This window comes from Streptomyces sp. NPDC012835 (assembly GCF_042900885.1).
Classification (GTDB): Bacteria; Actinomycetota; Actinomycetes; order Streptomycetales; family Streptomycetaceae; genus Streptomyces.
Window position 1 is genome coordinate 184952 of sequence record NZ_JBIBBW010000002.1, and the last position, 115343, is coordinate 300294.

Annotated in this window: 96 protein-coding genes, 1 tRNA gene and 1 pseudogene (2 of these 98 running past the window's edge); 33 read left to right on the top strand and 65 right to left on the bottom strand. The window is 71.6% G+C overall.

Translation table 11 applies throughout. The features are described from left to right. Together ACFY6S_RS08340 and rpsA are read right to left on the bottom strand one after the other, a co-directional pair. A protein-coding gene (locus tag ACFY6S_RS08340) for a PAC2 family protein (protein ID WP_388820343.1) crosses the window boundary here: on the bottom strand, positions 1-629 show its 5' portion. It extends 316 nt beyond the left edge of the window; 629 of the gene's 945 nt are visible here — the first part of the coding sequence; it begins with the start codon at positions 627-629; its stop codon lies beyond the left edge, outside the window. A 275-nt stretch (positions 630-904) separates the two neighbouring features. Then, positions 905-2413, bottom strand: coding sequence for a 30S ribosomal protein S1 (gene rpsA / locus ACFY6S_RS08345; RefSeq protein ID WP_114658664.1), 1509 nt, complete (start codon positions 2411-2413; stop codon positions 905-907). 342 nt (positions 2414-2755) lie between these two features. Between rpsA and ACFY6S_RS08350 the strand changes: the two genes are divergently transcribed. Continuing rightward, the gene (locus tag ACFY6S_RS08350; protein WP_388820347.1) at positions 2756-3583 is read left to right on the top strand and encodes a class I SAM-dependent methyltransferase; all 828 of its coding nucleotides are present in this window, start codon (positions 2756-2758) and stop codon (positions 3581-3583) included. Between the two features lie 115 nt (positions 3584-3698). Further along, positions 3699-6221: an ATP-dependent helicase HrpB gene (gene hrpB / locus ACFY6S_RS08355; protein WP_388820350.1), complete on the top strand. Its 2523-nt coding sequence runs from the start codon at positions 3699-3701 to the stop codon at positions 6219-6221. Positions 6222-6294: 73 nt separating this feature from the next. Here the strand turns inward: hrpB and ACFY6S_RS08360 are convergent, their stop codons facing one another. Together ACFY6S_RS08360 and polA are read right to left on the bottom strand one after the other, a co-directional pair. Next, on the bottom strand, positions 6295-8031 hold the full coding sequence (locus tag ACFY6S_RS08360; protein ID WP_388820353.1) for a lytic transglycosylase domain-containing protein: 1737 nt from the start codon (positions 8029-8031) through the stop codon (positions 6295-6297). A gap of 180 nt (positions 8032-8211) precedes the next feature. Continuing rightward, entirely contained in the window at positions 8212-10923 is a 2712-nt protein-coding gene (polA, locus tag ACFY6S_RS08365) for a DNA polymerase I (RefSeq protein WP_388820356.1), read from the bottom strand. 241 nt (positions 10924-11164) lie between these two features. On the opposite strand from polA, the gene ACFY6S_RS08370 reads away from it, so the two are divergent. From ACFY6S_RS08370 to ACFY6S_RS08400, 7 genes are all read left to right on the top strand, one after another. Then, the gene (locus tag ACFY6S_RS08370; protein ID WP_388820359.1) at positions 11165-13519 is read left to right on the top strand and encodes an FdhF/YdeP family oxidoreductase; all 2355 of its coding nucleotides are present in this window, start codon (positions 11165-11167) and stop codon (positions 13517-13519) included. Positions 13520-13633: 114 nt separating this feature from the next. Then, positions 13634-14131 (top strand): PaaI family thioesterase, encoded by a 498-nt coding sequence (locus tag ACFY6S_RS08375; protein WP_388820362.1) that lies wholly within the window; start codon positions 13634-13636, stop codon positions 14129-14131. A 551-nt stretch (positions 14132-14682) separates the two neighbouring features. Continuing rightward, positions 14683-15924, top strand: coding sequence for a branched-chain amino acid ABC transporter substrate-binding protein (locus tag ACFY6S_RS08380; RefSeq protein ID WP_388820365.1), 1242 nt, complete (start codon positions 14683-14685; stop codon positions 15922-15924). 109 nt (positions 15925-16033) lie between these two features. Then, positions 16034-16963, top strand: coding sequence for a branched-chain amino acid ABC transporter permease (locus ACFY6S_RS08385; protein ID WP_388820368.1), 930 nt, complete (start codon positions 16034-16036; stop codon positions 16961-16963). A gap of 5 nt (positions 16964-16968) precedes the next feature. Next, entirely contained in the window at positions 16969-18762 is a 1794-nt protein-coding gene (locus ACFY6S_RS08390; RefSeq protein WP_388820371.1) for a branched-chain amino acid ABC transporter permease, read from the top strand. A 5-nt stretch (positions 18763-18767) separates the two neighbouring features. Then, complete coding sequence (locus ACFY6S_RS08395; protein WP_388820375.1) at positions 18768-19697, top strand: ABC transporter ATP-binding protein; 930 nt, start codon at positions 18768-18770, stop codon at positions 19695-19697. Next, complete coding sequence (locus tag ACFY6S_RS08400) at positions 19694-20410, top strand: ABC transporter ATP-binding protein (RefSeq protein ID WP_388820378.1); 717 nt, start codon at positions 19694-19696, stop codon at positions 20408-20410. Before ACFY6S_RS08395 ends, ACFY6S_RS08400 begins: the two co-directional genes overlap by 4 nt. Before the next feature lie 97 nt (positions 20411-20507). Here ACFY6S_RS08400 and ACFY6S_RS08405 read toward each other — a convergent pair whose 3' ends face one another. After that, positions 20508-21161 carry an ANTAR domain-containing response regulator gene (locus ACFY6S_RS08405; protein ID WP_388820381.1) on the bottom strand — a complete coding sequence of 218 codons (654 nt, stop codon included), beginning with the start codon at positions 21159-21161 and terminating at the stop codon, positions 20508-20510. Positions 21162-21262: 101 nt separating this feature from the next. On the opposite strand from ACFY6S_RS08405, the gene ACFY6S_RS08410 reads away from it, so the two are divergent. Together ACFY6S_RS08410 and ACFY6S_RS08415 are read left to right on the top strand one after the other, a co-directional pair. Beyond that, positions 21263-21335 (top strand) — tRNA-Leu (locus ACFY6S_RS08410). 109 nt (positions 21336-21444) lie between these two features. Then, positions 21445-22227, top strand: a complete 783-nt coding sequence (locus tag ACFY6S_RS08415; protein ID WP_388820384.1) for a transcriptional regulator — start codon at positions 21445-21447, stop codon at positions 22225-22227. Between the two features lie 20 nt (positions 22228-22247). On the opposite strand, the gene pyk is transcribed toward ACFY6S_RS08415, so the two are convergent. Together pyk and ACFY6S_RS08425 are read right to left on the bottom strand one after the other, a co-directional pair. After that, the gene (gene pyk, locus ACFY6S_RS08420) at positions 22248-23681 is read right to left on the bottom strand and encodes a pyruvate kinase (protein ID WP_388820387.1); all 1434 of its coding nucleotides are present in this window, start codon (positions 23679-23681) and stop codon (positions 22248-22250) included. Between the two features lie 120 nt (positions 23682-23801). Next, positions 23802-24539 (bottom strand): SIMPL domain-containing protein, encoded by a 738-nt coding sequence (locus ACFY6S_RS08425; protein WP_388820390.1) that lies wholly within the window; start codon positions 24537-24539, stop codon positions 23802-23804. Positions 24540-24772: 233 nt separating this feature from the next. On the opposite strand from ACFY6S_RS08425, the gene ACFY6S_RS08430 reads away from it, so the two are divergent. Next, the gene (locus ACFY6S_RS08430) at positions 24773-26587 is read left to right on the top strand and encodes a bifunctional metallophosphatase/5'-nucleotidase (RefSeq protein WP_388821537.1); all 1815 of its coding nucleotides are present in this window, start codon (positions 24773-24775) and stop codon (positions 26585-26587) included. 59 nt (positions 26588-26646) lie between these two features. Here ACFY6S_RS08430 and ACFY6S_RS08435 read toward each other — a convergent pair whose 3' ends face one another. The 4 genes from ACFY6S_RS08435 to ACFY6S_RS08450 form a co-directional block, all read right to left on the bottom strand. Then, positions 26647-28068 carry a lysine N(6)-hydroxylase/L-ornithine N(5)-oxygenase family protein gene (locus ACFY6S_RS08435; RefSeq protein WP_388820393.1) on the bottom strand — a complete coding sequence of 474 codons (1422 nt, stop codon included), beginning with the start codon at positions 28066-28068 and terminating at the stop codon, positions 26647-26649. 551 nt (positions 28069-28619) lie between these two features. Then, positions 28620-31193 carry an aminopeptidase N gene (gene pepN, locus ACFY6S_RS08440; RefSeq protein ID WP_388820395.1) on the bottom strand — a complete coding sequence of 858 codons (2574 nt, stop codon included), beginning with the start codon at positions 31191-31193 and terminating at the stop codon, positions 28620-28622. Positions 31194-31516: 323 nt separating this feature from the next. After that, positions 31517-31873 (bottom strand): chorismate mutase, encoded by a 357-nt coding sequence (locus tag ACFY6S_RS08445; protein ID WP_388820397.1) that lies wholly within the window; start codon positions 31871-31873, stop codon positions 31517-31519. Positions 31874-32058: 185 nt separating this feature from the next. Then, on the bottom strand, positions 32059-32910 hold the full coding sequence (locus ACFY6S_RS08450; RefSeq protein ID WP_388820400.1) for an AraC family transcriptional regulator: 852 nt from the start codon (positions 32908-32910) through the stop codon (positions 32059-32061). Between the two features lie 146 nt (positions 32911-33056). Here ACFY6S_RS08450 and ACFY6S_RS08455 point away from each other — a divergent pair, with 146 nt between their 5' ends. After that, a complete protein-coding gene (locus ACFY6S_RS08455) occupies positions 33057-35054 on the top strand; it encodes a beta-galactosidase family protein (RefSeq protein WP_388820402.1) in 1998 nt (665 codons plus the stop codon). A gap of 68 nt (positions 35055-35122) precedes the next feature. Here ACFY6S_RS08455 and ACFY6S_RS08460 read toward each other — a convergent pair whose 3' ends face one another. Further along, the gene (locus ACFY6S_RS08460) at positions 35123-35911 is read right to left on the bottom strand and encodes a S1 family peptidase (RefSeq protein WP_388820405.1); all 789 of its coding nucleotides are present in this window, start codon (positions 35909-35911) and stop codon (positions 35123-35125) included. A gap of 356 nt (positions 35912-36267) precedes the next feature. Here ACFY6S_RS08460 and ACFY6S_RS08465 point away from each other — a divergent pair, with 356 nt between their 5' ends. Beyond that, positions 36268-37167, top strand: a complete 900-nt coding sequence (locus ACFY6S_RS08465; RefSeq protein ID WP_388820408.1) for a hypothetical protein — start codon at positions 36268-36270, stop codon at positions 37165-37167. 100 nt (positions 37168-37267) lie between these two features. Further along, positions 37268-38818 carry an ankyrin repeat domain-containing protein gene (locus ACFY6S_RS08470; RefSeq protein WP_388820411.1) on the top strand — a complete coding sequence of 517 codons (1551 nt, stop codon included), beginning with the start codon at positions 37268-37270 and terminating at the stop codon, positions 38816-38818. Positions 38819-38843: 25 nt separating this feature from the next. Here ACFY6S_RS08470 and ACFY6S_RS08475 read toward each other — a convergent pair whose 3' ends face one another. The 8 genes from ACFY6S_RS08475 to ACFY6S_RS08510 form a co-directional block, all read right to left on the bottom strand. Then, entirely contained in the window at positions 38844-39230 is a 387-nt protein-coding gene (locus ACFY6S_RS08475; protein WP_388820414.1) for a barstar family protein, read from the bottom strand. A gap of 22 nt (positions 39231-39252) precedes the next feature. Further along, the gene (locus ACFY6S_RS08480) at positions 39253-39642 is read right to left on the bottom strand and encodes a ribonuclease domain-containing protein (protein WP_388820417.1); all 390 of its coding nucleotides are present in this window, start codon (positions 39640-39642) and stop codon (positions 39253-39255) included. Between the two features lie 198 nt (positions 39643-39840). Beyond that, positions 39841-41397: a DEAD/DEAH box helicase gene (locus ACFY6S_RS08485; protein ID WP_388820420.1), complete on the bottom strand. Its 1557-nt coding sequence runs from the start codon at positions 41395-41397 to the stop codon at positions 39841-39843. A 92-nt stretch (positions 41398-41489) separates the two neighbouring features. Then, entirely contained in the window at positions 41490-41693 is a 204-nt protein-coding gene (locus ACFY6S_RS08490; protein WP_388820422.1) for a cold-shock protein, read from the bottom strand. A gap of 265 nt (positions 41694-41958) precedes the next feature. Further along, positions 41959-42483 carry a pyridoxamine 5'-phosphate oxidase family protein gene (locus tag ACFY6S_RS08495; protein WP_388820425.1) on the bottom strand — a complete coding sequence of 175 codons (525 nt, stop codon included), beginning with the start codon at positions 42481-42483 and terminating at the stop codon, positions 41959-41961. A gap of 490 nt (positions 42484-42973) precedes the next feature. Next, entirely contained in the window at positions 42974-44434 is a 1461-nt protein-coding gene (locus tag ACFY6S_RS08500; RefSeq protein WP_388820427.1) for a glutamate synthase subunit beta, read from the bottom strand. After that, positions 44427-49013, bottom strand: coding sequence for a glutamate synthase large subunit (gene gltB, locus ACFY6S_RS08505; protein ID WP_388820430.1), 4587 nt, complete (start codon positions 49011-49013; stop codon positions 44427-44429). The genes ACFY6S_RS08500 and gltB overlap by 8 nt, the downstream gene beginning before the upstream one ends. 408 nt (positions 49014-49421) lie before the next feature. Beyond that, on the bottom strand, positions 49422-50150 hold the full coding sequence (locus tag ACFY6S_RS08510; protein WP_388820433.1) for a VIT1/CCC1 transporter family protein: 729 nt from the start codon (positions 50148-50150) through the stop codon (positions 49422-49424). Positions 50151-50381: 231 nt separating this feature from the next. On the opposite strand from ACFY6S_RS08510, the gene ACFY6S_RS08515 reads away from it, so the two are divergent. Genes ACFY6S_RS08515 through ACFY6S_RS08545 form a run of 7 tightly spaced genes read left to right on the top strand, consistent with a single transcriptional unit; the run spans position 50382 to position 58340 of the window. Then, on the top strand, positions 50382-51500 hold the full coding sequence (locus ACFY6S_RS08515) for an ADP-ribosylglycohydrolase family protein (RefSeq protein ID WP_388820436.1): 1119 nt from the start codon (positions 50382-50384) through the stop codon (positions 51498-51500). Next, positions 51497-52735, top strand: coding sequence for an ADP-ribosylglycohydrolase family protein (locus tag ACFY6S_RS08520; protein ID WP_388820439.1), 1239 nt, complete (start codon positions 51497-51499; stop codon positions 52733-52735). Before ACFY6S_RS08515 ends, ACFY6S_RS08520 begins: the two co-directional genes overlap by 4 nt. Continuing rightward, positions 52698-53957, top strand: coding sequence for an ADP-ribosylglycohydrolase family protein (locus tag ACFY6S_RS08525; RefSeq protein WP_388820442.1), 1260 nt, complete (start codon positions 52698-52700; stop codon positions 53955-53957). Before ACFY6S_RS08520 ends, ACFY6S_RS08525 begins: the two co-directional genes overlap by 38 nt. Further along, entirely contained in the window at positions 53954-55378 is a 1425-nt protein-coding gene (locus ACFY6S_RS08530) for an ADP-ribosylglycohydrolase family protein (RefSeq protein ID WP_388821540.1), read from the top strand. Before ACFY6S_RS08525 ends, ACFY6S_RS08530 begins: the two co-directional genes overlap by 4 nt. Further along, a complete protein-coding gene (rbsK, locus tag ACFY6S_RS08535; RefSeq protein WP_388820445.1) occupies positions 55375-56256 on the top strand; it encodes a ribokinase in 882 nt (293 codons plus the stop codon). The genes ACFY6S_RS08530 and rbsK overlap by 4 nt, the downstream gene beginning before the upstream one ends. Next, positions 56257-57525: a CaiB/BaiF CoA transferase family protein gene (locus ACFY6S_RS08540; RefSeq protein ID WP_388820448.1), complete on the top strand. Its 1269-nt coding sequence runs from the start codon at positions 56257-56259 to the stop codon at positions 57523-57525. Continuing rightward, a complete protein-coding gene (locus ACFY6S_RS08545) occupies positions 57522-58340 on the top strand; it encodes an HpcH/HpaI aldolase/citrate lyase family protein (RefSeq protein ID WP_388820451.1) in 819 nt (272 codons plus the stop codon). Before ACFY6S_RS08540 ends, ACFY6S_RS08545 begins: the two co-directional genes overlap by 4 nt. A 128-nt stretch (positions 58341-58468) precedes the next feature. Here ACFY6S_RS08545 and lgt read toward each other — a convergent pair whose 3' ends face one another. The 11 genes and pseudogenes from lgt to hisI form a co-directional block, all read right to left on the bottom strand. Next, entirely contained in the window at positions 58469-59473 is a 1005-nt protein-coding gene (gene lgt, locus ACFY6S_RS08550; protein WP_388820454.1) for a prolipoprotein diacylglyceryl transferase, read from the bottom strand. Between the two features lie 79 nt (positions 59474-59552). Then, entirely contained in the window at positions 59553-60458 is a 906-nt protein-coding gene (locus tag ACFY6S_RS08555; protein ID WP_388820457.1) for a thioredoxin domain-containing protein, read from the bottom strand. Positions 60459-60545: 87 nt separating this feature from the next. Continuing rightward, a complete protein-coding gene (trpA, locus tag ACFY6S_RS08560; protein ID WP_388820460.1) occupies positions 60546-61358 on the bottom strand; it encodes a tryptophan synthase subunit alpha in 813 nt (270 codons plus the stop codon). After that, positions 61355-62593 carry a tryptophan synthase subunit beta gene (gene trpB / locus ACFY6S_RS08565; protein ID WP_388820463.1) on the bottom strand — a complete coding sequence of 413 codons (1239 nt, stop codon included), beginning with the start codon at positions 62591-62593 and terminating at the stop codon, positions 61355-61357. The genes trpA and trpB overlap by 4 nt, the downstream gene beginning before the upstream one ends. 182 nt (positions 62594-62775) lie before the next feature. Continuing rightward, complete coding sequence (gene trpM, locus ACFY6S_RS08570) at positions 62776-62949, bottom strand: tryptophan biosynthesis modulator TrpM (RefSeq protein WP_388820466.1); 174 nt, start codon at positions 62947-62949, stop codon at positions 62776-62778. Between the two features lie 8 nt (positions 62950-62957). Then, complete coding sequence (trpC, locus tag ACFY6S_RS08575; protein ID WP_388820469.1) at positions 62958-63767, bottom strand: indole-3-glycerol phosphate synthase TrpC; 810 nt, start codon at positions 63765-63767, stop codon at positions 62958-62960. Between the two features lie 185 nt (positions 63768-63952). Further along, positions 63953-64459 (bottom strand): DUF2752 domain-containing protein, encoded by a 507-nt coding sequence (locus ACFY6S_RS08580; RefSeq protein ID WP_388821543.1) that lies wholly within the window; start codon positions 64457-64459, stop codon positions 63953-63955. 200 nt (positions 64460-64659) lie between these two features. Next, positions 64660-64902, bottom strand: a pseudogene (locus tag ACFY6S_RS08585) (HGxxPAAW family protein); the annotation flags it as partial. Positions 64903-65012: 110 nt separating this feature from the next. Beyond that, positions 65013-65756 carry a TIGR02234 family membrane protein gene (locus ACFY6S_RS08590; protein ID WP_388820472.1) on the bottom strand — a complete coding sequence of 248 codons (744 nt, stop codon included), beginning with the start codon at positions 65754-65756 and terminating at the stop codon, positions 65013-65015. 85 nt (positions 65757-65841) lie between these two features. Beyond that, positions 65842-67329: an anthranilate synthase component I gene (locus ACFY6S_RS08595; protein ID WP_388820475.1), complete on the bottom strand. Its 1488-nt coding sequence runs from the start codon at positions 67327-67329 to the stop codon at positions 65842-65844. Between the two features lie 11 nt (positions 67330-67340). Continuing rightward, the gene (gene hisI / locus ACFY6S_RS08600) at positions 67341-67703 is read right to left on the bottom strand and encodes a phosphoribosyl-AMP cyclohydrolase (protein WP_388820478.1); all 363 of its coding nucleotides are present in this window, start codon (positions 67701-67703) and stop codon (positions 67341-67343) included. An 83-nt stretch (positions 67704-67786) separates the two neighbouring features. Between hisI and ACFY6S_RS08605 the strand changes: the two genes are divergently transcribed. Beyond that, on the top strand, positions 67787-68422 hold the full coding sequence (locus ACFY6S_RS08605; RefSeq protein WP_388820481.1) for a TIGR03085 family metal-binding protein: 636 nt from the start codon (positions 67787-67789) through the stop codon (positions 68420-68422). Positions 68423-68598: 176 nt separating this feature from the next. On the opposite strand, the gene ACFY6S_RS08610 is transcribed toward ACFY6S_RS08605, so the two are convergent. The 10 genes from ACFY6S_RS08610 to hisD all read right to left on the bottom strand — a co-directional run bounded on the left by ACFY6S_RS08610 (position 68599) and on the right by hisD (position 78425). Next, on the bottom strand, positions 68599-71376 hold the full coding sequence (locus ACFY6S_RS08610; RefSeq protein WP_388820484.1) for a LuxR C-terminal-related transcriptional regulator: 2778 nt from the start codon (positions 71374-71376) through the stop codon (positions 68599-68601). Between the two features lie 130 nt (positions 71377-71506). Next, the gene (locus ACFY6S_RS08615; RefSeq protein WP_388820487.1) at positions 71507-72421 is read right to left on the bottom strand and encodes an alpha/beta hydrolase; all 915 of its coding nucleotides are present in this window, start codon (positions 72419-72421) and stop codon (positions 71507-71509) included. Between the two features lie 253 nt (positions 72422-72674). Further along, a complete protein-coding gene (gene hisF / locus ACFY6S_RS08620) occupies positions 72675-73430 on the bottom strand; it encodes an imidazole glycerol phosphate synthase subunit HisF (protein WP_388820490.1) in 756 nt (251 codons plus the stop codon). Next, complete coding sequence (locus ACFY6S_RS08625) at positions 73427-73843, bottom strand: RidA family protein (RefSeq protein ID WP_388820493.1); 417 nt, start codon at positions 73841-73843, stop codon at positions 73427-73429. Before ACFY6S_RS08625 ends, hisF begins: the two co-directional genes overlap by 4 nt. Continuing rightward, positions 73840-74565: a bifunctional 1-(5-phosphoribosyl)-5-((5-phosphoribosylamino)methylideneamino)imidazole-4-carboxamide isomerase/phosphoribosylanthranilate isomerase PriA gene (gene priA / locus ACFY6S_RS08630; protein WP_388821549.1), complete on the bottom strand. Its 726-nt coding sequence runs from the start codon at positions 74563-74565 to the stop codon at positions 73840-73842. Before priA ends, ACFY6S_RS08625 begins: the two co-directional genes overlap by 4 nt. A 24-nt stretch (positions 74566-74589) precedes the next feature. Then, a complete protein-coding gene (hisH, locus tag ACFY6S_RS08635; protein WP_388820496.1) occupies positions 74590-75237 on the bottom strand; it encodes an imidazole glycerol phosphate synthase subunit HisH in 648 nt (215 codons plus the stop codon). Continuing rightward, the gene (locus tag ACFY6S_RS08640; protein ID WP_388820499.1) at positions 75234-75401 is read right to left on the bottom strand and encodes a hypothetical protein; all 168 of its coding nucleotides are present in this window, start codon (positions 75399-75401) and stop codon (positions 75234-75236) included. Before ACFY6S_RS08640 ends, hisH begins: the two co-directional genes overlap by 4 nt. Beyond that, a complete protein-coding gene (gene hisB / locus ACFY6S_RS08645; protein WP_388820502.1) occupies positions 75398-75991 on the bottom strand; it encodes an imidazoleglycerol-phosphate dehydratase HisB in 594 nt (197 codons plus the stop codon). The genes ACFY6S_RS08640 and hisB overlap by 4 nt, the downstream gene beginning before the upstream one ends. After that, positions 75988-77097, bottom strand: a complete 1110-nt coding sequence (locus ACFY6S_RS08650) for a histidinol-phosphate transaminase (protein ID WP_388820505.1) — start codon at positions 77095-77097, stop codon at positions 75988-75990. The genes hisB and ACFY6S_RS08650 overlap by 4 nt, the downstream gene beginning before the upstream one ends. Next, positions 77094-78425, bottom strand: coding sequence for a histidinol dehydrogenase (hisD, locus tag ACFY6S_RS08655; protein WP_388820509.1), 1332 nt, complete (start codon positions 78423-78425; stop codon positions 77094-77096). The genes ACFY6S_RS08650 and hisD overlap by 4 nt, the downstream gene beginning before the upstream one ends. A gap of 221 nt (positions 78426-78646) precedes the next feature. On the opposite strand from hisD, the gene ACFY6S_RS08660 reads away from it, so the two are divergent. The 4 genes from ACFY6S_RS08660 (at position 78647) to ybaK (ending at position 82745) form a co-directional block, all read left to right on the top strand. Beyond that, positions 78647-80248: an oxidoreductase gene (locus ACFY6S_RS08660; RefSeq protein ID WP_388820511.1), complete on the top strand. Its 1602-nt coding sequence runs from the start codon at positions 78647-78649 to the stop codon at positions 80246-80248. Positions 80249-80443: 195 nt separating this feature from the next. Then, complete coding sequence (locus ACFY6S_RS08665; protein ID WP_388820514.1) at positions 80444-81472, top strand: hypothetical protein; 1029 nt, start codon at positions 80444-80446, stop codon at positions 81470-81472. A gap of 5 nt (positions 81473-81477) precedes the next feature. Beyond that, a complete protein-coding gene (locus tag ACFY6S_RS08670; protein WP_388820517.1) occupies positions 81478-82218 on the top strand; it encodes an LON peptidase substrate-binding domain-containing protein in 741 nt (246 codons plus the stop codon). 17 nt (positions 82219-82235) lie between these two features. Beyond that, positions 82236-82745 carry a Cys-tRNA(Pro) deacylase gene (gene ybaK, locus ACFY6S_RS08675; protein WP_388820520.1) on the top strand — a complete coding sequence of 170 codons (510 nt, stop codon included), beginning with the start codon at positions 82236-82238 and terminating at the stop codon, positions 82743-82745. Positions 82746-82763: 18 nt separating this feature from the next. On the opposite strand, the gene ACFY6S_RS08680 is transcribed toward ybaK, so the two are convergent. The 4 genes from ACFY6S_RS08680 to ACFY6S_RS08695 form a co-directional block, all read right to left on the bottom strand. Next, a complete protein-coding gene (locus ACFY6S_RS08680) occupies positions 82764-83513 on the bottom strand; it encodes an ABC transporter permease (RefSeq protein ID WP_388820523.1) in 750 nt (249 codons plus the stop codon). A 34-nt stretch (positions 83514-83547) separates the two neighbouring features. Then, the gene (locus tag ACFY6S_RS08685; RefSeq protein WP_388820526.1) at positions 83548-84384 is read right to left on the bottom strand and encodes an ABC transporter permease; all 837 of its coding nucleotides are present in this window, start codon (positions 84382-84384) and stop codon (positions 83548-83550) included. Positions 84385-84541: 157 nt separating this feature from the next. Further along, positions 84542-85513 carry an ABC transporter ATP-binding protein gene (locus ACFY6S_RS08690; protein ID WP_388821552.1) on the bottom strand — a complete coding sequence of 324 codons (972 nt, stop codon included), beginning with the start codon at positions 85511-85513 and terminating at the stop codon, positions 84542-84544. 112 nt (positions 85514-85625) lie between these two features. Continuing rightward, positions 85626-86939 carry an NYN domain-containing protein gene (locus ACFY6S_RS08695; protein WP_388820530.1) on the bottom strand — a complete coding sequence of 438 codons (1314 nt, stop codon included), beginning with the start codon at positions 86937-86939 and terminating at the stop codon, positions 85626-85628. Between the two features lie 277 nt (positions 86940-87216). On the opposite strand from ACFY6S_RS08695, the gene ACFY6S_RS08700 reads away from it, so the two are divergent. Further along, positions 87217-87396, top strand: coding sequence for a hypothetical protein (locus ACFY6S_RS08700; protein WP_388820533.1), 180 nt, complete (start codon positions 87217-87219; stop codon positions 87394-87396). A 90-nt stretch (positions 87397-87486) separates the two neighbouring features. Here the strand turns inward: ACFY6S_RS08700 and dnaE are convergent, their stop codons facing one another. Continuing rightward, positions 87487-91023, bottom strand: a complete 3537-nt coding sequence (dnaE, locus tag ACFY6S_RS08705; protein ID WP_388820536.1) for a DNA polymerase III subunit alpha — start codon at positions 91021-91023, stop codon at positions 87487-87489. 270 nt (positions 91024-91293) lie between these two features. On the opposite strand from dnaE, the gene ACFY6S_RS08710 reads away from it, so the two are divergent. From ACFY6S_RS08710 to ACFY6S_RS08720, 3 genes are all read left to right on the top strand, one after another. Next, complete coding sequence (locus tag ACFY6S_RS08710; protein ID WP_388820539.1) at positions 91294-92658, top strand: DUF2252 domain-containing protein; 1365 nt, start codon at positions 91294-91296, stop codon at positions 92656-92658. Between the two features lie 62 nt (positions 92659-92720). Beyond that, positions 92721-93404, top strand: a complete 684-nt coding sequence (locus ACFY6S_RS08715; protein WP_388820542.1) for a hypothetical protein — start codon at positions 92721-92723, stop codon at positions 93402-93404. Between the two features lie 59 nt (positions 93405-93463). Continuing rightward, a complete protein-coding gene (locus tag ACFY6S_RS08720; protein ID WP_388820545.1) occupies positions 93464-94279 on the top strand; it encodes a DsbA family protein in 816 nt (271 codons plus the stop codon). Positions 94280-94354: 75 nt separating this feature from the next. On the opposite strand, the gene ACFY6S_RS08725 is transcribed toward ACFY6S_RS08720, so the two are convergent. Beyond that, the gene (locus ACFY6S_RS08725; protein ID WP_388820548.1) at positions 94355-94924 is read right to left on the bottom strand and encodes a dienelactone hydrolase family protein; all 570 of its coding nucleotides are present in this window, start codon (positions 94922-94924) and stop codon (positions 94355-94357) included. A 47-nt stretch (positions 94925-94971) separates the two neighbouring features. On the opposite strand from ACFY6S_RS08725, the gene ACFY6S_RS08730 reads away from it, so the two are divergent. Beyond that, positions 94972-96126 (top strand): mechanosensitive ion channel family protein, encoded by a 1155-nt coding sequence (locus tag ACFY6S_RS08730; protein WP_388820551.1) that lies wholly within the window; start codon positions 94972-94974, stop codon positions 96124-96126. Positions 96127-96197: 71 nt separating this feature from the next. On the opposite strand, the gene ACFY6S_RS08735 is transcribed toward ACFY6S_RS08730, so the two are convergent. From ACFY6S_RS08735 to ACFY6S_RS08755, 5 genes are all read right to left on the bottom strand, one after another. After that, positions 96198-97784: a Na+/H+ antiporter gene (locus ACFY6S_RS08735; protein ID WP_388820554.1), complete on the bottom strand. Its 1587-nt coding sequence runs from the start codon at positions 97782-97784 to the stop codon at positions 96198-96200. A gap of 146 nt (positions 97785-97930) precedes the next feature. Continuing rightward, a complete protein-coding gene (locus ACFY6S_RS08740; RefSeq protein WP_388820557.1) occupies positions 97931-98434 on the bottom strand; it encodes a GNAT family N-acetyltransferase in 504 nt (167 codons plus the stop codon). Further along, positions 98431-99372: an RluA family pseudouridine synthase gene (locus ACFY6S_RS08745; RefSeq protein ID WP_388820560.1), complete on the bottom strand. Its 942-nt coding sequence runs from the start codon at positions 99370-99372 to the stop codon at positions 98431-98433. The genes ACFY6S_RS08740 and ACFY6S_RS08745 overlap by 4 nt, the downstream gene beginning before the upstream one ends. Positions 99373-99423: 51 nt before the next feature. Beyond that, positions 99424-99984 carry a signal peptidase II gene (gene lspA, locus ACFY6S_RS08750; protein ID WP_388820563.1) on the bottom strand — a complete coding sequence of 187 codons (561 nt, stop codon included), beginning with the start codon at positions 99982-99984 and terminating at the stop codon, positions 99424-99426. A gap of 71 nt (positions 99985-100055) precedes the next feature. Continuing rightward, entirely contained in the window at positions 100056-100871 is an 816-nt protein-coding gene (locus ACFY6S_RS08755; RefSeq protein ID WP_388820565.1) for a TraR/DksA family transcriptional regulator, read from the bottom strand. Between the two features lie 563 nt (positions 100872-101434). Here ACFY6S_RS08755 and ileS point away from each other — a divergent pair. Further along, positions 101435-104608: an isoleucine--tRNA ligase gene (ileS, locus tag ACFY6S_RS08760; RefSeq protein WP_388820568.1), complete on the top strand. Its 3174-nt coding sequence runs from the start codon at positions 101435-101437 to the stop codon at positions 104606-104608. Positions 104609-104677: 69 nt separating this feature from the next. Here ileS and ACFY6S_RS08765 read toward each other — a convergent pair whose 3' ends face one another. The 13 genes from ACFY6S_RS08765 to ftsW all read right to left on the bottom strand — a co-directional run. Beyond that, positions 104678-105637 (bottom strand): biotin-dependent carboxyltransferase family protein, encoded by a 960-nt coding sequence (locus ACFY6S_RS08765; protein ID WP_388820571.1) that lies wholly within the window; start codon positions 105635-105637, stop codon positions 104678-104680. Then, a complete protein-coding gene (locus ACFY6S_RS08770; RefSeq protein ID WP_388820574.1) occupies positions 105634-106272 on the bottom strand; it encodes an allophanate hydrolase subunit 1 in 639 nt (212 codons plus the stop codon). Before ACFY6S_RS08770 ends, ACFY6S_RS08765 begins: the two co-directional genes overlap by 4 nt. Then, positions 106269-107090 carry a LamB/YcsF family protein gene (locus ACFY6S_RS08775; RefSeq protein WP_388820577.1) on the bottom strand — a complete coding sequence of 274 codons (822 nt, stop codon included), beginning with the start codon at positions 107088-107090 and terminating at the stop codon, positions 106269-106271. Before ACFY6S_RS08775 ends, ACFY6S_RS08770 begins: the two co-directional genes overlap by 4 nt. Then, the gene (locus tag ACFY6S_RS08780; RefSeq protein WP_388820580.1) at positions 107087-107260 is read right to left on the bottom strand and encodes a hypothetical protein; all 174 of its coding nucleotides are present in this window, start codon (positions 107258-107260) and stop codon (positions 107087-107089) included. Before ACFY6S_RS08780 ends, ACFY6S_RS08775 begins: the two co-directional genes overlap by 4 nt. Before the next feature lie 167 nt (positions 107261-107427). Then, entirely contained in the window at positions 107428-108672 is a 1245-nt protein-coding gene (locus ACFY6S_RS08785; protein ID WP_388820583.1) for a DivIVA domain-containing protein, read from the bottom strand. A gap of 49 nt (positions 108673-108721) precedes the next feature. Next, on the bottom strand, positions 108722-109018 hold the full coding sequence (locus ACFY6S_RS08790) for a YggT family protein (protein WP_366396345.1): 297 nt from the start codon (positions 109016-109018) through the stop codon (positions 108722-108724). Between the two features lie 91 nt (positions 109019-109109). Further along, positions 109110-109721 (bottom strand): cell division protein SepF, encoded by a 612-nt coding sequence (locus ACFY6S_RS08795; RefSeq protein ID WP_114622411.1) that lies wholly within the window; start codon positions 109719-109721, stop codon positions 109110-109112. A gap of 122 nt (positions 109722-109843) precedes the next feature. Then, positions 109844-110563: a YggS family pyridoxal phosphate-dependent enzyme gene (locus tag ACFY6S_RS08800; protein ID WP_388820588.1), complete on the bottom strand. Its 720-nt coding sequence runs from the start codon at positions 110561-110563 to the stop codon at positions 109844-109846. 5 nt (positions 110564-110568) lie between these two features. Beyond that, entirely contained in the window at positions 110569-111276 is a 708-nt protein-coding gene (gene pgeF / locus ACFY6S_RS08805; RefSeq protein ID WP_388821555.1) for a peptidoglycan editing factor PgeF, read from the bottom strand. A 17-nt stretch (positions 111277-111293) separates the two neighbouring features. Continuing rightward, the gene (ftsZ, locus tag ACFY6S_RS08810) at positions 111294-112502 is read right to left on the bottom strand and encodes a cell division protein FtsZ (RefSeq protein WP_388820591.1); all 1209 of its coding nucleotides are present in this window, start codon (positions 112500-112502) and stop codon (positions 111294-111296) included. 276 nt (positions 112503-112778) lie between these two features. Next, the gene (locus tag ACFY6S_RS08815) at positions 112779-113573 is read right to left on the bottom strand and encodes a cell division protein FtsQ/DivIB (protein ID WP_388820594.1); all 795 of its coding nucleotides are present in this window, start codon (positions 113571-113573) and stop codon (positions 112779-112781) included. Positions 113574-113590: 17 nt separating this feature from the next. Beyond that, positions 113591-114685 (bottom strand): undecaprenyldiphospho-muramoylpentapeptide beta-N-acetylglucosaminyltransferase, encoded by a 1095-nt coding sequence (murG, locus tag ACFY6S_RS08820; RefSeq protein WP_388820597.1) that lies wholly within the window; start codon positions 114683-114685, stop codon positions 113591-113593. Between the two features lie 6 nt (positions 114686-114691). After that, positions 114692-115343 carry the end of a putative lipid II flippase FtsW gene (gene ftsW / locus ACFY6S_RS08825; RefSeq protein WP_388820599.1) on the bottom strand. It continues 857 nt past the right edge of the window, so only the last 652 of its 1509 coding nucleotides appear in the window; the start codon falls outside the window, past its right edge; its stop codon occupies positions 114692-114694.

Consider the following 115343-nt stretch of genomic DNA (forward strand, 5'->3'; position numbering starts at 1 on the left):
CTGGCGACATAGTGCGGAACGTGCGCGGCGACGCCGAGCACGTCGTGGTCCGACTCCATCAGCCGGTATTCGACGAGCGACTCGGCGCTGCCGGGCACCTGCGCCTCGTCGAAGGGGCTGCGGTGCCCCGGCATCAGGTCCGTACGGTTGCCGTGCGGAGTGAGGCCGACGGGCCTGGTGTGCGGCACGCCCATGGGGATGCCGTGGAAGTTGACGGACAGACGCACCCCGAGCCGCTCCACGATCTGCCGTACGGCCAGCGCGAAACGCTCCCACTCCACATCGGGCTCCGGACCCGACAGCAGCAGGAACGGCGCTCCGGTGGCGTCCTGCACGAGGCGGACGTCGAGCGTCGGCGTCTCGTAGTCGGACCAGCGGTCCCGCCGGAACGTGAGCAGCGGACGGCGCGCGCGGTAGTCGACCAGCCTGTCGTGGTCGAAACGGGCCACCACCTGGTGGGGCAGCGAGTCCAGCAGGTTCTCGACGATCTGGTCGCCGGTCTCCCCCGCGTCGATGTAGCCGTCGAAGTGGTACAGCATGACCAGGCCCGCCGACTCCTGCGCCAGTGCCATGTCGACGACGGCGAGGCCCTTGGGCTCCCATTCGTACAAACCCTGCGGATCAAGCACGATTACCGCTCCTCCTCGTGTTCGTACCGGAGAACGCCCCACAGAGCGCGGGCATTCCCCACGTCCCACGATGCCAACCCTCACCCGCCCGCGGAGTGCTCCGTTCCGCGGAGCCGAGGCGCCTCCGCGACACCTGACGGCCCGTCAGAATCCTTCGGCGCCCTCTGCCCGCACACCCGCCGCACACACGTAAGGCCCGCCCCCCGAAGGGAACGGGCCTTACGTGCGGTCAGCTGCTGCCTACCGGAGCACTACGGGTCCGAAGGACCTGAGCGTCAGCTCTGGCCGCCGGCCAGCTTCTCGCGCAGGGCGGCGAGCGCCTCGTCCGACGCCAGGGCGCCGGAGTTGTCGTCGGACTCCGAGGAGTACGAGCCACCACCGGAGGCGGCGGGAGCACTGCCACCGGCGGCGGGCGCGGCAGCACCCTCGGCGGCGGCGGCCTCGTCGGCCTCGCGGGACTTGATGACCTGGGCCTGGTGCTGCTCGAAGCGCGACTGCGCCTCGGCGTACTGGCCCTCCCACGCCTCGCGCTGGGTCTCGAAGCCCTCGAGCCAGTCGTTGGTCTCGGGGTCGAAGCCCTCGGGGTAGATGTAGTTGCCCTGGTCGTCGTAGGACGCGGCCATGCCGTAGAGCGTCGGGTCGAACTCGACCGAGGCCGGGTCGTTGCCGAAGGACTCGTTGGCCTGCTTCAGCGAGAGGCTGATGCGGCGGCGCTCCAGGTCGATGTCGATGACCTTGACGAAGATCTCGTCGTTGACCTGGACGACCTGCTCCGGGATCTCCACGTGGCGCTCGGCCAGCTCGGAGATGTGGACCAGACCCTCGATGCCCTCGTCGACGCGCACGAACGCACCGAAGGGAACGAGCTTGGTGACCTTACCCGGGACGACCTGACCGATCTGGTGCGTCCGGGCGAACTGCTGCCACGGGTCTTCCTGCGTCGCCTTGAGCGACAGGGAGACACGCTCGCGGTCCATGTCGACGTCGAGAACCTCGACGGTGACTTCCTGGCCGACCTCGACAACCTCGGAGGGGTGGTCGATGTGCTTCCAGGACAGCTCGGAGACGTGCACGAGACCGTCGACGCCGCCGAGGTCCACGAACGCACCGAAGTTGACGATCGAGGAGACGACGCCGGAGCGGACCTGGCCCTTCTGCAGGGTCGTGAGGAAGGTCTGACGGACCTCGCTCTGGGTCTGCTCCAGCCAGGCACGGCGGGACAGGACCACGTTGTTGCGGTTCTTGTCCAGCTCGATGATCTTGGCTTCGAGCTCCTTGCCCACGTAGGGCTGGAGGTCGCGGACGCGGCGCATCTCGACGAGGGAAGCCGGCAGGAAGCCACGGAGGCCGATGTCGAGGATGAGACCACCCTTGACCACCTCGATGACGGTACCGGTGACGATGCCGTCCTCTTCCTTGATCTTCTCGATCGTGCCCCAGGCGCGCTCGTACTGGGCGCGCTTCTTCGAGAGGATCAGGCGGCCTTCCTTGTCCTCCTTCTGGAGAACAAGGGCTTCGATCTCGTCGCCGACCTTGACGACCTCATTGGGGTCGACGTCGTGCTTGATCGAAAGCTCGCGGGACGGGATGACACCCTCGGTCTTGTAACCGATGTCGAGCAGGACCTCGTCCCGGTCGACCTTCACGATGACGCCATCCACGATGTCGCCGTCGTTGAAGTACTTGATGGTCTCGTCGATCGCGGCGAGGAAGGCTTCCTCGTTACCGATGTCGTTGACCGCAACCTGCGGAGTGGTGGCGGTGGTCTCGGTGCTGCTCGTCATGTGGGAAAGGGCTCCGGTGCGGACAGTGAGTCGTAGGTACTGCTACGCCGGGAGCCCGTATCGCCACCTGTAGAAGCCGGACAGCCAAGGAAGCGCCACCCCGGAAAAGGGGAAAAGCGCCTCGACAACCGAGGGATACACAGATGCGAGCGCGGCTGCTACGTCTGAGGCGCGCAAGCCCGCAGCGCAACCTTTAGCATACGGGGGCAGCCGGGCACGGTCAATGCGCGAAGGCGCACACCCGGGGCCGAACCTCTCATTCCCGGCACAACCAGCGTTCGCTGAGGCCAACGGCCCCCGCGGCGGCACCCCGAATCCCCAAAGAATAAGACGACGGACACGATGATCCAAGAGCAAGAACCCCAGGCCGAGCCCGAGGCGACCCGACGTGACTCCGACGGTACGGAGAGCAGCCGGGCCAACCGGGGCTGGTGGGACCGCAACGCCGACGACTACCAGATCGAGCACGGCACCTTCCTCGGCGACGACCGCTTCGTCTGGTGCCCGGAAGGGCTCGACGAGGTGGAGGCCGGGCTCCTCGGCCCCCAGGAGTCGCTGAACGGCCTCGACGTCCTGGAGATCGGGGCGGGCGCCGCGCAGTGCTCGCGCTGGCTGGCCGCGCAGGGCGCGCGCCCGGTGGCGCTCGACCTCTCCCACCGGCAGCTCCAGCACGCGCTGCGCATCGGCGAGGGGCGCTCGCTGACGTTCCCGCTGATCCAGGCGGACGCGGGCGCGCTGCCCTTCGGGGACGGCTCCTTCGACCTGGCCTGCTCCGCCTACGGCGCCATCCCCTTCGTCGCCGATCCGGTCCAGGTGTTCCGCGAGGTGCGCCGGGTGCTGCGGCCCGGCGGCCGCTGGGTGTTCTCCGTGACGCATCCGGTCCGCTGGGCGTTCCCCGACGAGCCGGGGCCCGAGGGGCTGACGGCGGCGGCCTCCTACTTCGACCGCACCCCCTACGTCGAGCAGGACGAGCGGGGGCGGGCCGTTTACGTCGAGCACCACAGGACGCTCGGCGACCGGGTGCGGGACCTGGTGGCGGGCGGATTCCGGCTGGTCGACCTGGTGGAGCCCGAGTGGCCGGCCTGGAACACCCAGGAGTGGGGCGGCTGGTCCCCGCTGCGCGGCACCCTGCTCCCGGGCACGGCGATCTTCGTCTGCGTACGGGACTGATCACCATCCGGGTACGGGACAGATCCCGCCCGTCGGCGGTGTGCACACGAGCGCCCGCGTGCCCGCCGCCGGAACGCCACCCGGCCGTCACCGGTCGGCGGTGGACACTGAACGGGTGATCCGCGACGACATCCTCGGCAGCCTTCCCGTGCGCACCGCCCTGCCCGCGCTGGAGCGGGCCCTCGACCGGCACGGCTGCGCGGTGCTGTGCGCGCCGCCCGGCACGGGCAAGACGACGCTCGTACCGCTGGCCCTGGCCGGGCTGCTGGACGGCGGTCCGGTGCGGCGGGTGATCGTCGCCGAGCCCCGGCGGATCGCGGCGCGCGCGGCGGCCCGCCGGATGGCCTGGCTGCTCGGCGAGCGCGTCGGGGAGCGCGTCGGCTTCACCGTGCGCGGGGAGCGCGTGGTGGGGCGCGCGACGGTGGTGGAGGTGGTGACCACCGGGGTGCTGCTCCAGCGGCTCCAGCGCGACCAGGAACTGGCGGGCGTCGATGTGGTCATCCTCGACGAGTGCCACGAACGGCATCTCGACGCCGATACCGTCGCGGCCTTCCTCCTGGACGTGCGGACGGCGCTGCGGCCCGAGCTGCGGCTGATCGCCGCGTCCGCGACCACCGACGCCGAGGGCTGGGCGCGGCTGCTGGACGACGCGCCGGTGGTGGCGGCGCACGGGGTCTCCCATCCGGTGGAGACCGTGTGGGCGCCGCCGACCGCCCCCGTACGGCCGCCGCACGGCATGCGGGTCGATCCGGCGCTGCTGACGCATGTGGCGTCGGTCGTGCGCCGGGCGCTGGCCGAGCGGGAGGGCGATGTGCTCTGTTTCCTGCCTGGGGTCGGGGAGATCGGCCGGGTGGCCGGGCAGCTGGGCGGTCTCGGCGCCGAGGTGCTCCAGGTGCACGGGCGGGCCCCGGCGGCGGCGCAGGACGCGGTGCTCGCGGGGGCGTCGGAGGGCCGCCGGGTCGTGCTGGCCACGGCGGTGGCCGAGTCGAGTCTGACGGTGCCGGGGGTGCGGGTGGTCGTGGACGCGGGGCTCGCGCGCGAACCCCGTACGGATCACGCGCGGGGCCTGAGCGCCCTGACGACGGTACGGGTGTCCCAGGCGGGCGCCCGGCAGCGGGCAGGGCGCGCGGGGCGCGAGGCGCCGGGGACGGTCTACCGCTGCTGGTCGCAGGCGGAGGACGGCCGGCTGACGCGCTTCCCGTCCCCCGAGATCAAGGTCGCGGATCTGGCGGCGTTCGCGCTCCAGGCCGCGTGCTGGGGCGATCCCTCGGCCGAGGGGCTCGCCCTGCTGGATCCGCCGCCGCCCGGCGCGCTGGCGGCCGCCCGCTCCGTGCTGACCGCGACGGGCGCGGTCGGCGAGGACGGGCGGGTGACGGAGCGCGGCGTCCGGATGGCCCGTGTCGGCCTGCATCCCCGGCTCGCCCGCGCCCTGCTGGACGGCGCCCCCGAGGTGGGGGCGCGGCGGGCGGCCGAGGTGGTGGCGCTGCTGAGCGAGGAACCGCCCCGCTCGTACGGGGACGATCTCGCGGCGGCCTGGCGTACGGCCCGCCGGGGCGGGGACGCGTACGCGGCGCGCTGGCGTCAGGAGGTGCGGCGGCTCACACAGGCCGCCGGGACGGCGGGAACCGGGAGCGGAAGGGGCGGGAACGGCGGCGGCGCGACCGACGATTCCGCTGCCGGGCTGATCGCCGCGCTCGCGTTTCCCGAGCGGGTGGCGCGGGCGCGGGGCGCGGGCGCGTATCTGATGGCGTCGGGCACGGGCGGCGAACTGTCCGACGGGTCCGCGCTGCGCGACGCGCCGTGGCTGGCCGTCGCCGTCGCCGACCGGCCCGCCGGTTCCCCTTCGGCGCGGGTCCGGCTGGCCGCCGTCGTCGACGAGGACACGGCGCTGGCCGCCGCCGGGCGGCTGCGGGCGGCGGGTGAGGAGGTCCGCTGGGAGAACGGCGATGTGCTGGCCCGGCGGGTGGAGCGGCTCGGCGCGATCGGGCTCTCCGCGCGCGCCCTGACATCCCCGGCTCCCGCGCTGGTGCGGGCGGCGCTGCTGGAGGGGTTGCGGAGCGAGGGGCCCGAGCTGCTGCGCTGGACGCGCGAGGCGCGTGCGCTGCGCGAGCGCCTGGGCTTTCTGCACCGGGAGTTGGGCGGCGGCTGGCCGGATGTCTCGGACGAGGCGCTGGTCGAGCGCGCCGACGCGTGGCTGGAGCCCGAGCTGTCGCGGGCCCGGCGCCGCGCGGATCTGGCCCGGCTGGACGCGGGGCAGGCGCTGGCGCGGCTGCTGCCCTGGTCGACCGGCGAGGCCGGGCGGCTGGACGAGCTGGCTCCGGAACGTATCGAAGTGCCCAGCGGCTCACGGGTACGGGTGGAGTACGGCGGGCCGCAGCCCGTACTGGCGGTGAAGCTCCAGGAGTTGTTCGGGCTGCGGGAGACGCCGAGGGTGGCGGGCCGGGCGGGCGTTCCCGTACTGGTGCATCTGCTGTCCCCGGCCGGGCGCCCGGCGGCGGTGACGGCGGACCTGGCGTCGTTCTGGCGGGAGGGCTACCGGGCCGTACGGGCCGAGCTGCGGGGACGCTACCCGCGCCATCCGTGGCCGGAGGACCCGTCGACGGCGGTGGCGACGCGCCGTGTGAACAGCCGGCGGTGACGGAGAGGGGCCCGCCGTGTGCCGCCCCCGGCCGGTCGGTCGGGGGCGGCACAGGGCCGGTGCGGCGTGCGGGTCAGGCGACCTTCAGCTCGATGGTGAGCGTGGCGCCGCCCTCGGTTTCGAGGCGGAGCAGATAGGTGCCCGCCGCTTCGCCCGCGTGGAGCTTCGGGAGCCGGAGGGCACCGTCGGCATCCGTCCTCAGATCCGTGAGGGTCCGCAGCGCGTCGCCGTTCGCGTCCTTGAAGTAGGGCCCGGCCTCGGGGGCCGTGGCGTCGGTCGCGGATGTGATCACGGCCGCGCTCACCGCCACCCGGCCGGCGGCGGCTCCCCGGTAGGTGGCCCTGACCTCGACGGCGTCGGTGAACTCGGCGCCGGGCGCCGCGACCAGCTCCTGCGTCGTGGTCCTGGCGAGTGCGTCCGCCTGACGGGCCGTGACGGTGGCGGTGTAGCCGACGGGGGCGACGCCCGGCACGACGGCGGTCGCGCGGATCGTGAAGTCGCCCGTCCGCTCGCCCGCCTGGACGGCCGGCGCGGTCGCCGTGCCCTCCGTGCCCGTGACGTCGACCGAGGTGGTCAGGCCCGTCACGAACCGGGCGTCGGTGTCGCCGACGATCTCGAACCGCACGATCGTCCTGGCCACGGGCTTGCCGGCCTTGTCCACGGCGCGGACGGCCGCCTGCTGGGCGAACCGGCCGCCCGCGACGGCGGTCAGCGGCGCTGTGACGGTCTTCTCGATCCGCGCGGCGACCGGCTTGGGGGCCGGGGTGGTGGGGGTGCCGGGATCACTCGGGGTGGGCGTGGTCGTACCGCCGCCGGGCTCGGTCGGCTTCGGAGTGCCGGAGCCGCCCCCGGGCTTGGGGGTCGAAGGGCTGGGGGTGGGGCTCGGGCTCGTGCTCGGGGAGCCGCTCGGCTTCGCGGTGCCCGGGGTGCCGGGGGTGCTGGGGACGGTGGGGCTGGGCGTCGGGGTCGACGGCGAGGACGGTCCGGTGGACACGGGCAGCGTCGCGGTGCTGTCCGGGATCTCGTGCGACCCGTTCTTGTAGTACTGGAACCAGGTCAGGACCGTGTTCAGGTACTCACGCGAGTGGTTGTAGCCGAGGATCGCCTTGTGGAGGTCCTCCTCGACCGAGAGATCGCGCTCTCCCGCGCACAGGTAGTACGCGGCGGCCAGCGCGGCGTCGAAGATGTTGTTGGGGTCGCTGCGGCCGTCGCCGTTGCCGTCCTGGCCCCAGGTCTTCCACGTCGACGGGATAAACTGCATCGGGCCGACGGCGCGGTCGTGCGTCGCGTCGCCGTCGAACTCGCCGTTGTCGGTGTCGCTGATGTTGGCGAAACCGACCCCGTTCAGGACCGGGCCGAGGATCGGCGAGAGCGTCGTGCCGTCGTCGTTCACCTGACCGCCGCGCGCGTGGCCCGACTCGACCTTGCCGATCGCGGCGAGCAACTGCCACGGCAGATTGCAGCCGGGCTTGGCCTCCGCGATGGTCGTCTCGGCACGCTGGTACGCGGAGAGCACCGTGGCCGGTATACCCGCCTCCGCCGCGGTCGCCCCGGTGCCCCCGCCCGGCAGGTCTATCGAGGTGCCCGGCCTGTCGGGCGTCGTCAGCGGCGGAAGCTCCGTGTAGTACGAGGAGTTGCCCGACACCGGCGTGCCCGGCGGCGGCGTCACCTCGGCCGCCGAGGTACCGCCCCCGGTATCCGTCCGGATGGCACCCGGTGCCTGCGAGGCGGAGAGCGCCGCGATCGCGGCCGCCGCCACGGCGGTGGTCGTCGCTCCCTTGCGCAGCCGACTGCCGAATAGCGCTGCCATGGACTGGCCCCTCCCCGTGGTGGCTGTCCGCGCTCCCCGCGCGAGGACTCAAGCGACCCTATGTCAACTCCTGGCCCCGGCACACCGGTCCGTGACCGGCTTTCACCACTTCGCCACCTGGGCGTCGCCCGGTTGCGGGAAGCCCCGGCGCACCGGGGCTTCCCGCAAGGCTTTTTCCGGTCAGTGCGCCGCCGACTCCCAGTCCGCGCCGACCCCCACCGAGACATCCAGCGGCGCCCGCAGCTCGACCGCGCTCGACATCTCCCGGCGCAGCAGCTCCTCCACGCGCTCCCGCTCGCCGGGCGCGATCTCCAGCACGATTTCGTCATGGACCTGGAGAAGCATCCGGGAGGTCAGCCCCGCCTCCGTCATCGCCCGGTCCACCTTGAGCATGGCGACCTTGACGATGTCCGCGGCGGTGCCCTGGATCGGCGCGTTGAGCGCCATGCGCTCCGCCATCTCACGCCGCTGACGGTTGTCGCTGTTGAGATCGGGCAGATACCGGCGGCGCCCGAGCATCGTCTCCGTGTAGCCCGTGGCCCTGGCCTCCACCACCGCGCGCTGGAGGTAGTCCCGCACCCCGCCGAACCGCTCGAAGAAGGTGTCCATCAGCGCGCGCGCCTCGCCCGCCTCGATGTTCAGCTGCTGGGAGAGACCGAACGCCGAGAGCCCGTAGGCCAGTCCGTACGACATCGCCTTGATCTTGCGACGCATCTCGGGGTCGACGGCGGACTTCTCCACCCCGAACACCTGCGAGGCCACCGTGGTGTGCAGGTCCTCGCCCGAGGTGAACGCCTCGATCAGCCCCGCGTCCTCCGAGAGATGAGCCATCACCCGCAGCTCGATCTGACTGTAGTCCGCCGTCATCAGCGACTCGTAGCCCTCGCCGACGACGAAGCCGCGGCGGATCGCCCGGCCCTCGTCGGTCCGCACCGGGATGTTCTGGAGGTTCGGATCCGTGGAGGAGAGCCGGCCCGTCGCCGCCACCGTCTGGTTGAACGTCGTGTGGATACGGCCGTCCGCGGCGATCGACTTGATCAGGCCCTCGACGGTGACCCGCAGCTTCGCCTGCTCACGGTGGCGCAACATGATGACCGGCAGTTCGTGCTCGGTCCTGGCCGCGAGCCAGGCCAGCGCGTCCGCGTCCGTCGTATAACCCGTCTTCGTCTTCTTCGTCCTGGGCAGCCCCAGCTCACCGAAGAGGACTTCCTGGAGCTGCTTGGGCGAACCGAGGTTGAACTCGTGACCGACGGCCGCGTGCGCCTCCTTCACGGCCTGCTGCACCGCGCCCGCGAACTGCCCCTCCATGGCCTCCAGATGGGCCCGGTCGGCGGCGATGCCATGGCGCTCCAGCCGGGCCAGCAGCGCGGAGGTCGGCAACTCCACCTCGTGGAGCAGCTCCGAGGCGCCGACCTCGCCCAGCCGCTCGGTGAACGCCTCCCCCAGGTCGAGGATCGCGCGGGCCTCGGTCATCAGCGCGTCGGCCTCGGCCTGCTCGTCGCCGCCGAACGCCAGCTGCCCGTCGGCGGACGGGGCCGGCGCCAGCTCACGGCCGAGATACTCGATCGCCAGGGCGTCCAGCGCGAACGAACGCCGCCCCGGCTTCACCAGATAGGCGGCCAGCGCGGTGTCCATCGTCACCCCGCCGATCCGCCAGCCGTGCTCCGGAGCGACCCGCATCGCGCCCTTCGCGTTGTGCATGACCTTCGGGCGCTCCGGGTCGGCGAGCCACCCCGCGAACGCCTGCTCGTCGGCCTCGTCCAGCTGCGTGGTGTCGAACCAGGCCGCGGCGCCGCCGGCCGCCGCGAGCGCGACCTCGGCGACACTGCCCGCGCCGAGCGCCCAGGTGTCGAGCGTGGCCACCCCGAGCGGCTGCGCGCCGTGCTCGGCCAGCCACGGCGCCAGCTCCCCCGACCCCAGGACCACGCCGTCCAGCTCGATGCCGGCGGCGGGCGCCGGAGCCTCCTCCGCCACCGCCCCCGGATCCACCGCGAGCAGCCGCTCGCGCAGACTCGGGTTGCGGATCTCCAGCACCTCCAGCACCCCGGTCACCGCCGCGCGGTCGTAGGGCGCGCGCTCCAGATCCTCCGGCGCCTTGGGCAGCGCGACATCGCGCACCATCTCCGTGAGCCGCCGGTTGAGCCTGACCGATTCCAGATGGTCACGGAAGTTCTGCCCGGCCTTGCCCTTCACCTCGTCGGCGCGGGCCACCAGCTCGTCGAAGGAACCGAACTGATTGATCCACTTCGCCGCCGTCTTCTCCCCGACCCCCGGAATGCCCGGCAGATTGTCCGACGGGTCACCGCGCAGGGCCGCGAAGTCCGGATACTGCGCGGGCGTCAGCCCGTACTTCTCCTGGACCTTCTCCGGAGTGAAGCGCGTCAGCTCCGAGACACCCTTCGTCGGATACAGCACCGTCGTGTGCTCGCTGATCAACTGGAACGAGTCCCGGTCGCCCGTGACGATCAGCACCTCGAACCCGGCGGCCTCCGCCTGAGTGGCCAGCGTGGCGATCACATCGTCCGCCTCGAACCCCTCGATCGCGAACCGGTCCGCGCGCATCGCGTCCAGCAGCTCACCGATCAGCTCGACCTGCCCCTTGAACTCGTCGGGCGTCTTCGAACGATTCGCCTTGTACTCCGGGAACTCCTCCGAACGCCACGTCTTGCGGGACACGTCGAACGCCACCGCGAAATGCGTGGGCGACTCGTCACGCAACGTGTTCGCCAGCATCGACGCGAAGCCGTAGATGGCGTTCGTCGGCTGCCCCGTCGCGGTCGTGAAATTCTCCGCGGGCAGCGCGAAGAACGCGCGGTACGCCAAGGAGTGCCCGTCCATGAGGAGCAGGCGAGGACGGTTGTCTGCGGTCTTCTTCGATGCTGTCTCAGCCACGTACCCGATCCTGCCACGCCCCACTGACAATCCCGACCGACCGACCGCGCCGCCCACCGCCTCCCCCCACCGGAACCCCGCCCGGCCACCGGCCGACCATGGAGACCGGCCACGGAGACCGGCCTCACTCCCACCCGACATTCCCACTCGCCCCGCCCCCCACAGGTGACGCGTGACAGGATCGGGTACGTACACGAGTGCGGAACGTACGCGAATCAGCACAGGCCCGAAGGAGAGCGCGATGGCCACCAAGCCGCCCGCAGGAGATCCGGTCCAGGACGCACCCCGGGTCACAGCCCCCCAACACGCCGCCGCGGGACTCCCCGCCATCGCGCACACCCTCAAGATCGCCCAGGAACAGATGGGCGTACGACGCACCGCGCGCACCCTGCTCAAGGTCAACCAGAAAAACGGATTCGACTGCCCCGGCTGCGCGTGGCCCGAAGGCGACCACCGCCACACCGCGGAATTCTGCGAGAACGGCGCCAAGGCCGTCGCCGAGGAAGCCACCCTGCGCCGGGTCACCCCCGAATTCTTCGCCGCCCACCCCGTCTCCGAACTCGCCGACCGCAGCGGCTACTGGCTCGGCCAGCAAGGCCGGATCACCCAGCCCATGCTGCTGGACCGGGACACCGAAGGCGGCGCCGACCACTACACCCCCGTGAGCTGGGAACGCGCCTTCGCGATCATCGCCGAGGAACTGACCGCGCTCGACTCCCCCGACGAAGCCCTCTTCTACACCTCGGGCCGCACCAGCAACGAAGCCGCCTTCCTCCTCCAGCTGTTCGCCCGCGAATACGGCACGAACAACCTGCCCGACTGCTCCAACATGTGCCACGAATCATCCGGCTCGGCACTCTCCGAGACCATCGGCATCGGCAAAGGCAGCGTCTCCCTCGAAGACCTCCACCAGGCCGACCTGATCATCGTCGCCGGACAGAACCCCGGCACCAACCACCCCCGCATGCTCTCCGCACTGGAGAAAGCCAAAGCGGCCGGCGCGAAAATCATCTCGGTCAACCCCCTGCCCGAAGCCGGACTGGAACGCTTCAAGAACCCCCAGACCCCCCAGGGCATGATCCGCGGCGCCGCCCTCACCGACCTCTTCCTCCAGATCCGCATCGGCGGCGACCAGGCCCTCTTCCGCCTGCTCAACAAACTGATCCTGGAGACCCCCGGCGCCGTCGACGACACCTTCGTACGCGAACACACCCACGGCTACGAAGACTTCACCGCCGCCGCCCGAGCCGCCGACTGGGACGAGACCCTCACCGCCACCGGCCTCGAACGCGACCACATCGAACAGGCCCTCGCCCTGGTCCTCGCCTCCCGGCGCACCATCGTCTGCTGGGCCATGGGCCTCACCCAGCACAAACACTCCGTGCCGACCATCCGCGAAGTCGTCAACTTCCTCCTGCTGCGCGGCAACATCGGCCGCCCCGGCGCCGGAGTCTGCCCCGTACGCGGACACTCCAACGTGCAGGGCGACCGCACCATGGGCATCTTCGAACGCCCCGCCCCCGCCTTCCTCGACGCCCTCGACAAAGAATTCGGCATCACCTCGCCCCGCCACCACGGCTACGACGTCGTACGGTCCATCGAAGCCCTCCGCGACGGCAAGGCCAAGGTCTTCTTCGCCATGGGCGGCAACTTCGTCGCCGCCACCCCCGACACGACCGTCACCGAAGCCGCCATGCGCCGCGCCCGCCTCACCGTGCACGTCTCCACCAAACTCAACCGCTCGCACGCCGTCACCGGCACCCGCGCCCTGATCCTGCCCACCCTCGGCCGCACCGACAAGGACATCCAGGCCGCCGGCCGGCAGGTCGTGACCGTCGAGGACTCCATGGGCATGGTGCACACCTCCCGGGGCAACCTCCCACCCGCGAGCCCCCACCTCCTCTCCGAACCCGCCATCGTCGCCCGGCTCGCCCGCGCCACCCTCGGCCCCGCCTCCCGCACCCCCTGGGAGGACTTCGAGAAGGACTACACCCACATCCGCGACCGCATCGCCCGCGTCATCCCCGGCTTCGAGGACTTCAACGCCCGCGTCGCCCGCCCCGGCGGATTCGCCCTCCCGCACGCCCCCCGCGACGAACGCCGCTTCCCCACCGCCACCGGCAAGGCCAACTTCACCGCCGCACCCGTCGAGTTCCCCACCCTGCCGCCCGGCCGCCTGCTCCTCCAGACCCTGCGCTCGCACGACCAGTACAACACCACGATCTACGGCCTCGACGACCGATACCGAGGCATCAAGGACGGCCGCCGCATCGTGCTCGTCAACGCCGCCGACGCCGCCCGACTCGGCCTCGCCGACGGCACCTACACCGACCTCGTCAGCGAATGGAAGGACGGCGTCGAACGCCGCGCCCCCGGCTTCCGCGTCGTCCACTACCCCACCGCGCTCGGCTGCGCCGCCGCCTACTACCCCGAGACCAATGTGCTCGTCCCGCTCGACGCCACGGCCGACACCAGCAACACACCGGCCAGCAAGTCCGTCGTCGTCCGCTTCGAACCGGGCGAACGCGCCACCGAAGGCCCGGCCGACACCACGGACACCACGGACGCCCCGGATACGGCACCGACCGGACCATGACCGGCCCGGGGGAAGAGGACGCGAGCACAACGTTCCCCTAAGCGTGCGCTCAGCCATCTGATAAGCAGGACGGTGCACACTGCACGCACGCGACCACACAATCGGAGCCGGGCCATGGGTGAACAGTCCACTGTGAAGTTCCCGCAGGAGATCATCGACGAATACGCCGCACTCGGCGTCGACCTGGAAGCGCTGTTCTCCGCCGGCCACCTCGGCACGCGCATGGGAGTACGCATCGTCGAAGCCTCCCCCGAACGCGTCGTCGGCACCATGCCCGTCGAGGGCAACACCCAGCCGTACGGACTGCTCCACGGCGGCGCGTCCGCCGTCCTCGCCGAAACCCTCGGCTCCGTGGGCGCCATGCTCCACGGCGGCACGACCAGACTCGCCGTCGGAGTCGACCTCAACTGCACCCACCACCGCGGCGCCCGCAGCGGCTCCGTCACCGGCGTCGCCACCCCCGTCCACCGGGGACGCTCCACTGCGACCTACGAAATCGTCATCACCGACGAACAGGACAAGCGGATCTGCACCGCCCGCCTCACCTGCCTGCTGCGCGACGCCCCCACCCCCGGCGAAGCCCCGGAAGCGGCCCCCGCCACCGGCGCGTAAGCACACCCACGGGTCCGGCGCACACCCGGCGCCGGGCCCGTTCGCATGCCCGGAAGCGCCCACCCGCACGCCCCCTTGTACGCGCCGGGAACACCGCCTACCGTGCCCCATGAGCCGGGCAGAAGGTGCGAATACCCGGCCCCACACCACACGGTGCACATCACGCCCGATGTCACTCTGTGTAACATCGACGTGAACGAAAATCGGACGCGCCCCCCACAACCACACCCACGCTGCCCGCTTCAGGGCTCCCCCGCGCCCGATTGACCACGTCAGTAGCAAAAACCTTCAAGTCCCTTAGCGGAACTGCACGTTCTCACCATGCGGTCACTCCGGAAGCCAACCAAAAGCCGCATCCCGCCCGGCGAAGTCGACCAGCGTTGGCCTTGGCATAACAAGACAGTCACATCCTGCTCGCACCGCTCCACACCTCCCCCACCTGCGCTTAGAGTCACGGCCAGTCACCGCGCCACCGGATTACCTTCAGTTCGGTTCCAGCGCTCGACCCGGCGTCCCAGCAGGGGACGCCGCGTGCCAGGGGAGGACTGATCGTGCGTCACCGTTCCTTGTTCATCATCACCACTGCGGTCACCGCAGGGGCCCTCACACTGTCCGCCTGCGGATCCCGCGGCGACAGTGACGAAGGCGGCAGCGGCGGCGGCGACACGACCACCGTCGTCATCGGCCTCGACGCGCCGCTCTCCGGCGACCTCTCCGCGCTCGGCCAGGGCATCAAGAACTCCGCCGACCTCGCCGTCAAGAACGCCAACAAGAACAAAGAGGTCCCCGGGGTCACCTTCAAACTCGAAGCCCTCGACGACGTCGCCCAGGCCGCCACCGGCCAGCAGAACGCCACCAAGCTCGTCGGCGACACCAAGGTCATGGGCGTCGTCGGCCCCCTGAACTCCGACGTCGGCCAGTCCATGCAGAAGGTCTTCGACACCGCCAAACTCGTCCAGGTCTCGCCCGCCAACACCAACCCCGCCCTCACCCAGGGCCAGGACTGGCAGACCGGCAAGAAGGTACGCGGCTTCAAGACCTACTTCCGCACCGCGACCACCGACGCCGTCCAGGGCCCCTTCGCCGCGCAGTACATGTACAACAAGAAGAAGCTCAAAAAGGTCTACGTCATCGACGACAAGAAGACCTACGGAGCCGGCCTCGCCGCCACCTTCGCCGGCGAGTTCAAGAAACTCGGCGGAACCGTCGTCGGCACCGACCACATCAACCCCGACGACAAGGACTTCTCGGCCGTCGCCAGCAAGGTCGCCAAGGCCAAGGCCGACTTCGTCTACTACGGCGGCGAATACCCCGCCGGCGCCCCCCTCGCCAGCCAGATCAAGAACGCCGGCGCCAAGATCCCCACCGTCGGCGGCGACGCGCTCTTCAGCGCCGAATACGTCAACCTCGCCAAGAAGAACGCCGAAGGCGACCTCGCCAGCTCCGTCGGCGCCCCGCTCGAAACCCTCGACACCGCCAAGAAGTTCATAGCCGACTACGAGACCGCCGGCTACAAGGACGCCTACGAGGCCTACGGCGGCTACTCCTACGACTCCACCTGGGCCATCATCCAGGCCGTCAAGGCAGTCGTCGAAAAGAACGACGGCAAGCTCCCCGACAGCAAGGACGCCCGCGAGCAGATCACCGCGGCCATGCAGGACGTCACCTTCGACGGCGTCTCCGGACAGGTCGGCTTCGACGAATTCGGCGACACCACCAACAAGCAGCTCTCCCTCTACGAAGTCAAGAACGGCAAGCACGTCGCCGTCGAGGTAGGCCAGTTCGAGGGCTGACCGGGCACCCGGCCCACACCCGTACACCCAGTACACCCAGACCGCGCGGGGGGCGCCACAGCGCCCCCCCCGCGGCCGTATCTGACGACACCCACTCGGAGGCCCCGCGGTGAACGATCTGCCGCAGCAACTTGCCAACGGCCTGCTACTCGGCGCGCTGTACGGACTCATCGCAATCGGTTACACGATGGTCTATGGCATAGTCCAGCTCATCAACTTCGCCCACGGCGAGATATTCATGATCGGCGGCTTCGGCGCGCTGACCGCATTCCTCATCCTGCCGACCGGCACCAGCCTCCTCATCGCACTGCCCGTCATGATCCTCATGGCCATGGCATGCTCCGTACTGGTCGCCATGGCAGCGGAACGCTTCGCCTACCGCCCCCTGCGCGGAGCCCCCCGACTCGCCCCCCTCATCACCGCGATCGGCCTCTCCATCGCACTCCAGCAAGCCATCTGGGCCTTCTACCCGGACGCCAAGAAAGCCCGCCCCTTCCCCGAATTCGAAGGCGGCCGCATCGACCTCGGCGCCTTCGCCATCGGACGCGGCGACCTCTTCCTGCTCATCGCGGCCCCCATCTGCATGATCGCCCTCGGCTTCTTCGTCTCGAAGACCCGCACCGGCCGCGCCATGCAAGCCACCTCGCAGGACCCCGACACCGCCAAACTCATGGGCATCAACACCGACCGCATCATCGTCACCGCCTTCGCCATCGGAGCCGCCTTCGCCGCCATCGCCGCCGTCGCCCACGGCCTGCGCTACGGCAACATCGACTTCCGCATGGGCTTCATCGCCGGACTCAAAGCCTTCACCGCCGCCGTCCTCGGCGGCATCGGCAACATCTACGGCGCCATGATCGGCGGCCTCGTCCTCGGCCTCGCCGAAGCCATGGCCACCGCCTACATCGAGAACATCCCCGGCATGTCCCAACTGGGCGGCGGAGCCTGGAAGGACGTATGGGCCTTCGTCCTCCTCATCCTCGTACTGCTACTGAGGCCCCAAGGCCTACTCGGCCAACGAGTAGCGGACAGGGCGTGACACCCATGACCACCACAGACACCCAGACCACCACCCCGACCACCCCGCGACACACCCCGGCGATCATCCCCCTGCCCCCCGCCACCGCCCGCGCCGCCACCGCCACCGGCGCCCTCCTCACCCTCGCGAGCACCTTCCTCGCCTGGACCTGGACCTCCGAATTCCCCGGCGACCTCACCGTCAACGGCTACCCCGGCGGCCTCCAGGTCCTCACCCTCACCGGCGCCCTCCTCACCCTCCTCTTCACCCTCTCCGCCTACGGCATCCGCGGCCTCGGCTGGCTCACCCCCGGCGGCAAGAGCAGCGCGATACTCCTCCTCGCCCTCGGCACCTTCGCCACCACCTGGTACGCCATCATCGCCATCGCGGTGAACCTCGGCGGACTCGCCAACCTCGAACCCGGCGGCTGGATCGCCGCCATCACCGCACTCCTCACCCTCATCGCCGCCCTCGGACTCCCCAACGACGTCCCCCCCGACACCGACACACCCACACCCTGGAAACGATTCACCCAGTCCTTCAAGGCCCCCACGCCCGGACAAGCCGCACCACTCCCCTCCTGGGCCGAAATCCTGATCATCGCGATCTCCTTCGGCCTCGGACTCTTCGTCTTCACCTACGGCATCGACACCGAATACGCCGAACTCTTCATCGGCTTCATGCTGATGGTCTGCTTCGGCGCCACCGCCATCTCCCGAGCCGGCCTCAACCGCCGCCTCGCCGGCTACACCGCCACCCACAAAAACGTCACCGTGACCGCGGCCTTCGTCGCCGCCTTCGCCTTCCCCTTCACCCAGACCAACGACGCCTACGCCACCATCGGCGCGAACATCCTCATCTTCGCCACCGTCGCACTCGGCCTCAACGTCGTCGTCGGCCTCGCCGGACTCCTCGACCTCGGATACGTCGCCTTCCTCGGCGTCGGCGCCTACACCGCCGCCCTCGTCTCCGGCTCCACCTCCTCCACCATCGGCATCCAACTCCCCTTCTGGGGAGCCGTACTCGCCGGCGCCGCCGCCTCACTCGTCTTCGGCATCGTCATCGGCGCACCCACCCTCCGCCTGCACGGCGACTACCTCGCCATCGTCACCCTCGGCTTCGGCGAAATCTTCCGCATCGCCATGCAGAACATGGACGGCACCTCGGGCCCCAACGTCACCAACGGCCCCAACGGCATCCCCAACATCCCCGACCTCGAAATCCTCGGCTTCAACCTCGGGGAAACCCACACCGTCCTCGGCTTCGAACTCGGCAAGTTCTCCAACTACTACCTGCTCATGCTGTTCTTCACGATCATCGTCGTGACCGTCTTCCGCCGCTCCGACCAATCCCGCATCGGCCGCGCCTGGGTCGCCATCCGCGAAGACGAAACAGCCGCCCGCGCCATGGGCATCAACGCCTTCCGACTCAAACTCCTCGCCTTCGCCCTCGGCGCCACCCTCGCCGGCATGGCCGGCACCGTACAGGCCCACGTCACCACCACCGTCACCCCCACCCAGTTCAAATTCGTCGAAGCCGTACCCCCCAACTCCGCCTTCCTCCTCGCCGCCGTCATCCTCGGCGGCATGGGCACCGTCAGCGGCCCCCTCATCGGCGCCTCACTGCTCTACCTCATCCCGGCCAAACTCCAATTCATGTCCGACTACCAGCTGCTCCTCTTCGGCATCGCCCTCGTCCTGCTCATGCGATTCCGCCCCGAGGGCCTCATCGCCGACCGCAGGAAGCAGCTCGAATTCCACGAGACCGACCAACTCGACACGCCAAAGGGCGATATCGGCCTCAGCAAGGCGGGGGTGTGAACCACATGACCACCGACACCACCACAGCCACGGCCACCGGCACACCCGTGCTCCACGCCTCCGGCGTCACCATGCGCTTCGGCGGACTCACCGCCGTACGCGACGTCGAACTCACCGTCAACAGCGGCGAGATCGTCGGCCTCATCGGCCCCAACGGCGCCGGCAAAACCACCTTCTTCAACTGCCTCACCGGCCTCTACATACCCACCGAAGGCACCGTCTCCTACAAAGGAAACGTACTGCCCCACAAATCCCACCTCGTCACCCAGGCCGGGATCGCCCGCACCTTCCAGAACATCCGCCTCTTCGCCAACATGACCGTCCTGGAAAACGTCCTCGTCGGCCGCCACACCCGCACCAACGAAGGACTCTGGTCCGCACTCCTGCGCACCCCCGGCTTCAAACGCGCCGAACGCCAATCAGAAGAACGCGCCATGGAACTCCTCGAGTTCACCGGCCTCGCCCACAAACGCGATCACCTCGCCCGCAACCTCCCCTACGGCGAACAACGCAAGCTCGAAATCGCCCGCGCCCTCGCCAGCGAACCCGGCCTGCTCCTCCTGGACGAACCCACCGCCGGAATGAACCCCCAGGAGACCCGGGCCGCCGAAGAACTGATCTTCGCCATCCGGGACCAGGGCATCGCCGTCCTCGTCATCGAGCACGACATGCGATTCATCTTCAACCTGTGCGACCGCGTCACCTGCCTCGTCCAGGGCGAAGTACTCGTCGAAGGCAGCCCGACCGTCGTCCAGAGCGACGAACGCGTCGTCGCCGCCTACCTCGGCACCCCCTTCGACGGCGCCCCCGGCGCCGAAGAAGCGGCGGAGGTCATCGCGGCCGAAGCGGCCCAGGCCGCCGACACCCCGACCGACCACACCACCGGCACCACCAGCACCACCAGCACCACAGGCACGGAAGGGGACGCGAAGTGACCGCACTCCTGGAGGTCGAGGACCTCAAGGTCGCCTACGGCAAGATCGAGGCCGTCAAAGGCATCTCCTTCAGCGTCGAAGCCGGCCAGATCGTCACCCTCATCGGCACCAACGGCGCCGGCAAGACCACCACCCTGCGCACCCTCTCCGGACTCCTCAAGCCCGCCGCCGGCCGCATCACCTTCGACGGACAACCCCTAGGCTCCGTCCCCGCCCACAAGATCGTGGCACTCGGCCTGGCCCACTCCCCCGAAGGCCGGCACATCTTCCCCCGCCTCACGATCACCGAGAACCTCCAGCTCGGAGCATTCCTGCGGACCGACAAAGCCGGCATCGAAAAGGACATCCAGCGCGCCTACGAACTGTTCCCGATCCTCGGCGAACGACGAAAGCAAGCAGCCGGCACCCTCTCCGGCGGCGAACAGCAGATGCTCGCCATGGGCCGCGCCCTCATGTCCCAGCCCAAACTGCTCATGCTCGACGAGCCCTCCATGGGACTCTCCCCGATCATGATGCAGAAGATCATGCAGACCATCGTGGAACTCAAGGCCGACGGCACGACGATCCTCCTCGTCGAACAGAACGCCCAGGCCGCCCTGTCCCTCGCCGACCAGGGCCACGTCATGGAAATCGGCAAGATCGTCCTCTCCGGCAGCGGCGAGGACCTGCTCCACGACGAATCCGTACGCAAGGCGTACCTCGGCGAGGACTGACACCCGCCGCCGCACACGAAGAGGCCCGGTGCACCGTACCCACGGCGCACCGGGCCTCTCCACATCGTCCGACCCGAGCCGGACAGTCGGGGAAGGGCTACTGCCCCTGCCCCCTTTTCTTCTCCGCCGCGTCCTCGATGACCGCCTCGGCCACCTGCTGCATCGACATCCTGCGGTCCATCGACGTCTTCTGAATCCACCGGAACGCCGCCGGCTCCGTCAGCCCGTACTGCGTCTGAAGCACCGACTTCGCCCGGTCCACCAGCTTCCGCGTCTCCAGCCGCTGCGACAGATCCGCGACCTCCCGCTCCAGCGTCCGCAGCTCCGCGAACCGCGACACCGCCATCTCGATGGCGGGCACCACGTCGCTCTTGCTGAACGGCTTCACCAGATACGCCATCGCCCCGGCGTCCCGTGCCCGCTCCACCAGATCACGCTGCGAGAACGCGGTCAGCATGAGCACCGGCGCGATGGACTCCTCCGCGATCTTCTCGGCGGCGGAGATCCCGTCCAGCACCGGCATCTTCACATCGAGGATCACCAGGTCGGGCCGGTGCTCCCGCGCCAGCTCCACGGCCCGCTCGCCGTCACCGGCCTCACCGACGACCGAGTAGCCCTCTTCCTCAAGCATCTCTTTGAGGTCGAGGCGGATCAGCGCCTCGTCCTCGGCGATGACGACTCGCGTCGTCAGCGGCGGGACGTGCGACTTGTCGTCATCGTCTACGGGCTGGGGCGACTCGGGGGCGGTCACGGGGGCTCCTCGTTCCAGGCAGGGTGCTGCTACCTGAGACTACCTAGCTCCTGTATGTTTGAGACACAGCGGGTCTCCGCTTACCTTTGAAGCCAAGGCCAGCCCTGGTAGTCCAGCGGAAGAGACACGGTGCTCAAACCACCGACAGCGTGGGTTCGAATCCCACCCAGGGCACTTTCCCTTTGATTCCAAGCTTCGGCAACCGTTGGTGATCTTCACTCGCCTCGGTGAACAGATATCCGTTCCGGCCCAAGCGCCCGAACCTCCGGCCAGGCTCGCGCTCATGTACGACCTGGACACGCGTAAACGCGCCATCGCTCTCGTCTCGCAGGGGCGGAGTCTCAACTCCGTGAGCCAGCAGACTGGCGTATCGCGGGCGACGCTCCGCTCATGGCAGACCCGTCTGGAACCCCAGCCGCGCATGCTCGGGCAGGCTCGCCCCTGCCCGAGGTGCCTGCACAGCCCGGCCGCGCCCACGGACTCTGTCTCGTACGCCTACCTCCTTGGCCTCTATCTCGGAGACGGATGCATCAGCGCGCACCCGCATGGCGGCCATTACCTGCGGATCGCATGCGCCGACGCCTGGCCGGGGCTCATCGAGAGGTGCCGCACCAGCATGGCGGCCGTCCGTCCCGAGGACAGCGTGTACGTCCTCCGGAAGCAGGGGTGCGTCATGGTGACCAGCTACGGTCGGCACTGGCCCTGCCTCTTCCCGCAACACGGGCCGGGCATGAAACACCATCGCCTCATCGCCCTCGATGCCTGGCAGCAGGAGATCGTGCGCACACATCCGTGGGAGCTGGTGCGCGGCCTGATCCACTCCGACGGATGCCGGACCACCAACTGGACCACCCGGATCGTGGGCGGCGAGAAGAAGCGGTACGAGTATCCGCGCTACTGGTTCACCAACGTTTCGGACGACATCCGGCAGCTGTACACCGACACGCTCGACAAGCTCGGAGTCGAATGGCGGCACTGCACCCGCGCGGGCAAGCCGTACAACATCTCCGTCGCCCGCCGCGCGTCCGTCGCCCTGATGGACGCCCACATCGGCCCGAAGTACTGACCCGGCGCCTCGGGCAGCCACTACTTCGGGCTGTCGTCCTCGCCGATGTGGTGCACCCGGACCAGATTCGTGGAGCCCGCGACACCCGGCGGGGAGCCGGCCGTGATGACGACGATGTCGCCCTTGGCGCAGCGGCCGATTTTGAGGAGTTGGTCGTCGACCTGGTCGACCATGGCGTCGGTGGAGTCGACGTGGGGGCCGAGGAGGGCTTCGACGCCCCAGGTGAGGGTGAGTTGGGCGCGGGTGGCGGGGTCGGGGGTGAAGGCGAGGAGGGGGATGGGTGAGCGGTAGCGGGAGAGGCGTTTGACGGTGTCGCCGGACTGGGTGAAGGCGACGAGGTATTTCGCGTTGAGGAAGTCGCCCATTTCGGCTGCGGCGCGGGCCACGGCGCCGCCTTGGGTGCGGGGTTTGCTGCGTTCGGTGAGTGGGCGGAGGCCCTTGGCGAGGATGTCTTCTTCGGCGGCTTCGACGATGCGGCTCATGGTTTTGACGGTGGTGGTGGGGTATTTGCCGACGCTGGTTTCGCCGGAGAGCATGACGGCGTCGGTGCCGTCGATGACGGCGTTGGCGACGTCGGAGGCTTCGGCGCGGGTGGGGCGGGAGTTTTCGATCATGGAGTCGAGCATTTGGGTGGCGACGATGACCGGTTTCGCGTTGCGCCTGGCGAGTTTGATGGCGCGTTTCTGGACGAGGGGGACTTGTTCGAGGGGCATTTCGACGCCGAGGTCGCCGCGGGCGACCATGATGCCGTCGAAGGCGGCGACGATGTCGTCGATGTTCTGGACGGCTTGGGGTTTTTCGATTTTGGCGATGACGGGGAGTCGGCGTTGTTCTTCGTCCATGACGCGGTGGACGTCGTTGATGTCGGAGCCGGTGCGTACGAAGGAGAGGGCGATGACGTCGGCGCCGGTGCGCAGGGCCCAGCGGAGGTCTTGGATGTCTTTGTCGGAGAGGGCGGGGACGGAGACGGCGACGCCGGGGAGGTTGAGTCCTTTGTGGTCGGAGACCATGCCTCCTTCGATGACGAGGGTGTGGATGCGGGGGCCGTCGACGGAGGTGACTTCGAGGGTGACTTTTCCGTCGTCGACGAGGATGCGTTCGCCGGTGTTGACGTCGGTGGCGAGTCCTTCGTAGGTGGTGCCGCAGGTGTGGCGGTCGCCGGGGTGGGGTTCGACGGTGATGGTGAATTCGTCGCCGCGTTCGAGGAGTACGGGGCCTTCGTGGAAGCGGCCGAGGCGGATTTTCGGGCCTTGGAGGTCGGCGAGGATTCCTACGCTGCGGCCGGTTTCTTCCGCGGCTTCGCGTACGCGGTGGTAGCGCTCCTCGTGTTCGGCGTAGGTGCCGTGGCTGAGGTTGAGGCGGGCTACGTCCATTCCGGCTTGGACCAGTGCTTTGATCTGGTCGTACGAGTCGGTGGCTGGTCCCAGGGTGCAGACGATCTTTGCTCGGCGCATATTTCGACCCTAGGGCTTACCGGCGGGTAGCCGATTGGCGCCGTCTGACTACTCAACGTCCTTTGCGTGAAGGGTTATTGACAAAGGTCGAATAGTGCGTGGGGTCGCTCTTTTGAGCATTCAGCCGTTCAGTTCTGGTGGCGTCATGGTGAATCGCGCATTGACCTGGGCGTGGACTCGCTGGCGCTGTGGTTCGAGGTCGAGTGGGGGTGCGTCCGTCGGTTCCGCGGCGGCGTATGCGGCGCGGCTGCGCAGGGCGCCGGGGGCGGGTGGTATGCCGTATCCGCCGGTGTTCTCGGCGTCGAGGTCGGCCAGCTCGACGAGGGCGGCGAGTCGGGCGTCGAGTGCCTCGGCGTATTCGCGGGCGCGCTGGACGGCGTCCCGTACGGCTTGGCGCCTGGCGGTGGCGTGGGCCGGGGAGTCGGGGCGCAGGGACCACCAGGGGCCGTCGACGCGGGTGAGTTCGTGGTCGGCGAGGCGGGTGGTGAGTTCGCCGAGGGTGGTGAAGTCGGTGAGTTCGACGGTGAGGTGGACTTGGCCGTGGTAGGCGCGGATGCGTTCGCCGCGGCCGTGTTTGGTGAGTTCGGGGCTGATGGAGAAGGATCCGGTTTCGAGTTTTTCGATGGCGTCTCCGTAGCTTTTGATGAGGGTGATGATCTGGGTGTTGCGCCGGGTGAGGTCGTCGAGGGCGGTGCGGCGGTCGGTGCCGCGTGCGCCGACGGTGACGGAGATGCGGGCGAGTTCGGGGTCCACTTCGAGTCGTGCTTCGCCTCGGACGGCGACGCGGGGGGCTTCGGGGGTGCCGTAGGGCGGGGCGGGTGCGGCGGCGGGGTCGTGGCTGTGGGGGGTGGTGGTCATGGGTGGTTGTTCCTCTGTGGGTCGGGTGCCGGGTGGGCGCTGTGTTCGGTGGGGGTGAACGCTCTGTACGGACACTGTCGCACCTGGGTACGACAGTGGCGGGTGTCCCTCGGCAGTCATCTGATCGAAACCCTGCGGGGGTGTTGCGGGGAGGTGTGTTTGAGCCAGAATCTACGCGCGTTGTGCGATGGATCGATCGCGCGATGATCGTGATGGGTCAAAGGGAGAAGAAGATGCCGCTGAATCGAAGGACGTTCCTGGGCAGTTCGGCTGCCGCCGGTGCCGGGGTGGCGCTGGCGGGAACGGTCACGCCTGCCGAGGCCACCGGTGGTGGTCATGGGTCCGGGCCTGGCCATGGGCGTCCGCAGAAGCGGTACTCGTTCACCGTGATGGGGACGACGGATCTGCATGGCAACGTCTTCAACTGGGACTACTTCACGGACAAGGAGTTCGACGACGCGGCGCACAACGATGTCGGTCTCGCGAAGATCTCCACGTTGGTCGACAGGATCCGCAAGGAGAAGGGCCGGCAGAACACTCTGCTGATCGACGCGGGTGACACGATCCAGGGCACGCAGCTCTCGTACTACTACGCGAAGATCGACCCGATCACGGCCAAGCGTGGCCCGGTGCATCCGATGGCGCAGGCGATGAACGCGATCGGTTACGACGCTGCGGCGCTGGGGAACCACGAGTTCAATTACGGCATTCCGTTGCTGCGGAAGTTCGAGGAGCAGTGTCGCTTTCCGCTGCTGGGGGCCAACGCGCTCGATGCGAAGACGTTGAAGCCGGCCTTCGCCCCGTATGTGATCAAGAAGGTGCGGACGCCGTTCGGGCGTGAGGTGAAGGTCGCGGTTCTGGGGCTGACGAACCCGGGTATCGCGATCTGGGACAAGGTGAACGTCCAGGGGAAGATGACGTTCCCGGGGTTGGAGGAGCAGGCGGCGAAGTGGGTGCCGAAGCTGCGTTCCATGGGTGCCGATGTGGTGATTGTTTCGGCGCATTCGGGTTCGGACGGCTCGTCTTCGTACGGTGATCAGCTTCCGCATATGGAGAACGCGGCGTCGTTGGTGGCCGAGCGGGTGCCGGGTATCGACGCGATTCTGGTCGGGCACGCGCATGTGGAGATCCCGGAGCGCCGGGTGGTCAACAAGAAGACCGGTAAGGACGTGGTGTTGTCCGAGCCGTTGAAGTGGGGGCAGCGGCTGACGCTGTTCGACTTCGATCTGGTGTGGGAGCGGGGGCGCTGGTCGGTCGAGAAGGTGTCGTCGAAGGTGTTGAATTCCAACACGGTGGCGGAGGACAAGAAGATCACCGGGCTGCTGAGCGATGAGCATCGCAAGGTGGTGGCGTATGTGAATCAGGTGATCGGTACGTCGACGGTGGCGATGACCACGGTCGACGCGCCGTGGAAGGACGAGCCGATCATTGATCTGATCAATCATGTGCAGACGGAGACGGTGAAGGCGGCTCTTGCGGGTGGTGAGTGGGCGGCACTGCCGGTGTTGTCGCAGGCGTCGTGTTTCTCGCGTACGGCGGGGATTCCGGCGGGCGATGTGACGATCAAGGATGCGGCGGGGCTGTATCCGTTCGAGAACACGCTTGAGGCGCGGTTGGTGACCGGGGCGCAGATCAAGGAGTATCTGGAGTATTCGGCGAAGTATTACGTGCAGACGGCTGCGGGTGGTGCGGTGGATACGGCGAAGCTGACGAATGCGGATGGTACGCCGGATTACAACTATGACGTGGTGTCGGGTCTGACGTATGAGATCGATATCGCGAAGGCGGTGGGTTCGCGGATCGTGGATCTTCGGTTCGAGGGGAAGGCGTTGGATCCGGCGGCGAAGTTTGTGCTGGCGGTGAACAATTACCGGGCGAGTGGTGGCGGGAATTTCCCGGGGATCGCGGCGGCGCAGCAGTTGTGGGCGAATTCGGATGAGATTCGTAACACGATCATCGGGTGGGTGCAGGCGGCGGGGACGATTGAGCCGTCGGTGTTCGCTTCGGTGGATTGGAAGCTGACGCGGGACGGTTCGCCGGTGTTCTGATGGTGTGACGGTTCCGGTGTCGGGTCCGGTGTCGGGTCCGGTGGGCTTGGTGGCGGGGGTCAGCGGACTTCGGTGAGGGGGACCAGGCCGTCTCTGGTGGTGGGTACGGGGGCGGTCCGGTCTCGTCCGTCGAGTCCGAAGCTGGTGAAGGCGGTGCGTCGGGGCAGGGGGTAGGGCTCGGTGCCGGTGAGGTGGTTGAGGATGCTGGCGCTGCGCCAGGCGGCGAGTCCGAGGTCGGGTGCGCCGACGCCGTGGGTGTGGCGTTCGCCGTTCTGGATGTAGAGGGAGCCGGTGACGGTGGGGTCGAGCAGGAGCCGGTAGTGCTGGTCGATGCGGGGGCGGGTGGAGCTGTCGCGGCGCATGTAGGGGTCGAGTCCGGCGAGGATGCGGTCGAGGGTGCGTTCGCGGTAGCCGGTGGCGAGGATGACGGCGTCGGTGGTGAGGCGGGAGCGGGTGGCCTGCCGGGTGTGTTCGAGGTGGATCTCGATTTGGGTGGTGGCGACGCGGCCGGCGGTGCGGACGGTGACGCCGGGGGTGAGGACGGCGTCGGGCCAGCCGCCGTGGAGGGTGCGCCGGTACAGCTCGTCGTGGATGGCGGTGATGGTTTCGGGTCCGATGCCTTTGTGGAGTTGCCATTGGCGGGGGATGAGGTCGTCGCGTGCGTGTTCGGGCAGGGCGTGGAAGTAGCGGGTGTAGTCGGGGGTGAATTGTTCGAGGCCGAGCTTGGAGTACTCCATGGGGGCGAAGGCTTCGGTGCGGGCGAGCCAGTGGATCTTTTCGGCGCCGGCGGGGCGGGCGCGGAGCAGGTCGAGGAAGATTTCGGCGCCGGACTGTCCTGATCCGATGACGGTGATGTGTCGGGCGTCGAGGATGCGGGTGCGGTGCTGGAGGTAGTCGGCGGCGTGGATGACGGGGACGCCGGTGGCTTCGGTGAGGGGTTTGAGCGGGTCGGGGATGTAGGGCTCGGTGCCGATGCCGAGGACTACGTTGCGGGTGTAGGTGCGGCCGAGGGCTTCGGCGTCGCCGTCGGGGGCGATTTGGGTGAAGTCGACTTCGAAGAGGTCGCGTTCGGCGTTCCAGCGGATGGCGTCGACTTGGTGGCCGAAGTGGAGTGTGGGGAGTTGTTCGCTGACCCAGCGGCAGTAGGCGTCGTATTCGGCTCGCTGGATGTGGAAGCGCTCGGAGAAGTAGAAGGGGAAGAGGCGGTCGCGGGTTTTGAGGTAGCTGAGGAATGACCAGGGGCTGGCGGGGTCGGCGAGGGTCACGAGGTCGGCGAGGAAGGGTACTTGGAGGGTGGCCCCGTCGAGGAGGAGGCCGGGGTGCCAGTGGAAGGCGGGGTTCTGGTCGTAGAAGGTGGTGTTGAGGGGGCCTTCGGGGCGGTGGATGCCGTCGGCGAGGGCGGCGAGGGAGAGGTTGAAGGGGCCGATGCCGATGCCCACCAGGTCGAGGGGCTGGTCCGGTTCGGTGGGGTGCGCGGTCATCGGTGGGTGCTGCCTTCCGCGAGTCGGGCGCCCGGGGGCCGGGGTCGGCGGTGATGCCGATGAGCACAACGAGCCGGACCCGAGGCGGGTAATGGGGAGGGCGGCGTAGGGCGTTGACGGCTGTCGGGCGCCGGTTCCGTTCGTGGTCGGGTCCGGTGGCCGGGGTGTACGGGCGAGGGTCCGTGCGGTGTCCGGGTCGTCGTGTGCACGCCTGACCGTCCGGTGGTTCGGTCGCAGTATGCCGATGGGGCCGTTGGGTTCGGCTGTCAGCGTGTGGAGGCGTTCGAACCGGTCCAGCGGTCCGGGCGGGCGTTGCCGGGCGTGGTCGCGTTTCCCCTGGGTGGGCGGCGGCGCGGCGGGGTCCGGTGCCGGGGTGTCGGGTCCCGGACGGCCGGACCCCTGTGGGGCGGCGCCTGTCACGGTCGGATTCCGGGGAGGGCCGGCGGTGGGTGCCGCTGGGCGTCCCGCTGTATGCCGTCTGTGTGTCGTCGTCTCTTCGCTGCTTCTTCCTCCCTCACCTGGCGTAGCTTCTCCCGTTCGACGCAGGTGGATCAGCCGCGCACCCGCAGTGCCCGCCGCAGGTCGTCCAGTTGGTCGACGAGCTTGCGGCGGAGTGCCGGGATCATGTCCGTGCTGTCCAGGTATGTTCGGCCGAGGTGGAGGGATGCCTCGTCGATGGCGTGGACGGGGAAGGCGTAGCGTCCGGCGGCTTCGGCGATGGCGGGGCCGCGGCGGGCGGCGAGGGCGGTGGCGTCGGGGTAGAAGCGGGGGACGTATTCCTTGATGAGGTCGGTCTGCTCGGGCTGCCAGAAGCCTTGGGCGGTGGCGGCGAAGAGGTAGTTGGAGAGGTTGTCGTTGTCGAAGAGGCGGGCCCATGCGGCGGCCTTGGAGTCCGGGTCGGGGAGGGCGGCGTGGCAGCGGGCCGCGCCTTCCTGGCCGGTGGCGCTGGGGTCGTGGTCGAGTTCGGTGTCGATGGTGGTGGGGGTGATGGCGCCGAGGACGGCGAGTCGGGTGAGGGCGCGCCAGCGTAGTTCGGGGTCGAGTTCGGGGCCGCCGGTGACGCTGCCGGAGTCGAGCCATTCCTGGAGGGTGTCGGGCTGGGTGGCGGCGTCGATGAAGTGGCGGACGGCGGTGAGGCGCAGTCCGGGGTGGTCGCCGTCCTCGGTGCGGCGGAGCAGTTCGTGGGTGAGGTCGGTGAGGGTGGCGAGGGCGGTGGGCCGGTCCTGGGGGGTCAGGTAGCGGTCGGTGATCTGGCCGGCGGCGAAGGCGAGGACGCCTTGGACGAGGGCGAGGTCGGTTTCGTGGGGCAGGTGGGCGCGGGCGGCGTCGAGGTAGGCGGTGGGGGCGAGTTCGCCGTCGCGGACCATGTCGCGGGCGGCGTTCCAGATGACGGCGCGGGTGAGGGGGTCGGGGATGCCGGAGAGTGCGCGGAGCGCGGTGTCCCACGAGGCGGTGTCGAGGCGGACCTTGGCGTAGGTGAGGTCGCCGTCGTTGAGGAGGGCGAGGGCCGGGCGGGGGCCGGGGTGGGTGGTGGCCGGGTGGGTGCCGGTGCCGGGCAGGTCGAGGTCGATGGGGTCGCGGGCGATGAGCCGGGTGGGGTCCGCGAGGTCGAGGTCGTAGCTGCCGAGGGTGAGTTGGTGGGGGCGGCTGCCGTCGTGTGCGATGTCCAGGGTCCACTGGGTGTCGGTGGCGGTGATGTGCGGGGTGAGGGTGTCGACTCCGGTGGTGCGGAGCCATTGTGCGGCCCAGGCGCGGACGTCGCGGTCGGTGGCGTGGGCGAGGGAGTCGATGAAGTCGGCGAGGGTGGCGTTGGCGAATTTGTGCCGGGCGAAGTGGATGTTGATTCCGGCGAGGAAGTCTTTTTCGCCGAGCCAGGCGACGAGTTGTCGTAGGGCGGAGGCGCCCTTGGCGTAGGAGATGCCGTCGAAGTTGAGCATGGCGGCGGCGGTGTCGGGTACGGCCTCGGGGTCGGGGGCGACGGGGTGGGTGGAGGGGCGCTGGTCGGCGTCGTATCCCCAGCTTTTGCGTCCGATGCCGAAGTCGACCCAGGTGTCGGTGAAGCGGGTGGCTTCGGTGAGGGTCTGGTAGCCCATGTATTCGGCGAAGGACTCGTTGAGCCAGATGTCGTCCCACCAGGTGAGGGTGACGAGGTCGCCGAACCACATGTGGGCCATCTCGTGGGCGATGACGACGGCGCGGGTCTGGCGTTCGGTGTCGGTGACGGCTGAGCGGTAGACGAATTCGTCGCGGAAGGTGACGAGGCCGGGGTTCTCCATGGCGCCGGCGTTGAATTCGGGGACGAACGCCTGGTCGTAGGAGTCGAAGGGGTAGGGCTCGTCGAATTTCTCGTGGTAGCGGTCGTAGCAGGCGCGGGTGATGTCGAAGAGTTCGTCGGCGTCGGCGTCGAGGTGGGGGGCGAGGGAGCGGCGGCAGTGGATGCCGAAGGGCAGCCCGGCGTGTTCGGTGTGGAGGGAGTGCCAGGGGCCGGCGGCGACGGCGACGAGGTAGGTGGAGATGGGTGGGGTGGGGGCGATGGTCCATCGGTGCGCGTCGGCCGGTGCGCTGCCGGTGCCGCTCTCACCGGAGCCGGAGCCGCTACCGCTGTCGGTGTCGCCACCGCTGTCGCTGTCGGTGCGTTCGGCGATGCCGTTGCCGAGGACGGTCCAGTCGGCGGGTGCGGTGACGGTGAGTTCGAAGACGGATTTGAGGTCCGGTTGGTCGAACGCGGCGAAGACCCGCTGGACGTCCTCCATGAACAGCTGGGTGTATACGTACGTTTCGCCGTCGGTGGGGTCGGTGAACCGGTGCATGCCCTCGCCGGTACGGGAGTAGCGCATGGCGGCGTCGACGCGCAGCTCGTGTTCACCGGCGGTGAGACCGCGCAGCGCGAGCCGGTTCCCGTCGAGTCCGGCGGGGTCGAGCGGCTGTCCGTCGAGGGTGACGGAGCGCAGGGTGGCGGGCTTCAGCTCGACGAAGGTGTCCCCGGCGGTGCGTGCGGTGAAGCGGATGAGGGCGTGGGAGTCGAAGGTGTCCTCGCCGGTGGTGAGGTCGAGGTCGATGGTGTAGCGGTGGACATCGAGGAACAGGGCTCGGGTCTGCGCTTCGTCGCGCGTCAGTACGGACATGGGTTCATGCTGCACGATGGGGCGCGCCCTGCGCATGAGGGTTGTTTGCGCTCAGAGCGCACGCGTGTCGGGGCCACGGGGTGTGTCGGTGTCCTCTCCCGGGGTACGACGACGTTTCGGGTGCCCGGCCCCCGCTGAGTCGGGCCCCCGCCGAGCCCGGCCCCCGCCGAGTCGGGCTCCCGCCGAGTCGGGCCCCCGCCCTCCCCCGCTCGTCCCGTCCCCCCCTCCCCGCGTGACGGCCCACGGTCCACGGCCCCCAGCGCCCCGCCCAGCGCCCGGCTCACCCCCCGCTCTGCTTCGGTGCCGTCCGTCGAGCACCGCGGTCACGCGTTGCCGGCGCGCGTCCCGTCCGCGATCGTCTCGTGGTGGCGGATCACCTCGGCGATGATGAAATTGAGCAACGTCTCCGCGAAGGCCGGGTCGAGCCGTGCGCTCTCGGCCAGTTCCCGCAGCCGGGCGATCTGGCGGGCCTCGCGGGACGGGTCGGCCGGTGGCAGCTGGTGCTCGGCTTTGAGGACGCCGACCTGCTGGGTGCATTTGAAGCGCTCGGCGAGCATGTGGACGACGGCGGCGTCGATGTTGTCGATGGATGCGCGCAGCCGGTTCAGCTCGGCCTGTACGGAGTCGTCCATGCCGGTGCCGGCCGGGCCGGGGGTGCTCCCGCTGTCACTCGTGGTCATGGTCCGGCAGCTTAGACGGACCGGCGGCGAGGGGCAGGTGGCTGATCAGGATGCGGGATCAGGATGGCGGGATCAGGGGGGGGCGCGGGTCAGGGGGCGGGATCAGGGGGCGCGGGCCAGGGGGGCCGGATCAGGGGGCGCGGGCCAGGGGGCCGGATCAGGGGGGCCGGATCAGAGGGGCCGGATCAGAGGGGCGCGTGCCGCTGCGTGCCGCCGGGCAGCGCGCGGCTCTCCTGCTCCCGGAAGCGTACGGGCGCGAGGCCGACCCGGCGGGTGAACAGCCGGGAGAAGTAGGCCGGGTCGGCGTAGCCGACGCGGCGTGCGACGGCGGCGACGGGCAGTTCCGTGGCGGCGAGGAGTTCCTTGGCGCGGCCGAGGCGGATGCCGAGGAGGTACTCCTTGGGGGTGCGGCCGGCGGCGGCGCGCACGGCCGTGCGCAGCGCGGCGGGGGTCATGCCGTGGCGGGTCGCGTGGTCGGCGACGGTGAGGGGCAGGCAGGCGTCGCGGGCGAGGGCCTGGAGTACGGGGTGGGTGTCGGCGGCCGTGCCCGCGCGGGCTCTGCGCAGTGTGACGAGCAGTTCGTGCACGGCGGCGCCGGTCTCGACTTCGAGCAGGGGGTTGCCCCGGCGGGCGGCGCGGGCGATGCGGGTGACGACGGCGCGGGGGCCGGCCGGGTCGCGGAGCGGTACGACGGGCCGGTCCGGCTCGATGTAGCCGAGTTCGGTGTAGGTGGCGGTGGCGGGGCCGGTGAAGGCGACGAAGCTCTCGTCCCAGCCGTGGTGGGGGTCGGGGCCGTAGTGGTGGGGCGTGCCGGGGGTGAGCCAGAGCAGTGCGGGGGCGGTGACGGCGATGCGTCGTCCGTCGGTGGAACGGAACCATCCGTTTCCGCTGCTGATGACCACGGCCACGTGGTGGTCGAGGGTGCGGGGTCCGACCGTGGGCAGTGTGCCGTGCTGGAGTCCGACGCCGAGGCAGACGAGGCCGAGCCGGTGGTGGGCGGGTTCCGGCGTGAGGTACCGCGTCCAGATGTGCCGCATCCGTGGCCCCCTTGTCGGCGCGCTCACCCCTTCGTTGTGTCCAACCAGAGGTGATCTTTGTCCATGGACCCGCTCGGTGCCAACGGGGAAGGGTGGCGTCGAGCGTCCGGACGAGGACCGGATCGACGAGAGGGAGTGTGGCGGCGATGCCCGAGTTCACCGTGGGGTCGGAGGAGTTCCTGGTCGATGGCCGGCCCGTGCGGCTGTTGTCGGGGGCTCTGCACTACTTCCGGGTGCACGAGGAGCAGTGGGGTCACCGGCTGGCGATGCTGCGTGCCATGGGGCTGAACTGTGTGGAGACGTACGTGCCGTGGAATCTGCACGAGCCGGCGCCGGGGCGGCTCCGCGATGTGGAGGCGCTGGGCCGGTTCCTGGACGCGGCGCACACGGCCGGGCTGTGGGCGATCGTACGGCCGGGGCCGTACATCTGTGCCGAGTGGGAGAACGGCGGGCTGCCGCACTGGCTGACCGGGCCGCTCGGCGCGCGGGTGCGGACGAGTGACGCGGAGTTCCTCGGGGCGGTGGAGCGCTGGTACCGGCGGCTGCTGCCGCAGGTGGCCGGGCGGCAGATCGACCGGGGTGGTCCGGTGGTCATGGTGCAGGTCGAGAACGAGTACGGGAGTTACGGCTGCGATCAGGTGTATCTGGCGCGGCTGACGGAGCTGACCCGGGAGTGCGGTGTCTCCGTGCCGTTGTTCACCTCGGACGGTCCGGAGGACCACATGTTGTCAGGGGGCACGGTTCCCGGGCTGCTCGCGACGGTGAATTTCGGTTCGGGCGCGCGTGCCGCTTTCGGGGCGCTGCGCCGGCATCGGTCCGGGGGCCCGTTGATGTGCATGGAGTTCTGGTGCGGCTGGTTCGACCGGTGGGGCGGTGAGCACGCCGGGCGGGACGCGGCCGACGCGGCGGCCACGCTGCGGGAGATCCTGGAGTCGGGCCCGGGGGCGTCGGTCAATGTGTACATGGCGCACGGTGGTACGAGTTTCGCGGGCTGGGCGGGTGCCAATCGCGGGGGTGTGCTGCACAGGGGGGCGCTGAAGCCGGATGTGACGTCGTACGACTATGACGCGCCGGTCGACGAGTGGGGGTGGCCGACGGAGAAGTTCCGTCTGATGCGGGAGGTTCTCGCGGAGTACCGGGAGGGTCCGCTGCCCGATGTCCCACGGCCGCCGGCTTCCCTGGTGGGCCCGGTGCGGGCGGAGTGCACGGGGTGGGTGCCGCTGGCGGAGGTGGTGGAGGCGCTGGGTGGGCCGGAGTCCGAGACGGTGCTGCCGCAGACCTTCGAGGAGGTGGATGTCGACCGGGGGCTGGTGCGCTATCGGGTGGAGGTGCCGGGGCCTCGGGCGCCTTTGCCGCTGGCGTTGACCGGGGTACGGGATCTGGCCGAGGTGTATGTGGACGGTGTACGGGCCGAGGTGCGCGGCGGTGAGGGGGGCGGTTCGACGCTCGCTCTGGTGGATCCGGTGGCCGGTCCGGCGTCCGTGGAGGTCTGGGTGGAGTCGCTGGGCCGGGTCAACTACGGTCCGGCGCTGGGCGAGTCCAAGGGGCTGACGGGCGGGGTGCTGCATGCCTTGCAGTATCTGCACGGGGTACGGGCGCGAGGGCTGCGCCTGGACGCGTTCGATGACGCGGCGGCGGTGGCCGGGCTCCCGTTCCGGGGGACGGCCGGTACGCGGGCGGAGGCGGGAGCCGCGGAGCCGGGAGCCGCGGAGCCGGGAGTCGCGGAGGCGAGCGGCTCGCGGACGGTGGCGACCGGCTCGGGAGCGGTGTCGGCCACCGGTTCGGGAGCGGTGTCGGCCACCGGTTCGGAGCCGGTGGCGGCTGCCGGGACGGAGGCGGTGGCGCCGACCGCCGAGGGTACGCGGGGCCTGTACCGTGCCGCCTTCGATGTGGCGGCCCCCGGCGACGCCCGGCTCGGCCTGCCCGGTTGGACCCGTGGCTTCGTCTGGGTCAACGGCCGCTGTCTGGGCCGCTACTGGCCGTCCGCCGGTCCGCAGGAGTCGCTGTACGTTCCCGGTCCGGTCCTGCGCGCGGGCGCCAACGAGGTGTGGGTCCTGGAGCTGGCGGGCCGGGCGCGCGGTGCCTCGGGGGTCCCGTACGTACAGCTCGCCGGACGGGCTGGGAGCAGCCCGTCCGGCGAGTGAGGTGTGGCGGTACGGCGGCGCGGTGGGCGCGGGGTGTGTCGCGGTCCGCGCTCGCGCCGGGCGGGTGCCTACAGAGTGGCCGCGGCCGAGGCTATCGCGGAGGCGAAGGTCGAGACCTTGGTGTAGACGCCGGGGTAGCCGGGCCGGGCGCAGCCGTTGCCCCAGCTCACGATGCCGACCTGGACGTATTCGCCGGCGTTGTCCTTGCGGAACATCGGGCCGCCGGAGTCGCCCTGGCAGGAGTCGGTGCCGCCCGAGGCGTAGCCGGCGCAGATCTCCTCGCTGGTGATGACCTCGCCGCCGTAGGAGGAGTTGCAGCTGGCGTCGGAGACGAAGGGGACGGACGCCTTGAGCAGGTAGCGCTGCTGTGCGCCGCCTTCGGTGGCGGCGCCCCAGCCGGCGACGGTGAAGGTGCCGGTGTTGTAGGTGGTGCTGGTGGCGAGCTTGAGGGTCGCCTGGTTGTTGATGGGCGAGGCGAGCTTGATCAGCGCCCAGTCCTTGCCCGCGCCGTTGTAGCCGGGGGCCTGGAGCACCTTGGTGGACTTGACCTTGATGGCGCTGCTGCTCTGGAGGTCCACGACGCCGGCGGTGGCGGTGATGCTGGTGTTGTTGCCGGAGCCGCTGACGCAGTGGGCGGCGGTCAGGACGACGGTGGGCGAGTAGAGGGCGCCGCCGCAGCCCATGGAGAGCCGGACCATGAAGGGGAATTCGCCCTGGGCCGCGCGGGTGCCGCCGACGATGGGGGCGGGGGCCGCGGAGGCGGAGGAGGGCTGGAGGCTGATGGCGGCGAGGACGACGGCGCCGACGGCCGCGACTCTCTTGATGGCACCCAGAATGCTCAAGGGACTGCCTTCCATGAGGGTGTGGGGGTATGGGGGGTTGTGGGGTTCACGCGGAAGGGCCCGGTCAACGCGCGTCGCGCCGTGCTGACATGGGCCCGACAAGAAAGCGTGATCCGGATTATGCGGAGGGGATCCGCCGCACCACAAGATCCGTCTTCCGGCCAGCCGGTATCGGCGACATCAGGCCATTGCCCGATGATCGGACACCGGACCGCCGCGCCCGCCCTCACCTGCCCCGACCGGCCCCGACCGGCCCGCGCCCCGGCGAATTCGGTGGCCGTCGCCGTAGAGTTGGCCGGATCGAGGGCTCATCGGTCCGCCGGCCCGGAGCGGCCCGACGGCCGGGCCGCCCGGCCGAAGGGGGTACGGACGTGACGAACGGCCACGGCGGCGGGACCGCCTCCGGCTATCCGCACCTGGAGACCGCGCGTGCCGCGATCACCCTGCTCTACCGGCGGCTCTCGGCCGACGGCATCCGCTCGTACGCCCCCGGCGTGGCCCCGGCCGATGTCGCCTTCTCCGATCTGGACGACCTCCATCTCGGCACCCAGCGGGTCGCCCGGGCGCTGGTCAGGCAACTCCGGCTGCCGGAGGCGCGTGTGATCGTGAGTTTCCGGGAGATGACACACGCGGCCCATGTCGAGCTGGCGTCGGGGCCCGAGTACTTCATCGAGCTGAACAACCGCTTCCGCACCCACCGCAGGGACATCGGCGCGGCGCTGGCGCACGAGATCACCCATGTCCTGCTGCACCGGCTGGGCATCGGCTTCCCCGACACCCACGACAACGAGATCCTCACCGACACGGCCACCACCTATCTGGGCGCCGGCTGGCTGCTGCTCGACGCGTACCGCGAGCACGGCGGGCAGAGCCAGCGGCTGGGCTATCTCACCCCGGAGGAGTTCGGCTACGTCCTGGCCAAGCGCGCGCTCGTGTTCGACGAGGACCCGAGGATCTGGTTCACCAGCCCGCAGGGCTACACGTCGTATACGAAGGGCCGGGCGCGGGCGCTCGACGACGAGCGGCGTCCACCGCTGACCACCGCGGGCTGGTCGGGCAGGCGCCGCTACGCCCTGGCCCGCCGCCACGCGCTCGACCATCCCGGCGCGGCGCCCGAGCCCGGCTCGCCCCACGTCTTCGAGCCGCTGCCGGACGGATGGCGCGTCACCTTCCCCTGCCCGACCTGCTTCCAGCGCATCCGGGTCCCGGTCCAGGGGCGGGTCCGCGCGCGCTGCGGGCTGTGCGGAACGGTCCTGGAGTGCGACACCTGAGCGCGGCCCGGCCCCCGGGCCGGCGCGCCCGGGGACCGCCCGGAGGCCCTCGCCGGACCGCCGGACGACGGCCGCGCGCGGGCGAACGTAAGGTCGAAGCATGACGAACGAGCCGACAGCGGGCGTACCCGACCTGTTCGAGGCGGTGTACGAGGGCGCGGACGACGCCGTCATGGCGCTGCTCAGGGCGGGTGTCCCCGCGGAGGCGACCGACGAGGAGGGCCGGACGGCGCTGTATCTGGCGGCGGTCGGCGACACGCCGGGGCCGGTGCGGCTGCTGCTCGCGGCGGGCGCCGACCCCAACCGTCCGAGCGGCCCCGAGGACGGCCCGGAGGGCGGCGACCTGCCGCTGTGCGCGGCGGCCTGCGGCGGACACACCGAGGTGGTCCGGGCGTTGCTGGCGGCCGGGGCCGGGCCGGACCGCCGGGAGGCGTTCGGGCTGACGGCGCTGGTCTGGGCGGTCCGTCAGGGGTTCGCGGACACGGCGGAGGCACTGCTGGAGTACGGCGCCGACCCGGGTCTGCCGGGCCCCGGCGGTGAGTCCCCGCTGCTGCTGGCCGCGCGGCGCGGCTCGACCGCGACCGTACGGGTCCTGCTGCGGTACGGGGCCGACGAGGCGCGGGCGGCGCTCGCTGAGGCGCGGCGCTGGATGACGCTCGATGTCGCGCGGGAGCTGCGCGACGGGCTGCTGCGCGGCTTCGGTGACGGGTACGAGACGGTGGTGCGCCGGATCGACCGGATCGGGGAGGACGGTTCGGTGACCGTCGTGGTGGAACTGCTGCGGGACGGGGAGCCGGTGGCGGGGCAGGAGCAGCAGACCGGGCACGCGGCGGTCGCGACGATGCTCGAAGCGGAGCTGGGGATCGCCACGCCGTGCGAGGAGTTGGCGGGGCGGGCGCTGCGCTGCGGTGATCCGCGCCGGGACGACTGGGTGGAGGCGGTGGCGGCGCTGTGGCGGCGCGGGGACGAGGAAACGTTCCTGGCGGCCACGCGGTGGTGTGCGAGCGACGAGGCGTCGTTGCGGGCGTTCGGTGCCGGGGTGCTGGCGCGGCTGGGCTGGGCCGAGGGGGCGGACGGGCGGAGTCCGTTCGCCGGTCGCGCGGTGCCACTGCTGCGGGAGCTGTCGCGGGAGGCGGTGGAGCCGGAGGTGCTCCACGCGGTGCTGGACGCCCTGGGCCAGCACGGCGATCCGGTGGCGCTCGCGGAGGTGCTGCGTCATACGGGGCATCCGGACGCGGGGGTACGGCGGCGGGTGGCGCTCGCGCTGACCGGGCTCGTGCCGTCGGCGTCCGAGGGGCGGGGGGAGGCTCAGCCGGAGGCGGTACGGGCGGGGGTGCTGCTGAGCCGGGACGCGGACGCCTCGGTCAGGGATCGGGCGGTGTCGGCGCTGGCGCGGATGGGGGCGGACACGCGTGAGCTGCGGGAGGCGCTGGCGGCGCGGCTCAACGATCCGGAGGCGGATACGGCCGCGGCCGCCGCCCACGGGCTGGCGGTGCGCCGGGATCCCCGGGCGGTGGAGGCGCTGGCCAGGCTGCTGAGCGACGAGGACCCGGACGGTCACGCGCGCGGGACCGCGGTGGACGCGGTGCGCTTCCTCCCGCCGGGTCCGGAGCGCCGGCGGTTGGAGCGCACGCTGCCGCGTCAGCGCTGAGCGCGCGGCCCCGGCGGCCGCGCGTTCAGTCGAGTCGCAGCACTCCGGGGGCTGTTTCCTCGATGAGTCGCACCAGTTCGTCGAAGACGGTGGGTCCTCGGCCGGCCCGTGCGGCGTCCAGTCCGGCCTGGAGGGCGGCCCTGCCGGTGGGGTGCGCACGCTCCAGCCGCCGCTGGAGCGTGCGCACGGTTTCCTCGTGGCCGAGGGCCCGGCGCGACAGGTCGTGCCGGCGCCATTCGATGACGAAGTCGCCGTCGTCCGGCGTTCCGTATCCGCCGCTCAGACAGTCGGCGAGGGCGTCGAGGTTGCTCCCGAAGTACCCGCCGGGTCCGTTCACGGCCGCGCCGATCACCTGCCAGAAGCGGTCGAGCCCGGTGATCTCCGCCCCGTCGATCACATACGTCACGGTCATGGGACGGAGGCTACCTTCCGGTTCAGCAGCTGTGGTTGACGAGCGAGAACGACGCGTAGTGGTCGGCTGTGTAGTAGTCCTCCTTCGACTTCTGGCCGGTCACGATGCGCCGCGCGCCTCGGGTGGAGGAGCCGGGGGTGACCACGGTGTACTCGTGGTAGTAGCTGCTGGACTGGCTCGGCAGGATGCCTTCCCGGTTCTGGAAGACAGCGCCGTCCTGGGAGTAGGGGAAGGGTCCGTTGGAGGCGATGAGGCCGAGGGTCGTGTACGCCTGCGACGGCAGCTTGGAGTAGCAGATGCTGCCGACCGCGCTGGGGGCCGCGGTGGCGGTGGCGGTGACTCCGCCGGCGAGGAGGGTCGAGACGAGAGCGACGAGGCCGCCGAGGGCGGCGATACGTGGGGGAATTCGCATGCCTCATGATGACGCGCGTAGACGTGCACACGTCAATCCCAAGGTCCTTGAATTTCCCGGAAGTTAACCGACGGCCCCTGGGCGTCGCCGGTCCGACACCCGCCCCCTCCGGGCCTTCCCCGACGGCACGACGAAGCCCGGCACCGCGCTGTCCGCGCGGTGCCGGGCTTCGTGGAGCCGGAACGTATCGCCCGAGGGTCAGGCCGCGGTGCGGCGTCCGCCCTCGGCGCCGCGTCCCGAGCCGCCCCGGCGGCCGCGGCCGCCACGGCCGGCGCCGCCGCCCGTGCGAGCGCCCGCTCCGCCGCCGGCTCCCGTACCCGTACCGGATCCGGAACCCGTGCCCCTGCGGGCGCCGGGACGCGAGGTCCTGGGCTTCTTCTGCTGGACCACGGGCTGCGGCACCTCGATGGTGACGGCCACCCCGGAGGGCACCCGCGCGCCGGTGAGCCGCGTCAGCTCCTCGTCGGTGGACTTGATCCGCGCGGACCGGGGGGCGATGCCCGCGTCCGACATCAGTCGCGTCATCTCACGCCGCTGCTCGGGCAGCACCAGCGTCACCACACTGCCGGACTCCCCCGCCCTGGCGGTGCGCCCGCCCCGGTGCAGATAGTCCTTGTGGTCGACGGGCGGGTCGACGTTCACCACGAGGTCGAGATCGTCCACGTGGATGCCCCGGGCCGCGACGTTTGTCGCGACGAGGCAGGTGACCAGGCCGTTCTTGAACTGCTCAAGGGTCCGGTTGCGCTGCGGCTGCGAACGGCCGCCGTGCAGCCCCGAGGCCCGTACCCCGCTCGCCAGCAGTCGCTTGACCAGCCGGTCGACGGACCGCTTGGTGTCCAGGAAGAGCAGGACCCGGCCGTCGCGCGCGGCGATCCGCGTCGTGACTTCCTTCTTGTCCGTGTCGTCCAGGACGTACAGCACATGGTGTTCCATCGTGGTGACCGCGCCCTGGGACGGGTCGACGGAGTGCACCACGGGGTCCGTCAGGTACTGCCGTACGAGCCGGTCGATGTTCTTGTCCAGGGTCGCCGAGAACAGCATGCGCTGCCCGTCCGGCTCGACCTGCTTGAGCAGCGCCGTGACCTGCGGCATGAAGCCCATGTCGGCCATCTGGTCGGCCTCGTCCAGGACCGTGATGGCGACCTCGTCGAGCCGGCAGTCGCCGCGCTCGATGAGGTCCTTGAGCCGGCCGGGCGTCGCGACCAGCACCTCGGTGCCGCGCCGCAGCGCGTTCGCCTGCTTGGTGATCGAGAGTCCGCCGACGACCGTCGCCAGCTTCAGGTTGACGGCGGTCGCGTACGGCGTGAGCGCGTCGGTCACCTGCTGGGCCAGCTCACGCGTGGGGACGAGCACCAGCGCGAGCGGGGCGCGCGGCTCGGCCCTGCGGCCGGCCGTGCGGGCCAGCAGCGCCAGGCCGAAGGCGAGGGTCTTGCCGGAACCGGTCCGGCCGCGCCCGAGGATGTCGCGTCCCGCGAGGGAGTTCGGCAGGGTCGCGCCCTGGATCGGGAACGGTTCGGTCACCCCCTGGGCGGTGAGGGTCTTGAGCAGAGCGGCGGGCATGTCCAGCTCGTCGAACGACTCGACGGCGGGCAGCGCGGGGGTGATGGTCTCCGGCAGGGTGAATTCCTGCGGGCGCGCGGGAGCGCGGCGGGGCGACGGTTTCGCCGAGCCCTTCGCGGGTCCCTTGGCGCGGGAGTGCGCCGGGCGCTTGCCGGCGGGACGGGCGGCGCGGTCCTGCCGTTCGGATCGAGTCATTCGGAAAAGCCTTCCTGGGGCCTGAGAACAGCGCGAGCCGGGGCCCACACCTGCACGGTGCGGGCCCCGGCTGCGAGGTACACGTCCGGGAACTAGGCCGGGACGATGTTCTCCGCCTGCGGGCCCTTCTGGCCCTGCGTGACGTCGAACGAGACCTTCTGGCCCTCCGTCAGCTCACGGAAGCCCTGGGTGGCGATGTTCGAGTAGTGGGCGAAGACGTCGGCGCCGCCGCCGTCCTGCTCGATGAAGCCGAAGCCCTTTTCCGAGTTGAACCACTTCACGGTGCCAGTAGCCATGTCATTCTCCTAAAACAGGTGCAGAGCCGGAAATCCGCACTTTACGAATTCCTCGTCGCCGCATTGAGCCCCATCCGGAGAAGCCGGCAAAAACAATAATGCGCCTGATGGATAAACATTCCCGTCAGGCGCACATAAAGTTCATGGGTACCAAAACTGCAACGTCGTCAGCCTAGCACGCCATCCCCGGAAGGATCGAGTGGGGCACACCACATGATCGCGAACCCCACCGCGATCCCACCGCCGCCCCACCTCCGCGGCCCGCCTAGCGGACCGCCGCGTCGCCCGCCGGCACGCCCTCGCGCGGCGCCGCGGCGTCCGTCCCGCGCCGTACGGTGTGCAGCGGCCGGCCCGGACGCCAGGACCTGAGCACCAGGTCGTCGCCCTCGATCTCGGTCTGCACTATCTCGCCGACCTCCACCCGGAACAGCTGGAACGGCAGCGGCGGCCGGACCTCGTCGACGAACCGCGTGCGTATTCGGCGCTCCGTCACCTCGACCGCCCGGCCGCCGACCCTGACATCCCCGTCGGCCAGCGCGTCACCGGCCCCCGGATTCGCCTGGACCGCGAAGCGCGGATCGCGCAGGAGGTCGCGCGCCTTGAGCGAATTGGGCATCATCCCGAGCCACAACTCACCGAAACGGAAGGTCGCTTCGAGCGCCGTGACCCGAGGCGAACCGTCTTTGCGCAGGGTCGCCAGGACATGGTGCGGATACATCTCGAATCGCCGCTGAACGTTCTCGGCGAAGCGGGGCTCCGCCGAGACCACATCGGCCCAGGTGAATATCATGGATCTACTCAACACCTCATAGGCGACACCTTCTGTCGCCATTCGCGCGAAGGGACTCGGGGAGCCGCCGGACGGTGACCCGGACACGGCTCGACGTCCCCGCCCATCCCCCGCCCGGATCAGTGGCTCCAAGGACCTCGTGGCCACTTACTCGTGCGCGAAACCTTAGTACCACCAAGGAAGTTGACCACTCCCGGCACCCGGTAAGGCCCGCTGCCCGCGAATCGCCGCGCTCGGTGGGCCCGGGCGCCGGCGCCGCCCCCGGCCGCGCCGACGACGAGCGGCCCCTGCGGCGCGGTGCCGAGGAGCCGGAAGAGAAAAGAGGAGAGCCGGGAGTGCCGCAATGCCACGGCGCCTGCCGTCGTCCGGTCGGGGACTGGGGGCAGGCGCCGCGTCTTGCGGAAGGTCCGGGAGACGCTCCCCGGACCGATACCGCCCGTACGCCGTTGTACGGGAGCTTGTGCGAGCGGACGCTCGGCGTCGGGGCCCGTCAGGCCATCAGCGCCCGGTCCGTCGGCCTGATCGGGGCGGGGAGGTCGCTCGCGCCCGTCAGGAAGCGGTCCACGCCTGCGGCCGCCGAGCGGCCCTCGGCGATGGCCCAGACGATGAGGGACTGGCCGCGGCCGGCGTCCCCGGCGACGTACACGCCCGGGACGTTCGTCGCGAAGTCGGCGTCGCGCGCGATGTTGCCGCGCTCGTCCATCTCCAGGCCGAACTGCTCGACCAGACCGTTGGCCCGGTCGGTGCCGGTGAAGCCCATCGCGAGGGTGACCAGCTGAGCCGGGATGACCCGCTCGGTGCCGGCCTTCTGCTCCAGCTTGCCGTCCTTGAACTCCACCTCGATCAGGTGCAGGGACTGGACGTTGCCGTCCTCGTCGCCCTCGAAGTGGGTGGTGGAGACGGAGTAGATCCGCTCGCCGCCCTCCTCGTGCGCGGAGGTGACCTTGTAGAGCATCGGGAAGGTGGGCCACGGCTGGTGCGCGGCGCGCTCGTCGCCGGGCCTGGGCATGATCTCCAGCTGGGTGACGGAGGCGGCACCCTGGCGGTGGGCGGTACCGACGCAGTCGGCGCCGGTGTCACCGCCGCCGATGACCACGACGTGCTTGCCCTCGGCGGTGATCGGGGCGACGGTCAGGTCGCCCTCCCGCACCTTGTTGGAGAGCGGCAGGTACTCCATCGCGAAGTGGATGCCGTTGAGGTCGCGGCCCGGGACGGGCAGGTCGCGCGAGACGGTGGCGCCGGCGGCGATGACGACGGCGTCGTAGCGCCTGCGCAGCTTCGTCGCGGTGATGTCGCGGCCGATCTCGGTCTCGGTGCGGAACTTGGTGCCCTCCGCGCGCATCTGCTCGATACGGCGGTTGATGTGCGACTTCTCCATCTTGAACTCGGGGATGCCGTAGCGCAGCAGTCCGCCGATGCGGTCGGCGCGCTCGTACACCGCGACCGTGTGGCCGGCCCGGGTCAGCTGCTGGGCCGCCGCGAGTCCGGCCGGGCCCGAGCCGATGACGGCGACGGTCTTGCCGGAGAGCCGCTCGGGCGGCTGCGGGGTGACGTCGCCGCTGTCCCACGCCTTGTCGATGATGGAGACTTCGACGTTCTTGATGGTGACGGCGGGCTGGTTGATCGCGAGGACGCAGGCGGACTCGCAGGGCGCGGGGCACAGCCGTCCGGTGAACTCGGGGAAGTTGTTGGTGGCGTGCAGGCGCTCGCTCGCCGCCGTCCAGTCCTCGCGGTAGGCGTAGTCGTTCCACTCGGGGATCAGGTTTCCGAGCGGACAGCCGTTGTGACAGAACGGGATGCCGCAGTCCATGCAGCGTCCGGCCTGCTTGCTGATGATCGGGAGCAGCGCGCCGGGAACGTAGACCTCGTTCCAGTCCTTGACGCGCTCCTCGACGGGGCGGGTTTCGGCGACTTCGCGCTGGGTGGTGAGGAAGCCCTTCGGGTCAGCCATGGGTCGCCGCCTCCATCATCTTCTCGGTGGTCTCGTTCTCCGAGAGACCGGCCAGCTCGGCGGCGTCCTTGGCGGCGAGCACGGCCTTGTACGTGGTCGGAATGATCTTGCTGAACCGGTCAGCGGCGCTCTCCCACTCGGCGAGCAGCTTGCCCGCGACGGTGGAGCCGGTCTCTTCCTGGTGGCGGCGCACGACCTCGTGCAGCCACTGCTTGTCGGTGTCGTCGAGCGGGCCGACGGCCGCGAGGTTTCCGGCGTTGACGTTGTCGGGGTCGAGGTCGATGACGTAGGCGATCCCGCCGGACATGCCGGCCGCGAAGTTGCGGCCGGTCTCGCCGAGGACGACGGCGTGGCCGCCGGTCATGTACTCGCAGCCGTGGTCGCCGACGCCTTCGGAGACGACCGTGGCGCCGGAGTTGCGGACGCAGAAGCGCTCGCCGGTGCGGCCCCGCAGGTACAGCTCGCCGGCGGTGGCTCCGTAGCCGATGGTGTTGCCCGCGATGGTGGAGTACTCGGCGAGGTGGTCGGCGCCCCGGTCGGGGCGTACGACGATACGGCCGCCGGAGAGGCCCTTGCCGACGTAGTCGTTGGCGTCGCCCTCCAGCCGCAGGGTGACGCCGTGCGGCAGGAAGGCGCCGAAGGACTGGCCCGCGGAGCCGGTGAAGGTGACGTCGATGGTGTTGTCGGGCAGGCCGGCGCCGCCGAACTTCTTGGTGACGTGGTTGCCGAGCATGGTGCCGACGGTCCGGTTGACGTTGCGGATGGCGATCTGGGCGCGTACGGGCTGGGCGGACTCGGCGCTGTCGGCGTTCAGGGCGTCGGCGGCGAGCTTGATCAGCTCGTTGTCGAGGGCCTTCTCCAGTCCGTGGTCCTGGCCGGTCACCTGGTGGCGTGCGGCGCCCTCGGGCAGCTCGGGTACGTGGAAGAGGGGGGCGAGGTCGAGGCCCTGGGCCTTCCAGTGGTCGACGGCGCGGTCGGTGTCGAGCAGCTCGGCGTGGCCGACGGCCTCCTCGACGGAGCGGAAGCCCAGCTCGGCGAGGATCTCGCGGACCTCTTCGGCGATGAAGTTGAAGAAGTTGACGATGTACTCGGCCTTGCCGGTGAAGCGCTCGCGCAGGACCGGGTTCTGGGTGGCGATGCCGACCGGACAGGTGTCCAGGTGACAGACGCGCATCATGACGCAGCCGGAGACGACGAGGGGCGCGGTCGCGAAGCCGAACTCCTCGGCGCCCAGCAGTGCGGCGATGACGACGTCGCGGCCGGTCTTGAGCTGGCCGTCGGTCTGGACGACGATGCGGTCGCGCAAGCCGTTGAGCAGCAGGGTCTGCTGGGTCTCGGCGAGTCCCAGCTCCCAGGGGCCGCCCGCGTGCTTGAGGGAGGTGAGCGGCGAGGCGCCCGTGCCGCCGTCGTGTCCCGAGATCAGGACGACGTCGGCGTGGGCCTTGGAGACGCCCGTGGCGACCGTGCCGACGCCGACCTCGGAGACCAGCTTCACGTGGATGCGGGCCTGCGGGTTGGCGTTCTTGAGGTCGTGGATGAGCTGGGCGAGGTCCTCGATGGAGTAGATGTCGTGGTGCGGCGGCGGGGAGATCAGGCCGACGCCGGGGGTGGAGTGCCGGGTCTTGGCGACCCACGGGTAGACCTTGTGGCCGGGCAGCTGGCCGCCCTCGCCGGGCTTGGCGCCCTGGGCCATCTTGATCTGGATGTCGTCGGCGTTGACCAGGTATTCGCTGGTGACGCCGAAGCGTCCGGAGGCGACCTGCTTGATGGAGGAGCGCCGCGCGGGGTCGTAGAGCCGCTCGGCGTCCTCGCCGCCCTCGCCGGTGTTGGACTTGCCGCCGAGCTGGTTCATGGCGATGGCCATGGTCTCGTGGGCTTCCTGGGAGATCGAGCCGTACGACATGGCGCCGGTGGAGAAGCGCCTGACGATCTCGGAGGCGGGCTCGACCTCGTCCAGCGGTACGGGGGTGCGTCCCTCGGCGAAGCCGAACAGGCCGCGCAGGGTCATCAGCCGCTCGGACTGCTCGTTCACCCGGCCCGTGTACTGCTTGAAGATGTCGTAGCGGCGCGAGCGCGTGGCGTGCTGGAGGCGGAAGACCGTCTCCGGGTCGAACAGGTGCGGCTCGCCCTCGCGGCGCCACTGGTACTCGCCGCCGATCTCCAGCTTGCGGTGGCTGGCGGAGATCCCGGAGGCGGGGTAGCCCTTGGCGTGCCGGGCGGCGACCTCCTGGGCGACGATGTCGAGGCCGGCGCCGCCGATCTTGGTGGGGGTGCCGTTGAAGTACTTGTCGACGAACGCCTGGTCCAGGCCGACGGCCTCGAAGACCTGCGCGCCGCGGTAGGAGGCGACGGTGGAGATGCCCATCTTGGACATGACCTTGAGGACGCCCTTGCCGAGGGCGTGGATCAGGTTGCGGATCGCCTGCTCGGGCGCCAGGCCCTCGATGAACGTACCGGCGCGGACGAGGTCCTCGACGGACTCCATGGCGAGGTAGGGGTTGACGGCGGCGGCGCCGTAGCCGATGAGCAGTGCGACGTGGTGGACCTCGCGGACGTCGCCGGCCTCGACCAGCAGCCCGACCTGGGTGCGCTGCTTGGTGCGGATGAGGTGGTGGTGGACGGCGGCGGTGAGCAGGAGGGAGGGGATCGGGGCGTGCTCGGCGTCGGAGTGCCGGTCGGAGAGCACGATGTTGCGGGCGCCGTTGGCGATCGCCTGGTCGGTCTCGGCGCAGATCTCCTCGATCCGGGCGGCGAGGGCCTCGCCGCCGCCGCCGACCCGGTAGAGGCCGGAGAGGGTGGCGGACTTCATGCCGGGCATGTCGCCGTCAGCGTTTATGTGGACGAGTTTGGCCAGCTCGTCGTTGTCGATCACCGGGAAGGGCAGGGTGACGCTGCGGCAGGACGCGGCGGCCGGCTCCAGCAGGTTGCCCTGGGGGCCGAGGGAGGAGCGCAGGGAGGTGACCAGTTCCTCGCGGATGGCGTCCAGCGGCGGGTTGGTGACCTGCGCGAACAGCTGGGTGAAGTAGTCGAACAGCAGCCGGGGGCGGGCGGAGAGCGCGGCGATGGGCGAGTCGGTGCCCATGGAGCCGATGGGCTCGGCGCCGGCGCGGGCCATCGGGGCGATCAGGACGCGCAGCTCCTCCTCGGTGTATCCGAAGGTCTGCTGGCGGCGGGTGACGGAGGCGTGGGTGTGCACGATGTGCTCGCGCTCGGGGAGGTCGGAGAGCTCGATCTCGCCGGTCTCCAGCCACTCCTTGTAGGGCTGCTCGGCGGCGAGGGACGCCTTGATCTCGTCGTCCTCGATGATGCGGTGTTCGGCGGTGTCCACGAGGAACATCCGGCCGGGCTGGAGGCGGCCCTTGCGGACGACCTTGGCGGGGTCGATGTCGAGGACGCCGACCTCGGAGGAGAGGACGACGAGGCCGTCGTCGGTGACCCAGTAGCGGCCGGGGCGCAGTCCGTTGCGGTCGAGGACGGCGCCGACCTGGGTGCCGTCGGTGAAGGTGACGCAGGCGGGGCCGTCCCAGGGCTCCATCAGCGTGGCGTGGAACTGGTAGAAGGCGCGCCGGTCGGCGTTCATGGAGTCGTGGTTCTCCCACGCCTCGGGGACCATCATCAGCACGGAGTGGGGCAGCGACCGGCCGCCGAGGTGGATCAGCTCCAGGACCTCGTCGAAGGAGGCGGAGTCGGAGGCGTCGGGCGTGCAGACGGGGAAGATCCGCTCCAGCCTGTCGCTGCCGAAGAGTCCGGAGGCGAGCTGGGACTCGCGGGCGCGCATCCAGTTGCGGTTGCCCTTGACCGTGTTGATCTCGCCGTTGTGCGCGACGAAGCGGTACGGGTGGGCGAGCGGCCAGCTCGGGAAGGTGTTGGTGGAGAACCGCGAGTGGACCAGGGCGATGGCGGTGGCGAAGCGGCGGTCGGAGAGGTCGGGGAAGAACGGCTCCAGCTGGCCGGTGGTGAGCATGCCCTTGTAGACGATGGTCCGGGCGGAGAGGGAGGGGAAGTAGACCCCGGCCTCGCGTTCGGCGCGCTTGCGCAGCACGAACGCCCTGCGGTCCAGCGCGATGCCGGTGCACGCGCCGCCCTCGGACTCCGTGCGGGAGGCGGCCCCGGCGACGAACAGCTGGCGGAAGGCCGGCATCGTGGCGCGGGCGGAGGCGCCGAGGAGCGCGGGGGCTACGGGGACCTCGCGCCAGCCGAGGATGTCCAGGCCCTCTTCGGCGGCGATCGTCTCGATGCGTGAGACGGCTTCCGTGGCGTCGGAGGCGGGGAGGAAGCCGATGCCGACGGCGTACGAGCCGGCCTCGGGCAGGTCGAACCCGGCGGTCTCGCGCAGGAAGGCGTCCGGCACCTGGAGGAGGATTCCGGCGCCGTCGCCCGAATCGGGCTCGGAGCCGGTGGCACCGCGGTGTTCGAGATTGCGCAGTACGGTCAGCGCCTGCTCCACCAGCTCATGGCTGGCAACACCGGTGAGGGTGGCCACGAACCCGACGCCACAGGCGTCGTGCTCGTTACGGGGGTCGTACAGCCCCTGCGGGGCGGGGCGACCGTCCATGGGCGACCAGGCGTCGGAACGCATCGGCTCTCCCGTCGTCGTAGTTCGGCTTGGCATATGCGATTACCGAGGGACGACGCTGGCCCTCCAGGAAATTTCGTGCAGGTTACATGATGGAAAGCTTCTCGGGAAGTGGATAGCTCATTCCACCATGTGGACACCGCTCGTAACGGTGAAAGAAGGGCGCAGACGGACAGATCATCGTCCGTTCGGCTGTGGCGGAGCGGGCTTCATTGCCCACGGCGCCTACAGCTCATGCCCTGCTATTAACGACTCGAAACCGCCGGGTAACGGTCACATTCGGCCCGCCTGGCACAGTGTGGCACTCCGTCGGCGGGAGCGCTCGGGGATGTTCGTCACAGGACGGGCGATATGGACGGGCGCGATCGAGCCACCCGCAGGTCAGCGGTGGGGTGACCGGGGGTTACGGGGTCAGAGCGCCGCCCCGAACAGCGCGCCGAGTCCATAGGTGAGCGCGGCGGCGCCGCCACCGAGTGCCAGCTGCCGCAGCCCGCTGAACCACCAGCTGCGCGCGGTCACCCGCGCCACCAGCGCGCCGCAGGCGAACAGCCCGGCCAGCGCGAGCAGCACCGCGGGCCACAGGGTGGTGGCGCCGAGCAGGTACGGCAGGACGGGCAGCAGGGCGCCCAGGGCGAAGGAGCCGAACGACGACACCGCCGCGACCAGCGGCGAGGGCAGGTCGTCGGGGTCGATGCCCAGCTCCTCGCGGGCGTGGATCTCCAGCGCCTGGTCGGGGTCCTTGGACAGCTGCACGGCCACCTCGCGGGCCAGCGGCGGGTCCACGCCGCGGGAGACGTAGAGCGCCGCCAGCTCCTCCATCTCGTCCACCGGGTGTTTGCGCAACTCCCGCCGCTCGACGTCGAGTTCGGCCTCGACCAGCTCACGCTGGGAGGCCACCGAGGTGTACTCGCCGGCCGCCATGGAGAAGGCGCCCGCCGCCACCCCGGCGAGCCCGGTGATCACCAGGGTCTGCTGCGCGACGGCGCCGCCCGCCACGCCGGTCATCAGCGCGAGATTGGAGACCAGCCCGTCCATCGCGCCGAACACCGCCGGCCGCAGCCAGCCGCCGTTCACATCGCGGTGCGTGTGATTGTCGCGGTGCGCCTCGTGGAGCGCCGCCTCGGTCTCGATGAGCGACATGGTTCGCGTTCTCCCTTTCGGACGGCGGGTCCGGCTCGTGCGACGGACCGGTGCCCGTCTCCCCTTAACCCTTCCGACAGTTCGAAAATACGCACGAAAAATCGCTCTCGCCAGCAAGGAAGGCCGTACTTACCAGGTGCCGGCCGGGTGACTGCGGGGTTTCACCGACTCGACGGAGGCGCGGCGTGGGACAGATGCGGAGACACCCGGGCTCGCGCGAAGGGGCACACCATGGAGCCGATCGCTCACGTCCCGGAGCCGGTCACCGACGCCGGGCCGGATGCCGGTGCGTGGGAGCGGCACGCGGTACGGCGGGACCGGGCGCGCGGCGCCCTGCTGGGGCTGGCCGTCGGGGACGCGCTCGGGGCGCCGGCGGAGAACCTGCGGCCCTCCGAGATCCGCCGGCGCTGGGGCCGTATCGAGGGGTTCGTGTCCGAGAGCCCGGCGGGCACGGACGACACCGAGTACGCCGTCTTCTCCGGGCTGCTCCTCGCCCGGCACGGCTCCGCGCTGACCGTCGCCCATGTCGAGGCGGCGTGGCACCGCTGGATCGCGGACCTCGACGAGGGCCCCTTCCGGGGCGCCGGGTTCAGTGAGCGGGGCACGCTGGAGAATCTGCGGCGCGGGCTCGCCGCGCCCATCACCGCCCAGCACCGGCACGCCTGGAGCGACGGGCTCGCCATGCGGGCGGCGCCGTTCGGGGTCCACGCGGCGGGCCGCCCCGAGGAAGCCGCCCGGCTGGTCGGTGTGGACGGCCGGGTCAGCCACGAGGGCGAGGGCATCTACGGCGGCCGGGCGGTCGCGGCCGGGGTCGCCGTCGCGATGACCGGGGCGGGGCCCGCCGCGGTGATCGCTGCGGCGCTCTCCGTGATCCCCATGGACTCCTGGACCTCGCGCACCCTGCGGCGCGGGGTGGTCGCCGCGCGGCGGGCCCACCCCGACCGGCTGACGATGGAGCGCGCGGTCCGCTCGGCCGTGGTCGTCGGCGGCTACCCGTGGACGGACCTCGCGCCCGAGGCGGTCGGGCTGGCCTTCGGCGCGTTCGCCGCGGCCCACGGCGATTTCCGCGCCTCGGTCCTGACCGCCGTCAACATGGGCCGCGACGCCGACACCACGGCGGCGGTGGCCGGCGCGCTGGCCGGTGCGCTGGGCGGGATGCGGGCGATCCCGGCCGAGTGGGCCTCGGCCATCGGACCGGTACGGGGAAGCTGTCTGCCCTCGATACGCGGCCACCATGTCCTGGACATCGCGGACCTGCTCACCCCGGACGAGGCCGGGACCGGGGCCGGGGACCGGGACGGGAAGGCCGGGAAGGCCGGGAAGCACGACGACGGGACGGCGGTGTCATGACCACGGAACGCGACGAAGGACCCGGGCGGATCCGGCGAAGCGGGTACGGGCCCGGCGCCCCGTCCCCGCGTCAGCGGATCGAGGGGCTGCTGCTCGGGCTCGCCGCCGGGGACGCCGCCGGATGGCCCGCCGCGCGGCACCGGGCGGCGCGGATGCCCGAGTGGACCAGACGGCTCACCCGGGAGCTGGACACCTTCGCCGAACAGAACGCGACCACCACACTGCCCGTCCCCATCGCGCTCAACCAGCCGCCCGAGCCGCTCAGGCTCGGACCGTCCGACGACGCCGAGTGGGCCGCCTTCACCGCCGGATCGGTGCTGGCCGCCGACGGGGCCCGGCTTCGCCGGTACGGTCCCGACCGGGCGGTACGCGCCGCCGTCGACCTCGGCTGGAGCGCGCTCGCCGCCGAGATCGGCGCGGCGGCCGACCGGGCGCCCGAGGTGGAGTCCGCCGTACCGCCGCTGCGGGCCAGGATCTCGGTGCGCGCGGGGCTCGGGAATCTGGCCACCGGGCTGCGTCCGCCCGCCACCGGTCACGACAACCCGCACTACTTCGACGACGCCGCCTGCGTGCGGGCCGTCGTGCTCGCCGTCGTCCACCCCGGTGATCCGGGCGCCGCCGCCGACCTCGCGGAGTTCGACGCCCGGTACACGCAGGACGGCGACGGCGTGCACGGCGCGCGCGCCATGGCCGCGGCCGTCGCGAGCGCGCTCGGCGGAGCGGACGCCGGGGCGGCCGTCGAAGCGGCGCTCGCCCAGCTCCCGGCGACCACGGAGATCGGCCGCAACGCCCGGCACGCCGTCAAGACGGCGTACGACTTCGCCCCGGAGCCCGACGGCGCCTTCGCCCTGGTCCCGCTGCTGGAGCACCAGATCGTGGACCACGTCTACAGCTACGGCATCGCGGCGGCCGAGACCGTACCGGTCGCCCTCGCGCTGACCCTGGCGGCCCGGGGCCGGGTCAGCGGCGCGGTGCCCGCCGCCGCCTGCCTGTCCCGGGTCGCGGACTCCGCGCCCGCCCTGGCCGGCGCCCTGACCGGCGCGCTCGGTGGCGGCGACAGCGTGCCCGCCGCCTGGCGCGAGACCTGCCGCACCCTGGCGGGGTGTGCGCTGCCCCGGCTCGCGGGGACGGACCTGGTGGAACTCGCCGGGCTGCTGGCAGCCACGGAACCGGCCGCTCCGGGTGGACAATTCCGACATGACGCCCCTTCAGGCTCCGGCAGCCGATCCTCCTGACGCACGTCGCACTCCCCCGGGCCCCGGCCCCGACGCCGGCCCGGCGCTCCGCCTCGCCGACCGCGTCACCGGCGCCCTGGTCGGCGCGGCCGTCGGTGACGCGCTCGGCGGCCCGGTCGAGGGGTACTCCCCCGAACAGATCGTGGAGCGCCACGGCGGGCGGGTCACCGGCATCGTCGGCCCGTGGAACGAGGACTGGCGCACCGCCCGCCCGCTCGCCCCGTACCACAAGGGCGACGGCCACATCACCGACGACACCCTGATGACCCACGCGCTGATCCGGGTGTACGAGAAGGTCCGCGACCACCTCGACGCGTACGCGGTCGCGGACCATCTCGTGCCCGACCTGATCTCCACGCCGCGCTGGATTCCCGAACTGGAGGCCGAGGCGCTGCCGCTGCACCGGATCTTCCTCGCCGAGAAGTGGCTGGTCGCCCGGGTGCACTACGGCCATGTCGACCCGCGCGAGGCCGGCAGCGGCAACATCGTCAACTGCGGGGCCGCGATGTACATGGCGCCGGTCGGCCTGGTCAACGCGGCGCATCCGGAGGCCGCTTACGCCGAGGCGGTCGATGTGGCGGGCGCCCATCAGTCGTCGTACGGGCGGGAGGCGGCCGGGGTGTTCGCGGCGGCGGTGGCCGCCGCCTGCCGGCCGGGCGCCACGCCGTCGTCCGTCGTGGAGTGTGCCCTGGCCCTCGCGAAGGACGGTACGCGCGCCGCCGTCGAGGCGGTGTGCGAGGTGGCGGCGCGGCACCGCTGCACGGAGTCGGCGCTGCGCGGACTGCGGGAGGCGGTCGCGCCGTACGACACGGTCGGGCCGCACTACCGTGCCCCGTCGCTGGGCGCCCGCCGACCCTCCCGGCTGCACTCCATCGAGGAACTGCCCATCGCGCTGGGCATGTTGCTGATCGCCGAGGGCGACTACCGACGTACGGTGCTCGGCTGCGTCAACTACGGCCGGGACTGCGACTCGATCGCCACGATGGGCGGCGCGCTCGCCGGCGCCCTGGGCGGCGAGCGCGCGGTCCCGGTGGAGTGGTCGGAGCGGGTGGCCGAGGCGAGCGCGACCGATCTGCGCTCCCCGGCACGGGCGTTGACCGGGGTGGCGTACGAGATCTTCCGGCGCGACACTCAGCGGCGCCGCGCGCACGAGTCGCTGTTCGCCGAACTGAACGGATACCAGGATCATCTGACGACAGCTCAGTGCGGCGGTCCGCGATGACGGGCCGGCGGCTGACCTGGGTGCAGCCCGAGGATCTGCTCGGCCACGAGCTGCGCCAGGCGACGGAGGACGGCCGGGACGCGGCGGGGTTCGCGCGCCGCTGGCAGCGCGCGGGCGGCCTCCCCGCCCCGGTGCGCGCGGGCGCGTCGCCCGATCCGGCCCCGCCCCGGCTACGCGCACTCGCGGTCGAGCTGCTGGACGAACTGGACCGGCTGCCCGGCCCACTGGCCGCGCGTGAGCCGGCGGAGCTGTCCGCGATCCGCGCCGCCTGTCTGTCCTGGCCCGCCCCCTCGCCGCACCGATTCGTCTTCTCCGCGCACCAGTTGGAGTCGGCCTGGCTCGGCCGCGCGGTCGGCTGCCTGCTCGGCCGGCCCGTCGAGAAGCTGCCCCTGGCCGGAATCCGCGCGCTCGCCCGCGCCACCGGCAACTGGCCGCTGCACACCTGGTTCACCGCCCGGGGCCTGCCCGCCGAACTGGCCGCCGCCCATCCGTGGAACCGCAGGTCGGCGCCGAACTCGCTCGCCGAGAACATCGACGGGATGCCGGAGGACGACGACCTCGACTACCCGCTGCTCAATCTGCTCCTCCTGCGGCGCCACGGCCGGGACTTCACCACCGCGCAGGTCGCCTCGGTCTGGCTGGACACGCTCCCGGCCGGGCGTACGTTCACCGCCGAGCGGATCGCCTACCGCAATCTGCTCGGCGGGATCGAGCCGCCGCACACCGCCCGCCACCACAACCCGTTCCGCGAGTGGATCGGCGCCGCCATCCGGGCCGACGTGCACGGCTGGAGCCACCCGGGCGACCCCGGGGCCGCCGCCGAGCAGGCGTACCGGGACGCGACGCTCAGCCACACCGGCAACGGGGTGTACGCGGCGATGTTCGTGGCGGCGGTCATCGCGGCGGCGGCCGGCGCCGAGGACGTCCACGCCTGCCTGCGCACCGGGCTCCGCGTCGTACCGCCGGGCTCCCGGCTGGCGGAGGCGGTACGGGTCGGGATCGGGACCGCCCGCGCGGAGCGGGACTTCGCGACGGTGGCCGACCGGCTGCACGCAGCCTACGGCCACTACCACTGGGTGCACGCCGTCCCCAACGCCGCGCTCCTGGCCGCCGCGCTCACCCACGCGGACGGCGAGTTCGACGGCTCCATCTGCCGCGCGGTGTCCGGCGGCTGGGACACCGACTCGAACGGCGCCACGGCCGGGTCCGTGGCCGGACTGCTGACCGGGCACCCGGCCCGGCTGCCGGAGCGCTGGACGGCGCCGCTCAAGAACCGCCTCGCCACGTCCGTCACCGGCTTCGGCGGCCCCGGCCAGGACGGCACCGTCCTCGACGGCATCGGCTTCGACGCCCTCGCGGAGCTGACCCGCGCGCTCACCCGCCCCCGCACACCCACCCGCCAGGAGGCACCCCGCACATGACCGGCATCGTGGTGCTGGGCAGCACCAACATGGATCTCGTGGCGTACGCGGCGCGCGCCCCCCGGCTCGGTGAGACCGTCACCGGCCGCGCGTTCCGCACCGTCCCCGGCGGCAAGGGCGCCAACCAGGCGATCGCCGCCGCCCGCGCGGGCGGCGAGGTCGCGATGATCGGCGCGGTCGGCGACGACGAGTACGGGGCGCTGCTGCGGCACACCCTCGAAGCGTCCGGTGTCGACACGGACCTGCTGCGCACGGCGGAAGGGCCCTCGGGCACCGCCCATGTCGTCGTGGACGACGAGGGCGCCAACGCGATCGTGGTCATCCCCGGCGCGAACGGGACCGTCACCCATCTGGCGCCCGGCGAGGAGAGCGTCATCGCGACCGCCTCGGCCCTGCTCCTCCAGCTCGAACTCCCGCTGGACGCCGTACTGGCCGGTGCGCTGGCCGCGCGCCGGCACTCCGTACGCACGGTCCTCACCCCCTCCCCCGCCCAGCCGCTCCCGCCCGAACTCCTCGGCGCCGTCGATCTGCTCGTGCCCAACGAACACGAAGCGGCCACGCTCACCGGGATCGCCGATGTCCGGATGTCGGCCGAGGCGCTGCTGCGGCAGGTGCCGGAGGTCGTCGTGACGCTCGGCGCGGCGGGCAGCCTGTACGCGGCGCGGGGCGCCGAACCCGTCACCGTGCCCGCGCCGAGGGTCAGGGCCGTCGACACCACCGCCGCCGGGGACACCTTCGTGGGCGTGCTGGCCGTGGCCCTCGGGGAGGGCCGTCCGATGACCGACGCCATGGGCCGGGCGTCGGCGGCGGCCGCGCTCTGCGTCCAGCGCCCCGGGGCGTCCACGTCCATGCCGTACCGCACAGAGATCGAGGCGTGAATGTCCGCTCCCGGCGCAGCTCCCCGCACCGACCCCGGTACCGCTCCCGGGACCGACACCGGCGCCCGCGCCGGGGCCCGGCCGCTCCCGCCGCTCTCCGGGCTGCGCGTCCTCGACGTGGCGACGCTCTTCGCCGGTCCGCTGGCCGCCACCCTGCTCGGTGACTTCGGCGCCGATGTCATCAAGATCGAGCACCCGTCGCGCCCCGATCCGTCCCGCGGCCACGGCCCGGCCAAGGACGGCATCGGTCTGTGGTGGAAGCTGCTCGGCCGCAACAAGCGCACCGTCACCCTGGACCTGTCCACCCCGGACGGCCGGGACGTACTGCTGCGGCTCGCCGCCGACGCCGATGTGATCGTCGAGAACTTCCGCCCCGGCACCCTGGAGAGATGGGGGCTGGGGTGGGACGAGCTGTCCGCGGTCAACCCCAGGCTGGTGCTGGCGCGGGTGACGGGCTTCGGCCAGTTCGGGCCGTACTCCGACCGCCCGTGCTTCGGCACGCTCGCCGAGGCGATGAGCGGTTTCGCGGCCGTCACCGGCGAGACCGACGGGCCGCCCACGCTGCCGCCCTTCGGTCTCGCCGACTCGATCGCCGCGCTGGCCACGGCGTACGCGGTGCTGACGGCGCTGGCCGGACGGGGAGCGACGGGGCGTGGCCAGGTGGTGGATCTGGCGATCATCGAGCCGATCCTGACCGTCCTGGGCCCGCAGCCGCTCTGGTACGACCAGCTCGGCTACGTCCAGCCCCGCACCGGCAACCGGTCCCGCAACAACGCCCCGCGCAACACCTACCGGAGCGCCGACGGCGCGTGGCTCGCGGTGTCCACCTCCGCGCAGTCGGTGGCCGAGCGGGTGATGCGGCTGGTGGGCCGCCCGGAGCTGGCCGAGGAGCCCTGGTTCGCCACCGGCGGCGGGCGCGCCGAGCACGCGGACACGCTGGACGAGGCGGTCGGCGGCTGGATCGCCCGGCGCGGCGCGGCCGACGTGCTGGCCGCCTTCGAGAAGGCCGAGGCGGCGATCGCGCCCGTCCAGGACATCCGGGATGTGATGGCGGACCCGCAGTACCGGGCGCTCGGCACCGTCACCGAGGTCCCCGATCCGGAGCTGGGGCCGCTGCGGATGCAGAACGTCCTCTTCCGGCTCTCCGAGACCCCCGGTGCGATCCGCTGGGCGGGCCGCCCGCACGGCGCGGACACCGACGCCGTGCTGACCGAGCTGGGTCTGACCGGCGCCGAGATCGCCGCGCTGCGCGAGCGGGGCGCGCTGTGACCGCGCCCGTCCCGCCTCTCGCTCCCACCCCGCTGACCTGGCTGTACGTCCCTGGGGACCGGCCCGCGATGATGGCGAAGGCGGTGGCGGGCGGCGCGGATGTGGTGATCGTGGACCTGGAGGACGCGGTCGCCCCCGAACGCAGGGCGTACGCGCGTGACGCCACGGCCGAGTTCCTGTCGTGCGCGCACGGCACACCGGTCCATGTGCGGATCGCCGACCAGGCGGATCTGCCGTATGTGACGGGGCTGCCCGGTCTGTCCGGGCTGCGGCTGCCGAAGATCGCCCATGCCGCGGCCGTGCACGCCGTGGCGGCGCGCGCCCCCGGCACGGATCTGTACGCGCTGCTCGAATCGGCTCTCGCCGTGGAGCACGCCTACGCGATCGCCTCCGCGCATCCCTCGGTGCGGGGCATCGCCCTGGGCGAGGCGGACCTCCGCGCGGATCTGGGGGTACGGGAGGACGCGGGCCTGGACTGGTCGCGCGGCCGGGCCGTGATCGCGGCACGCGCGGCGGGGCTGGCGCCCCCGGCCCAGTCGGTCTTCCCCGACGTGCGGGATCTGGCGGGGCTGGCGGCGTCCTGCCGGCACGGCCGGGCGCTGGGGATGCTGGGGCGGGCGGCGATCCATCCGGCGCAGCTGCCGGTGATCGAGGAGGCGTACCGGCCCACCGTCCAGGAGGTGGCCTCGGCCCGGGAGATCGTGGAGGCGGCGGCGCGGGACGCGGGGGCGCAGGCGCTGGTCGACGGCCGGTTCGTGGACGCGGCGATCGTGGCGGCGGCCCGGCGGACGCTGACGCTGGCCCACCGTGCGTGACCGTGTGCCTCCCGCCGGGACGAGCGGCGGCCGAACGGGGACGGCCCGGGGGCGCGGCGCTCGGCGCCACGCCCCCGGGCCGGGGAAGACCGCGTCCCACGCGGAGTGCGAAGAGTTCCGGAGAGGGGCTAAGGGCTGCTCTCCTTGGCCGTGCCGGAGAGCGGTTCCTTCGCGAGGCCCGCGTCCGCGCCCGTGTCCTTCTTCTCGGCCTTGTCCTCGGCCTTCTCGTCGGGGGAAGCCTTCTCTCCGGCGGAAGCCTTCTCCCCGGCCGATTCCGCCTTGGAGTCCGCGTCGTCGGCCGGCCCCGCCTCTCCGTCCGGCCCTTCCGGTTCGACCGTCTCCTCGCGCCCGGGCCGCTTGATCGCGGAGATCACGAAGTACACGACGGCGAGCGTGAAGACGATGATCGCGGTCCACACGTTGAGCCGCAGGCCGAGGACGTGGTGCGCCTCGTCCACCCGCAGGTATTCGATCCAGGACCGTCCGACGCAGTACGCGGCCACATAGAGGGCGAAGGCGCGCCCGTGCCCGAGCCGGAAGCGGCGGTCGGCCCAGATCACCAGCGCCGCGACACCCAGGCACCACAGCGACTCGTAGAGGAAGGTCGGGTGGTAGAGGCCCGCTTCCCGGTTCGGGCCCGCGCTGATCTTCAGCGCCCAGGGCACATCGGTGGCCTTGCCGTACAGCTCCTGGTTGAACCAGTTCCCCCAGCGGCCGAACGCCTGCGCCACCGCGAGGGCCGGTGCCAGCGCGTCCGCGTAGGGCGGCAGGGCGATACCCCGGCGGCGGCAGCCGATCCAGGCGCCCACGGCGCCCAGCGCCACCGCGCCCCAGATTCCGAGGCCGCCCTCCCAGATCTTGAAGGCGTTGACCCAGTCGCGGCCCTCGCCGAAGTACAGCTCGTAGTCGGTGATGACATGGTAGAGCCGACCGCCCACCAGACCGAACGGCACGGCCCATACGGCGATGTCCGTGGTCGTGCCGGGTTTGCCGCCCCGGGCGACCCAGCGGCGGTTGACGATCCAGAGGGCCACGAACAGCCCGACGAGAATGGAGAACGCGTAGCCGCGCAGCGGAAGTGGTCCGAGGTGGAGCACTCCGGTCGACGGGCTCGGAATGTAGGCAAGGTCCATAGCGGAACCGACGCTACAGTGCCGGGCGGGGCCCACGGCAACCCGCCCGGCGGATTTTCGTGTACCGGGTGCGGCGGAATCAGGCCGGGGGCGTACCCTCCGGGGTCGTCGCGGCGGGCTCGGACGACGGGGCCGAAGCGGACTCGGAGGCAGGGGCGGAGCCGGGCGCCGACGGGGTCTCGCTGCCCGCCTTCTTGCCCTTGTTCGCCTCGGTCACCCAGGTGCGCAGCTTGTCGGGTGTGATGTTCTCCTCGCCCTTCTTCGGGAACACCGCCTCCCCGTTGAGCAGCACGGTCGGCGTCCCGTTGAATCCGCCGGTGCGGAACGCCTCCGAGGACTTCTCCACCCATTTGTCGTGCGCGCCGTCCGCCACGCAGCTGCGGAACCCGGGCGCGGACTCCAGGCCGTCCACCTTGCCCGCCAGCTCCAGCAGCCGGCTGTTGCGCGCGAACGCGTCGTCCGTCTCCACCGGCTGGTTCTCGAACAGCACGTCGTGGTACTGCGCGAACTTGCCGACGTCCTGGGCGCAGGCGGCGGCGTTGGCGGCGCGCAGCGATCCCGTACCGCCCATGTTGCCGTCGATGATCGTCGCGAGGTGGTACTCGACCTTGAGCTGTCCCGCCTTCTCCAGCTCGTGGATCACCGGCCGGAACGCGTTCTCGAACTGGGCGCAGGCCGGGCAGCGGAAGTCCTCCCACACCGTGAGGGTGGACGGCGCGTCCGTGGCGCCCACGGGGATCGCCGGGTCGCCCTTGCCGTTCACCCCCGAGGGCGCGCTCACCGGTCCGGCCGCGCCGCCGTTGTCCTTGTGCTTGCCCACGTTCACGGCGAGCAGCCCGATCGCGCCGGCCAGGGCCAGCACGCCGACCGCCGACGCCGCCACGATCAGGCCGCGCTTGCGCTTCTCGCGCGCCTCGTGCTCCGTACGTTCCTGCTGGAGCCGCTCTCTCGCGCTCCGCTTTGCCTCACGGTTCTTCTCGCTCACGCCCACAGCAACGAACCGGGGAGGCACGTACGCACCTCCCCGGCTCCAGTTCCACCCGTACGGATGACGCGGGCGACCCCGCGTCCGTCAGCGCTTGCGAACGCCCGCGGCCAGCTCGCCCGCCAGCTCACGCACCGCGTCCAGGCCCGCTGCCTCGTCGGGCGCTTCCAGCATCCGCTTCACGAACGCCGAGCCGACGATCACTCCGTCGGCGAATCCGGCGACCTCGGCGGCGTGCTCCGCCGTGGAGACACCGAGCCCGACACAGACCGGCAGTTCCGTGGTCGTACGGGTCCGCTCCACCAGCGTCCGCGCCTCCAGGCCCACCGAGGTGCGGGTCCCGGTGACGCCCATCAGCGACGCCGCGTAGACGAAGCCGCTGCCCGCGGCGGTGATCTTCGCCAGCCGCTCGTCCCGGCTGCTCGGCGCCACCACGAAGACGGTCGCCAGACCGTGCCGCTCGGCGTGCTCACGCCACAGGGCGGACTCCTGGACGGGCAGGTCGGGCAGGATGCACCCGGCGCCGCCCGCCGCCGCCAGCTCGGCGGTGAAGCGCTCGACGCCGTACCGGTCGACCGGGTTCCAGTACGTCATGACCAGCACCGGCCTGCCGGTCGCCTCGTACGCCTCCCGGACCGTGCGCATCACGTCGGCGATCCGGACCCCGCCGCGCAGCGCGATGTCGTCGGCGGTCTGGATGACCGGCCCGTCGAGCACCGGGTCGCTGTGCGGGAGCCCGACCTCGACGATGTCGGCGCCGCCCTCGAAGACCGCCTTGACCGCCGCGATGCCGCCGTCCACGGTCGGGAAGCCGGCCGGCAGGTAGGCGATCAGCGCGGCCCGGTCCTCCGCCTTCGCCGCGGCGAGGGTGTCGCTCAGCAGCCGCTTGTTCCCGCTCACTTGGTGCCCTCCCCGTCGTACAGCCCGAAGTAGCGGGCGGCCGTGTCCATGTCCTTGTCGCCGCGCCCGGAGAGGTTGACCACGATCAGGCCGTCCTCGCCCAGCTCGCGTCCCACCTCCAGCGCCCCGGCCAGCGCGTGCGCGCTCTCGATGGCCGGGATGATGCCCTCGGTGCGCGAGAGCAGCAGCAGCGCCTCCATCGCGTCGTCGTCGGTCACCGCCCGGTACTCGCCGCGTCCGCTGTCCTTGAGATAGGCGTGCTCGGGGCCGATGCCCGGGTAGTCGAGCCCGGCCGAGATCGAGTACGGCTCGGTGATCTGGCCCTCCTCGTCCTGGAGGACGTAGGAACGCGACCCGTGCAGGATGCCGGGCTCGCCCGCGCTGAGCGTGGCGGCGTGCTCACCGCTCTCGATGCCGTGCCCGGCCGGTTCGCAGCCCACCAGCCGGACGTCCGCGTCGGGGATGAAGGCGTGGAAGAGGCCGATCGCGTTGGACCCGCCGCCCACGCACGCCACGGCGGCGTCGGGGAGCCGGCCCGCGCGCTCCAGGATCTGCCGCCTGGCCTCCACGCCGATGACGCGGTGGAAGTCGCGGACCATGGCCGGGAAGGGGTGCGGTCCGGCGACCGTGCCGAACAGGTAGTGCGTACGGTCCACATTGGCGACCCAGTCGCGGAACGCCTCGTTGATGGCGTCCTTCAGGGTCCGGCTGCCGGAGGTGACGGGCACGACCTCGGCGCCGAGCATCCGCATCCTGGCCACGTTCAGGGCCTGGCGCTGGGTGTCGATCTCGCCCATGTAGATGGTGCATTCGAGGCCGAACAGCGCGCAGGCGGTGGCGGTGGCGACCCCGTGCTGGCCCGCGCCGGTCTCGGCGATGACGCGGGTCTTGCCCATCCGCTTGGTGAGCAGCGCCTGGCCCAGCACGTTGTTGATCTTGTGCGAGCCGGTGTGGTTGAGGTCCTCGCGCTTGAGGAACAGCCGGGCGCCCCCGGCGTGTTCGGCGAAGCGCCGCACCTCGGTGAGCGCGCTGGGCCGGCCGGTGTAGTCGGCCAGCAGGCCGTTCAGCTCGGCGGCGAAGGCGGGGTCGCTTTTCGCCTTCTCGTACTCGACGGCCACCTCGTCGACCGCGGCGACGAGCGCCTCGGGGATGAACTTGCCGCCGAAGGCGCCGAAGTACCCCTCGGCGCTCGGGATCCGACCCTCGGGGTCGGGGATGAAGAACTCGGAAGACACGCGGGAACTCCTCGGGAAGCGACGGACGGAGAGCACCGTATGCGTCCTGGGCGGGCCGCCCCGCGCCCATCCGCCGTACGGACAGGGCTCGCACGGCGGCGGACCGTACAGCGGCGGACCGTACGGGCGGCGCCGTGCGGCACCGGGCCGTGCGGACGGGGGTGAGCCGTTTCAGGACGCGGCTACCCGCGCCATCGCATCCCGTTGACCTGACCGGGCTCGTCCCCGATCACGTACCGCACCCGCCGCCCGCGCACCCGCCGTGCCGGGGCCCGGCACCCGCGCGGGCGGCAGCCACGCGCCAGGGCGCCGTGCGGCGGCCGGTGAAGGGCGAGAACGGGACGGGCGATACCCATGGGAGGGGTCAGTCCCTCCCGTGGCGCAGCGCCGGGTGGGCGCCGGCTGCGACGAGATCGGCGACGGCCGTCCTCGGGTCGCGGCCGGTGACGAGCGACTCGCCGACGAGCACCGCGTCGGCGCCGGCGTTGGCGTAGGCGATCAGGTCGTGCGGCCCGCGCACACCGGACTCGGCGATCTTGACGATGTGGTCCGGGATCTCGGGGGCGACCCGCTCGAAGGTGGAACGGTCGACCTTGAGGGTCTTCAGGTCGCGGGCGTTCACCCCGATGATCTTCGCTCCGGCGTCCACCGCGCGCTCGGCCTCGTCCTCGTCGTGCACCTCGACGAGCGGGGTGAGCCCGATGGACCCGGCCCGCTCGATCAGCGACACCAGGGCCTCCTGGTCGAGCGCGGCGACGATCAGCAGGACGACGTCGGCGCCGTGCGCCCGCGCCTCCCACAGCTGGTAGGAGGTGACGACGAAGTCCTTGCGCAGCACGGGGATGTCGACCTTGGCCCGTACGGCGTCCAGGTCGGCCAGCGAGCCGCCGAAGCGGCGCTCCTCCGTGAGTACGGAGATGACGGCCGCGCCGCCCGCCTCGTAGTCGGCGGCGAGGGCGGCCGGGTCGGCGATCGCGGCGAGCGCGCCCTTGGACGGGCTGGAGCGCTTGACCTCGCAGATCACCTGGACGCCCTCGCCACGCAGCGCGGCGGCACCGTCCTTGGCCTGGGGCGCCCTGGCGGCGCGCTCCTTCAGCTCGTCAAGGCCCACGCGCGCCTGCCGCTCTGCGAGGTCGGCGCGTACGCCGTCGATGATCTCGTCGAGCACACTCACGCGAGCGGCCCCCCTTTCGTTGGCACTGCGGACACGGTCGCCGTCCGGTCCAGCCGGTGACCAGGTGGATCCGGATCAGCCATATCGATGCTAGCCGGAACGGGACGGATGAACCGCATCCGGATGACCGGGCATGTCACCGCCGGGGCCCGCCCGGGCCTGTTCCGCCGGGCGGGACAGGGGTTTCAGGGGGCGAGCCAGCTGCCGAAGGGCAGGTTCCTGACCACGGTGAAGACCAGGAACACCGCGCCGATCGCCCACCAGTGGACCGGCCGCCGGGGCAGCGGGGCGGGAAGCCCCTTGCGGGCGCGCACCAGCCACACCAGCCATCCGACGGCGAAGACCGCGTAACCGGCGACCGCCACCGCGTTGGCGCCGAGGGCGGTGACCAGATCGCCGTGGGCGACGGCGTGGGCGCTGCGCAGTCCGCCGCAGCCGGGGCAGTAGAGGCCGGTGAGGGCGTACAGCGGGCAGACCGGGTAGTGGCCTGACTCGTTCGGGTCGACCAGGCCGACGTAGGTGAAGGCCGCGCCGATCGCGGCGAGGGTGGCCAGCGGCGGCAGCAGCCCGCGCGGCGCCCCGGGGGCCCGGCGGGCCCGCGGGGGCTGCCGGGGTCCGGGGGGCCACGGCGGCCGGTCGCCACCGGGTGCCGTGGCCCCCCGCGCCGCCGGGTCGGGCCCGAGGTCGGTCATCGCGTCGTCCACCCGGTGATTGTCGCTGCTGGAACGGAAAGACGCAGCCCGGTCGCACCGGGCTGCGTCTCGACGGCGGGTCGGACCGGTCAGGCGGTCTGGGTCTCCAGGCCGGCCGGCTGCGCGGAGTCGTGCCGCGCCGTGTGCGCGGACTCGGCGCGGGCCAGGAACGCGGCCTTGATGTCCTCGGAGCGCATGTTCACCTGCTTGTTGGCGGCGGCGGCCCTGGCGCGGACCAGCTCCTCCGACTCCTTGGGCTGGCCCAGGCCGGCGGCGCGCATCGCCAGGCCGACGACTCCGCCGAGCAGTATCACGACGAGTCCGCCCCAGAACGCGACCAGGTTCACCGCCACCATGCCGACACCCGAGATGCCGAAGCCGATGAAGGCGATGAAGACACCGGTCCAGGCCGCCGGGGTGTGTCCGTGGCTGCTGCCCGCCATGAGTTGCTCCTCGTTGCTGTCGCGCTGGGTGAGTCGGACTGGGTGACTCGGACGCTCACCGACATTGTCCCGCATGGGGGTGGCGGAACGGGCCGGGGGGTGGGTGTGAATCAGCTCTCGCGTGTCGGGTCCTCGCCCCGGTCCAGGGCCTTCCAGAGATCCTCGGGGCGGTCGGGGTCGACGACGGGCGTCCTGCGGGCGGCGCGGCCCCGGGCGGCCGGGCCGGTGGCGGCACCCGCGGCCCCGGCGCCGGGGCGCTCGTAACGGCCGGACATGCCGGGCCACTTCCTGCCGTAGACCAGGGCGAGCAGCCCCGCGAGCAGGATCAGGACGCTGCCGGCGGCGGTCACATAGGGCCAGGCCGTGTGGGACAGCGCGTGGACGGTGGCGGCGGTGTCACCGGTGGTCCTCGCCGCCATGTCGTCCAGCGCGGAGCGGTCGGCGGCGCCGAGGAACGCGGCCAGCGCGGCGCCCGCGCCGCTCAGCGCGAGCAGTGCGGAGACCAGGAGGCGGCCGGCGCCGCGTACGGCGAAGACGGCGACGAGCGCGGCGAGACCGACGACGGCGAGGGCGGCCGGGACGCCGGTGATGTCACGGCCGTCGGCGTCGAGCGGTACGGAGCCGCCGCCGACGGCCGCCGTGCCGCCGGCCCAGTTCTGACCGGAGGCGATCAGCACCACGGCGGCGCCGGCGGCACCGAGCAGCAGGGCGGCGGCGAGAGCGCGGCGGCCGCCGGAGCCGCCGCCGTCGCCGTCGCCGTCACGGTTCGCCCGCGCGGCGGAGGAGGGGGTGGAGGTGGCCGCCGGACCGGCGGCACGGGGCTGGGGTACGGGTACGGCACTCACGCACCCCACTATCCCTTACGCCCCGGTGCGCGCGGGAAGGCGGGCTCCCGACACCCGGCGGCGGCCGGGCGCCGGGCGGGGCGGCGCCGGGGCGTCAGGCGTCCTGGAGGCGGTTCGCGGTGTGGACGGCCCGCAGCACCGCCGCCGCCTTGTTCCGGCACTCGGTGTCCTCGGAGACCGGGTCGGAGTCGGCGACGACCCCCGCTCCCGCCTGCACATACGCGGTGCCGTCGCGCAGCAGGGCGGTGCGGATGGCGATGGCGGTGTCCGAGTCGCCCGCGAAGTCGAGATAGCCGACGCAGCCGCCGTACAGCCCCCGCCTGGTCGGTTCCAGCTCGTCGATGATCTGGAGGGCGCGTGGCTTGGGCGCTCCGGAGAGCGTGCCCGCCGGGAAGCAGGCGGTCAGGACGTCGAAGGCGGAGCGGCCCTCGGCGACCTTGCCCGTCACCGTCGACACGATGTGCATGACGTGCGAGTAGCGCTCGACGGACATGAAGTCGACCACTTCGACGCTGCCGGGCTCGCAGACGCGGCCCAGGTCGTTGCGGCCGAGGTCGACCAGCATCAGGTGCTCGGCGCGCTCCTTGGGGTCGGCGAGGAGTTCGTCGGCGAGCGCCTGGTCCTCCTGGGGCGTGGCGCCCCGGTGCCGGGTGCCGGCGATCGGGTGCACCATGGCCCGCCCGTCCTCGACCTTGACCAGCGCCTCCGGGCTGGAGCCCACGACGTCGAAGCCGTCGAAGCGGAAGAGGTACATGTACGGCGAGGGGTTGGTGGCCCGCAGCACCCGGTAGACGTCGAGCGCGCTCGCGGTCACGGGGGTCTCGAAGCGCTGCGAGGGCACGACCTGGAACGCCTCGCCCGCCCTGATCCGCTCCTTGATGTCCTCCACGGCGCCTTGGTACGCGGCGCCGCCCCACAGCGCGGTGTACTCGGGCAGCGCGGAGGCGGGCAGCGCGGTGGGCGCGGTGTGGACCGGCGCGGCGAGGTCGGCGGCCATCGCGTCGAGGCGGGCCACGGCGTCGGCGTACGCCTCGTCGACCCCGGTGTCGAGGTCGTTGTGGTTGATCGCGTTGGCGATGAGCAGGACCGAGCCGTCCCAGTGGTCGAGTACGGCGAGGTCCGAGGTGAGCAGCATGGTCAGCTCGGGGATGCGCAGGTCGTCGCGCGCGTGGTCGCCGACCTTCTCCAGCCGCCGCACGATGTCGTAGCCGAGGTAGCCGACCATGCCGCCGGTGAAGGGCGGCAGGCCGGGGGCGAGGTCGCGGGGGGTGTGCAGGGCCTCCACGGTGGCGCGCAGGGCGGCCAGCGGATCGCCGTCGGTGGGCACGCCGACCGGCGGGGTGCCCAGCCAGTGGGTGGAGCCCTCGCGCTCGGTGAGGGTGGCGGCCGACCGTACCCCGACGAAGGAGTAGCGGGACCAGGAGCGGCCGTTCTCCGCGGACTCCAGCAGGAATGTCCCGGGGCGCTCGGCCGCGAGCTTGCGGTACAGGCCGACCGGGGTGTCCCCGTCGGCGAGGAGGCGCCGGCTGACGGGGATGACACGGCGGTCCGCCGCCAGCTCGCGGAAGGTCTCAAGATCCATGGCGGCTGACCCTACTGCCCGGCGGCGGGTGCGAGGAGCAGCACGTCGGCGTCGAAGCAGGTCCGGGTCCCGGTGTGGCAGGCGGCGCCGACCTGGTCGACCTGGACGAGCACCGTGTCGGCGTCGCAGTCCAGGGCGACGGACTTGACGTGCTGGACATGACCGGAGGTGTCGCCCTTGACCCAGTACTCGCCGCGGCTGCGCGACCAGTAGGTGCAGCGGCCGGTGGTCAGGGTGCGGTGCAGGGCCTCGTCGTCCATCCAGCCGAGCATCAGTACTTCGCCGGTGTCGTACTGCTGGGCGATGGCGGGGAGCAGTCCGTCGGCGCTGCGCTTGAGCCGGGCGGCGATGGCGGGGTCGAGTCCGGTGGTCATACGGACATTGTGCCGCGCCCGGCGCCCGCGCCGGGGCGCGGTCCACTGGGCGGACGGGGTGCGGGCGCCGTAGGCTGGGGCCCATGTCGACCCATGCCAAGCGTGAACGACTTCTGCTCGCCGACCTGTTGGAGGCGGTGGGTCCCGACGCGCCGACGCTCTGTGACGGCTGGCTCGCGCGGGATCTCGCGGCCCATGTGGTGCTGCGCGAGCGGCGCCCCGACGCGGCGGGCGGGACGCTGCTGCCCGCCCTGCGGGGCCGGCTGGAGCGGGTGCAGGCCGAGTTCGTGGCGAAGCCGTACGAGGAGCTGATCCAGCTGATCCGTACGGGACCTCCGAAGATGTCCCCGTTCGGCATCAAGCAGCTGGACGAGGCGGCGAACACGGTGGAGTTCTACATCCACGCCGAGGACGTGCGCCGGGCGCGGCCCGGCTGGACGCCGCGTGAGCTGGACCGGGTCTTCTCGGACACGCTGTGGGCGCGGCTGGAGAAGGGCGGCCGGATGATGGGCCGCAAGTCCCCGGTGGGGCTGGTGCTGCGCCGCCCCGACGGGCAGACGACGGTCGCCCACCGGGGCACCCCGGTGGTGACGGTCACCGGCGAACCGGCCGAGCTGCTGCTGTTCGCGTTCGGGCGGCAGGCGGTGGCGGATGTGCGGCTGGAGGGCGACGAGGCCGCGATCGCGGCGGTCCGGGACGCGAAGCTGGGCATCGCGTAGGGCGTCGGACCGGGGCGCGGCCGTACCCGTACCCGGACACCCGCCCCTCTCCGCTCACCTGTCCGTACCCGTACCCGTGCCCTTGACCGGCACGGGTACGGGCGCCTCCGGGACCACCGGTTCGAGTGATCCGGCGGCGGGACGGACGCGTGTGCGTCGACGCGGGCTTCCGGTCGTCACCACGGTTCCGGTCCGGCCAGCAGGCGGGCCAGTTCGGTGCGTGAGCGCACGCCCAGCGCGGCGAAGACGTTGCGCAGATGGTGGTCGACGGTACGGGTGGAGACGGAGAGCCGGCGGGCGACCTCACGGTTGGTGGCTCCCTCGGCGACGCAGCGGGCGACGCGCTGCTGCTGCGGGGTGAGCAGGAGCAGCGGGGCCGCCGTGGCGGGGGTGTGCGCGGGGCGCGCGGGAGCCGGCTCGCCCGCGGCGCGCAGTTCGCCGCGTACCCGGTCGGTCCAGAGGAGGGCGCCGCACCGCTCGAAGGAGGCCAGGGCGTCGCGCAGCGGGGTGCGGGCCGCGCGGGGCCGGCGGCGACGGCGCAGCCAGTGGCCGTAGAGGAGTTGGGTACGGGCCCGTTCGAAGTCGCCGCCGGAGCGGTCGTGATGGGCGAGGGCCTCCTCGTACCGTGCGGCCGCCTCGGTGTCCGGGGCCAGCAGGGCTCGGCAGCGCGCGAGATGGGCCGGGGCGTGCGGGTCGGCGGTACGGGCGCTCCAGGCCGCGTACGCCTCGACCGCAGCGCGTGCGTCGGCGCCCCGGCCCGACAGGGCCGCCGCTTCCACGAAGCACGGGACGAGCGCCATCCGGGAGACGAAGTGGCCGGGCCGGGGGCCGGGGCCGACCAGGGGCGCGAGGAGGGTCGCGGCCTCGGCCGAGCGGCCGACGGCCAGTTCGGCGCGTGCGACGGCCCAGTCCGCGAGGGTCGTCGCGTGGAGCAGCCCGTGCGGGCCCGCGTCCGCCCGTGCCGCTTCCGCGTGGGCGGCGCAGGTGCGCGCGTCGCCCTCCACGGAGGCGGCGAGGGCGAGTACGGCGTGCAGGTGGGCGGCGGCGTTGCGCTGGCCGAGCCGGTCGGCGGCGGCCAGTCCCTCGTGGGCGTGCACCCGGGCCCGCGCGTGCCGGCCGGCCCGCAGTTCGCCGTAGGCGAGGTGCTCCAGGGCCTGCGGGAGCGACGCGTCGGGGCCGTGCGCCCGTACGGCGGCCAGCGCCCGCGCGCCCGCCCGGCAGGAGAGGTCCACCTCGCCGAGGAGGAGCGCGGCGATACCGGCGCGCAGCAGGGGCGCGGGGTCGCCGCCCGTCCCCGCGCCGGGGCGGGTGGCCGCGCTCCTCCCCAGCACCCGGGCGGCGTACCCGCGCAGCAGCGCCTCGCCCTCCCCCGGCCGGCCGGTGAGGAGTGCGCGGATGCCGGTGCGGTAGTGGTCGAACGCCGGATCGTCCGGGCTCGCCGGTACGCGGGTGATCGCGTCGAGGCAGCCGTGCGCGTCCCCGGCGGCCCAGGCCGCCTCCGCCGCGCCGAGCAGGGCGTGCACGGTCCGTACGGTGTCGTGGGGCGCCAGCAGCGCGGCGGCGGTGAGCAGGGCCTGCCCGGCGTCGGCTGCGGGGCCGTCGCGCAGGGCGAGGAGTCCGCGTACGTAGTGCGCGTGGCCCGGAGCGGGTTCGGCGCGGACCCGGGCGAGCAGGACACGCGCCCGGCCCGGCTCCCCGGCGAGCCAGGCGTGTTCGGCGGCGGCGGCGAACCGGGTGGCGCGCAGCGTCTCGTCCGGGGAGAGCGCGGCGGCCCGCGCCAGCGCCCCCGCCCGGTCGGTGTGCGGGGTGGGGGCGACGGCCGCCAAGGCGAGCGCGTCGGCGAGATCCGGGGCGTATCCGTCGGCGGCGCACGCGCGCTGGACCAGTCTCGGCAGGGCGTGGTCGGGGCCTTCGAGGGCCGCGGCGAGCAGCCGGTGCGCCGCGCGGCGGCGGCCGAGCGGGGCGGTGCGCAAGACGGCCCTGCGGGTCAGCTGGTGCGTGAAGCGGAGGCGGGAGCCGGCGCCGCGCAGCACCCCCGCGCTCTCGGCGGGGGTGATCCGGCCGGGGCCGATCCCGGCCAGCCGCCCGGCGCGCAGCAGCAGGCCGGTGTCCGCGCCCGCCCCTTCCGGCTCGTGTTCCTCGGCCGCGGCGGCGAGCAGCAGCAGCGCGCGGGTGTCGTCGGGCAGGGCGGCGAGCGGCGCCGCGTAGGCGTCGAGGAGGTCTTCGCCGCCGGGCAGCGGGTGCGGCAGCGGCTGCCGTCCCGCGAGGTGCTGCGGGGTGAGGTGGTGGGCGAGCGAGACCAGCAGCCGGGGGTTTCCGGCCGCCTCGCGTCGTAGCTGCTCCCGTACCGCCGCACCGATATGACAGCCCGTCAGATGTGTCAGCAGGTCATCGGCGGCGGCCCGGTCGAGGGGGCCGAGCCGGAGTGCGGGCAGTCCGGCGAGTTCCTCGGCGCCGCCCCGGCCGTCCGTGGCGGTGAGCAGGACGGCGACCGCGGCGCGGGGGGTGAGCCGGCGGGCCGCGAACGTCAGCGCGGCCCGCGAGCGCGGATCCCAGCTGTGTATGTCGTCGACGCAGACCAGCAGGGGCCGCCGGGCGCCGAGCGCGGTCAGCAGATCGAGCAGGGCCGCGGGCGCGAGTCCGGAGCGCAGGACGTCGGCGGGCCGTACCGGCAGCGGGAGCGCGTCGGGGGCCGAGCAGAGGAGGGCGTGGAGTCCGCTGTAGGGCAGCCACTGTTCGGCGGGGGCCGCCGCGGTGTGCAGGACCGGCCCGGCGCGGTGGTTCTCCGCGGTGTGCCGGGCCAGGGCGCTGCGCCCGAGGCCCGGCGGCCCGGTCAGTACGAGTGTGCTGCCGTGCCCGGCGGCCAGTCGGTCCAACATCTTTGCGAGCAGGGCCAGTTCACCGACGCGGCCGGACAGTCGGCGGGAGGCTTGACCGGTCGTGGAGGGGGTCACGGCGGTCAGGTTACTGCCGCGTAAACAGCCTCGGTAGGCAGCCGTCCGGTGCGGGTCCGTATTGCGCCATCCGTACGCCCCGTGCGGTCGCCGGGGCCTGCGGGGGCCACCGGCGACCGCTCGGGCCGGATCAGGACGTGTGCGGGCAGTTGCCCTGGTACTCCGCGATGGTGAGGCTCGCCTGCGGCAGCGGGCAGAGGAACTGCTCGTAGCGGGTGTCGCTGTCGATGAAGCGCTTGAGCCAGGACACGCTGTACTTGGCGATGGTGGTGTTCGCCGTGTTCGGTGTGAAGTGGGTCGCGCCCCGCAGCTTCAGGTACGCCTTGTCGAGCGAGCCGGGCAGCGACCGGTAGAACGGCTCGGTGTGGGTGGCGACCGGTGCGACGGTGTCACCGTCCGCCCCGACCAGCAGGGTGGGGGTCCGCAGCTGCGCCCAGTTCTTGTTCAGGTCCCAGGCGGTCAGCGGGACGGCCGCCTTCAGTGAAGGACGGCTCTGCGCGGCCTCCAGGCTGCCGCCCCCGCCCATGGAGTGGCCCATGACGCCCAGCCGCGCGCTGTCGATCCGGCCGCGCACGGCCGAGGTCTGGGTCAGGTAGTCGAGTGCGGAGAGGAGTTGGCGGCCCCGGCTGTCGGGGTCGTCCAGGGTGGTGTTGGTGTCGATGGTGAAGACGACGAAGCCCTGGGAGGCGAGCCGGGGGCCGAGCCAGGCGATGCTGGACTGGGTGGCGGTGAAGCCGGGCGAGACGGCCACCGCCCCGAAGGTGCCGTCGGCGGTGGAGGTCGGGTAGTAGATCGTGCCGCCGCCGAAGCCGCTGACACTCAGCGACGAGACCGTGGTCTGCGAGACGGCGTAACTGCCGCGCGCCGCCTCGATGCTGGCCACCGTGGGGGCGGGACCGCGCTCGTACGGGTTGTCGGCGACCAGTGCCTGGGCACCGGAGGCGCCGGGGATCAGCGCGGCGAACAGGCCCAGGGTCGTGAGTGCCGCCGCCCACAAGCCTTTGGCGGTGCGGGGGGACGCGGGCGCTGAGGAGTGCTGACGCACGATGGGGGGTCCTCTCGGTCGTGACGGAGCCACGCCGGAGGCCGTACGGATGCACCGGAGTGGGACCGCCGTTTGACGGGCGGTCGCCACTGTCGCGGCGCACACGATACGGAGGCATCGGCAAATTCACCGGCCTTGGCGAACCGCCCCGAACCCGGCCCGGAACACCGCCCCGAACCCGGCCCGGAACACCACCCCGAACCCGGCCCGGAAGACCCGGCCGGAACCGAAGGCCGTTCTCCCGGACCGGAGTTCAGCGCACCGGCTGTCCCGCCGCCCGCAGGGCGTCCTTGACCTCGGAGATCCGCAGATCGCCGAAGTGGAACACGGACGCGGCGAGTACGGCGTCGGCCCCGGCCTCGACGGCCGGCGCGAAGTGCTCAAGGCGGCCCGCGCCGCCGGACGCGATGACGGGCACGGTGACGTGCTTGCGGACCAGCTCGATCATGGCGGTGTCGTAGCCGTCCTTCGTGCCGTCCGCGTCCATCGAGTTGAGCAGGATCTCCCCCGCCCCCAGCTCGGCGGCGCGATGCGCCCACTCGACCGCTTCGACACCGGTCCCCCGGCGTCCGCCGTGCGTGGTGACCTCGAAGGAGCCGTCCGGGGTCCGCCGGGCGTCCACCGACAGCACCAGCACCTGGCTGCCGAACCGTTCCGCGATCTCCCGGATGAGGTCGGGCCTGGCGATCGCGGCGGTGTTGACCCCCACCTTGTCCGCACCGGCCCGCAGCAGCTTGTCGACATCGTCGGCGGTACGGACGCCACCGCCCACCGTGAGCGGGATGAAGACCTGCTCGGCGGTGCGGCGCACCACGTCGTACGTGGTCTCGCGGTCGCCGGAGGAGGCGGTGATGTCGAGGAACGTCAGCTCGTCGGCGCCCTCGGCGTCGTACAGCCTGGCCATCTCGACGGGGTCGCCCGCGTCGCGCAGGTTCTCGAAGTTGACGCCCTTGACCACCCGGCCCCGGTCCACGTCCAGGCAGGGAATGACCCGTACGGCCAGTGTCACGCGCCACCTCCGGGCGCCCGGTACGCCTCGACCTCGACCTCGACGACCAGGCTCGGGTCGATGAGTCCCGCCACCACGACCATCGAGGCGGCCGGGCGGGCCGCGTCGAACAGCTCCTTGTGGGCGCGGCCGACGTCGTCGGCGTCCCGGACATGGGTGAGGTACATGCGCGTGCGCACCACGTGCTCGGCGCCGAGCCCCAGTTCGCCCAGCGCCTTCAGGGCGACACCGAACGCGGTGACGGCCTGCTCGTAGGGGCCGCCCTCGGCGATCCGGCCGTCGATCACCGATGTGCAGCCGGAGACCAGGACCAGACCGTTCGGGAGTTCCACCGCGCGGGAGTAGCCGAAGGACTCCTCCCAGGGGCCGCCGGAGGCGATCTTCCGTACCGGCCGTACGGCTTCCTCGCTCATCCGGACACCGCCGCCAGGGCCTCTTCCAGCGTGAACGCCTTCGCGTACAGCGCCTTGCCGACGATCGCGCCCTCGACACCCGCCGGCACCAGGCCGGCGATGGCGCGCAGGTCGTCCAGCGAGGAGACCCCGCCGGAGGCGACCACCGGCCGGTCGGTGGCGGCGCAGACGTTCCTCAGCAGCTCCAGGTTGGGGCCCTGGAGGGTGCCGTCCTTGGCGATGTCGGTGACGACGTAGCGCGCGCAGCCCTCGGCGTCGAGCCGGGCCAGGGTCTCGTAGAGGTCGCCGCCGTCGCGGGTCCAGCCGCGGCCGCGCAGTGTCGTCCCGCGCACGTCGAGGCCGACCGCGATCTTGTCGCCGTGGCTCGCGATGATCTTCGCGACCCACTCGGGGGTCTCCAGCGCGGCCGTACCGAGGTTGACCCGGGTGCAGCCGGTGGCGAGGGCGGCGGCGAGCGTGTCGTCGTCGCGGATGCCGCCGGACAGTTCGACCTTGATGTCCATCGCGGCGGCGACCTCGGCGATCAGCGCGCGGTTGTCACCGGTGCCGAACGCCGCGTCGAGGTCGACGAGATGCAGCCACTCGGCGCCGGAGCGCTGCCAGGCGAGGGCGGCTTCGAGGGGGGAACCGTAGGAGGTCTCGGAACCCGACTCGCCGTGGACGAGCCGGACGGCCCGGCCGTCCCGGACGTCTACGGCGGGGAGGAGTTCGAGGGTCGGCACATCGGACTTCGGCACAGAGGGCATTCAGAGGGTTCCGATCCAGTTGGTCAGCAGCTGGGCGCCGGCGTCGCCGGACTTCTCGGGGTGGAACTGGGTGGCCCACAGGGCGCCGTTCTCCACGGCGGCGACGAACGGCTCGCCGTGCGTGGCCCAGGTGACCCGGGGGGCGCGGATCTTGGGGTTGGTGACCTCCAGGCCCCACTCCCGCACCGCGTAGGAGTGCACGAAGTAGAACCGGGCGTCGGCGTCGAGTCCGGCGAACAGCTCGCTGTCGGCGGGCGCCTCGACGGTGTTCCAGCCCATGTGCGGCACGACCGGGGCCTTGAGCGGCTCGACCGTTCCCGGCCACTCGTCGAGTCCCTCGCTCTCCACCCCGTGCTCGATGCCGCGCTCGAAGAGGATCTGCATTCCGACGCAGATCCCCATCACCGGGCGGCCACCGGCCAGCCTGCGGCCGATGACCCATTCGCCGCGGGCCGCCCGGAGCCCCGTCATGCAGGCGGAGAAGGCGCCGACGCCGGGGACGAGCAGCCCGTCGGCGTTCATGGCCCGGTCGAAGTCCCGGGTGATCTCGACCTCGGCGCCGGCCCTGGCGAGCGCGCGCTCGGCCGACCGGACATTGCCGAATCCGTAGTCGAAGACGACCACGTTCTTCCGGTTCACCGTGCTCATCCCCAGATTCCCTGAATACGGAGCGCTCCGGCGACGATACAGAGCGCCGAGCACAGGCCCAGCAGCACGATCACGCCCGTGGGCAGCTTCTGCTTGTGGAAGGAGTACGCGCCGCCGGCCAGGAAGAGTCCGACGAAGATCAGGATCGTCGACAGCCCGGTCACAGGGCGCCCTTCGTGGAGGGGAGGATTCCGACGGCGCGCGGGTCGCGCTCGGAGGCGTACCGCAGCGCGCGGGCGAGCGCCTTGAACTGGCACTCCACGATGTGGTGCGCGTTGCGTCCGTACGGGACGTGGACGTGCAGCGCGATCTGGGCCTGGGCGACGAAGGACTCCAGGATGTGCCGGGTCATCGTCGTGTCGTACGCGCCGATCATCGGCGCCATGTTCTCGGGCTCGGTGTGGACGAGGTACGGGCGCCCGGACAGGTCCACCGTCACCTGGGCCAGCGACTCGTCCAGCGGCACGGTGCAGTTGCCGAAGCGGTAGATGCCCACCTTGTCGCCGAGCGCCTGCTTGAAGGCGGCGCCGATCGCCAGGGCCGTGTCCTCGATGGTGTGGTGCGAGTCGATGTGCAGATCGCCCTCGGTCTTCACCGTGAGGTCGAACAGGCCGTGCCGGCCGAGCTGGTCGAGCATGTGGTCGTAGAAGCCGACCCCGGTCGACACGTCGACCTTTCCGCTGCCGTCGAGATCGATCTCGACGACGACGGACGTCTCCTTGGTTGTGCGTTCCACGCGGCCGATGCGGCTCATGCGCCCTGCTCCTTCTTGAGATCACGTACCGCGTCGAGGAACGCGTCGTTCTCGGCCGGGGTTCCCGCGGTGACCCGCAGCCGGCCCGGTACGCCGTTGTCGCGGACGAGGACACCCCGGTCGAGAATCCGCTGCCACGCGGTGTGGGAGTCCTCGAAGCGGCCGAACTGGACGAAGTTCGCGTCCGAGTCGGTGACCTCGTAACCGAGGGCGCGCAATTCGACGACCAGCCGGTCCCGCTCGGCCTTGAGCGTCTCGACGTACCCGAGCAGCGTATCGGTGTGCTCCAGCGCGGCGAGCGCGGTGGCCTGGGTGACGGCGGACAGGTGGTACGGCAGCCGCACCAGCTGGACCGCGTCGACCACGGCGGGGTGCGCGGCCAGATAGCCGAGACGCAGCCCGGCGGCCCCGAACGCCTTGGACATCGTGCGGGAGACGACCAGGTGGGGGCGGCCCTCGATGAGCGGCAGCAGGGAGGGGCGGTGGCTGAACTCGACGTACGCCTCGTCCACGACGACCAGCGAAGGCCGGGCGGCCTGGGCCGCCTCGTACAGCGCGAGGACGGTGTCCGCGTCGACGGCGGTGCCGGTGGGGTTGTTGGGCGAGGTGATGAAGACGACCTCGGGCCGGTGCTCGGCGAGCGCCTGCCGCGCGGCCGCCACGTCGATGGTGAAGTCCGCGTGGCGCGGACCCGAGATCCAGCCGGTGCCCGTGCCGCGCGCGATGAGGGCGTGCATCGAGTAGGAGGGCTCGAAGCCGATCGCCGTGCGGCCGGGGCCGCCGAAGGTCTGGAGGAGCTGCTGGATGACCTCGTTGGAGCCGTTGGCGGCCCAGACGTCGGCCGCCGTCAGCGGGTGGTTCCCGGTGCGGCTGAGGTAGCGGGCCAGCTCGGTGCGCAGCTCCACCGCGTCCCGGTCCGGGTAGCGGTTGAGGGTCCGTGCGGCCTCGCGGACGCGCTCGGTGATCCGGTCCACCAGCGGTTCGGGCAGCGGGTAGGGGTTCTCGTTGGTGTTGAGCTGTACGGGGACGTCCAGCTGGGGCGCGCCGTAGGGGGACGTGCCGCGCAGCTCGTCCCGTACGGGCAGGTCTTCGATACCGAACGTCACTTTCCGGGCACCTTCCACGCGAACCTGGCCTTGACCGCGGCGCCGTGCGCGGGCAGGTCCTCGGCCTCCGCGAGCGTCACCACGTGGTGGGCGACGTCCGCGAGCGCGTCCTCGCTGTAGTCGACGATGTGGATGCCGCGCAGGAACGACTGCACCGAGAGGCCCGAGGAGTGGCAGGCGCATCCGCCGGTCGGCAGGACGTGGTTGGAGCCCGCGCAGTAGTCGCCGAGGGAGACGGGGGCGTACGGGCCGACGAACACGGCGCCCGCGTTGCGCACGCGCCCGGCGACGGCGGTGGCGTCGGCGGTCTGGATCTCCAGGTGTTCGGCGCCGTACGCGTTGACGACCCGCAGTCCGTCCTCGACGGAGTCGACCAGCACGACGGCCGACTGGCGGCCGGTGAGCGCGGGGACCACCCGGTCCTCGATGTGTTTGGTCGCCGCGACCTGCGGCTCCAGTTCCTTGTCGACCGCGTCGGCCAGCTCCGCCGAGTCGGTGACGAGGACGGCGGCGGCGAGCGGGTCGTGCTCGGCCTGGCTGATCAGGTCGGCCGCGACGTGCACCGGGTCGGCGGTGTCGTCGGCGAGGATCGCGATCTCGGTGGGTCCGGCCTCGGCGTCGATGCCGATCCGGCCGGTGAAGTACCGCTTGGCGGCGGCGACCCAGATGTTGCCGGGGCCCGTGACCATGTTCACGGGCGCGCAGCCGTCGGGGCCCGTCGTCCCGTACGCGAACATCGCGACGGCCGAGGCGCCGCCCGCCGCGTACACCTCGTCGATCCCGAGCAGCGCGCACGCGGCCAGGATCGTGGGGTGCGGCAGGCCGCCGAACTCACGCTGCGCGGGTGAGGCCAGCGCGATCGACTCGACGCCCGCCTCCTGCGCCGGCACCACATTCATGATCACGGAGGACGGGTAGACGGAGCGCCCGCCGGGCGCGTACAGCCCGACCCGCTCGACCGGCACCCACTTCTCGGTGACCGAGCCGCCCGGCACCACCTGGGTGGTGTGCGGGGAGCGGCGCTGGGCGCTGTGCACCAGCCGGGCGCGGCGGATCGACTCCTCCAGCGCGGCCCGCACGGCGGGGTCCAGCGCCTCCAGGGCGGCCGTGAGGGCGGCGGCGGGCACCCGGACCCGTTCCAGTTCCACACCGTCGAACTTCGCCGCGGCCTCGATCAGCGCCGCCGTGCCCCGATGCCGCACGTCCTCACAGAGCGGCCGGACCCTCTCCAGGGCGGCTTCCACATCGAAATCGGCTCGGGGCAGCAGGTCACGCAGGGCTCCGCCCTCGGGGAGGGGTTCGCCGCGCAGATCGATTCGTGAGATCACGGGGTCAATTCTCGCAGACCGGACCGGGCCGTCGGACGGCCGTATCACTGGCTGATACATGACGCCACCACCGCCGCACACCATCCATGTCACTCGGTGTGTTCAGCACGCCACGGAGAGGGAACAACGAGGGTACGGAGCAACTGCCCGCAGTTGTACGGACCGGCTGTCATCAGTTGTTCGGACCACCTGTACGCACACGGGGAAGCGGAGGCGCGGCCGTGACCGAGCCGCAGTACGACGAATCTCCCGACTGGCTCAGCGCGGCGGAACTCGGCATGTGGCAGTCGTTCCGCAACGGCAGTACGTACGACCTGAGCACATCGGACCCCCTGCTCGACGATCCCTTCGCGCCGCGCCCCTGGGGCACGGAGCGCAGCGTGCGCGCCCGTGTGGTCGCCCTGCTGCTGCTCAGCGGCCCTACGGCACTGCCCGGCAGAGTGGCGGCACTCAAACTGTGCGGCCTGCAGATCACCGGGACGCTCAACCTCGCGGGCGGCACGATCGCGCCCTATGTGGAGCTGACACACTGCCGCTTCGAGAACGAGGTGGTGCTGCCCGAGTCGCACTTCACCACCCTGCGCATGGTGAGCTGCGCGATCCCCCGGCTGGAGGCGGCCCGGCTGCACACCGAGGGTGATCTCCATCTGCCCCGCTGCCGGGTCGAGCGGGGTATCCGGCTGACCGACGCCCAGATCGGCACGGATCTGCTGATCAGCGAGATCAACGTACGGCCCGACCGGCTCGGCCGGGCCATCGCGGCCGACGGCCTGGTCGTCGCGCAGGATCTCCAGGCCGACCAGATCGAGACCTACGGCGAGGTGAGTCTGCGGGGCGCGAAGATCGGTGTGTCGCTGAGCCTGCGCGGCAGCCGGCTGCGCGCGGCGGAGGAGCGGCGCGCCCTCAACGCCCCGCAGCTGACGGTCGAGCGCACACTGCACATGACCGGCGCGTGGGTGGACGACGACACCGGCGGCTCGGACATCACGCCCCCGCACGGCGTCAGCGCCGGCTCCGCGGCCCTGCTCGGCGCCCGGCTCCAGCGCTTCGAGTGCCGGGGCGGGGTGCGGCTGGACGACGGCCGGTTCGGGGACGCGGTCGACGTCGACCAGGCGCGGTTCTTCATGACCTCGGCCGAGGAGCTGTCACTGCGCCGGATCGCCACCCCCGAGCTGCGGTTCACCTGCGAGCACATCGAGGAGGGCCGCGTCGTGCTGAGCGGCGCGCGGATCGTCACCCTGATCGACATGTCGACGAGCTGGCCGGGCCCCGGCGGTCTGGGCATGGGCGGCTTCACGTACGAGAACCTCGTCCCGTTCGGCCACTTCCCGCTCATCCGCCGGCTGGAGTGGCTGTCGGCGGCGACGCCGGAGTACTCCCCCGAGCCGTACGAACGGCTGGCGCAGGTCCTGCGGCACAGCGGCGAGGACGCGGACGCCCGCGAGGTGCTCCTCGCCAAGCAGCGCCGCCGCCGCGAGACGCTCCCCCTGGCCGGGAAGTTCTGGGGCTACATCCAGGACTGGACGGTGGCGTACGGCTACCGTCCGGGGCGGGCGGCGCTGTGGATGGCCGTGCTGTGGGGCGCGAGCACCCTGGCCTTCGCGCGCAACGCCCCGCCGGCCATGCGCGGGGAGGAGCACCCGGCGTGGAACCCGGGACTCTACGCGCTCGATCTGCTGATCCCGGTCATCGACTTCGGGCAGGACGGCTTCTGGCTGGTGTCGGGCGGCTGGCAGTGGATGGCGGCGGCCCTCACCGTCGTGGGCTGGATCCTGGCGACGACGGTCGCGGCGGGTGCGACCCGGGTGCTGCGCCGGGGGTGAGCCGGGCGGGCGCCCGGTGGGGCCGCTCCCCGCCGGCTGCCCCGGCCGCCGGGTGCCCGTAGCCGCCCCACGCCCCCGGCCGCCGCCCCGGGTCACCCGTGCGGAGGGCGGGCCGCGATCCCCTCCCTTTCCGTGCCCTTTCGATACGAAAGCTTCACGCGGGCCCCCTGGCGCCCTCGTCCGGGCCCGCTTTCAATGGTCCGCACCATGTCTTTTCTCCGTGCCCTGATCAGCACCGCCCGCATGGTCCGGCACACCTCGCACCTCGCCGCCGGGCTGCCGCCCGACCATGAGGTGCTGCTCGACGCGCCCGACGACCGGCTGGCGCCCGCGCTGGTCTCCGCCGCGCTCGGCGAATACGACCGGGCGGCCGAGGTGCTCGCGGCCACGCGGGAGTCGGCCGAATGGGAGAACCGCGACCGGTACGTCACCCGGCTGGCCGCGTTCGCCAAGAGCCGGGACGCCTGGCTGACCGCCTGGCTGCGGGCCGCGCCGCACGATCCGGACGCGCTGCTGGTGCGCGCCGAGCTGGCCGTGCACCGCGCCTGGGAGTCGCCGGTCCGCGCGGAGCGGCTGCGGGAGACGGGCCCGCTGATCGACGCGGCGGCGGAGGGCGACCCGCGCGACCCGGTGCCCTGGCGCGTGGCCCTGGATCACGCGCGGGGTTCGCACGCCCCGCACTCCGCGTTCGAGACGCTGTGGGAACAGGCCGTGCACCGCTCCTCGCACCACTACGGCTGCCATGTCGCGGCCCTCAAATACCTGTCGGCGCACTGGTACGGCTCGCACCGCGAGTGCTTCGCCTTCGCGGAGGACGCGGCGCGGGACGCCCTGCCGGGCTCCCTGGTGCGGGCGCTGCCGGTGCGGGCGGCGTTCATCCAGCTGCTCGGCGGGGACCCCACGCCGCTCCAGGCGGACCGGATCGATGCGGCGGCCGAACTGGCGATCGAGGTCTCGGCGGCGTACGAGCGGAACGACCCGTGGCCGGCCGAGGTGCGCAATCTGCTGGCGTTCGTGCTGGTGGAGCGGGGGCGGTGGACGGCGGCGCTCGAACAGTTCCGGCTGATCGGGCCGTACGCCACCTCCTTCCCGTGGATCTGCCTGACGGAGGATCCGCTCGCCAGGTTCCTCGAAACGCGGCACGCCGTGCGGATCCAGGTGGCCTCGGCGACGCCTTTGCGGCGCCGGGCCGACCGGGAAGGGGCCCGCGGCCATTACGCTTGACCGTTGTGACCACCGCACGCCTCCCTCTCTTCCCGCTGAACGCGGTGCTGTTCCCGGGCCTCGTCCTGCCGCTGAACGTCTATGAGGAGCGTTATCGCGCGATCATGCGCGAGCTGCTCAAGACGGACGAGTCCGAACCGCGCCGCTTCGCCGTGGTCGCCATCCGCGACGGGCACGAAGTCGCGGTCACCGCGCCGGGGATGCCCGACGGGAACGCGCCGCCCGAGCGCGGCCCGGCGACCGGCTTCGGCCCCGATCCCCTCGCCGCCTTCCACCCGGTGGTGTGCATCGCGGACACCGCCACCATCCGCGAACGTCCCGACGGCAGCTTCGAGGTGGTCGCCACCGGCACCACCCGGGCCCGGCTGCTGTCGGTCGACGCGAGCGGTCCGTATCTGACGGGCGAGCTGGAGGAGTTGCCCGAGGAGAACGGCGAGGACGCCGGCGCGCTCGCCGAGGGGGTGCTGCGGGCGTTCCAGAGCTACCAGAAGCGGCTGGCCGGGGCGCGGGAGCGCTCGCTGTCCAGGAGCGACGAACTGCCGCACGAGCCCTCGGTGGTCTCCTACCTGGTCGCGGCGGCTGCCGTGCTCGACGTGCCGACCCGGCAGCGGCTGCTGGAGGCGCCCGATGCCGCGGAGCGGCTGCGCGCGGAGCTGAAGCTGCTGCGTGCCGAGACGGCGGTGATCCGCCATCTTCCGTCGCTGCCGGCGGTGGATCTGACCCACGCGCCGACCAGCCTCAACTGACGCGGAGAGACAGCGCCTTGGCGAAGAAGACGAGGAAGCAGCAGACCGGCGGGACGCCGGCGACGGTCGCGCTGACCGCCGCGGGCACGGCGTACACCCTGCACACGTACGAGCACGATCCCGCCTCCCCCTCCTACGGCGAGGAGGCGGCCCGGGCGCTGGGCGTGGCGCCCGAGCGGGTCTTCAAGACGCTCGTCGCGGACGTCGACGGCGAACTCACCGTGGCGGTCGTCCCGGTGGCCGGCTCGCTCGACCTGAAGGCGCTGGCGGCCGCGGTCGGCGGCAGGCGCGCCGCGATGGCCGATCCGGCGGCGGCGGAACGCACGACGGGGTATGTGCGCGGCGGCATCTCGCCGCTGGGCCAGCGCAAGCGGCTGCGTACGGTGGTGGACGCGTCGGCCGGCGGTCACGCGACGGTCTGTGTCTCGGCGGGCCGCCGGGGCCTGGAGGTCGAACTGTCCCCGGCGGACCTGGCGTCCCTCACCGGAGCGACGCTGGCGCCCATCGGCCGGGCGTCCCTTCCGTAGGAGGCGTCGGCGGGGGAGTCAGCCGCGCGGCTCGCCCTCGCCGGGCCCCCGGGGTGCCGGGGATGCCTCGGGCGCGGGGGACGCGTCGGGCGCGTGGGGTGCCTCGGACGGCTGGGGCGCGTGGGGTGTCCCGTACAGCGGGGCCGGGCCCCAGTCCCACTCCGGTTCCGGATCGCGCGGTCCGAACAGGGCGGTCAGCGCGAGATGGACCACCATCGCGGCGACCGGCCAGGCCAGCAGGGCACCTTTCGCGTTCAGTTCGAGCGGCGCGTCGAAGGTGACGCCCTTGCCGACCGCCCTGGCGTGCGCCACCACGTCCGACGTAGGGCCCAGCCAGGCGCCGAACTTCCAGGCCAGCACCGACCCCAGCACACCGCCCACCGCGAGCCCGGCGACGATCGCGATCCCGCCGCGCCGCCGGAAGAGGAAGACCAGCACCGCGCTGAGCACCCCGAAGCCGAGGGCCAGCAGCAGGAACGTGCCGTCCGCCGCGATGGCCTCCTCACCCTCCGTGTCCTTCAGGAAGACCGCCGTGTCGTCCGAGATCAGCGGGACGCGGGGCGCCAGCCACATCCACAGCGCGCCGAGCGCGAGACCCGCCAGCACGACCGCCACCAGCACCGTCACGCCCTGCCGCAGCTCCGCCCTGACGTCGAAGTCGCCCTCCGTGTCCGCTTCGGCCCCGGCGCGGGGGGACGACCCGGGCGGCGGCGACTGCCAGGGGTCGTCGTGCGGCGGTTGGTGGGGAGGCGTCAGCGGTGCGGTCACGGTGCCATCGTGCCAGGCCGGGTGGCCGGCCGCCTCATCGGACCGCCGCCCGCCGGTAGGCCCACGTCGCCACCGCCAGCGAACAGACGCCGACGGCCGCGCAGACACCGAGGTCGAGGGCGACCGCGGACCAGTCGGGGTGCATGTCGAACGTACGGGCGAAAGCCTCGACGCCGTAGGTGGAGGGCAGCAGATCACGCGCGTACCCCACCGGCCCCGGCAGCCGTTCCGCGGGCAGCACGCCCAGCAGCAGCGCCGCCGACATCCCCAGCTGCCCGAGGAGCGTGGCCAGCTCCGGGCGGGGCGCCAGCAGACCGCAGGCGGCACCGAGACCGGCGAGGGCCGCGCCGGAGAGCGGGATGACCGCCACCAGCACCCACAGATGCGTCAGCGGCAGCTGGAACAGCACGCTGCCGGTGACGGCGGTGACCAGGGTGCCGGGCACGGTGAAGGAGGCGTACGCCCCCGCCGCCCCCAGCACCACGGCGGCCGGCGGCACGGGCAGGGTCGCGTAGTGGTCGAGGCCGCCGCTCGCGCGCAGCTGACCGAAGTACTGGGCGAGCAGATTGAGCGCGACGAACGCCACCACGAGCACGCTCGACCCGGCGACCACCGCCCGCGCCTCGCCGCCCCCGTCGACGACCCCGCGCATCAGGATCATGATCCCGACGGACTGGAAGGTCGCCACGAAGAGGAGTGGGATCCGGGCGACCCGCGCCCGCGACAGCTGCGCGCGGTAGACGGCGGCGAGCGAGGGCAGCAGCCGCGCGCGCGGGGCGAGCGGCGCGGGGGCGCCGTCCGCCGTCCCCTGGGTGGTGTCTCGGGCGGTCCGGATACTCCCGGACACGGCCTCCGCAGGCACGATGCTCACCTGGCGCTGCTCCTGTTCGGTACGTTCGCTGTGGTCGGTGCGGCACAAGCGCCGGGCCTGGCCCGTACGCCCGGCGCGCCGGATACCTCGGGTACGTCGCGTGCTCCGGACGGGGTCACGCGGGCGCGGGCCGGCCGGACCGCCGCCGTCCGCGCGCTCATGCCTTCACCAGCCCCTGCGTCCGGCCGCCCAGCGCCAGATAGACATCCTCCAGGCTGGGCGTCGCCAGCGTGAAGTCGTCCAGCGCCGCGAACGCCGCCCCGCCGGTCACCGCCGCTACCGCGGCCCGCGCCTCGTCCGGCGCGAGCCGCAGCACCCAGCGGCGGCCCGACTGCTGCGCGGACGGGCGCAGCGCCGCGACCTCGGGGACGTCGAGCGGGGCGTGCTCGCGCCACACGAGTTCCACCCGTACCTCGTTCGCGACTTCCTGTTTGAGGCCCGCCGGGGTGTCGCAGGCGATGACCCGGCCCCGTTCCAGGACGGCGACCCGGTCGAGGACGGTCTCGGCCTCGATGACGTTGTGGGTGACCAGCAGCACGGTCGCGCCGTGCTCGGCGCGCCGCCGGTCCACGGCCGTCCACACCGCGCGCCGTGCGACGGGGTCCATTCCGGTGGTGGGCTCGTCCAGGACGAGGACGGGGCGCTCCCCCACCAGCGTGGCGGCGAAGCACGCCAGCCGCCGCTGCCCGCCGGAGAGCTTCTTCAGCGGCCGGCCGGCGATCTCGGTCAGCCCCAGTTCCGCGAGCACCTCGTCCCGTTCGGCCCGGGCCGCCCTGAGCGTCAGCCCGCGCAGCCTGCCGGTGGTCTCGGCGGCCAGCGAGACCGTCAGTTCGTCGAGGGCGCTCGACTCCTGGCCGAGATAGCCGATGAGCCGGGCGGCGCGCTCGGGGTGCCGCACGAGATCGTGTCCGAGGAGTTCGACCTCGCCGGAATCGGGGCGCATCAGGCCGGTGAGCTGCCGTACGAGGGTGGTCTTGCCCGCTCCGTTGGGGCCGAGCAGACCGAAGATCTCGCCGCGCCGCACTTCGAGGGAGATCCCGTCGGTGGCCCGCACCGCCGGTGTCCCGGGGGCCCCTCGGCCACCGCGCGCGGCGGGGTACGTCTTGACCAGATCGCGCACCACACACACCGTACTCACGAGCAACGACCTTACGGGTCCCCGAGGTCGCGCCGGGCGGCGGGGCGGGCGGCGCGGCCGGGACCGGCCGGGACCCGGTCACCGGCCGGGGGCGGCGTCCGGGTCAGGAACCGGGGGCCACGTTGACGTTCTCCGCCGCCCGTACGTCGATCTCGCGCCAGAACCCGGCACGGATCGCGTACCGGTCGTGCTCGTCGATCTGGTCGTCCTTGTGGGCCAGCAGCCCGAACCGCGCCGCGTACCGCAGCAGTTCGCCGTCGATGCGGTGCGGGACGCGCGGGTACATGACGGACAGCTTCTGCACATGGCCGGTGTCCGGCAGCCGTGCCATCCAGCGGCGGGCGAAGACCTGCCCGACCTCGAACGGGTCGCCGCCGACGGTCGTGATGTCCTCCTCGCGGTCGGCCCAGCGCTGCTCGGCGCTGGTGAGCTGGGCCAGCGTGGGGAGGGACGCCGTCTCGGGCGGTTCGCCCGCCGCGGTGGGGCCGGGGCGCTCGATCCAGCCCCGGTCGGAGGACCAGCGGAGCGTCGCGCCGGCCGGAATCCGGTCGGACCTGACCTCGGCCGGCGGGGCGGCGCCGGGGGCGCGCAGCCCCGCCAGGTCCTTCGGGGTGGGCACGCCTTTCGTACCGGCGGCGGAGACGGGGTGGGGCTCGGCGGTGCGTCCGGTCTCGGGCGGCGTGGCCCGGCCGTCGCGCCCCTCCCCGGCGGCCCGTGCGGCGCGTTCGGCACGCTCGGCGCGTTCGGCGCGCTCCGCGCCCTCGGCCGCCGTGGCGAGCGCCGACTCGGGTAGCGGCGCGGAGAGGATCGCCGCGATCTCGGGGCGCGGGGCGGGCGGCGGCGGGCAGATCCCGCCCAGGTCCTTGGCGCGGACGGCCTTGGTGATCCAGACCCGGTCGAGCACGCGCCGCTCGTCGGCCTCGGCGACGAGGTCCTCGGACTGGTTGTAGTCGCCGTCGGCTGCCTGGACGGCCCACAGGTGGACGGCGACGCCGTGCTCCTTGGCCGACATCAGGCCGGGCAGCAGATCGCCGTCCCCCGTCACGAGCACCACGTCCGAGCAGGCCCGGTTCCTGGCCAGCTCGGTCAGCTCCGCGTGCATCGCGGCGTCGACGCCCTTCTGGGCCCAGCGCCCGTCGCTGCGGGTGAGCGCGCCGAGCCGTACGGTGACCCGGGACATGACGCGCAGCCGCCGGTGCTCGGGCTGCGGCACCCGGTCGGGAGCGCCGTCGAACCAGTAGATGCGGAGCAACGGCTGTTCGGTGTCGGCCTCGGCCCGCTCCCGCAGGCCCTGGATGAGCGCGGCGTGGTCGACCGTGATGCGGGAACGGGCCGGTTCTCCGGCGAGGAGACTCGCGGCGGCGCCCAGCAGATAGCCGGCGTCCACCAGGACGACGCAGCGGTCCACGTGTTCCACCTTCTTTCGGGAACCTCGGGCTTTCGGGAACCTCGGGATCGGGAGGATCGGGATCGGGAGGATCGGGTGAGGATGAGTTACTGCGGGTTTCCTTCGAGTCTGCCCGAAGGCCGGTGCCTTGCGGTCCGGAACTCGATCATCGGCGTGGCGTATTACCGTCCGGACGCCTGACGAGGCACCACTACACACGGCAATGATCCAAAATGCGGCCTTTAATGGGCTATGTGAATCTGAGGACGGTCCCCGCCCCGCAGAATCACCCGCAGGAGGCATCGCCATGGCCAAGCACAAGAATCGCGATCGTAGCAATAAGCAGCATGCCCGTTCGGAGTCCGAGCGCGGTAACGAGGATTCGAAGTCCTCGTCCATGGAGGACCGCGCGGAAGATCGACTGTCGCACATAACGCCGTCGGATGTGGCGCAGAAGGGCCGGCAGAAGCGTTTCGGTCACAACTGACGACGCTCCGGACGTACGAAGCGAGGGGTGCGCCCCGGTCGGGCGCACCCCTCGCTTTCCGTACACCCCCCCGCCGGGGGCCGGCGATCTCTAGCCGGCCAGGCAGGACGGGCCGAGGAGGACCTTCAGGTCGCCGAAGAGCGCCGGGTCGGGCTGGACCCGGTGCCGGTCGAGCCGCAGGACCGTGGTCTTGCGAGCCCCCTGGAGCTTGATCCGTACCTCGGAGTTGCCCCGGTGGTGGCTGAGGATCTCACCGAGCCTGCTGACCATCGGCGGGGTGAGCTTCACCGTGGGGATGGTGATGGTCACGGGGGCGTCCGTGCCGGCGGACGACACGTCGGGCACCTGGAGCTCCATCGCGACGAGCCGGGGAACGTCCTCGCGCTTGTCGAGGCGGCCCTTGACGAAGACGACGGTGTCCTCGACGAGCTGGGTGGAGACCAGCTGATAGGTGGCGGGGAAGAACATGCACTCGATGGAGCCGGCCAGGTCCTCGACGGTGGCGATGGCCCAGGCGTTGCCCTGCTTGGTCATCTTGCGCTGGAGGCCGGAGATGATGCCGCCGATGGTGACGACCGCGCCGTCGGCGTGCTCACCGCCGGTGAGCTGGGAGATCGCCGCGTCGGACTTGTCGGACAGGACGTGTTCGATGCCGAAGAGGGGGTGGTCGGAGACGTAGAGGCCGAGCATCTCGCGCTCCTGCGCGAGCAGATAGGACTTGTCCCACTCGATGTCGGAGAATTCGATGTCGAGCCCGAAGCCCGGTTCCGTCGATTCCTCGTCGCCGCCGCCGAAGAGGTCGAACTGCCCCTCGGCCTCCTTGCGCTTGACCGCCACGACATTGTCGATCATCGGCTCGTGGTGGGCGACCAGTCCCTTGCGGGTGTGGCCCATCTCGTCGAACGCCCCGGCCTTGATGAGCGATTCCACGGTGCGCTTGTTGCAGACGACCGCCTCGACCTTGTCGAGGAAGTCGGGGAACGTCGCGTATTTCCCCTTCGCCTTGCGGCAGCGGATGATCGAGTCCACCACGTTCTGCCCGACATTCCTGATGGCCGTCAGACCGAACAGGATCACATCGCTGCCCTGCGCAGCGAAGTTCGACTGCGACTCGTTGACATTGGGCGGCAGCACCTTGATGCCCATACGCCGGCACTCGTTCAGATAAACGGCCGACTTGTCCTTGTCGTCCTTGACCGAGGTCAGCAGCGCGGCCATGTATTCGGCGGGGTAATTCGCCTTCAGATACGCGGTCCAGTAGGTGACCAGGCCGTACGCGGAGGAGTGCGCCTTGTTGAACGCGTATCCGGCGAACGGCACCAGTACGTCCCACAGGGCCTTGATCGCCGCGTCGGAGAAGCCGTTCTTCTTGGCGCCCGCCTCGAAGAGGACGAAGTTCTTGGCCAGTTCCTCGGCCTTCTTCTTGCCCATCACACGGCGCAGGATGTCGGCCTCGCCGAGCGAGTACCCGGCGACGATCTGGGCGGCCTTCTGCACCTGCTCCTGGTACACGATCAGGCCGTAGGTCAGCCCGAGGACCTCCTTGAGGGGCTCCTCCAGCTCCGGGTGGATCGGGGTGATCTCCTGGCGGCCGTTCTTGCGCTCCGCGTAGTTCGTGTGCGAGTTCATGCCCATCGGGCCCGGCCGGTAGAGGGCCGAGACGGCGGAAATGTCCTCGAAGTTGTCGGGCTGCATCTGGCGCAGCAGGGAGCGCATCGGGCCGCCGTCGAACTGGAAGACGCCGAGCGTGTCACCGCGGCAGAGCAGTTCGTACGTCTTGGGGTCGTCCAGCGGCAGGGAGAGCATCTCCAGGTCGATGCCCTTGTTGGCCTTCACCATCTTGACGGCGTCGTCCATGATGGTCAGGTTGCGCAGGCCGAGGAAGTCCATCTTCAGCAGGCCGAGCGACTCGCACTGCGGGTAGTCCCACTGCGTGATCGTCACACCGTCGGTGTGCCGGACCCAGACCGGTACGTGGTCGGTGATGGTCTCGCTGGACATGATCACGCCGGCCGCGTGCACGCCCATCTGCCGGACCAGGCCCTCCACACCCTTCGCGGTGTCGATGACCTTCTTGACGTCCGCCTCGTTCTCGTACATCCCCCGGATCTCGCCCGCCTCGCTGTAGCGCGGGTGCTTGGGGTCGGTGATGCCGTTGAGGTCGATGCCCTTGCCCAGGACGTCGGCGGGCATGGCCTTGGTGAGCCGGTCGCCCATGGCGTACGGGTAGCCCAGGACGCGCGCGGAGTCCTTGATCGCGTTCTTGGCCTTGATCTTGCCGTACGTACCGATCATGGCGACCTTGTCCTCGCCGTACTTCTCGGTGACGTACCGGATGACCTCGCCGCGCCTGCGCTCGTCGAAGTCGATGTCGACATCGGGCATCGAGATGCGCTCGGGGTTGAGGAACCGCTCGAAGATCAGCCCGTGCTCGATCGGGTCGAGGTCGGTGATGCCCATGGCGTACGACACGATCGAACCGGCGGCGGAGCCGCGGCCGGGGCCGACCGCGATGCCGTTGTTCTTCGCCCACATGATGAAGTCGGCGACCACGAGGAAGTACCCCGGGAAGCCCATGTCGATGATGATGCCCATCTCGTACTCGACCTGGCGCATCCGGTCTTCCGGGACACCGTTCGGGAAGCGGCGGGCCATGCCCCGCATGGTCTCCTCGCGGAACCAGGAGACCTCGGTGAAGCCCTCGGGCACATCGAACCTGGGCATCAGGTTCCGCTCCTGGAACCAGCCCTCCGGGTCGATCTGATCGGCGACCAGGCGGGTGTTGGCGCACCCCTGCTGCCAGGCGTCGGAGGAGTCGACGGCGTACATCTCGTCGGTGGACTTGAGGTAGTAGCCGGTGCCGTCGAAGCGGAAGCGGTCGGGGTCGGAGAGGTTCTTGCCGGTCTGGATGCACAGCAGCGCGTCGTGGGCGGTGGCCTCGTGCGCGTACGTGTAGTGGGAGTCGTTGGTGACCAGCGGCGGGATGCCGAGCTTCTTGCCGACCTCCAGGAGGCCGTCGCGCACCCGGCGCTCGATCTCGATGCCGTGGTCCATCAGCTCCAGGAAATACCGGTCCTTGCCGAAGATGTCCTGATAGTCCGAGGCGGCCTGCACCGCCTCGTCGAACTGGCCGAGCCGCAGCCGCGTCTGCAGTTCGCCCGAGGGGCAGCCGGTCGAGGCGATCAGCCCCTCGGACCACTTCGCGATGGTCTCCTTGTCCATCCGGGGCCACTTCTGGAGCCACCCCTCCTTGTACGCGTCCGAGGAGAGCCGGAACAGGTTGTGCAGCCCGGTGCTGTTGGCCGCCCAGATCGTCTTGTGGGTGTAACCGCCCGAACCGGACACGTCGTCGCGCTTCTGGTGCGGCTGCCCCCACTGGACCTTCCGCTTCAGCCGCCGCGACTCCGGCGCCACGTACGCCTCGATCCCGATGATCGGGGTCACCCCGGCCTTCTTGGCCTGATGGAAGAAGTCGTACGCGCCGTGCAGATTTCCGTGGTCCGTCATCGCGATGTGCGACATGCCCATCTCTTTGCACGCGTTGAACATGTCCCCCAACCGCGCGGCACCGTCCAGCAGCGAGTACTGGGTGTGCACGTGCAGGTGCGTGAAAGGCGGCTTGGTCACGGCGGGGGCCTCCAACGAGCGGACGACACGGTGTTTCCCCGGGAGCGACCTCCGGGGCCCCCGTGCCGAGAGCGGCCCGGGGGGACAGCTGGGAAGTCTACGTCTCGGCGGTGACAGTCGACGGGCACTCGCGGGAGGCGCCGGGCGTTGCCCCTGCGAGGGCGCCCCGGCGTCCCCGCGCCCGGCCGGGCCGCGCCGCTCACGGCTCCGTCCGCGTACCCCATGTCTTTGTTGTCACATCTACGCCATCTCTACAGGAGGCACCCAGCGATGTCGGTCCCGCGACCCGTGGAAGCAGCTGACGAGGAGCGCGGCGAGGAGATCCTCGCCGTCTTCGACACGGCGTTCGGTGAGCTGCTGGCGGCGGACCCAGCGGCCTTCCGGGTGAAGTTCCGGAAGATGGCGGCCTCGGCCTTCGCCTTCTACCGGGGCACGGCCGGTCTCTTCTACAGCGATCTGGAGCGGGAGCGCGCCGGCTCGGCGGGGGCCGGCCCCTTCCTCGACGAGCGCACCGCCCGGGTGTGGATCCACGGCGATCTGCACGCGGAGAACTTCGGTACGTACATGGACGCGAACGGGCGGCTGATCTTCAACGTCAACGACTTCGACGAGGCGTACGTCGGCCCGTTCGTCTGGGACCTGAAGCGCTTCGCCGCCTCGCTGGCGCTGATCGGCCACACCAAGGCGCTCAGCGACGGGATGATCACCGAACTGGTGGAGACCTACGCGGCCGCCTACCGCGAGCGGATCCACGCCCTGGCGACCGGCGCCAAGGACGACGAGGTGCCGCCCTTCACCCTGGACACCGCGCGGGGACCGCTGCTCGGCGCGCTGCGCTCGGCGCGCTCGCGCACCCGCTTCGGGCTGCTGGACTCGATGACCGAGATCAGGGAGTTCGAGCGGCGCTTCGCGCCCGACGGCGGCACCGTCGAGCTGGACGCGGCCACCCGGTACAAGATCCTGGCGGCGTTCGACGGCTATCTGGAGACACTGCCCGAGTCCAGCCTGAGCCGCCCCGACTCCTACCGCGTGAAGGACGTCGTGGGCCGGCGCGGCATCGGTATCGGCTCGGCGGGGCTGCCCTCGTACAACATCCTCCTGGAGGGCAACAGCGACGCCCTGGAGAACGACGTGGTCATCTACCTGAAGCAGGCGCAGATCCCGGCGGTCTCCCGGCATGTCACCGACCGGGCCGTACGGGAGTACTTCCTGCACGAGGGGCACCGTACGGTCATCTCGCAGCGGGCCCTCCAGGCGCACGCCGACCCCTGGCTGGGCTGGACCGAGCTGGACGGGGCGGGGCAGCTGGTCGCGGAGGTCTCGCCGTACGCCGTGGATCTGGACTGGTCGGACCTGGACGACCCGGAGGAGATCGCGACGGTCGTCGCCGACCTCGGCAGGGCCACGGCCACCATGCACGCGGCGGCGGACGACGAGAGCGGCCACTCCCTGGTGCCGTTCTCCACGGAGCGGGCCATCGACGCGGCGATCGCGGCCGACGAGGAGGGCTTCGGGGCGCTGCTGGTGGACTTCGCCCACTCCTACGGGGCGCGGGCCAGGGCGGACCACCGGATCTTCGTGGACCTGTTCCGCAACGGCAGGCTGGAGCCGGGGCCCGTGCCCCGGGTCCGCTGAGGCACGGGCCTCCCACCGTCTTTAAGGACCGTTTACCGGGACGCATGGCACACTCGGCGGCGATGGACATATCAGGGACGCGGCTCAGAGCGGCGCGGGCAGCACTCTTCACGGCACTGGTCGTGACGCTGTCCGCGGGCTCGCACGTGCTGCTCTCCCGCGTCCCGCTGCCGCTGCCCCTGGTCGCCGTCCTGTGCGCCGCGGTGTTCCCGCTCGCCTACGCGGCGGCGGGCCGTGAGCGGGGCTTCTGGCGGATCTCCGCCCTGCTCGTCCCGCTGGAGCTGGCCGCGGACACCCTCTTCACCAGCGGCCAGCACGTCTGTTACGGCGCGGCGGGCGGCCCGGTGGCGGGGCCGCTGCGCTCGGTCGGCCTCGACGTGCTGTGCGGGGGCGGGCTCGGGGCGCCGCTGCCCGGTGTGGTCCGGGGCGACTCGGCCGCCTCGGCCCTGCTGAACTCCCCGGACCCGGCCCTGCCCTGGCTGCTGCTCGGCGCCCATGTCGCGGTCGGGCTGTTCGCCGCCGCCTGGCTGCGGCACGGCGAGGCCGCGCTGGCCGGTCTCGTACGAGCGGCCGGCGCCGCCGCCTTCCGCCCGCTGCTGATCGCGGTCGCGGCGGCGGGCACGGTCCGCGGGGCGCCGCGTCGCGCGGCCCGGCCGGCCGGCCGGCCGCGTGTCTCCCGTACCCGGCTCCTGGTGCACTCCGTAGGACGGCGGGGACCGCCCGGGCCCGCGCTCGGCACCGTCTGAGCCTCCCGGCCGTCCCCCTCCCGTACGCAGCACTACGTCATCAACCGGAGTGAACCAGCATGAGCGCACGCAACAACCAGTCCAACAAGGCCGCGGCCCGCGAGCGGCTGCGCCAGGAGCGCGAGCGGCAGGCGAAGAAGGACAAGGTCCGCCGCCAGGTCGTCGTCGGGGTCTCGGCGGTCGCGATACTCGCGATAGCCGGCGGCGTCGGCTACGCGGTCGTCCAGGCGAACAAGCCCTCGCACTGGGAGGCGATGAAGGACGAGAAGACCGTCGTCGCCCCGAAGAACACCACGGGCACGAACGGCACGACCGTCGTCATCGGCAAGTCCGACGCCAAGAAGACGCTCGAACTGTACGAGGACTCCCGCTGCCCGGTCTGCGCGCAGTTCGAGCAGACCGTGGGCGAGACCGTCCACAACGGCATCGACGCGGGCAAGTTCAAGATCAAGTACGTCGGCGCGACCTTCATCGACAACTCCGACAACGGCACGGGCTCCAAGAAGGCCCTGTCGGCGCTGGGCGCGGCGCTCGATGTGAGCCCCGAGGCGTTCCTGGAGTACAAGACGGCGCTCTACTCCACGAAGTACCACCCGGAGGAGACCAGCGACAAGTTCGCCAAGGACAGCTATCTGATCGAGGTGGCCGACTCGGTGAAGGCGCTCAAGGACAACGCGGCCTTCCAGAAGAACGTCAAGGACGGCACGTACGACGCCTGGGCGATGAAGATGTCCGCCGCCTTCGACAAGAGCGGGGTGCGGGGCACTCCGGCACTGAAGATGGACGGCCAGAAGCTCACCACCGAGGGCAGCGACGGCCCGCCCATGACGGTGGCCGACTTCAACACGGCGCTGGACAAGGCGCTGAAGGGCTGACCGGGGAGCCCCCGGCCCCGGCGGCGCGCGTCGGCGCCGGGGCCGGGGCCTGGACGGCCGCCGTCCCGACGGCTCCTACAGGGAGTCGATGAAGGCGAGAGCGGTCCGCCAGGTCTCCTCGGCGGCCGACTCGTCGTAGTCGGGCAGCTCCCGGTCCGTGTACAGGTGCCCGGCCCCCGGATAGCGGTAGACCTCCACGTCGGCGCCCGCCCGCCGCATCTGGAGGTACCAGGAGTTCAGCCAGTCGTGCGACTCGAAGGGGTCCGGGTCCGCGACGTGCAGCTGTACGGGCAGATCGTCGACGGACGCGCTCTCCGCGATGTCGGACGTGCCGTGCATCAGCAGCAGCCCGCGCGCCTTCGCGTCCCCCAGCGCCAGGTTCTGCGCGATGGAACCGCCGAGCGAGAAGCCCACGTACACCAGTCCGCGCTCGGAGTAGGGGGCGGCGGCCAGCACCGCGCGGCGCAGCAGCTCCTCCTTGCCGATCCGGTCCTTCAGCTCCCTGCCCTCCTCCGCGCTGGAGGCGGTTTGTCCCTCGAAGAGGTCGGGCACGCGCACCTCGTGCCCGGCGGAACGCAGCAGGTCGGCCGCTTCCCGCACCGCGGGGCGCAGACCGTAGACCGAATGGAAGAGCATGATGTCCATCCGGACATCCTGCCAGTCCGCCCCGACCGGAACCCATCGAGGGAGTCATGGACCACCTACTGCGCCCGCTGATCGTCTTCGGGGGCTCCGTCCTGCTCACGCTGACGCTCGGCTGGACCGTGGACCTGCTGTTGCGCCGCATGGACGGCCGCCATCCGGAGACCCCGCTGTGGGGACTCCTGCGCCGCTGCCGGCTGCCGCTGCAAGTGCTGCTGCTCACCAGCGCGCTGCGCGGCACCTACCGCCAGACCCGGTGGACGTTCATCGAGGCGCACCACGGGGCCATCGGCCAGGTGCTGTCGCTGGTGCTCATCAGCGCGGGCGCGTGGCTGGTGCTGCGGATCGTGTCGGCGGCGGTGGAGTCGACGTACGCCCGCTACGCGTCCTCGACCCGGGACCCGGCCCGGCTGCGCCGGGTCCGTACCCAGGTGACGCTGATCATGCGGATCGTGACCGCCGTCGTGGTGGTGGTCGCGGTGGCCGCGATACTGCTCACCTTCCCGGACATGCGGGCCGTCGGTACGTCGATGCTGGCCTCGGCGGGCATCATCGGCATCGTCGCCGGTGTCGCCGCGCAGTCCACGCTGGGCAATCTCTTCGCCGGGTTCCAGATCGCGTTCGGCGACATGGTGCGGATCGGCGACACGGTGGTGGTGGACGGCGAGTGGGGCGTGGTCGAGGAGGTCACGCTGACGTTCCTCGCCGTGCGGACCTGGGACGAGCGGCGCATCACGATGCCCGTGTCGTACTTCACCAGCAAGCCGTTCGAGAACTGGTCGCGCGGCGGGGTCCAGATGAGCGGCACGGTCTTCTTCCAGCTGGACCACTCGGCGCCGATGCGGCTGATGCGCGAGCGGCTGCACGAGATCCTGCTGGAGTGCCCGGCCTGGGACGGCAGGACATGGAGCCTGGCCGTCACGGACACCACCCCGACCACCATCGAGGTGCGCGCGGTGGTCACGGCCAAGGACGCGGACGACATCTGGACGGTGCGCTGCGCGGTGCGCGAGCAGCTGATCGACTGGCTGGTGCGGCACCATCCGTACGCCCTGCCGAGGATCGCGATGGAGCCGGGGGCGGTGCTCCCCGCCCCGCGCGGCGGGCGCGCCGCGGCGAACGGGAGCGGTACGGAGGGTACGGGGGCCGGGGACCCCGCCGACCGCGAGGAGGCCACCGAGCAGCCGCCCACGGGCCGGGGCTGACGGCTCGTCCCGGAGCCCGGAGGCCCCCCCGGAGCCGCGGTCCCGGAGCCCGGAGGGGCGTGCGCGGGCCGTCAGTGCATGGAGCGCACGTCCAGCTGGCGCAGCACCCGGTCCACGACCTCCGGGTCGGAGCCGAGTTCGTTGCGCGCGGAGAGGACCTCGTGCCGGGCCGCCGACATCATCTCGCGCTGGATGCGCTGGACGACCTTGACGCGTTCGACCCGGGTGGCGACCCATTCCCGGCGTTCGTCGTCGGCGAGGTCGGGACTGATCCGCAGCCCGATGTCGACGGCTCCGCGCAGCAGCCGCTCGCTGATGTCCTCCGGGAGCTCCTCGACCTCCTCGATCTCCTTGAGCCGGGCCTTGGCCGCCTTGGCGGCGCGGACCGCGAGGGAGTGCTCCAGCTCGTGCTCGGCGTTGCTGTCGGCCCGTACGCCGAGCTTCCTCACCAGCCAGGGGAGGGTGAGGCCCTGGATGACGAGCGTGGCCATGATGACCGCGAAGGCGATGAAGATGATCTCCTCGCGGCCGGGGAACGGCTCCCCGCTGTCGGTCTCCAGCGGAATGGCCAGGGCCAGTGCGACGGACGCCACCCCGCGCATCCCGGCCCACCACATGACGACGGTCTCGCGCCAGCTGGTGGGGATCTCCTCGTCGTAGTCGCGCAGCTTGTGCATCCGCGTGGCGAGCCAGGTGGCGGGCAGCAGCCAGAGCAGGCGTACGAAGACGACGACCCCGACGACCGCCGCGCCCCAGCCGAGCATCTCCCCCGCCCGGCCGTTGGCGGCGCCGAAGGCGTTGTGCAGTTCCAGTCCGATGAGCCCGAAGGCGACCCCGGTGACGAGCGTGTCGACGACCTCCCAGAAGGAGTTGCCCGCGAGCCGTCCCATCACGTCGTCGGCGTCCGCCGTGTGCGTGGCGAGGAAGAGCGCGATGGTGAGGACGGCGAGGACGCCGGAGCCGTGCAGCTCCTCGGCGAGGACGTAGGCGACGAACGGCACCAGGAGCGAGAGCCCGATCTGGAGGGTCGCGTCGCCGAGCAGCGACATCAGCTTGTTGGTGAGCCAGCCGAGCGCGAGCCCCATCGCCACCGCCACCACGGCGGAGAGCACCAGCGAGCCGACCGCGCTGGGCCAGGAGAACGTTCCGGAGACGGCGGCGGCGATCGCCACGTGGTAGAGCACGATGGCGGTGACGTCGTTGAAGAGTCCCTCGCCCTCCAGGATCGACACCAGCCGCCTGGGCAGCCCGAGCGAGCCGGCCACCGCGGTCGCGGCCACCGGGTCGGGCGGCGCGACGAGGGCGCCCAGCGCGACGGCCCCGGCGATCGGCAGTCCCGGCACGATGGAGTTGGCCACCGCCGCCACGGCCGCCGTGGTCACGAAGACCAGCGCGACGGCCAGCAGGAAGATGGGCCGCAGATTCGCCGTGAACTGCCGCCAGGAGGTGCGTTGGACCGCCGCGTACAAGAGGGGCGGGAGCAGCAGCGGCAGGATGAAGTCCGGCGGCACCTGGACGTTGGGTACGAACGGCAGCAGCGCCAGGACGACGCCCACGATCGTCATCAGGACCGGCGAGGGCAGCCCCAGCCGGTCCCCCAGCGGCACGGTCAGCACCGCCCCGAGCAACAGCACGATCAGCAGTGCCAGCTGGTCCACGGTGGGCCCTCCGGTGGTCGAAAGCCTTGACGGCAGACTTGGGTGATCAAGGGCTCAAGCCTGCCATGGGCTCCGACCGAATCAGGCCAGGGGGTGGCCGGAAGTGGCCGTATTCGGTGTGCCGGGGTCCGGGTGGCCGGTCCGGATCACCGTGCCGGGGCCGCCGGCAGCTCTCTGCGCATGGCGCGGTGCGCGATGCCCGCGTCCAGGAACTCGGGGCCGTGCGCGGCGTATCCGAGCCGTTCGTAGAAGGCCAGCGCATGGGTCTGCGCGTGCAGGTCCATCGCCGTGAGGCCCCGCTCCGCCGCCGCGGTCTCGATCGCGCGCACCAGCGCGGCGCCGACCCCCAGGCCGCGCGCCGCCTTCAGGACCGCGAGCCGTCCCAGCGCGCCGACGCGCGGGTCGCCGCCGGTCCTGTCGGCCGCCTCGGGGCCGTGCAGCAGCCGGCCCGTACCCAGCGGGGTGCCGTCCGCGTCCACCGCCAGCACCTGGACCGCCCGGTCGTCGAGACCGTCGTACTCCAGCTCCTCGGGGACACCCTGCTCGGCGACGAAGACCTGGCGGCGCACGGCGAAGCACGCCTCGACCCCCGCCGGATCGGTCACGACGCCGACCAGTGGAGGGGCCCCGGCCGGACGCGTCCGGTTCACGCGTTGCTCTCCGCCCGGACCTTGTCCAGCGCGCCCTGGAGGTCGTCCGGGTAGCCGCTGGCGAACTCCACCCACTGCCCGTCCGACGGGTGCTCGAAGCCGAGCCGTACCGCGTGCAGCCACTGCCGGGTCAGCCCCAGCCGCTTGGCCAGCGTCGGGTCGGCGCCGTAGGTCAGGTCCCCGACGCAGGGGTGGCGGTGGGCGGACATGTGCACCCGGATCTGGTGCGTACGGCCCGTCTCCAGCTTGATGTCCAGCAGCGAGGCCGACCGGAACGCCTCGATCAGGTCGTAGTGGGTCACCGACGCCTTGCCCTCGGCGGTGACCGCCCACTTGTAGTCGTGGTTCGGGTGGCGGCCGATGGGCGCGTCGATGGTGCCGCTCATCGGGTCGGGGTGGCCCTGCACCAGCGCGTGGTAGCGCTTGTCCACGACGCGCTCCTTGAACTGCGCCTTGAGCAGGGTGTACGCGCGCTCCGACTTGGCCACCACCATCAGTCCGGAGGTGCCGACGTCCAGCCGGTGCACGATGCCCTGGCGCTCGGCCGCGCCGGAGGTCGAGATGCGGTACCCGGCGGCGGCGAGGCCGCCGATGACGGTCGTACCGGTCCAGCCGGGGCTGGGGTGCGCGGCGACGCCGACCGGCTTGACGATCACGACGATGTCGTCGTCGTCGTGCACGATCTCCATGCCCTCGACGGGCTCGGCCACGATCTGTACGGGTGCGGCGGCCGGGGGCATCTCCACTTCGAGCCAGGCACCGCCGCTCACCCGCTCGGACTTCCCGACGACAGCGCCGTCGACCTGGACCTTCCCGGAGGCGGCGAGGTCGGCCGCCTTCGTACGGGAGAAGCCGAACATGCGGGCTATGGCGGCGTCGACGCGCTCGCCCTCCAGGCCATCGGGCACGGGCAGGGTTCTGATCTCGGGAAAGCTCACCTGTCGAGTATGCCTTGTAGCGACAAAGCGCCGAACCGCGCGCTCGGACCTTCAGTCCTTGTGGACGGTCCCGTCGGGGTCGAGCCCCCGGAAGGACAGCAGCACGATCAGGATGCCGCCGCAGACGATCGCGGAGTCCGCGAGGTTGAAGACGGCGAAGTGCGCGGGTGCGATGAAGTCCACCACGGCGCCCCGGAAGACGCCGGGCGAGCGGAAGATCCGGTCGGTGAGGTTGCCCAGCGCGCCACCGAGCAGCAGGCCGAGAGCGATGGCCCAGGGCAGGCTGTAGAGCTTGCGGGCCAGCCGGGCGATCACCACGATGACGCCCGCCGCGATGATCGTGAAGATCACCGTGAACGCCTCGCCGATCCCGAAGGCGGCCCCCGCGTTCCTGATCGCCTGGAACTGGAGCAGATCACCGATCACCCGGATCGGCTCGTGGTGCTCCAGCTTGGCCACCACGAGCATCTTGCTGCCGAGGTCCAGCAGGTACGCGAGGACGGCGACGGTGAAGAGGGCGACCACCCTGCGCTTCCCGCGGGGCCGCTCCTCCGGGGCCGCCGCCTCGTCGTCCACATCCGGCGTACCGATGACCCGCTCCGCCTCTGCCACGTGATTCCTCAAACCTAGGTGCCGACTGAGGACGAGGGTACGGCACAGGGACAGGGCACACAGGTACGACGTCAGCCTCGGCGTTCCTGCTTCTGCTTGTCCTCCACACAGAGGGTCGCGCGCGGGAACGCCTGCATACGCGCCTTGCCGATGGGCTTGCCGCAGATCTCGCAGAGACCGTACGTCCCGGCGTCCAACCGCAGCAGTGCCCGCTCGGTCTGCTCCAGCATCTCGCGGGCGTTGGCGGCGAGGGACATCTCGTGCTCGCGCGTGATGTTCTTCGTCCCGGTGTCCGCGTCGTCGTCGCCCGCGCCGTCCCCGGAGTCCCGCATCAGCCCGGCGAGCGAGGTCTCGGAGGCGGTGATCTCGGCCTGGAGGCGGGCGATCTCGCTCTCCAGCTCGGAGCGGGCCTCGGCGACCTCCTCCGGTGTCCACGGTTCCTCCCCCGGCCGTACCGCCAGCTCGTCCGGCGGGGTGGGGGCGCCGGGCTCCGTGGTGACGGCGGTCGCCACCCCCGTCCCGCCCGCCCCGGCCGCCGTACCCCTGCCCGCGGTCTTCTTGGCTGCCACCGTCTTGGCTCCCGTCTGTTCAGCGGCCTCGGCCGCCCGGTCGGCCGCGGACGCGGCCTTCTTCGCGGTCGAGCCGGAAGCCGCCCGGTGGGGCGCCGCCTTCTTGGCCGCGGACTTCTTCGCAGGTGCCCCGCCGGCCGCCGGTTTCCCGGCGGCGTCCTTCTTCCCCGTCGCCTCCGCGGCGGCGGCCTTCTCGACCGTCCCGTCCGTCGCCTTCGCGGTGGCCGTTCTCTTCGCCGCGGTCTTCTTCGCCGCCGTCTTCTTCGCGGCCGTCTTCCCGGCCGCCGCCTTCTTGGCCGCCGTCTTCTTCGCCACCATGGCCGCGGCCCCTTCACATGTGGTGATCGCGCACGCGAATCGTGCTGGGACGATAAATCGACCCCGGGCCCGCGGCAACGGGGCACGCCGCCGGTCGGACCCTCCCCGTGGCGCGGCAGGACGGGCCTCCATCGGTTGTGCCCAGCTCCCCGCCCGGTAATCCGCCGCGGCGCGGACCGGGGCGCCCGCCGGCGCCGGTATAACCGTTCGGGTCGTACGTTCGGCCGTACGGCGCTCCCCCGCGAAAACGGTCGGCCCCGCCCGGCCCCTCCCCGTACACTGGCCGCAGCGAAAGGCGTGGATGGGGACAAGCGGCTTCGTACGCGGCCATGAGCGACCCGGGGACGGTGCGAGCCCGGGGGCACAGCGCGAGGTGGAGCATCACCCCTGAGCCGCCGGAGGAAAGCCCAGGTGATCCGGGGCGAGTAGAACCGGCAGCGCGACCCCAATGAGGGGGCCGCGGACGACACTCTCGTCCGGGGCCAAGAAGGGTGGTACCGCGGGAGCCCAGGCTCTCGTCCCTTCGACGGAGATCGCCGCAGTTCCGCCGGAGGTAGCGCCCCATGACCGCAGAATCCCAGCCGACGACCGCCACGACCGGTCGCGGGTACCAGCAGGTGCCCGCCCAGGTCGACCTGCCCGCGCTGGAGCACGCCGTGCTCGACTTCTGGCGCGAGAACAAGGTCTTCGACAAGACCCTCGAACAGTCCGAGGGCCGCCCCGAGTGGGTCTTCTACGAGGGTCCGCCCACCGCCAACGGCATGCCGGGCGCGCACCACATCGAGGCCCGCGTCTTCAAGGACGTCTTCCCGCGCTTCCGGACCATGCGCGGCTACCACGTCGCCCGCAAGGCCGGCTGGGACTGCCACGGCCTGCCCGTGGAGCTGGCCGTCGAGAAGGAGCTGGGCTTCACCGGCAAGAAGGACATCGAGGCATACGGCATCGCCGAGTTCAACGCCAGGTGCCGCGAGTCCGTCACCCGGCACACGGACGCCTTCGCCGAGCTGACGACCCGCATGGGGTACTGGACGGACCTGGACAACGCCTACCGCACCATGGACCCGGAGTACGTCGACTCCGTCTGGTGGTCGCTGAAGGAGATCTTCGGCAAGGGCCTGCTGGTCCAGGACTACCGCGTCGCCCCCTGGTGCCCGCGCGACCAGACCGGTCTGTCCGACCACGAGCTGGCGCAGGGGTACGAGACCATCGTCGACCCCTCGGTCTTCGTCCGCTTCCCGCTCACCTCGGGCCCCCTCGCGGGCGAGGCGGCGCTGCTGGTGTGGACCACCACCCCCTGGACCCTCGTCTCGAACACCGCCGTCGCGGCGCACCCCGGGGTCCGGTACGTGGTCGCGACCGACGGCGCGGAGAAGCTCGTCGTCGCCGAGCCGCTGCTGGGCAAGGCGCTCGGCGAGGGCTGGGAGCCCACCGGCGAGTCCTTCACCGGCGCCGAGATGGAGCGCTGGACGTACGAACGCCCCTTCGCCCTGGTGGAGTTCCCGGCCGAGGCGCACTACGTCGTCAACGCCGAGTACGTGACGACGGAGGACGGTACGGGTCTGGTCCACCAGTCCCCCGCCTTCGGTGAGGACGACCTCAAGGTCTGCCGCTCCTACGGTCTGCCGGTGGTGAACCCGATCCGCCCCGACGGCACCTTCGAGGCGGACGTGCCGCTGGTCGGCGGCGTCTTCTTCAAGAAGGCCGACGAGACGCTCACCGAGGACCTCAAGGCGCGCGGCCTGCTGTTCCGCCACGTTCCGTACGAGCACAGCTATCCGCACTGCTGGCGCTGCCACACGGCGCTCCTCTACTACGCGCAGCCGTCCTGGTACATCCGCACGACGGCGGTCAAGGACCGGCTGCTGGAGGAGAACGAGCGGACCAACTGGTTCCCCGACTCGGTCAAGCACGGCCGGTACGGCGACTGGCTGGACAACAACGTCGACTGGGCGCTGTCCCGCAACCGCTACTGGGGCACGCCGCTGCCCATCTGGCGCTGCGAGGACAACCACCTGACCTGCGTGGGCTCGCGGGCCGAGCTGACCGAGCTGACGGGCACCGACCAGAGCGGCCTGGACCCGCACCGCCCCTTCATCGACGCGCTCACCTTCACCTGCACCGCCGAGGGCTGCGCCCACGAGGCCGTCCGGGTGCCCGAGGTGATCGACGCCTGGTACGACTCGGGTTCGATGCCGTTCGCGCAGTGGGGCTACCCGTACAAGAACAAGGACCTCTTCGAGAAGCGCTACCCGGCGCAGTTCATCTCGGAGGCCATCGACCAGACCCGCGGCTGGTTCTACACGCTGATGGCCGTCGGCACGCTCGTCTTCGACAAGTCGAGTTACGAGAACGTCGTCTGCCTCGGCCACATCCTGGCCGAGGACGGCCGGAAGATGTCCAAGCACCTGGGCAACATCCTTCAGCCGATCCCGCTGATGGACAAGCACGGCGCCGACGCCGTCCGCTGGTTCATGGCGGCCGGCGGCTCCCCGTGGGCGGCGCGGCGCGTCGGTGACGGAACGATCCAGGAGGTCGTCCGCAAGACGCTGCTGACGTACTGGAACACGGTGGCCTTCCAGGCGCTGTACGCCCGTACGTCCGACTGGGCTCCCAGCGAGGCCGACCCGGCGCCGGCCGACCGGCCGATCCTGGACCGCTGGCTGCTGAGCGAGCTGCACGCGCTGGTCGACCAGACCACCCGGGCCATGGAGGCGTACGACACCCAGCGCACCGGCAAGCTCCTCTCCGCCTTCGTCGACGATCTCTCCAACTGGTACGTACGCCGCTCGCGCCGCCGCTTCTGGCAGGGCGACAAGGCGGCGCTGCGCACGCTGCACGACGTGGTCCAGACGGTGACGCGGCTGATGGCGCCGCTGACGCCGTTCATCACGGAGCGGGTCTGGCAGGACATGATCGTCCCGGTCGAGCGGGACGCGCCCGAGTCGGTGCACCTGGCGTCCTGGCCGCAGGCGGACCTGTCGGTGATCGACCCCGCGCTCTCCCAGCAGATGGTGCTGGTACGGCGGCTGGTCGAGCTGGGCCGGGCGACCCGCGCCGAGTCCGGTGTGAAGACCCGCCAGCCGCTCTCCAGGGCCCTGATCGCGGCCACCGGTTTCGAGGCCCTCTCCACCGAGCTGCGGGCCCAGATCACCGAGGAGCTGAACGTCTCCTCGCTGGCCACGCTCTCCGAGGTCGGCGGCTCGCTGGTCGACACGACGGCGAAGGCGAACTTCCGCGCGCTCGGCAAGCGCTTCGGCAAGGGCGTCCAGGCCGTGGCGAAGGCGGTCGCCGAGGCGGACGCGGCGGCGCTGTCGGCGGCGCTGCGCGAGGGTACGGCGTCGGTGACCGTGGACGGCGAGAGCGTCTCGCTCGCCCCGGACGAGGTGATCATCACGGAGACACCGCGCGAGGGCTGGTCCGTCGCCTCCGACTCCGGCGCGACCGTCGCCCTGGACCTGGAGATCACCCCCGAACTCCGGCTGGCCGGCCTCGCCCGCGACGCCATCCGGCTCATCCAGGAAGCCCGCAAGAACAGCGGTCTGGACGTCGCGGACCGGATCGCCGTCCGCTGGAACTCGGCGGACGCCGCGACGACGGAGGCGCTCACCGCGCACACGCCGCTGATCGCGGACGAGGTCCTGGCGACGGACTTCGCGCCGGGCGAGGCGGACGGCACGTACGGCACGCCGTTCGAGGACGAGGGTCTCTCGCTCGTCTTCCGCCTCCGCAAGGCGTAACCGCACCGCGGCGTGGGGCGGCCCGGACCTCCGGCCCGCCCCACGCCGGCCGCCGGCCCGGACGGCCTTTCAGCGCAGTGGCGTCAGCCGCAGTTCGTCGCCCGGTACGGCCTGGCCGACGAGATCGATGTCGGCGTCGGTGACGACCCCGATGACGGGATAGCCGCCGGTGACCGGGTGGTCGGCGAGGAGCACGATCGGCTCGCCCGACGGCGGCACCTGGATCGCGCCGCGCACGGTCCCCTCGCTGGGCAGGTCGACCGAGCCGATGGAGAGCGCGGTGCCCGTCAGGCGCACGCCCACCCGGTCGCACTGGTCGGAGACCCGCCAGGGCGCCCCGGTCAGCCGCCGCCGGTCGGCGGCGGCGAACAGCCCGTCGCGCGGGCCCCACCGGAACCGCGCGGTGATCGACCCCCCGTGGGGGACCACGCTGAACGCCAGTTCCGAGGGGACCCCGGGGACCGGTACGGCGGGGCCGAGGCCGTACCGCGAACCGGCCTCGACGGGAGCGGGGCCGAGCCCGGTGAGGGAGTCGCGGGAGGCCGAACCCAGCACCCGCTCCGGCTCCATCCCGCCGCAGACGGCCAGATAGGTGCGGCACCCCGCCCAGGGGCGGCCGATCGCCAGCACGGCCCCGGCGGGCAGCCGCACGAGCGGCGCGTCGTACACCGGGGCGCCGTCCACCGTCACCGGAGCCGGCGCCCCGGTGATCGCCACGTACCGGGTCTCCGACAGGGTCAGGGCGAGGCCGCCGGCGGTCGCTTCGAAGGCCGGGGTGTTCTCCGGGTTCCCGACCAGCCGGTTGGCGAGCCGGAAGCCGCGCCGGTCGGCGGGGCCGGACGCCGGGACGCCCAGGTGGGCGAGACCGGGCCGGCCGAGGTCCTGGACGCTGGTCGCCAAGCCCGCCGCGACGACGGTCAGTTCGGCGCCGGTGGGTCCCGCCGTGTACGCCGTGTACGCCGTGTCCTCCCCCGGACCGGGGTGCGCGGTCGCCGCCGGGCGGCCTCGGGGGCCGCCTGCGGCGCTCATGGCACGACCGCCTCGAACACGACCCGGTCACCGATCGACAGACGGTTGGGCGGCTGCGCTTCCACGTCCCACAGCCGCTCCGCCGTGACGCCGATCTGGTGCCAGCCGCCGGGCGTTCCGCCGGGGTAGACGACCGTCTGACTCCCGGCGATGGCCACCACCCCGGCCGCCACCCGGGGGCGCGGGCTGGCCAGCCGGGGCAGCCGGAGGCGCTCCGGCAGGCCGTCCAGGTAGGCGAATCCGGGCGCGAAGCCGAAGAACGCCACCGCGTGCTCGGCCTCGGCGTGCCGTCGCGCGATCTCGCCCGGCGCCAGACCGACGCGCTCGGCGACCGCCGCCAGGTCCACCCCTTCGTACCGGACCGGGATCACCACCGTGCGACCCGGAGCCGGCCGGGACTCCCGGGCGCCGACCTCGGCGAGCACGGCGCGCAGTGCGGCGGCGAGCGGCACCATCCCGGCGGCCGTTTCGGCCACCACCAGGACGGTCGTCGCGGCCGGCACGACATCCCGCAGTCCGGACGCCCAGGGGCGGGCGCGGATCGCGGTGGCCACATCGGCGGGGTGCGCCCCGGCGCACTCGATCAGCCAGCCCCGGTCGCCGGCCCGCCGCAGGACCGGCTCCGCACCGGTCACGGCCGGGCTCCCGGCAGCCCGGCGCCGGGTCCGGGGCTGATCAGGTCGGCGGGCGTGCTCACCACGACTCCGGCCGCGGCCAGGCTCGTCCGCACGGCGGCGGCGATGGCGACCGCGCCGGGGGTGTCGCTGTGCACGCACAGCGCCGACACGACCCCGCCGTCCGGGGCGATCCGGACGGTCCGGCCGCTCACCGAGGTGACCGTGCCCGTCTGCGCCATCCGCAGCGCGCGGCGCGCCGCCTCGGCGGGGTCGGTGACCAGGGCGCCCGCCGCCGACCGGGGCACCAGCAGCCCCTCGTCCGTGTAGCCGCGGTCGGCGAACGCCTCGGCCATGGGCCGGCACCCGGCCTCGACCGCGCGCTCCCACAGGACGGTACGGGGCTGGCAGAGCAGCGGCAGTTCACGGTCGTACAGCGTGACCGCCTCGACGATCGCCGCCGCGTGCCCCGGGTGGTGCGCCGCCGCGTTGTACAGCGCGCCGTGCGCCTTCAGATAGCTGACCCGGCTGCCCGCCAGGCGCGCGAAGATCTCCAACGCGCCCATCTGATAGAGGAGTTCGTTGACCAGGGTCTCCTTCGGCACCTCGATGAAGCGCCGTCCGAAGCCGGCCAGATCGCGGTAGGAGACCTGGGCGCCGATCGCCACGCCCCGCGCGGCGCTCGCCTCGCAGGTGCGGCGCAGGATGTCGGGGTCGCCCGCGTGGAATCCGCAGGCGATGTTGGCGGCCGTGACCTGGTCGAGCAGATCCCCCTCGTCGGTGGGCCCCCACACCCCGAATCCCTCGCCCACATCCGTGTTGATCGCGAGCGCGGTCACCGGTCCGACTCCTTCCCGTAGGTGTGCGTGGTGTCGCCCCTGTTCTCCCGGGCGGCGTGCGGACCGCGCCGGCCCCCGTCGATGTGCGCGACGATCGGCCGGCGCAGCTCGCCGGAGACCTCGGCGGCGCCGTGAGCAGCACCGCGGACGCCTCCGGCTTCTCGGCTCATGTCCCGTGTATACAGCGGATACACCGGGTGGGGGAAGTGTCCCGGCCGCCGGTGCTCCGGCTTGCCGGACGGCCGGCCACGGGAAAGGGCCGGGCCCGGGACATGTGTCCCGGGCCCGGCCCTTCAGCCTGCCGCCGACGGCTACGCGCACTTCACGCGCACACCCGTCAGTTGTCGTCCTCGTCGATCAGGAAGCCCCGCATCGGCGACGGCGCCTGCTGCATCGGCTGCGGCGCCTGCGGCCGTACCGGCGCCATCGGCTGGGTCATCGCCGGGGACATCTGCTGCTGGCCACCGTAGGAGGGAGCCTGCGAGGGGCCGCCCATCGAAGGACCGCCCATCGACGGGTTTCCGCCCATGCCGTGTCCCATCGCGCCCGCACCGGCCTGCGCCATGGACGGCGACGGCGGCAGCGAGGCGGTCGCCGGGGTACGCGGCGGGGCGAGCGAGTCGTCCGCCTGGGTCTCCAACTGACGCAGCTGGCTCTCCAGGTAGGACTTCAGCCGGGTGCGGTACTCACGCTCGAAGCCGCGCAGATCCTCGACCTTGCGCTCCAGCGTCGCGCGCGCGGACTCCAGGGAGCCCATCGCCACGCGGTGCTTCTCCTGCGCGTCCCGCTCCAGCGCGTCCGCCTTGGCCCGCGCGTCGCGCTCCAGACCCTCGGCCCGGCTGCGTGCCTCGCCGACGATCTTGTTGGCCTCGGAGCGTGCCTCGGCGATCGCCTGGTCGGCGGTCTGCTGGGCGAGCGAGAGCACTCGGGCGGCGCTGTCGCCGCCGGGGCCCTGACCGCCCTGCTGCATCTGCGGGTTGTGACCGCCCATGGGGCCGCCCATCGGTCCACCCATGGGACCGCCCTGCTGCATCGGGCCGCCCTGGCCCATCGGACCACCCTGACCCATCGGGCCGCCCTGACCCATGGGACCGCCCTGCTGCTGCATGGGGCCGCCCTGCATCGGGCCACCCTGCTGCATGGGGCCGCCCTGCATGGGGTGCTGGCCGCGCGGGTCGTGGCCCTGCGGACCCGGACCCTGGCCGTGACCGCTCGGTCCCGCGGGCAGCTGGGGCGCGCCACCGGGCAGCTGGGGGGGACCCATCTGCGGGGGCTGCTGCTGCTGCGGCGGTCCGGATATGGCGGCGGGCACCGGAGCCCCGGGCCTGTCCTGCTGCTCGGGTGGCTTGCGCATGCCCTGTTGTTGTTGCTGCTGCTGTTGCTGTTGCTGCTGCTGGTTCTGCGCGGCGGCACGCGTCGCGGCGGCCAGCTTCGCGCGCAGATCCTCGTTCTCGCGGAGCAGGCGGGTCAGTTCGGCCTCGACCTCGTCGAGAAAGGCATCGACCTCGTCCTCGTCGTAGCCTTCTCGGAGGCGGACGGTCGTGAACTGCTTGTTCCGCACGTCCTCGGGGGTCAACGGCATCTCTACTTCACCTCTACGTAGTCGTCGGCAGTCGGCAAGACCGTATCGCTCACATTCCCCTCGCAAGACTGCTCACGAGCGAGATCAGGATCCAAACGATGATCATCAGAACGAAGAAGGACAGGTCGAGTGCCACGCCCCCGAGACGCAGCGGCGGAATGAACCGCCGCAGAAGCTTGAGCGGTGGATCGGTGACAGTGTAGGTGGCCTCCAGAACGACCACCATCACCTTGCCGGGCTGCCATGAGCGGGCGAACTGGAAGACGTAATCCATGACCAACCGGAAAATCAGCACGATGAGGAAGCACATCAGCGCGATGTAGACCACCTGTAGTGCGATGCCCATCCCGCTGCTTCCCTCTCCCCTGGTTCACTCTGGTCGGTCGTCCGCCGGGCCGTTCCCGCCGTACGACCGGGTTGTTCCCGGTGCTGTGTTCTCAGCTCTGGTTGAAGAACCCGCCCTCTGCGATGCGGGCCTTGTCCTCCGCCGTGACATCGACGTTAGCAGGAGACAGCAGGAACACCTTCTGCGTCACGCGCTCAATGCTGCCATGGAGACCGAAGACAAGTCCTGCGGCAAAGTCGACAAGTCGCTTCGCGTCCGTGTCGTCCATCTCCGTCAAGTTCATGATCACCGGGGTGCCTTCGCGGAAGTGTTCCCCGATGGTACGGGCCTCGTTGTAGGTCCTCGGGTGCAATGTGGTGATGCGGTACGGCTCCCGCTCGGACACGACCTTGGGCATGATCACCGGTGCGTTCTTCTCCAGGCTCGGACGTTCAGGTGTGATGGATGCCACGGGGGCGATTCGTGCCGGACGTCCGCTTTCCGCCGCCAGTGCGACCGGCTCGCGCTCGCGCTGCGCGGGCGGTTGGACCATGCGCACCGGCTCCTCCCGCTCCGGCTGGTGCACGGGCTGGTGGCGCCGGTGTTCCCGCTCCGGCTCGGGCTCGGGTTCGAAATCATCGTCGGGGTCGAAGCCCCGGCCGTCGTACCCATCGTCCTCCACGAGGCCGAGGTAGACCGCCATCTTGCGCATCGCGCCGGCCATGCTCTGAGTCCTCCGCTCTGTGGTGGATCGGCCTCGTCACCAAGTGCCCGCGATCCACTGGGTCTACCGCCTTTGGCGGAAATGACCATATTTTCTGCTGTGGTCCGACTTGCTTCGCGACGTTACCCGAGCCGGGGTCGGACTCCGAGTACCGCAGTACCGACGCGTACATGTGTCGCTCCGGCCCTCACGGCGTCCTCAAGATCCGCGCTCATCCCCGCCGAGACCATGTTCGCAGCAGGATGGTCCGCGCGCAGGCGGGATGAGATTTCCCTCAGCCGTTCGAACGCCGCCGCCGGTCGGCCCGCGTACTCCCCGGCCAGCGGCGCCACGGTCATCAGACCGCCGAGCCGCAACCCGGGCGCTTCGGCCACCGCCGCCGCCAACTCCTCGACCCCGTCGGGGGCGACGCCGCCCCTGCTGCCCCGTTCGCCGGACTCGGCGTCCAGCGCGACCTGGATCAGACAGACCGGCTCACGCTCCGCGCGGACCGCTGCCGAGGAGAGCGCGGACACCAGCTTGAGCCGGTCGACAGACTGCACCACATCGGCGTAACTGACGACGGAACGGGCCTTGTTCGTCTGCAATTGGCCCACAAAATGCCAGACCAACGACAAATCTTTACAACTGGCGGACTTGGGGGCGGCGTCCTGGTCGCGGTTCTCGGCCACCTGCCGTACCCCGAGTTCATGGAGCAGCCGTACGTCGCTCGCGGGGTACGTCTTGGTGACCACGATCAGGGTCACGTCCTCGCGGTCACGCCCGGCGGCGGCGCAGGCGGCGGCGATGCGCCGCTCCACCGTCGCGAGATTCGCGGCGAGTTCCTTCTTCCGGTCTTCCATGTCCCTCAGTCCAGCCAGACATAGCCGGCGAGTCGCCCGGTGGTGCGGTCGCGGCGGTACGAGTAGTGGTCGGGCGACTCCAGCGTGCAGACCTCCGAGCGCCGCCGGTCCTTCACCCCGAGGTCCGCGAGTTGCGCGTGGACTCCGGCGACGATGTCGACGGCGGGGGTGGACCAGCCGGTCTCGCACCCGGCCGCCGGTACGGCGGCGGCGACCTCGTCGCGCATCGCGGCGGGAACCTCGTAACACCGGCCGCAGACGGCGGGGCCGCTGAGGGCGGTGATCCCCTCCGGCCGCGCGCCGAGCGCGATCATGGCCTCGACCGCGGCCGGGACGATCCCCGCGACCAGCCCCGGGCGTCCGGCGTGCGCGGCGGCCACCACCCCGGCGGCCGGGTCGGCCAGCAGCAGCGGAACGCAGTCGGCGGTGAGTACGGCGAGCGCCGTCCCGCGCCCCGCGGTGACGAGCGCGTCGACCGCGGGAATGTCCTCGCCCGTCCACGGCCCCTCGACGACGGCCACCTCGCGGCCGTGCACCTGGTTCATCCAGACGACCCGCGCGGGGTCGAGGGCCAGGGATTTCGCGGCGCGTTCACGGTTGGCCAGCACGGCGGCGGAGTCGTCACCGACCGCGCCGCCGAGATTGAGCTGATCGTACGGAGCGGCGCTCACCCCGCCCCACCTGTCGGTGAAGGCGAAATGCGCGCCGCTCAGTGTCGTGCGGAGTCCTATCACTTGAGGAAGTCCGGGACATCCAGCTCTTCGGCCTGGCTGTCCTGGTACGGACGGGCCGGCGGGACCTGGGGCTGGCTCAGCTGCGTCAGCTTCTCGCTGATCGCCGGCGCCGGCTCGGACTGGCTCTGGCTGTCCTCGCGGGACGGCACCGTGCCGAGTCCGCCGGTGGAACGGCCGGTGTCGGCGGGCCGGGCCGGGGGCTGCTGCTCGTCACGCTTGGAGCCCGCGCCCAGTACGTTCTCGCGCCGGGTCGGGGGCTGTCCGCCGTCGAAGCCGGCCGCGATGACCGTGACCCGCACCTCGTCGCCCAGGGCGTCGTCGATGACCGCGCCGAAGATGATGTTGGCCTCGGGGTGGGCGGCCTCGCTCACCAGCTGCGCCGCCTCGTTGATCTCGAAGAGACCGAGGTCGCTGCCGCCGGAGATGGAGAGCAGAACGCCGCGGGCGCCGTCGATCGACGCTTCGAGGAGCGGCGAGGAGATCGCCATCTCCGCGGCGGCCACCGCGCGGTCGTCGCCGCGGGCCGAGCCGATCCCCATGAGTGCCGAGCCCGCCTCGGACATCACGGACTTGACGTCGGCGAAGTCCAGGTTGATCAGACCGGGGGTGGTGATGAGGTCGGTGATGCCCTGGACACCCGACAGCAGGACCTGGTCCGCCGACTTGAACGCGTCGAGGACGCTGACCTGACGGTCCGAGATGGACAGCAGCCGGTCGTTGGGGATGACGATGAGGGTGTCGACCTCTTCGCGGAGTTCCGCGATGCCGTCCTCCGCCTGGTTCGCCCTGCGGCGGCCTTCGAAGGTGAACGGGCGGGTGACCACACCGATCGTCAGGGCGCCCAGGGAGCGCGCGATGTTGGCGACGACGGGTGCGCCGCCGGTGCCGGTGCCGCCGCCCTCACCGGCGGTGACGAAGACCATGTCGGCCCCCTTGAGGACCTCCTCGATCTCCTCGCGGTGGTCCTCTGCCGCCTTGCGGCCGACTGCCGGGTTGGCTCCGGCGCCGAGGCCGCGGGTGAGTTCCCGGCCGACGTCGAGTTTGACGTCGGCGTCGCTCATCAACAGCGCTTGCGCGTCGGTGTTGATCGCGATGAACTCGACGCCCTTGAGACCGACCTCGATCATTCGGTTGATGGCATTGACACCACCGCCGCCGACACCGATGACCTTGATGACTGCGAGGTAGTTCTGCGGTGCTGCCACGTCGAAGGCCTCTCGCCTCGAGTTACGTGTCGTCGCTTCGCCGGTGTGGCGCCGCGACGACTGATGCCGATGGGACGGTCCGGAACGCCGACCCAAACCCTCACGTTGAAGTTCAGGGTTACCAGTGTGTCCGCTTCATGGACTCTTCCGAACAGGACACTAAGTCGACAAGTGGCGCACGTTCAACGAACACGCCGAACCTCCCGTTTTTCTTTTCACCCTATGTGATCACCCATAGCGCTGACCAACCAGGGTGCTGGCCAGCACAAATGAGCGTCAACTGCCCGCCGCCGCAGGCGCGGTGGGTGCGCTCACATCGAAGTGCCCCGCTTTGGGAGCCGCTTTCAGGAGAGCGGTGAGCGCACGCGCCTTGGCCGGACCGTCCTCGCCGCTTCCCCACATCACCGTACGTCCACCGGTCAATTCCAGGGAGATCGAGTCGTACGAACGAACTCGTACGGCCTTGGTGTCCTTGGCCACGGCGGCGGGCAGCTCTCCGCGTACCCGCACCGCTTCCAGAGTGAGCCGGGCGGCCGGGAACCGCTGTGTTCCAGCCGGTTGACCAGCCGTCAATTCGAGCAGGGGGACGCCCTTGGGCGCTTGGTCCGCCGTGGCGAACCTGACCCCCTTGACGTCCATTGCAATAAACTTTCCGTTCTCTTTGATCAGCAGCGCGGGTTTACGCTCGACCACTTCGAGACGGACTCCGTTCGGCCATGACCGATCGACTTCGACCCGGTCGATACGGGGCAGCTCGCGCCGGAGCCGCGCCTCGATCGCGTCCGTGTCCACGGAGATCAGGGGCGCGCCGAGCGGCACGGCCGCGACGGACTCCACGCGGGAGGCGGTGAGCACCTCGGTGCCCGTGGTGCTCACCCCCCCGACCCGCAGCCAGGGCGATCCGTACAGCAGCCAGATCACGCCCGCCGCCAGCAGCACCGCGGCGATCAGCGCGATCAGCCGGCGGGGCCGGGCGAGCCGGAACCGCCGCCTGGGCCCGTCCGCCTCCTCCGGGTGGCCGGACTCCGACCCCGGTCGTGCTCCGCGCTCGGCGGTCGTCGGTCCGGCCACGCTCCCTGCCTCCCTGTCTACGCCTTGCGGCGTGCGGCGATCGCCTCGTACACCATTCCGACCAGCAGATCATCCGCGTCCCTGCGGCCGAACTCCGCCGCCGCGCGGGACATCTCGAACAGCCGGTGCGGATCGGCGAGCACCGGGAGCACATGGCCCTGGATCCACTCGGGCGTCAGTTCGGCGTCGTCGACCAGCAGTCCACCGCCGGCCTTGACCACCGGCTGGGCGTTGAGCCGCTGTTCGCCGTTGCCGATCGGCAACGGTACGTAGGCGGCGGGCAGCCCGACGGCGGAGAGTTCGGCGACGGTCATCGCGCCCGCCCGGCAGAGCATCATGTCGGCCGCGGCGTACGCGAGATCCATCCGGTCGACATACGGTACCGGGATGTAGGGCGGCATTCCGGGCATGTTGTCCACGCGCGGCATTTCGTTCTTCGGACCGACCGCGTGCAGGATCTGGATTCCGGAGCGCTGGAGCGCCGGAGCGATCTGCTGGACGACCTCGTTGAGCCGGCGCGCGCCCTGCGAGCCGCCGGAGACGAGCAGCGTCGGCAGGTTGGGGTCGAGCCCGAAGGCGGCGCGCGCCTCGGGGCGCACCCGGGCCCGGTCCAGCGTGGCGATGGTGCGGCGCAGCGGGATCCCGATGTAGCGGGCGTCACGCAGCTTGCTGTCCGGGGTGGAGACGGCCACTCCGGCCGCGTACCGCGAACCGATCTTGTTGGCCAGTCCCGGCCGCGCGTTGGCCTCGTGGACGATGATCGGCACGCCGAGCCGTTTGGCCGCGAGATAGCCGGGCAGCGCGACATAGCCGCCGAAGCCCACCACGCAGTCCGCCTTGGTGCGCTCCAGGATCTGCTCGGCGGCCTTGATCGTGCCGCGCAGCCGTCCGGGGACGGTGATCAGCTCGGGGGTGGGCTTGCGCGGCAGCGGTACGGCCGGGATCAGCCCCAGCTCGTACCCCCGCTCCGGCACCAGCCTGGTCTCCAGGCCACGCTCCGTGCCGAGCGCCGTGATCCCCACGGTGGGGTCCTGCCTGCGCAGGGCGTCCGCGAGGGCGAGCGCGGGCTCGATGTGGCCGGCGGTCCCCCCACCGGCGAGTACGACATGCACCGAAATTCACCGCTCTCCGGACGGACGCTTCTTGACGCGCCGTCTCATCGTCTTCCATCTCACCCCGGCCCGCTTCCCTCGGAAGACAGGCTGCCGCATGGCCAGGGCCGCCTTCGCGGCGGGATCCTCCCGCGCGAACGCGATCAGGAGCCCGACGGCGAACATGGTCGGCAGCACGGCCGACCCTCCGTAGGAGAACAGCGGGAGCGGGACTCCGGCGATCGGCAGCAGACCGAGCACCGCACCAATGTTGATCACGGCTTGCACCATGACCCAGGTGATCACACCTCCCGCGGCATACCTCACGAAGGGATCCTCCGTGCGTCCGGCCACGCGGATACCCGCATAGCCTAGAGCCGCGAAGAGCGCGAGTACCGACAGCGTCCCCGCCAGCCCCAGTTCCTCCCCTGTGACGGCGAAAATGAAGTCGGTGTGCGCTTCGGGCAGTTGACCCCACTTTTCCACACTCGCGCCGAGGCCGGAACCAAACCATCCGCCGGAGGCGAGCGCGTAGATCCCGTGCACGGCCTGCCAGCACTCGCCCTCGGGGCCCAGATCGACCGCTCCGACGCAGGAGAACCGGGACAGCCTGTTCTCGCTGGTCTTGATGAGGATGAACCCGATCAGTACGGCGACCCCGAGCACGCCGCCGAACAGC

Coding starts and splice junctions, on each gene's coding strand:
- ACFY6S_RS08785 (WP_388820583.1), bottom strand. CDS start 108,672: ATGCCGTTGACCCCCGAGGACGTGCGGAACAAGCAGTTCACGACCGTC.
- rpsA (WP_114658664.1), bottom strand. CDS start 2,413: ATGACGAGCAGCACCGAGACCACCGCCACCACTCCGCAGGTTGCGGTC.
- pyk (WP_388820387.1), bottom strand. CDS start 23,681: ATGCGCCGAGCAAAGATCGTCTGCACCCTGGGACCAGCCACCGACTCG.
- ACFY6S_RS08430 (WP_388821537.1), top strand. CDS start 24,773: ATGCCGCTGAATCGAAGGACGTTCCTGGGCAGTTCGGCTGCCGCCGGT.
- ACFY6S_RS08515 (WP_388820436.1), top strand. CDS start 50,382: ATGGAGCCGATCGCTCACGTCCCGGAGCCGGTCACCGACGCCGGGCCG.
- ACFY6S_RS08390 (WP_388820371.1), top strand. CDS start 16,969: ATGACCACCACAGACACCCAGACCACCACCCCGACCACCCCGCGACAC.
- ACFY6S_RS08540 (WP_388820448.1), top strand. CDS start 56,257: ATGTCCGCTCCCGGCGCAGCTCCCCGCACCGACCCCGGTACCGCTCCC.
- ACFY6S_RS08480 (WP_388820417.1), bottom strand. CDS start 39,642: ATGCGAATTCCCCCACGTATCGCCGCCCTCGGCGGCCTCGTCGCTCTC.
- ACFY6S_RS08455 (WP_388820402.1), top strand. CDS start 33,057: ATGCCCGAGTTCACCGTGGGGTCGGAGGAGTTCCTGGTCGATGGCCGG.
- ACFY6S_RS08360 (WP_388820353.1), bottom strand. CDS start 8,031: ATGGCAGCGCTATTCGGCAGTCGGCTGCGCAAGGGAGCGACGACCACC.
- ACFY6S_RS08460 (WP_388820405.1), bottom strand. CDS start 35,911: ATGGAAGGCAGTCCCTTGAGCATTCTGGGTGCCATCAAGAGAGTCGCG.
- ACFY6S_RS08425 (WP_388820390.1), bottom strand. CDS start 24,539: ATGACCACCACCCCCCACAGCCACGACCCCGCCGCCGCACCCGCCCCG.
- ACFY6S_RS08700 (WP_388820533.1), top strand. CDS start 87,217: ATGGCCAAGCACAAGAATCGCGATCGTAGCAATAAGCAGCATGCCCGT.
- ACFY6S_RS08375 (WP_388820362.1), top strand. CDS start 13,634: ATGGGTGAACAGTCCACTGTGAAGTTCCCGCAGGAGATCATCGACGAA.
- ACFY6S_RS08625 (WP_388820493.1), bottom strand. CDS start 73,843: ATGAGCGAGGAAGCCGTACGGCCGGTACGGAAGATCGCCTCCGGCGGC.
- trpM (WP_388820466.1), bottom strand. CDS start 62,949: ATGGGTATCGCCCGTCCCGTTCTCGCCCTTCACCGGCCGCCGCACGGC.
- ACFY6S_RS08800 (WP_388820588.1), bottom strand. CDS start 110,563: ATGGAAGACCGGAAGAAGGAACTCGCCGCGAATCTCGCGACGGTGGAG.
- hisI (WP_388820478.1), bottom strand. CDS start 67,703: ATGACCACCGGACTCGACCCCGCCATCGCCGCCCGGCTCAAGCGCAGC.
- ACFY6S_RS08490 (WP_388820422.1), bottom strand. CDS start 41,693: ATGGCTACTGGCACCGTGAAGTGGTTCAACTCGGAAAAGGGCTTCGGC.
- ACFY6S_RS08780 (WP_388820580.1), bottom strand. CDS start 107,260: ATGAGCCGAGAAGCCGGAGGCGTCCGCGGTGCTGCTCACGGCGCCGCC.
- ileS (WP_388820568.1), top strand. CDS start 101,435: ATGACCGCAGAATCCCAGCCGACGACCGCCACGACCGGTCGCGGGTAC.
- ACFY6S_RS08765 (WP_388820571.1), bottom strand. CDS start 105,637: ATGAGCGCCGCAGGCGGCCCCCGAGGCCGCCCGGCGGCGACCGCGCAC.
- ACFY6S_RS08605 (WP_388820481.1), top strand. CDS start 67,787: ATGTCGACCCATGCCAAGCGTGAACGACTTCTGCTCGCCGACCTGTTG.
- ACFY6S_RS08395 (WP_388820375.1), top strand. CDS start 18,768: ATGACCACCGACACCACCACAGCCACGGCCACCGGCACACCCGTGCTC.
- ACFY6S_RS08710 (WP_388820539.1), top strand. CDS start 91,294: ATGTCGGTCCCGCGACCCGTGGAAGCAGCTGACGAGGAGCGCGGCGAG.
- ACFY6S_RS08495 (WP_388820425.1), bottom strand. CDS start 42,483: ATGATATTCACCTGGGCCGATGTGGTCTCGGCGGAGCCCCGCTTCGCC.
- ACFY6S_RS08510 (WP_388820433.1), bottom strand. CDS start 50,150: ATGTCGCTCATCGAGACCGAGGCGGCGCTCCACGAGGCGCACCGCGAC.
- ACFY6S_RS08720 (WP_388820545.1), top strand. CDS start 93,464: ATGAGCGCACGCAACAACCAGTCCAACAAGGCCGCGGCCCGCGAGCGG.
- gltB (WP_388820430.1), bottom strand. CDS start 49,013: ATGCGTTCCGACGCCTGGTCGCCCATGGACGGTCGCCCCGCCCCGCAG.
- ACFY6S_RS08580 (WP_388821543.1), bottom strand. CDS start 64,459: ATGACCGACCTCGGGCCCGACCCGGCGGCGCGGGGGGCCACGGCACCC.
- ACFY6S_RS08790 (WP_366396345.1), bottom strand. CDS start 109,018: ATGGGCATCGCACTACAGGTGGTCTACATCGCGCTGATGTGCTTCCTC.
- ACFY6S_RS08370 (WP_388820359.1), top strand. CDS start 11,165: ATGGCCACCAAGCCGCCCGCAGGAGATCCGGTCCAGGACGCACCCCGG.
- ACFY6S_RS08530 (WP_388821540.1), top strand. CDS start 53,954: ATGACGGGCCGGCGGCTGACCTGGGTGCAGCCCGAGGATCTGCTCGGC.
- lgt (WP_388820454.1), bottom strand. CDS start 59,473: ATGGACCTTGCCTACATTCCGAGCCCGTCGACCGGAGTGCTCCACCTC.
- ACFY6S_RS08595 (WP_388820475.1), bottom strand. CDS start 67,329: ATGGATCTTGAGACCTTCCGCGAGCTGGCGGCGGACCGCCGTGTCATC.
- ACFY6S_RS08485 (WP_388820420.1), bottom strand. CDS start 41,397: ATGACTCGATCCGAACGGCAGGACCGCGCCGCCCGTCCCGCCGGCAAG.
- ACFY6S_RS08520 (WP_388820439.1), top strand. CDS start 51,497: ATGACCACGGAACGCGACGAAGGACCCGGGCGGATCCGGCGAAGCGGG.
- ACFY6S_RS08350 (WP_388820347.1), top strand. CDS start 2,756: ATGATCCAAGAGCAAGAACCCCAGGCCGAGCCCGAGGCGACCCGACGT.
- hisH (WP_388820496.1), bottom strand. CDS start 75,237: ATGAGCACGGTGAACCGGAAGAACGTGGTCGTCTTCGACTACGGATTC.
- ACFY6S_RS08445 (WP_388820397.1), bottom strand. CDS start 31,873: ATGACCACGAGTGACAGCGGGAGCACCCCCGGCCCGGCCGGCACCGGC.
- ACFY6S_RS08715 (WP_388820542.1), top strand. CDS start 92,721: ATGGACATATCAGGGACGCGGCTCAGAGCGGCGCGGGCAGCACTCTTC.
- ACFY6S_RS08500 (WP_388820427.1), bottom strand. CDS start 44,434: ATGGCTGACCCGAAGGGCTTCCTCACCACCCAGCGCGAAGTCGCCGAA.
- ACFY6S_RS08470 (WP_388820411.1), top strand. CDS start 37,268: ATGACGAACGAGCCGACAGCGGGCGTACCCGACCTGTTCGAGGCGGTG.
- ACFY6S_RS08665 (WP_388820514.1), top strand. CDS start 80,444: ATGGTCCGCACCATGTCTTTTCTCCGTGCCCTGATCAGCACCGCCCGC.
- ACFY6S_RS08525 (WP_388820442.1), top strand. CDS start 52,698: ATGACGCCCCTTCAGGCTCCGGCAGCCGATCCTCCTGACGCACGTCGC.
- hisB (WP_388820502.1), bottom strand. CDS start 75,991: ATGAGCCGCATCGGCCGCGTGGAACGCACAACCAAGGAGACGTCCGTC.
- ACFY6S_RS08475 (WP_388820414.1), bottom strand. CDS start 39,230: ATGACCGTGACGTATGTGATCGACGGGGCGGAGATCACCGGGCTCGAC.
- ACFY6S_RS08435 (WP_388820393.1), bottom strand. CDS start 28,068: ATGACCGCGCACCCCACCGAACCGGACCAGCCCCTCGACCTGGTGGGC.
- ACFY6S_RS08415 (WP_388820384.1), top strand. CDS start 21,445: ATGTACGACCTGGACACGCGTAAACGCGCCATCGCTCTCGTCTCGCAG.
- rbsK (WP_388820445.1), top strand. CDS start 55,375: ATGACCGGCATCGTGGTGCTGGGCAGCACCAACATGGATCTCGTGGCG.
- ACFY6S_RS08795 (WP_114622411.1), bottom strand. CDS start 109,721: ATGGCCGGCGCGATGCGCAAGATGGCGGTCTACCTCGGCCTCGTGGAG.
- pepN (WP_388820395.1), bottom strand. CDS start 31,193: ATGTCCGTACTGACGCGCGACGAAGCGCAGACCCGAGCCCTGTTCCTC.
- ACFY6S_RS08450 (WP_388820400.1), bottom strand. CDS start 32,910: ATGCGGCACATCTGGACGCGGTACCTCACGCCGGAACCCGCCCACCAC.
- ACFY6S_RS08755 (WP_388820565.1), bottom strand. CDS start 100,871: ATGGTGGCGAAGAAGACGGCGGCCAAGAAGGCGGCGGCCGGGAAGACG.
- ACFY6S_RS08725 (WP_388820548.1), bottom strand. CDS start 94,924: ATGGACATCATGCTCTTCCATTCGGTCTACGGTCTGCGCCCCGCGGTG.
- ACFY6S_RS08730 (WP_388820551.1), top strand. CDS start 94,972: ATGGACCACCTACTGCGCCCGCTGATCGTCTTCGGGGGCTCCGTCCTG.